The 109891-nt window shown below is 57.7% G+C and carries 90 protein-coding genes and 6 tRNA genes; 67 read left to right on the forward strand and 29 right to left on the reverse strand.

Annotated features, from left to right (window positions below; all coding sequences use genetic code 11):
* Positions 1 to 93 precede the first annotated feature (93 nt).
* The gene (locus WD071_RS14240) at positions 94 to 1332 is read right to left on the reverse strand and encodes a sorbosone dehydrogenase family protein (RefSeq protein ID WP_368049064.1); all 1239 of its coding nucleotides are present in this window, start codon (positions 1330 to 1332) and stop codon (positions 94 to 96) included.
* Between the two features lie 354 nt (positions 1333 to 1686).
* On the opposite strand from WD071_RS14240, the gene WD071_RS14245 reads away from it, so the two are divergent.
* The 3 genes from WD071_RS14245 to WD071_RS14255 all read left to right on the forward strand — a co-directional run bounded on the left by WD071_RS14245 (position 1687) and on the right by WD071_RS14255 (position 5755).
* Positions 1687 to 2040: a hypothetical protein gene (locus WD071_RS14245; protein ID WP_368049065.1), complete on the forward strand. Its 354-nt coding sequence runs from the start codon at positions 1687 to 1689 to the stop codon at positions 2038 to 2040.
* 404 nt (positions 2041 to 2444) lie between these two features.
* Entirely contained in the window at positions 2445 to 3506 is a 1062-nt protein-coding gene (locus WD071_RS14250; protein ID WP_368049066.1) for an ABC transporter substrate-binding protein, read from the forward strand.
* Positions 3503 to 5755, forward strand: coding sequence for an ATP-binding protein (locus WD071_RS14255; RefSeq protein ID WP_368049067.1), 2253 nt, complete (start codon positions 3503 to 3505; stop codon positions 5753 to 5755). The genes WD071_RS14250 and WD071_RS14255 overlap by 4 nt, the downstream gene beginning before the upstream one ends.
* 74 nt (positions 5756 to 5829) lie before the next feature.
* Here the strand turns inward: WD071_RS14255 and WD071_RS14260 are convergent, their stop codons facing one another.
* The 6 genes from WD071_RS14260 to acnB form a co-directional block, all read right to left on the reverse strand.
* Complete coding sequence (locus tag WD071_RS14260; RefSeq protein ID WP_368049068.1) at positions 5830 to 8391, reverse strand: chemotaxis protein CheB; 2562 nt, start codon at positions 8389 to 8391, stop codon at positions 5830 to 5832.
* Between the two features lie 18 nt (positions 8392 to 8409).
* Positions 8410 to 8997 carry a PAS domain-containing protein gene (locus WD071_RS14265; protein ID WP_368049069.1) on the reverse strand — a complete coding sequence of 196 codons (588 nt, stop codon included), beginning with the start codon at positions 8995 to 8997 and terminating at the stop codon, positions 8410 to 8412.
* 42 nt (positions 8998 to 9039) lie between these two features.
* A complete protein-coding gene (locus WD071_RS14270; RefSeq protein WP_368049070.1) occupies positions 9040 to 9774 on the reverse strand; it encodes a Crp/Fnr family transcriptional regulator in 735 nt (244 codons plus the stop codon).
* Between the two features lie 116 nt (positions 9775 to 9890).
* The gene (locus WD071_RS14275) at positions 9891 to 10892 is read right to left on the reverse strand and encodes a chemotaxis protein CheB (protein WP_368049071.1); all 1002 of its coding nucleotides are present in this window, start codon (positions 10890 to 10892) and stop codon (positions 9891 to 9893) included.
* Between the two features lie 27 nt (positions 10893 to 10919).
* Entirely contained in the window at positions 10920 to 11633 is a 714-nt protein-coding gene (gntA, locus tag WD071_RS14280) for a guanitoxin biosynthesis heme-dependent pre-guanitoxin N-hydroxylase GntA (RefSeq protein ID WP_368049072.1), read from the reverse strand.
* A 579-nt stretch (positions 11634 to 12212) separates the two neighbouring features.
* Positions 12213 to 14807 carry a bifunctional aconitate hydratase 2/2-methylisocitrate dehydratase gene (acnB, locus tag WD071_RS14285; protein WP_368049073.1) on the reverse strand — a complete coding sequence of 865 codons (2595 nt, stop codon included), beginning with the start codon at positions 14805 to 14807 and terminating at the stop codon, positions 12213 to 12215.
* A 158-nt stretch (positions 14808 to 14965) separates the two neighbouring features.
* Between acnB and WD071_RS14290 the strand changes: the two genes are divergently transcribed.
* Positions 14966 to 15424, forward strand: coding sequence for a DUF1289 domain-containing protein (locus WD071_RS14290; protein WP_368049074.1), 459 nt, complete (start codon positions 14966 to 14968; stop codon positions 15422 to 15424).
* Between the two features lie 29 nt (positions 15425 to 15453).
* Here WD071_RS14290 and WD071_RS14295 read toward each other — a convergent pair whose 3' ends face one another.
* Positions 15454 to 16233 carry a UDP-2,3-diacylglucosamine diphosphatase gene (locus WD071_RS14295; RefSeq protein ID WP_368049075.1) on the reverse strand — a complete coding sequence of 260 codons (780 nt, stop codon included), beginning with the start codon at positions 16231 to 16233 and terminating at the stop codon, positions 15454 to 15456.
* 32 nt (positions 16234 to 16265) lie between these two features.
* Positions 16266 to 16784, reverse strand: coding sequence for a peptidylprolyl isomerase (locus tag WD071_RS14300; RefSeq protein WP_368049076.1), 519 nt, complete (start codon positions 16782 to 16784; stop codon positions 16266 to 16268).
* A gap of 96 nt (positions 16785 to 16880) precedes the next feature.
* Here WD071_RS14300 and WD071_RS14305 point away from each other — a divergent pair, with 96 nt between their 5' ends.
* The 5 genes from WD071_RS14305 (at position 16881) to WD071_RS14325 (ending at position 20473) form a co-directional block, all read left to right on the forward strand.
* Positions 16881 to 18695 carry a glutamine--tRNA ligase/YqeY domain fusion protein gene (locus WD071_RS14305; protein WP_368049077.1) on the forward strand — a complete coding sequence of 605 codons (1815 nt, stop codon included), beginning with the start codon at positions 16881 to 16883 and terminating at the stop codon, positions 18693 to 18695.
* Complete coding sequence (cysS, locus tag WD071_RS14310; RefSeq protein ID WP_368049221.1) at positions 18695 to 20092, forward strand: cysteine--tRNA ligase; 1398 nt, start codon at positions 18695 to 18697, stop codon at positions 20090 to 20092. Before WD071_RS14305 ends, cysS begins: the two co-directional genes overlap by 1 nt.
* 87 nt (positions 20093 to 20179) lie before the next feature.
* A tRNA-Pro gene (locus WD071_RS14315) sits at positions 20180 to 20256 on the forward strand.
* A gap of 47 nt (positions 20257 to 20303) precedes the next feature.
* Positions 20304 to 20379: transfer RNA gene (locus tag WD071_RS14320), tRNA-His, on the forward strand.
* A 17-nt stretch (positions 20380 to 20396) separates the two neighbouring features.
* Positions 20397 to 20473, forward strand: a tRNA-Arg gene (locus WD071_RS14325).
* A gap of 453 nt (positions 20474 to 20926) precedes the next feature.
* Here WD071_RS14325 and WD071_RS14330 read toward each other — a convergent pair.
* Complete coding sequence (locus WD071_RS14330) at positions 20927 to 21856, reverse strand: FkbM family methyltransferase (protein ID WP_368049078.1); 930 nt, start codon at positions 21854 to 21856, stop codon at positions 20927 to 20929.
* A gap of 117 nt (positions 21857 to 21973) precedes the next feature.
* Between WD071_RS14330 and WD071_RS14335 the strand changes: the two genes are divergently transcribed.
* A complete protein-coding gene (locus tag WD071_RS14335; RefSeq protein ID WP_368049079.1) occupies positions 21974 to 22756 on the forward strand; it encodes an S-methyl-5'-thioinosine phosphorylase in 783 nt (260 codons plus the stop codon).
* On the opposite strand, the gene WD071_RS14340 is transcribed toward WD071_RS14335, so the two are convergent.
* The gene (locus WD071_RS14340) at positions 22722 to 23729 is read right to left on the reverse strand and encodes a CsiV family protein (protein ID WP_368049080.1); all 1008 of its coding nucleotides are present in this window, start codon (positions 23727 to 23729) and stop codon (positions 22722 to 22724) included. The genes WD071_RS14335 and WD071_RS14340 overlap by 35 nt on opposite strands.
* An 87-nt stretch (positions 23730 to 23816) precedes the next feature.
* On the opposite strand from WD071_RS14340, the gene WD071_RS14345 reads away from it, so the two are divergent.
* On the forward strand, positions 23817 to 25487 hold the full coding sequence (locus WD071_RS14345) for an EAL domain-containing protein (RefSeq protein WP_368049081.1): 1671 nt from the start codon (positions 23817 to 23819) through the stop codon (positions 25485 to 25487).
* Between the two features lie 46 nt (positions 25488 to 25533).
* Here the strand turns inward: WD071_RS14345 and WD071_RS14350 are convergent, their stop codons facing one another.
* Positions 25534 to 26796 (reverse strand): EAL domain-containing protein, encoded by a 1263-nt coding sequence (locus WD071_RS14350; protein WP_368049082.1) that lies wholly within the window; start codon positions 26794 to 26796, stop codon positions 25534 to 25536.
* A 226-nt stretch (positions 26797 to 27022) separates the two neighbouring features.
* On the opposite strand from WD071_RS14350, the gene WD071_RS14355 reads away from it, so the two are divergent.
* Positions 27023 to 28435 carry an alanine/glycine:cation symporter family protein gene (locus WD071_RS14355; RefSeq protein WP_368049083.1) on the forward strand — a complete coding sequence of 471 codons (1413 nt, stop codon included), beginning with the start codon at positions 27023 to 27025 and terminating at the stop codon, positions 28433 to 28435.
* Here WD071_RS14355 and mfd read toward each other — a convergent pair.
* Positions 28422 to 31898: a transcription-repair coupling factor gene (gene mfd / locus WD071_RS14360; RefSeq protein WP_368049084.1), complete on the reverse strand. Its 3477-nt coding sequence runs from the start codon at positions 31896 to 31898 to the stop codon at positions 28422 to 28424. The genes WD071_RS14355 and mfd overlap by 14 nt on opposite strands.
* Before the next feature lie 274 nt (positions 31899 to 32172).
* On the opposite strand from mfd, the gene WD071_RS14365 reads away from it, so the two are divergent.
* From WD071_RS14365 to WD071_RS14425, 13 genes are all read left to right on the forward strand, one after another.
* The gene (locus WD071_RS14365) at positions 32173 to 33633 is read left to right on the forward strand and encodes a glyceraldehyde-3-phosphate dehydrogenase (RefSeq protein ID WP_368049085.1); all 1461 of its coding nucleotides are present in this window, start codon (positions 32173 to 32175) and stop codon (positions 33631 to 33633) included.
* A gap of 258 nt (positions 33634 to 33891) precedes the next feature.
* Entirely contained in the window at positions 33892 to 35250 is a 1359-nt protein-coding gene (locus WD071_RS14370; protein WP_368049086.1) for a Na(+)-translocating NADH-quinone reductase subunit A, read from the forward strand.
* A gap of 14 nt (positions 35251 to 35264) precedes the next feature.
* Entirely contained in the window at positions 35265 to 36482 is a 1218-nt protein-coding gene (locus WD071_RS14375; protein ID WP_368049087.1) for an NADH:ubiquinone reductase (Na(+)-transporting) subunit B, read from the forward strand.
* The gene (locus WD071_RS14380; RefSeq protein ID WP_368049088.1) at positions 36472 to 37263 is read left to right on the forward strand and encodes a Na(+)-translocating NADH-quinone reductase subunit C; all 792 of its coding nucleotides are present in this window, start codon (positions 36472 to 36474) and stop codon (positions 37261 to 37263) included. Before WD071_RS14375 ends, WD071_RS14380 begins: the two co-directional genes overlap by 11 nt.
* A 12-nt stretch (positions 37264 to 37275) precedes the next feature.
* Positions 37276 to 37938: an NADH:ubiquinone reductase (Na(+)-transporting) subunit D gene (locus WD071_RS14385; protein ID WP_368049089.1), complete on the forward strand. Its 663-nt coding sequence runs from the start codon at positions 37276 to 37278 to the stop codon at positions 37936 to 37938.
* A complete protein-coding gene (nqrE, locus tag WD071_RS14390; RefSeq protein ID WP_368049090.1) occupies positions 37938 to 38546 on the forward strand; it encodes an NADH:ubiquinone reductase (Na(+)-transporting) subunit E in 609 nt (202 codons plus the stop codon). The genes WD071_RS14385 and nqrE overlap by 1 nt, the downstream gene beginning before the upstream one ends.
* Positions 38547 to 38589: 43 nt before the next feature.
* Positions 38590 to 39816, forward strand: a complete 1227-nt coding sequence (nqrF, locus tag WD071_RS14395; RefSeq protein WP_368049091.1) for an NADH:ubiquinone reductase (Na(+)-transporting) subunit F — start codon at positions 38590 to 38592, stop codon at positions 39814 to 39816.
* Between the two features lie 127 nt (positions 39817 to 39943).
* Entirely contained in the window at positions 39944 to 41008 is a 1065-nt protein-coding gene (locus WD071_RS14400) for an FAD:protein FMN transferase (protein WP_368049092.1), read from the forward strand.
* A gap of 50 nt (positions 41009 to 41058) precedes the next feature.
* Complete coding sequence (gene nqrM, locus WD071_RS14405; RefSeq protein WP_368049093.1) at positions 41059 to 41241, forward strand: (Na+)-NQR maturation NqrM; 183 nt, start codon at positions 41059 to 41061, stop codon at positions 41239 to 41241.
* Between the two features lie 63 nt (positions 41242 to 41304).
* Positions 41305 to 42690: a Si-specific NAD(P)(+) transhydrogenase gene (gene sthA / locus WD071_RS14410; RefSeq protein WP_368049094.1), complete on the forward strand. Its 1386-nt coding sequence runs from the start codon at positions 41305 to 41307 to the stop codon at positions 42688 to 42690.
* A gap of 30 nt (positions 42691 to 42720) precedes the next feature.
* Positions 42721 to 43752, forward strand: a complete 1032-nt coding sequence (locus tag WD071_RS14415; protein WP_368049095.1) for an NAD(P)H-dependent glycerol-3-phosphate dehydrogenase — start codon at positions 42721 to 42723, stop codon at positions 43750 to 43752.
* An 81-nt stretch (positions 43753 to 43833) separates the two neighbouring features.
* Entirely contained in the window at positions 43834 to 44598 is a 765-nt protein-coding gene (locus WD071_RS14420) for a DUF4389 domain-containing protein (protein WP_368049096.1), read from the forward strand.
* Positions 44591 to 45574: a DUF4892 domain-containing protein gene (locus WD071_RS14425; RefSeq protein WP_368049097.1), complete on the forward strand. Its 984-nt coding sequence runs from the start codon at positions 44591 to 44593 to the stop codon at positions 45572 to 45574. Before WD071_RS14420 ends, WD071_RS14425 begins: the two co-directional genes overlap by 8 nt.
* Positions 45575 to 45614: 40 nt before the next feature.
* On the opposite strand, the gene folE is transcribed toward WD071_RS14425, so the two are convergent.
* Positions 45615 to 46163 (reverse strand): GTP cyclohydrolase I FolE, encoded by a 549-nt coding sequence (gene folE / locus WD071_RS14430; RefSeq protein ID WP_368049098.1) that lies wholly within the window; start codon positions 46161 to 46163, stop codon positions 45615 to 45617.
* A 135-nt stretch (positions 46164 to 46298) separates the two neighbouring features.
* Between folE and prmB the strand changes: the two genes are divergently transcribed.
* The 15 genes from prmB (at position 46299) to purF (ending at position 63103) form a co-directional block, all read left to right on the forward strand.
* Complete coding sequence (prmB, locus tag WD071_RS14435) at positions 46299 to 47198, forward strand: 50S ribosomal protein L3 N(5)-glutamine methyltransferase (protein ID WP_368049099.1); 900 nt, start codon at positions 46299 to 46301, stop codon at positions 47196 to 47198.
* Between the two features lie 93 nt (positions 47199 to 47291).
* Positions 47292 to 48380, forward strand: a complete 1089-nt coding sequence (gene aroC, locus WD071_RS14440) for a chorismate synthase (RefSeq protein WP_368049100.1) — start codon at positions 47292 to 47294, stop codon at positions 48378 to 48380.
* Positions 48381 to 48442: 62 nt separating this feature from the next.
* Positions 48443 to 49885 (forward strand): 3-isopropylmalate dehydratase large subunit, encoded by a 1443-nt coding sequence (gene leuC, locus WD071_RS14445; RefSeq protein ID WP_368049101.1) that lies wholly within the window; start codon positions 48443 to 48445, stop codon positions 49883 to 49885.
* Positions 49886 to 49964: 79 nt separating this feature from the next.
* Complete coding sequence (gene leuD, locus WD071_RS14450) at positions 49965 to 50633, forward strand: 3-isopropylmalate dehydratase small subunit (RefSeq protein WP_368049102.1); 669 nt, start codon at positions 49965 to 49967, stop codon at positions 50631 to 50633.
* Positions 50634 to 50645: 12 nt separating this feature from the next.
* Positions 50646 to 51665 carry an aspartate-semialdehyde dehydrogenase gene (locus tag WD071_RS14455; protein WP_368049103.1) on the forward strand — a complete coding sequence of 340 codons (1020 nt, stop codon included), beginning with the start codon at positions 50646 to 50648 and terminating at the stop codon, positions 51663 to 51665.
* Positions 51666 to 51738: 73 nt separating this feature from the next.
* On the forward strand, positions 51739 to 54291 hold the full coding sequence (locus WD071_RS14460) for a FimV/HubP family polar landmark protein (RefSeq protein WP_368049104.1): 2553 nt from the start codon (positions 51739 to 51741) through the stop codon (positions 54289 to 54291).
* A gap of 21 nt (positions 54292 to 54312) precedes the next feature.
* Positions 54313 to 55128 (forward strand): tRNA pseudouridine(38-40) synthase TruA, encoded by an 816-nt coding sequence (gene truA / locus WD071_RS14465; RefSeq protein WP_368049105.1) that lies wholly within the window; start codon positions 54313 to 54315, stop codon positions 55126 to 55128.
* A gap of 122 nt (positions 55129 to 55250) precedes the next feature.
* The gene (locus WD071_RS14470) at positions 55251 to 55889 is read left to right on the forward strand and encodes a phosphoribosylanthranilate isomerase (RefSeq protein ID WP_368049106.1); all 639 of its coding nucleotides are present in this window, start codon (positions 55251 to 55253) and stop codon (positions 55887 to 55889) included.
* A complete protein-coding gene (gene trpB / locus WD071_RS14475) occupies positions 55876 to 57108 on the forward strand; it encodes a tryptophan synthase subunit beta (protein WP_368049107.1) in 1233 nt (410 codons plus the stop codon). Before WD071_RS14470 ends, trpB begins: the two co-directional genes overlap by 14 nt.
* Before the next feature lie 29 nt (positions 57109 to 57137).
* On the forward strand, positions 57138 to 57959 hold the full coding sequence (gene trpA / locus WD071_RS14480; protein ID WP_368049108.1) for a tryptophan synthase subunit alpha: 822 nt from the start codon (positions 57138 to 57140) through the stop codon (positions 57957 to 57959).
* A 97-nt stretch (positions 57960 to 58056) separates the two neighbouring features.
* The gene (gene accD / locus WD071_RS14485; protein ID WP_368049109.1) at positions 58057 to 58950 is read left to right on the forward strand and encodes an acetyl-CoA carboxylase, carboxyltransferase subunit beta; all 894 of its coding nucleotides are present in this window, start codon (positions 58057 to 58059) and stop codon (positions 58948 to 58950) included.
* A gap of 2 nt (positions 58951 to 58952) precedes the next feature.
* Positions 58953 to 60326, forward strand: coding sequence for a bifunctional tetrahydrofolate synthase/dihydrofolate synthase (gene folC, locus WD071_RS14490; protein WP_368049110.1), 1374 nt, complete (start codon positions 58953 to 58955; stop codon positions 60324 to 60326).
* Between the two features lie 26 nt (positions 60327 to 60352).
* The gene (locus WD071_RS14495; RefSeq protein WP_368049111.1) at positions 60353 to 61048 is read left to right on the forward strand and encodes an SPOR domain-containing protein; all 696 of its coding nucleotides are present in this window, start codon (positions 60353 to 60355) and stop codon (positions 61046 to 61048) included.
* A 33-nt stretch (positions 61049 to 61081) separates the two neighbouring features.
* Positions 61082 to 61558 (forward strand): CvpA family protein, encoded by a 477-nt coding sequence (locus tag WD071_RS14500; RefSeq protein WP_368049112.1) that lies wholly within the window; start codon positions 61082 to 61084, stop codon positions 61556 to 61558.
* A 45-nt stretch (positions 61559 to 61603) separates the two neighbouring features.
* The gene (purF, locus tag WD071_RS14505) at positions 61604 to 63103 is read left to right on the forward strand and encodes an amidophosphoribosyltransferase (protein WP_368049113.1); all 1500 of its coding nucleotides are present in this window, start codon (positions 61604 to 61606) and stop codon (positions 63101 to 63103) included.
* A 104-nt stretch (positions 63104 to 63207) separates the two neighbouring features.
* On the opposite strand, the gene WD071_RS14510 is transcribed toward purF, so the two are convergent.
* The 7 genes from WD071_RS14510 to WD071_RS14540 all read right to left on the reverse strand — a co-directional run bounded on the left by WD071_RS14510 (position 63208) and on the right by WD071_RS14540 (position 70902).
* Positions 63208 to 63564: a translation initiation factor Sui1 gene (locus WD071_RS14510; RefSeq protein ID WP_368049114.1), complete on the reverse strand. Its 357-nt coding sequence runs from the start codon at positions 63562 to 63564 to the stop codon at positions 63208 to 63210.
* The gene (locus WD071_RS14515) at positions 63561 to 65312 is read right to left on the reverse strand and encodes a BatD family protein (RefSeq protein ID WP_368049115.1); all 1752 of its coding nucleotides are present in this window, start codon (positions 65310 to 65312) and stop codon (positions 63561 to 63563) included. The genes WD071_RS14510 and WD071_RS14515 overlap by 4 nt, the downstream gene beginning before the upstream one ends.
* Positions 65313 to 65361: 49 nt before the next feature.
* Positions 65362 to 67323: a VWA domain-containing protein gene (locus WD071_RS14520; RefSeq protein ID WP_368049116.1), complete on the reverse strand. Its 1962-nt coding sequence runs from the start codon at positions 67321 to 67323 to the stop codon at positions 65362 to 65364.
* The gene (locus tag WD071_RS14525) at positions 67320 to 68357 is read right to left on the reverse strand and encodes a VWA domain-containing protein (protein WP_368049117.1); all 1038 of its coding nucleotides are present in this window, start codon (positions 68355 to 68357) and stop codon (positions 67320 to 67322) included. The genes WD071_RS14520 and WD071_RS14525 overlap by 4 nt, the downstream gene beginning before the upstream one ends.
* On the reverse strand, positions 68350 to 68931 hold the full coding sequence (locus WD071_RS14530; protein WP_368049118.1) for a DUF4381 domain-containing protein: 582 nt from the start codon (positions 68929 to 68931) through the stop codon (positions 68350 to 68352). Before WD071_RS14530 ends, WD071_RS14525 begins: the two co-directional genes overlap by 8 nt.
* Positions 68910 to 69881, reverse strand: a complete 972-nt coding sequence (locus tag WD071_RS14535; protein WP_368049119.1) for a DUF58 domain-containing protein — start codon at positions 69879 to 69881, stop codon at positions 68910 to 68912. The genes WD071_RS14530 and WD071_RS14535 overlap by 22 nt, the downstream gene beginning before the upstream one ends.
* A gap of 61 nt (positions 69882 to 69942) precedes the next feature.
* On the reverse strand, positions 69943 to 70902 hold the full coding sequence (locus tag WD071_RS14540; RefSeq protein WP_368049120.1) for an AAA family ATPase: 960 nt from the start codon (positions 70900 to 70902) through the stop codon (positions 69943 to 69945).
* A gap of 213 nt (positions 70903 to 71115) precedes the next feature.
* Between WD071_RS14540 and WD071_RS14545 the strand changes: the two genes are divergently transcribed.
* Positions 71116 to 72162 (forward strand): quinone-dependent dihydroorotate dehydrogenase, encoded by a 1047-nt coding sequence (locus WD071_RS14545; RefSeq protein WP_368049121.1) that lies wholly within the window; start codon positions 71116 to 71118, stop codon positions 72160 to 72162.
* Positions 72162 to 72416 carry a glutaredoxin family protein gene (locus tag WD071_RS14550; protein ID WP_368049122.1) on the forward strand — a complete coding sequence of 85 codons (255 nt, stop codon included), beginning with the start codon at positions 72162 to 72164 and terminating at the stop codon, positions 72414 to 72416. The genes WD071_RS14545 and WD071_RS14550 overlap by 1 nt, the downstream gene beginning before the upstream one ends.
* Here WD071_RS14550 and WD071_RS14555 read toward each other — a convergent pair.
* Entirely contained in the window at positions 72385 to 73224 is an 840-nt protein-coding gene (locus WD071_RS14555) for a TatD family hydrolase (RefSeq protein WP_368049123.1), read from the reverse strand. The two genes, WD071_RS14550 and WD071_RS14555, sit on opposite strands and share 32 nt — an antisense overlap.
* A gap of 96 nt (positions 73225 to 73320) precedes the next feature.
* Here WD071_RS14555 and WD071_RS14560 point away from each other — a divergent pair, with 96 nt between their 5' ends.
* Positions 73321 to 74385, forward strand: coding sequence for a branched-chain amino acid aminotransferase (locus WD071_RS14560; protein ID WP_368049124.1), 1065 nt, complete (start codon positions 73321 to 73323; stop codon positions 74383 to 74385).
* A gap of 222 nt (positions 74386 to 74607) precedes the next feature.
* The gene (gene topA / locus WD071_RS14565; RefSeq protein WP_368049125.1) at positions 74608 to 77235 is read left to right on the forward strand and encodes a type I DNA topoisomerase; all 2628 of its coding nucleotides are present in this window, start codon (positions 74608 to 74610) and stop codon (positions 77233 to 77235) included.
* A gap of 375 nt (positions 77236 to 77610) precedes the next feature.
* Here the strand turns inward: topA and lexA are convergent, their stop codons facing one another.
* Positions 77611 to 78225: a transcriptional repressor LexA gene (gene lexA / locus WD071_RS14570; RefSeq protein ID WP_368049126.1), complete on the reverse strand. Its 615-nt coding sequence runs from the start codon at positions 78223 to 78225 to the stop codon at positions 77611 to 77613.
* A gap of 144 nt (positions 78226 to 78369) precedes the next feature.
* Between lexA and nagZ the strand changes: the two genes are divergently transcribed.
* From nagZ to WD071_RS14595, 5 genes are all read left to right on the forward strand, one after another.
* A complete protein-coding gene (gene nagZ / locus WD071_RS14575) occupies positions 78370 to 79410 on the forward strand; it encodes a beta-N-acetylhexosaminidase (protein WP_368049127.1) in 1041 nt (346 codons plus the stop codon).
* The gene (locus tag WD071_RS14580) at positions 79407 to 79982 is read left to right on the forward strand and encodes a hypoxanthine-guanine phosphoribosyltransferase (protein ID WP_368049128.1); all 576 of its coding nucleotides are present in this window, start codon (positions 79407 to 79409) and stop codon (positions 79980 to 79982) included. Before nagZ ends, WD071_RS14580 begins: the two co-directional genes overlap by 4 nt.
* Before the next feature lie 154 nt (positions 79983 to 80136).
* The gene (locus WD071_RS14585; RefSeq protein WP_368049129.1) at positions 80137 to 80730 is read left to right on the forward strand and encodes a DUF1285 domain-containing protein; all 594 of its coding nucleotides are present in this window, start codon (positions 80137 to 80139) and stop codon (positions 80728 to 80730) included.
* Positions 80731 to 80911: 181 nt separating this feature from the next.
* Positions 80912 to 81661 (forward strand): electron transfer flavoprotein subunit beta/FixA family protein, encoded by a 750-nt coding sequence (locus tag WD071_RS14590; protein ID WP_368049130.1) that lies wholly within the window; start codon positions 80912 to 80914, stop codon positions 81659 to 81661.
* Between the two features lie 14 nt (positions 81662 to 81675).
* Positions 81676 to 82605 (forward strand): electron transfer flavoprotein subunit alpha/FixB family protein, encoded by a 930-nt coding sequence (locus WD071_RS14595; protein WP_368049131.1) that lies wholly within the window; start codon positions 81676 to 81678, stop codon positions 82603 to 82605.
* Between the two features lie 79 nt (positions 82606 to 82684).
* On the opposite strand, the gene rne is transcribed toward WD071_RS14595, so the two are convergent.
* Entirely contained in the window at positions 82685 to 85879 is a 3195-nt protein-coding gene (gene rne / locus WD071_RS14600) for a ribonuclease E (RefSeq protein WP_368049132.1), read from the reverse strand.
* An 881-nt stretch (positions 85880 to 86760) separates the two neighbouring features.
* Between rne and WD071_RS14605 the strand changes: the two genes are divergently transcribed.
* The 17 genes from WD071_RS14605 (at position 86761) to WD071_RS14685 (ending at position 103147) form a co-directional block, all read left to right on the forward strand.
* Complete coding sequence (locus tag WD071_RS14605; protein ID WP_368049133.1) at positions 86761 to 88008, forward strand: FtsX-like permease family protein; 1248 nt, start codon at positions 86761 to 86763, stop codon at positions 88006 to 88008.
* Between the two features lie 18 nt (positions 88009 to 88026).
* Positions 88027 to 88728: a lipoprotein-releasing ABC transporter ATP-binding protein LolD gene (lolD, locus tag WD071_RS14610; protein ID WP_368049134.1), complete on the forward strand. Its 702-nt coding sequence runs from the start codon at positions 88027 to 88029 to the stop codon at positions 88726 to 88728.
* The gene (locus tag WD071_RS14615; RefSeq protein ID WP_368049135.1) at positions 88725 to 89975 is read left to right on the forward strand and encodes a lipoprotein-releasing ABC transporter permease subunit; all 1251 of its coding nucleotides are present in this window, start codon (positions 88725 to 88727) and stop codon (positions 89973 to 89975) included. The genes lolD and WD071_RS14615 overlap by 4 nt, the downstream gene beginning before the upstream one ends.
* Positions 89976 to 90347: 372 nt before the next feature.
* Positions 90348 to 90686: a type II toxin-antitoxin system HicB family antitoxin gene (locus WD071_RS14620; protein ID WP_368049136.1), complete on the forward strand. Its 339-nt coding sequence runs from the start codon at positions 90348 to 90350 to the stop codon at positions 90684 to 90686.
* A gap of 93 nt (positions 90687 to 90779) precedes the next feature.
* Entirely contained in the window at positions 90780 to 93359 is a 2580-nt protein-coding gene (locus WD071_RS14625; RefSeq protein ID WP_368049137.1) for a DNA internalization-related competence protein ComEC/Rec2, read from the forward strand.
* The gene (locus WD071_RS14630; RefSeq protein WP_368049138.1) at positions 93277 to 93933 is read left to right on the forward strand and encodes a MotA/TolQ/ExbB proton channel family protein; all 657 of its coding nucleotides are present in this window, start codon (positions 93277 to 93279) and stop codon (positions 93931 to 93933) included. The genes WD071_RS14625 and WD071_RS14630 overlap by 83 nt, the downstream gene beginning before the upstream one ends.
* The gene (locus WD071_RS14635; RefSeq protein WP_368049139.1) at positions 93930 to 94397 is read left to right on the forward strand and encodes an ExbD/TolR family protein; all 468 of its coding nucleotides are present in this window, start codon (positions 93930 to 93932) and stop codon (positions 94395 to 94397) included. Before WD071_RS14630 ends, WD071_RS14635 begins: the two co-directional genes overlap by 4 nt.
* Before the next feature lie 114 nt (positions 94398 to 94511).
* Complete coding sequence (gene msbA, locus WD071_RS14640; RefSeq protein WP_368049222.1) at positions 94512 to 96284, forward strand: lipid A export permease/ATP-binding protein MsbA; 1773 nt, start codon at positions 94512 to 94514, stop codon at positions 96282 to 96284.
* Entirely contained in the window at positions 96284 to 97396 is a 1113-nt protein-coding gene (lpxK, locus tag WD071_RS14645) for a tetraacyldisaccharide 4'-kinase (RefSeq protein ID WP_368049140.1), read from the forward strand. The genes msbA and lpxK overlap by 1 nt, the downstream gene beginning before the upstream one ends.
* Before the next feature lie 38 nt (positions 97397 to 97434).
* Complete coding sequence (locus tag WD071_RS14650) at positions 97435 to 97623, forward strand: Trm112 family protein (RefSeq protein ID WP_368049141.1); 189 nt, start codon at positions 97435 to 97437, stop codon at positions 97621 to 97623.
* The gene (kdsB, locus tag WD071_RS14655; protein WP_368049142.1) at positions 97620 to 98375 is read left to right on the forward strand and encodes a 3-deoxy-manno-octulosonate cytidylyltransferase; all 756 of its coding nucleotides are present in this window, start codon (positions 97620 to 97622) and stop codon (positions 98373 to 98375) included. The genes WD071_RS14650 and kdsB overlap by 4 nt, the downstream gene beginning before the upstream one ends.
* Positions 98375 to 98899, forward strand: coding sequence for a low molecular weight protein-tyrosine-phosphatase (locus WD071_RS14660; RefSeq protein WP_368049143.1), 525 nt, complete (start codon positions 98375 to 98377; stop codon positions 98897 to 98899). Before kdsB ends, WD071_RS14660 begins: the two co-directional genes overlap by 1 nt.
* A complete protein-coding gene (gene murB / locus WD071_RS14665) occupies positions 98899 to 99978 on the forward strand; it encodes a UDP-N-acetylmuramate dehydrogenase (protein ID WP_368049144.1) in 1080 nt (359 codons plus the stop codon). The genes WD071_RS14660 and murB overlap by 1 nt, the downstream gene beginning before the upstream one ends.
* Positions 99975 to 101978 (forward strand): excinuclease ABC subunit UvrC, encoded by a 2004-nt coding sequence (gene uvrC, locus WD071_RS14670; RefSeq protein ID WP_368049145.1) that lies wholly within the window; start codon positions 99975 to 99977, stop codon positions 101976 to 101978. The genes murB and uvrC overlap by 4 nt, the downstream gene beginning before the upstream one ends.
* A gap of 220 nt (positions 101979 to 102198) precedes the next feature.
* The gene (gene pgsA / locus WD071_RS14675) at positions 102199 to 102753 is read left to right on the forward strand and encodes a CDP-diacylglycerol--glycerol-3-phosphate 3-phosphatidyltransferase (RefSeq protein WP_368049223.1); all 555 of its coding nucleotides are present in this window, start codon (positions 102199 to 102201) and stop codon (positions 102751 to 102753) included.
* Positions 102754 to 102899: 146 nt separating this feature from the next.
* A tRNA-Gly gene (locus WD071_RS14680) sits at positions 102900 to 102975 on the forward strand.
* Between the two features lie 98 nt (positions 102976 to 103073).
* Positions 103074 to 103147 (forward strand) — tRNA-Cys (locus WD071_RS14685).
* A 109-nt stretch (positions 103148 to 103256) separates the two neighbouring features.
* Here WD071_RS14685 and WD071_RS14690 read toward each other — a convergent pair.
* From WD071_RS14690 to WD071_RS14710, 5 genes are all read right to left on the reverse strand, one after another.
* A tRNA-Sec gene (locus WD071_RS14690) sits at positions 103257 to 103351 on the reverse strand.
* A gap of 18 nt (positions 103352 to 103369) precedes the next feature.
* On the reverse strand, positions 103370 to 105346 hold the full coding sequence (selB, locus tag WD071_RS14695; protein ID WP_368049146.1) for a selenocysteine-specific translation elongation factor: 1977 nt from the start codon (positions 105344 to 105346) through the stop codon (positions 103370 to 103372).
* On the reverse strand, positions 105343 to 106758 hold the full coding sequence (gene selA / locus WD071_RS14700; RefSeq protein ID WP_368049147.1) for an L-seryl-tRNA(Sec) selenium transferase: 1416 nt from the start codon (positions 106756 to 106758) through the stop codon (positions 105343 to 105345). Before selA ends, selB begins: the two co-directional genes overlap by 4 nt.
* Positions 106759 to 106794: 36 nt before the next feature.
* Positions 106795 to 107349 carry a UGSC family (seleno)protein gene (locus tag WD071_RS14705; protein ID WP_368049148.1) on the reverse strand — a complete coding sequence of 185 codons (555 nt, stop codon included), beginning with the start codon at positions 107347 to 107349 and terminating at the stop codon, positions 106795 to 106797.
* A gap of 11 nt (positions 107350 to 107360) precedes the next feature.
* Positions 107361 to 108794 carry a thioredoxin family protein gene (locus tag WD071_RS14710; protein WP_368049149.1) on the reverse strand — a complete coding sequence of 478 codons (1434 nt, stop codon included), beginning with the start codon at positions 108792 to 108794 and terminating at the stop codon, positions 107361 to 107363.
* Between the two features lie 199 nt (positions 108795 to 108993).
* Here WD071_RS14710 and WD071_RS14715 point away from each other — a divergent pair, with 199 nt between their 5' ends.
* Positions 108994 to 109686, forward strand: coding sequence for an SOS response-associated peptidase (locus tag WD071_RS14715; RefSeq protein WP_368049150.1), 693 nt, complete (start codon positions 108994 to 108996; stop codon positions 109684 to 109686).
* The last annotated feature ends 205 nt before the right edge of the window (positions 109687 to 109891 follow it).

The following is a 109891-nucleotide window of genomic DNA, read 5'->3' on the forward strand; positions in this document are numbered from 1 at the left end:
GAGGCAATACGTGCGCCAAAGGCACAAGTATTGCCTCCGTCCCCATTCTTTTTGCCAAGGGCAAAAGTATTGCCTCCGTCCCCATTCTTTTCCTTATCGAGGTGTAATGCGCAATATCCGATCCGGCCGCTCACGATGCTCCGGCGTCATCTGCCGTCCGTCATGATTGCTAGTCCCTACGTAAAGCGCCCCATCCGGTCCTGTTGCCAGCGCGCGCAGGCGGCCATAGACACTGTTGCCCTCACCATCATTGAACCAGCGCTCCATGCTTGTGGGTCTGGTCGGGTCAGCCGCATCTTCAAAACGAATACGCATCAGATTCTGCCTGTCCTGGGGCTGGAACCCCAATACAGATACAAAAAGGTCGTTCTTTAATTCCGGCATCAGGTCGCCGGTATAGAACATCACGTCTCCAGGCGGAGAGGAAGGCACAAAGGTCAGGATGGGATCAACATAATCCGGTGAGCCGATGGCACCCACCATGATCGGCCAGCCGTGGTGACGACCGCCTTCCAGCACGATGATGCGGTCGTGGGCCATCAACTGGTCTTCGCCCGTCGGGCCGTGATCACCGGCAAACAGATTGCCTGTGCCTGGCTGCCAGCTCAGGCCATGCGGATTGCGCATGCCGTGTGCCCAGATCGGATTGCCCGGCCAGGGGTTATCTGCCGGTACGTCGCCTTCCGGCGTGATGCGCAACACGGCGCCAGCCAGATCTTCCAGATCATCGGAACGCTGCCGCTCAAAGGCATCACCGGTCGCCACATACAGCATGCCGTCATCACCAAACTGCAGTGTGCCGCCGCTGTGGCTGCCGCCGCGTTCCTGCGCTGCCAGTTCATCGTACAGGATCGTTTCCGCACCCGCGCGACCACTGTCTTCGGTGTAATAACTGATGCGATTGTAGGGGCCATCGTCAGTCATGTAGGTGTACATGACATACACTCTCGGATCTGAAGGGTAGTCGGGATGGAAAGCCAGACCGGTCAGACCGCTTTCACCCTGGAAGAATATGCGGTCTTCAATGGACAGCCATGGCTGCGGATCCATCACCCCATCGGCGGAGATGATGCGCACGCGGCCGGGCCGTTCGGTGACAAACATTCTGCCATCAGGCGCGAACTTGATGCTCCACACAACCTGAAGGTCAGTGGCAAATTCCTCTACCTGATAAGCGTCTGGCGATTCAATCCAGGTGATCTCCGGCATGGGTGGCAGCTCGCCACGAATGATTTCGTCCTGTGCCGACACTGCCATGGACGTTGTGGTCAGCAGGGCGCTGAGCATTGTCGTGGCAATTGTCTTATTTATCTTGAAGTTCCAGCGTTTCATAGTGACGTCCCAGTACGTGAAGTTTCAGCGTTTCAGTATAGGGCTGGTGATTTCATGCGTCACGTCACTCTGCCGCACGTTCACTGCCATGTATCTCGTTGATGATTCAGTTGTTGTTAAGTCGGGTCATGCATCATTGATCGTTGCCGGGTTGGCGGATTTTACCAACAGGTGGTCATTGCCGGGAATTTACGGTGGCTTTGGCGATGGTGATTTTCACCACTTAAAAATAAATGGATTATAAAACAATATGATAGAGCTTGTTTTTGGTCTGGCACGAAATCTGCATTCGCCTTGTCATGACACGTGCAGGTGCAGGTGGAACATTTAACAATAACAGGAGTAATAAACCGCATGATCAGATTTATCGGATTGGGTTTGGCGGCAGCACTAATGACGGGCTGTCTGTTTGTTGTGGATTCGCGTGAGAGTATCGGTGATCAGCAGTGGAGTGAGGGGGAGCTGGACCGGGTGGAAATGGGCAGCACCAGTGCGGAGTGGATTCGCAGCAATTTTGGCAGCCCGGATCGTGTCAGCACTTATGAGAATGGCCGGGAGGTTTGGCGTTATCGCAATACCTCGGAGTCGGAGTCGGAGATAGGCCTGTTTCTGATATTCAAGATTGATATCGAGCGTGAGTCGGCGGAGACGCTGGCGCTGGAGATAAGCGATGGGGTGGTGACGGATTATTGGGTTGAGAAGCGTTAAGGAAGGAACTCACCTTTAGTGTCGGGGGGCTGCACTTGCCCCGGCACTTTTTTTATTTTGTATGACCGGGAGAGCGGCCCGGGTAGCGGGTAGCAGATTCAGCCCGACCGCCTCCTTTCACGGATCACCCGGCGGGGGGGAACTCGACCTCGCGGCTGTGCCGCTCGGGACTCGAACAGTCCCGCCCGCTGATCGGGTGATCCGCAAAAGGAGAAGCGCGGTCTGATTGGGCTGGATGCTGCTACCCGCTCCCCGGGCCTTGTGCCAGCCTGCAAGATTGGTGTGGTTGCGGTGCTGGTGTAATGCCCTGATCCGGTGCAGTATGCGCTGGACAAATTTTCGTGCCTTCTTTAATCTGATCGGATGTCTCCCGGGCAATCCCGCGAGGGAGGGGAGTGATCACGATGAAGAGGAAAGGAGGCATCAATCGCACCGGCCCGGGATTGTGGTATGCCGGGTTTCTTATCATCCTGATTTTCACGCAGATGTCAGCCGCTGACCAATCCAGCCCTGACGCATCGATGGGTGACCGTCCTCTGGTCATTTCCGGCTCCACCTGGATCACAGATACGCCGACCCGGATCGCTGCCGCCGCAAACCTTTTTGAGTCCTCAACAGGTCCGTTCATCCGCGTCGAGCAGGGCGATTCGGGGAAGCAGTCATTGGAACGGCTGATGGCTGGTGATGCCGACTTTGCGCTGATGGCGTCGGTTCCCCTGGCGATGGCGCTGGTGCGTTTACACCATGAAGTGGCACCTGCTGAACGTTGGCCGGTGATACTGGCCTCCGTTGGTCTGTCCAGCCGTACCCATCATGTGATCGCTGATGGCAGCCGTGGCATAGAGCAGCCCGACGATCTGGCCGGTCATGCACTGGGGCTGTTGCCTGACAGTTCGGCGCATTTTGGCTGGGATTATTTTGCTGCACTTCATGGCATTGACGCCGATGTCGTGCAACTGGTGGAGGTCCGGCCCGATGAACTCGCCGCAGGACTCGCGGCCGGGCGCTTAGGTGCGGCCGTGGCCTGGACGCCGTTCAGTGAACAGATCATGGCACAACTCGGCCCCAACGCCCGTAGCTTCCCACTGCAGGGATTGGACACAGTGAGTTGGCTGCTGGTCACCCGGCGCGACGTGCTTGCGGCACATCCGGAGGCAGTGGATCGTATATTGCGAGGTTATGCCGCCGCGATCGATCTGTTGCAAACCGAACCGGGTCGTGCCGCTGAACTGCTCGGTCTGGCGCCCGACTGGCAGCAGAATCAGGGCGTGGCCTGGAAGCTGACACTGGACTGGCCGGTGATTGCCAACATGGAAAGCAAGCTGCAATGGAGCGCGCAGCGGCTGGGAGTGGCGCCCGTGCATTTGGGGCCCGGACGTTACATTGCGCGTGAACCGCTGGAGAATTTCCGGCCACGAGCGGTCGCATTGCCGCTCTGGGTCCCGGTGGGGCAGACTGAACAATGACATTGCGACAGTTGGCCAACACCATTCTTGCCGCTGCGCTGGTTGTCGCAACCGGCGTTACGTTAACCGGCTTCGTGATCTGGCAACAAACCAGGAACAGCCTGAACGACGTCGAAACCCTGTCGGAAGCACGAGAGGGCGCATTGCGGATTGATGCGGCCATCCGCTATCTCAGCCAGATCCGTCTGGAGCCCGATATCCTGCGCGGACTGGCGTTGCAATCCCGGCGCCTGACCGCATTGCTGGAAAAAGAAACGCACCCGCAAACGCCCATTACGCGCCTGCACCTTGATGAGATTGAAATGCTGGCGAACAGTGTGCTGGCCGAACTGGAGACCGGCACTGCTGCCGCGTTGGACCTGGCGCCCCTGACCGAGCAGATGCGCATTCATGAAACCGGCGCACTGGATGCGCTCAGCCTCATTATTGCTGACCGCAACCGCGACATTGTGGCGAGACTTCAGCAATCACTGGTGCTGTTGATGCTGATCGCGCTGGTGGTCGCTGCACTTGGGTTTGTTGCCTTCTGGGTATTCTTTCGCCGCATCCTGCATCCACTGCAGCATTTTGCGGACGGCGTCCGGCGTTTTGGTGACGGCGATGACTCGCTGCGTATCGCCATCAACGGCAATGATGAACTCAGCGACGTCGCTGGTTTGTTCAACAAGGCCATGGAACAGCGCGCAGCCTATCAGCAGCAGTTGCGGGAACGGATCAAGGAACAACACTGTCTGTACGCAATTCTGCAAGTGACCACAGACGATAAACGGCCGGTAACCGAGGTCTGCCGGGAGACTGCGCAACTGATTCCGACCGGTATGCAGTATGAGGATGCGGCAATGGCGCGCATTCATCTTGCTGATCAGGTGTTCGCAAGCAGCAACTGGACTGACGCCAGCGCACGAATCATCAGCCCGATTCGGGTCGCAGACAAAGAGGCCGGTCAGGTCGAGGTCGCATATGCGCGCCGCCTGCCCGACCAACCCGGTGGTGAAGGGCCATTTCTGGCGGAAGAGCGGACATTGCTTGATTCGATTGCGATGCATCTTGCGCGCATGCTCCAGGACCGGCAGGTCCGAGAGAACCTGGCGCGCAATCAACGCCTGCAGGCCGTGGGCGAACTCACAGGGGGTATCGCGCATGATTTTAATAATCTGCTGACCGTTATCCAGGGCAACGCCGAGCTGCTTGAAGAGCAGTATCGCGAACGCGATACCGACACGGCCGAGCTGGCAGGCATGATAAACACCGCAGCGCATCGCGCGGCCGAGCTGACCCGGCGACTGCTGGCATTTTCACGCCGCCAGGCCCTGGAGCCACGTTCGACCGACGTCAATCAGCTGATCAGGGAAATGCGGCAGTTGCTTGAGCGGACCTTGCGCGAACATATGGAACTTAAGTTCACCTTCAGTAGCGAGCTCTGGCCGGCGCTGATCGATCCTGCCCAGCTTGAGACCGCGCTGCTCAACCTGATTGTCAACGCGCGCGACGCGATGCCCGATGGCGGACAGCTGACCATTGAGACCGGCAACGTGCAGCTCGATGCCGACTACGCCATGTCGCGCTCGGAGGTGACACCGGGGGACTACGTGATGGTGGCGGTCAGTGATACCGGCGCAGGCATGGCATCGACTGTTCTGGAACATATATTCGAGCCATTTTTTACCACCAAGGATAAGGAGCGCGGCACGGGTCTGGGGCTGTCCATGGTCTACGGTTTTGTCAAACAGTCCGAGGGCCACGTCACTGTTTATTCCGAGCCCGGCGAAGGCACCACGGTGCGGCTGTACCTGCCGCGCGCTGCGGGGGTGGCAGAACCCAGGGAAAAACCGGGGTCCGAGCAGGTGCCTGGCGGTGACGCTCATGTGCTGCTGGTGGAGGACGACGCGCTGGTACGCAGCTACACCCGCGATCAGCTTACTGCGCTTGGATACCAGGTGCGGACAGCGCGCAATGGAATCGAGGCGAAGGCAACTCTTGAAGGTGATCTGCCCATCGATCTGCTGTTGACCGATGTCATCATGCCCGGTGGTATCAGCGGCCACGATCTGGCAAAACTTGCCGTCGTGCTCCGGCCTGGCCTGAAGGTGCTGTACATGTCCGGTTACACTGAAAACGCCATCGTCCATCACGGACGCCTGGACCCGGGCGTGAGTCTGCTCAGCAAACCGTTCCGGCGAGCGGATCTGGCGAAAAAAGTGCGGGAGGTTCTGGACGGCACAATGCCTGACAACCTCGCACGGAGATAGCACCTGCTACTGACCGACAAACCTTGCGCTGGAAAGGTGGCGAGGGCAACAATTATTCTGTTGCTGGTGAGGCGTCACGCCTTTGAGTCATCTCGCAGGGACTGCTCCAGATTTTTGGTATCGGTGATGTCTACCATGGTGATCACCACGCCATCGATAATGTCATCGATGCGATGGTAGGGCATGATGCTCACGGTGAACCAGCGATCATCACTGGTCTGCACCTGTTTTTCCGACACCTGCAAGGTGCGCAGGGTCTCCCTGGCATCCTCATCCATCGCCGGATACTCCAGGATGGAAGACAGCTCGCTTAGCGGGCGGCCAATGTCATTTTCGCGCAGGCTGACTATTTTTGCTGCTCGGTCAGTATACCGTCTGACATGCAGCTGTTTGTCCAGGAACAGTATCGCAATCTCGATGCTGTTGAGTACATTTTTCATATCACTCTGAGCCAGCGCCAGGTCGTCCAGCTTGGACAGCAGCTCGCTGTTGATGGTTTGCAGCTCCTCGTTCATCGACTGCATTTCTTCCTTGGAAGTGGTCAATTCTTCGTTGGCCGACTGCAGTTCCTCATTGGCTGATTGCAATTCCTCGTTGGCCGATTGCAACTGTTCCCGGGTGGATCGGGCTTCTTCGCGCAGCGCCAGGATCTCATCGTGACATTGTTCCAGTTCAGTCTCATATGCAGTTGTCGGCGTGACCTTGTCCTTATTCTCGCTGGCCGGGAGAAGCGCGCGGTCACGGAAAACCACCATTGTCATGCCGTCCAGGGTAGACGGTGTATGCAATGCCTGCACGGTGACATCTACCGGCTGCGGGCCGTTCGGGGTTTCCACCTGCAGCGAACGCAGTTGTACAGGTTCTTGACTGGTCACGGCCAGTTTCAGCGCGCCTGCGATAGCTGACCGCAAGCCGCCACGTGCCATGGCATGAAAATTCCAGTTTGCCTTGCCGGCAGCAGGCTCCAGATATTTGCCCGTGCGTCCGCTGATGTAAACGATGTCCCCGTCACTGTTAAGCACAACCGCGGGGGGAGCGTATACCTGCAGCAAGACATGGTCAGCGGCTGCCTGCAAGTTGTCATTCGGTGGATCGAAATATTTTCTGGTTGGCACGGAGCTCTCCTTTGACGGTATTACCAGCGGGGGCACGGAATTAAGCAGCAACTCGGGGCCGCGAGCAGAATTCCTGCCATATCGCCGGTAAAGACGCTGCCTTGAGTCGATAGTAGCAAACAGATCCCCTGACCGCCCGATGGTCTCGGAACTGCCCAGCATCAACACGCCGCCATCTCGCAGGCAGTAGTGGAACAAGGGTATGAGTTTTCGTTGAAGTTGTTGATCAAAATAGATCAGCAGATTTCGGCAGATGATCAGGTCAAGCCGGGTGAACGGTGGATCCAGGATGACATCGTGCTGGGCGAACAACACCATATTGCGGAGATTTTCATGAATCCGGTAGCCGTTCTTGGTCGGGGTGAAAAAACGTGCCAGCCGCTTCGCAGACAGATGGTCTTTGATCGTCGCCGGAAAATCGCCGCGCCGCGCCGCGGCGATGGCATCCGGATTGAGGTCGGATGCAAAGATCTGCAGATTTAAGCCATGGAGCTGGGGAAAATCGTCCATCACTTCATGAAACGCCATGGCCAGAGAATAGGGTTCCTCTCCTGTCGAACAGCCAACGCACCAGGCGCGCAGTTCTTGTTCGTTTGAACGTGCAGTTAGCAGGGTTGGCAAAGCCGATTTGAGCAGAATTTCCCAGGCCTGTTTGTCCCGGAAAAATTCGGTTACGCCGATCAGCACCTCTTTAAAAAGCAGGTCGACTTCCGATGAATTTTGTTCCAGAAACGTCACATAGTCAGCCATTGAGGACAGTCGGTGTACCGCCATACGCCGTCCGATTCGACGATACAGAGTGCTGGGTTTGTAGAGTGAGAAATCATGCCGGGTCTGTTGTTGCAGCAGTGTCGCGATACGTCGCAGTGGTGCCGGCGCTGGCGCCTGCAGCGACTTGTCAGAGGACAATGCCGGTTCGTGGCCGACATAGGACAAGAGACGCGCCGGCAGTTCGTCCGCTTTTGCAATGATATCGGCACAGCCTGCATCAATAGCGCTGCGTGGCATGGCATCAAATTGCGCCGAATCGAGGTCCTGCACCAGTGTCAATCCGCCCACCGCCTTGACGGCCTGCATACCCGCGGTGCCGTCGGATCCCATGCCGGACAGCAGTACGGCAATGGCGCGATCGCCCCGGGCACTGGCCAGCGAGGAAAACAGAACATTGATTGGCAGCCGCATGCCACGGCGCTCGGGGGGCAGCGACAGCTGCAGTCGCTCGTCGACCACGCGCAGTTCCGTGTCTGGTGGAATGACATACACCGTATCAGGTTCAATAGGCATGCGCTGCCCGGCTTCGTGTACCGGCATCGACGTGATGCGCTGCAGCAATGCGGCAAGCAGGGTTTCATGGGTGGGATCGAGATGCTGTACCACGATATAGGCCATACCGCTGCCAGGTGGCACGGCAGAGAGGAAACTCTCCAGCGCTGCCAGACCACCCGCCGAGGCACCAATGCCAACAATGCGAGTGACTGCTGCCGACGCCTTATTGTGGTCGCTGGGACTGGAAGACATCATGCACCACCGGCTCTCGACTCAGGATACCCAAAACAGCAAACTATCAACTGGCGCCATCGAGTGCCCGGACAAGGTCAGTTTGACGGTTTCGTTTTCCCGCGTGCCTGCTTCTAACTCACAGCTGACGGACTGCTCTCCGGTTTTTATTTGCTGCAGCATGTCACGCCAGGACGTTTGATTTTCCGCCTTCAACAATGCCTGCAACGCCTGCCCCATGAGTTCATCATGCGGGATGCGCAGCAGACTGGCTGCCGCAGGGTTGGCCTCCATAATGCGGCCGTCCAGGGTCGTCACCAGACATGCATTCGGCATTTTGTCGAACACGGTTTTGTAAAGCGCCAGCTCGCGGCTTAAGTTGTGCTCGCTGTTTTCCAGCTCTTCGCGCTGCAGGTCAAGCTCGACCTGATGGACCTGCAATTCCTGCAGCAGTCTTAGCGCGTCACTGCTGCGAGCGGGATCACTTGCCATCTCAAACAGCAGAGACAGTGCCTCCCTGTCCAGTGGTATGCCACCGGCCAGCGGCGCTGACCCTTTCCTGAGTGCGGTCTCGGCAGTGTGCCGCAGAATCATCGCCCGTTTATCAGATGCTTTGGTATAGCGCGACATGAACAGTCTCCGGCGTTGTAGGGCAAGAACCTCTGCTACCTTTTACGCGGCACAGGAATGATTCAGCAAGCGGTCAGTTTCCTTCTTCACAACAGCATAACATTCGCAACTCTGGCACTCCAGCGCCGCCCGATCCAGCACGTCAATCTTGCCGCGACTGTAGGCAATGACACCCAGCTTTTGCAGCTTTCCCGCAGCGTCGGTAACGCCTTCGCGTCGCACCCCCAGCATGTTGGCAATCATTTCGTGCGTCATCATCAGGCGATTTCCGGGCACCCGGTCAAGGGCCATCAGCAGCCGACGGCTTAACTGCTGCTCAATCGTATGATGCCGATTGCACGCTGCGATCTGCGCCATCTGGGTAATCAGCGCCTGAGTGTAATACAGCAGCAGCCTCATAAGCCTGCCATGGAGATTGAATTCGGTCATCAGTATGCGGCGCGGCAGGGTAAAACCTCCCCCTGCGCATAGCGTCACTGCCCTGCTCGTCGATCTGCCTGACCCCATGAACAGGGAGACTCCCAGCACACCTTCACTGCCAACGGCAGAGATTTCCGCGGTGGCACCGTCGGGCATGACTGACGTCAGTGAGATGACGGCATCGGTGGGGAACAGGACAGTCTGAATCTCTTTGCCCGACTCATAAATGACATCACCCTGGCGCAGATGGACAAATTTCAGGTGAGGCTGCAGGCGCGCCATACTGTCCGCCGGTAGGGCGGCGAGCAGGTGATTGGCGTGCATCCACTGAGTGCCAAGCGGCATTGGAGTTGCCATACGGGTGTCCTTTTCCCGTGAATGAAACACCACGGTACAGCCCTGTCAGTGCACCGCACTGTGCGCTGGCGCGCTTTCAGGATTCAGCAGGGACTTGCAGCAACCTTTAACTGCCCTTACTCCGGGGTATTTGAAGCTTCATCGGAGGCCTTCAACATGGCACGAATGCGCTCAATATGGACCTGAGAGTCTTTAGCCCGCCGCGAGAAGATCGAGGGCGCACGCGTGTTCTGGTTTTTGCTCATGGTCACCATCAAATTCTGGCGCTCTTCAAACATACGCAGTGCCACCCACAGCGTTTCCTCTATCTTGACGGTTTGCTGGGCCAGCAACACCAACGCGGTGAACGCATGACCCGTGTGACAACGATAGCGTTGAATGTCTCCCTCGGCCATTTGCCACAGCACCCCGCCGCAGTCCGGACAATTGTAGGGTGCCTGCTCGCCGAGCGCTTCAACGGCAGGTAAATCACTTACTACCCGCTGCGCAATGCCGGCCTCGATCATCAGGTCGTCAGGGGCTGGCTTGTTCTCCGGCAACTCTCTGCTGACAAGTTCAGACAAGAGGGCACCCATTTGCGTTATCGGCAAACAATGATCAGCGCCCACATTGTTAATGACCGATTGTGGCATATCCGGGTACGAGGCATCCGCCGGGTCCTGCGCAATACACACGCCTCCACAGCGCTTGATCGCCACCATGCCACTGGTGCCGTCATCCAGGTAGCCGGTCAGAATGATGCCTATCACCCGGTTGCCATAGGCCACTGCAGCAGACCGAAACAGGGGATCTATGGCGGGCCGTGACCGGTTCTCGCGGGCACCTTTGGTGACCAGAATGTTGGTTTTCACCACCAGCATATGATGATCGGGAGGTGCCAGGTAGATATAACCGCTTTTAAACACCAGTTCATCGGTCGCATGTATGCAGGTCAGGTTGCTGCTGTTGTTCAGCACTCTGAGCAACGCCTCCCCGGTGTTGTCTGCACTCATATGGTTGACGATAAAAACCGGCGCCGGAAAATCCGCTGGAAGTTGCGCAACCAGTTTTTTTAATGCGTCCATGCCCCCGGCAGAGGCACCGATAACCACGAGCATTGGATTTCTGATTTCATTCATTGTGCTTCTTCCTTGCAACGTCGCTGATCATTGCTTCTCCCTGAAATCAAACGGACACTGCCAGTTGGGTTCGACCTCCCGGCCACTGTACTGCCTGGCTTCACTCTCGTCGCCGTACTCCGCCAGGTTGGGGTTCAGCGACCCTTGCAACTCGATGTCGCGAGACCGGGTAGCCGTTTGCATCTTTTCAAAACGTCCGTCTGCCTTCAGTTTATTGAACTGACGGTGGGAATTGAACACCAGTACAGGATGGGTAAACTGCCTGGCCAGTCGCGACGCATGCGGGTGCAGACCGATCAGAAAAAATGGATGCCCGGCCAGACTCAGGCTGAATTGCGGGCTATTGGTATCATTGCTGACATCCTCTGCAGGCAGATAACCCGCACGCACATCCAGTGTGTGCAAACGCCACAACTGCGTCCACAATGATGATTCAAAGTGGCGTTCAGTCATATCGATGGGGCCTGCGAAAATGGCGACATAAGAATGTACTGCGTCATCGTCGTCAGCAATAGACTCTATCCTGGTAACAAACCGCGACAGACCGTCAAAAATCACCTGATCATTACTGGGATCACCCAGGACACCAAACTCGTGTGTTTCAATCGCGTCGCGGGTCAACGCGAATCTGGCGCCGACACAAGGATAGGTATCACTGCCGATAAACTGCAAAAAACTGTCGCCCAGATCCGGATTCGGTATGGGGTTGGTGTCAGGCGCGCGGTGAGCTTGCTGTCCCATTACATTCTTCTCTTGACTGATTGCATGTTGAGAAGAAAGGGTAACGATTGGAGCCGGGGATGTATGTGCGGCTACACACGATGCCCGTTTTGGCTGTGTTCAGTCGAGCACGAGATTCATGATCGGAGAGCGGCCCGGCCAGCGGGTAGCAGATTCAGCCCGACCGCTTCCTTTCACGGGTCACCCGGCGGGGGCCTATGGTTTAAACAATGGGCGACCTCGCGGCTACGCCGCTCGGGACTCAGACAGTCCCGCCCGCTGATCGGGTGACCCGCAAAAGGAAAAGCGCGGCCTGATTGGGCTGAATGCTGCTACCCGCTACCCGGGCCTTGTGCCAGACTGCGACTGCAATTCTCGGAAATCTTGCACGAGGCTCGGGTGGTGGATATCAAGCTCATGCCCAATCAGGCCGCGTTTCTCCTTTAGGCATTCACCCGAAAAAGCGGTAGGACTGTCTGAGTCCGGAGCGGCGTAGCCGCGACGTCGAGTTCCGCACCGCCGGGTGAATGCCTAAAGGAGGCGGTCGGGCAGGAGTTTGATATCCACTGCCCGAGCCGTTACTGGTTAGTTCTCAAGCCGTCAGGCGACGTTGGCGATGTTGGTCACTGGAATCGCCTTCTGGCGCTCCGCCGCCTCCATATACGACTTGATTTCATTGAAGTTCAGATACCGGTAGATGTTATCCGACATGGTTTTTACATTGCCCATGTAAGACATGTACTCATCCATCGTCGGAATCTTGCCCAGCGCCGAAGCCACCGCCGCCAGCTCCGACGAAGCCAGATACACATTGGCCCCATCACCCAGACGGTTCGGGAAGTTTCGCGTTGACGTCGAGATTACCGTTGACTTCGGTGCCACCCGTGCCTGGTTGCCCATGCACAACGAACAGCCCGGCATCTCGGTGCGCGCACCGGCCACACCAAACACGCTGTAAATGCCTTCCTCGGTCAACTGATGCTGATCCATCTTGGTCGGTGGGGAAATCCACAGGCGTGTTGGCAAAGAGCCCTTGACCTGCTTGAGCACTTCACTGGCCGCGCGGAAGTGACCGATATTGGTCATGCATGAACCGATGAACACTTCATCGATTTTCGTGCCCTGAACGTCAGACAGTGTTTTCACATCATCCGGATCGTTGGGGCAGGCCAGCAGTGGCTCCTTGATCTCGTTCAGGTCGATTTCGATGATCTTGTGGTACTCGGCATCCGCATCCGGCTCCATCAGCTTAGGCTCTTCCAGCCAGGCTTCCATGGCACGGGCGCGGCGTTCCAGGGTACGGGCATCGCCGTAACCTTCGCTGATCATCCAGCGCAGCAGGGCGACGTTGGAGCGGAAGTATTCCTTGATCGGCTCCTCGCCCAGACGGATGGTACAACCGGCTGCAGAGCGCTCGGCGGAGGCGTCTGACAACTCAAATGCCTGCTCTACTTTCAGATCCGGCAGGCCTTCGATTTCCAGAATACGGCCGGAGAAAATGTTCTTTTTGCCTTTCTTGGCTACGGTCAGGTCGCCTGACTGCAGCGCTGCGTAAGGGATGGCGTTAACCAGGTCACGCAGGGTGATGCCGGGCTGCATTTCGCCTTTGAAGCGCACCAGCACCGATTCCGGCATGTCCAGCGGCATCACGCCGGTGGCAGCGGCGAAGGCCACCAGACCGGAACCGGCCGGGAAGGAAATGCCCAGCGGGAAACGGGTATGGGAGTCGCCACCGGTGCCGACGGTGTCAGGCAGCAGCATGCGGTTCAGCCAGCTGTGGATGATACCGTCGCCCGGACGCAGGGCGACGCCGCCGCGGGTCTGGATAAAGTCGGGCAGGGTGTGCTGGGTGTCTATATCAACCGGCTTGGGATACGCCGCGGTGTGACAGAAAGACTGCATCACCAGGTCGGCGGAGAAACCCAGACAGGCCAGATCTTTTAGTTCGTCACGGGTCATCGGCCCCGTGGTGTCCTGGGAGCCGACGGTGGTCATCTTGGGTTCGCAGTAACTGCCCGGTCGTACGCCTTTGACGCCGCATGCTTTGCCGACCATCTTCTGGGCCAGCGTGAAACCCTTGTCGCTGTCAGCGACCTGGAAGGGAATGCGGAACACGGTGGAGTGGGGCAGGCCCAGTGAGGCGCGTGCCTTGTCGGTGAGGCCACGGCCGATGATCAGCGGGATACGGCCACCAGCGCGTACTTCATCCAGCAACACATCGGTCTTTAATTCGAAGTCACAAACGACCTCGTCAGTGCCGTGAGCCAGCACTTTGCCTTCGTAGGGGTAGATGTCGATGACATCACCGGTGTTCATGTTTTCAACATCACATTCGATGGGCAGGGCGCCGGCATCTTCCATGGTGTTAAAGAAAATCGGTGCAATTTTGCTGCCGATGCAGATGCCACGGTCCCGTTTGTTGGGGATATGGGGGATGTCGTCACCGATGTTCCACAGTACCGAGTTGGTGGCGGATTTCCGAGATGAGCCGGTGCCCATAACATCGCCGACCAGGGCGACCGGATGGCCTTTTTTCTTTAATTCGGCAATCTGCTCGGCGGCGTTGGTCACGCCCTCGCGCGGCATCTTGTACATGGCCAGTGCGTGCAACGGGATGTCCGGTCGTGACCAGGCATCAGGCGCCGGCGACAGATCGTCAGTATTGGTTTCACCGGGCACTTTGTACACGGTTGCAGTCAGTTTCTTCGGCACTTCCGGTTTGTTCAGGAACCACTCCGCGTCAGCCCAGGACTGCATCAGCTCCTTGGCGTTGCTGTTACCGGCCTTCACTTTCTCTTCCACATCATGAAAGGCATCAAACATCAGCAGCGTGTGCTTGAGTTCTTCAGCTGCGGCGGCGCCCAGCTCCTGGTCATCGAGCAGGTCCACCAGGGTGGTGATGTTGTAACCACCGAGCATGGTGCCCAGCAGTTTGACGGCATGTTTTTGGTCGATCAGGGGGCAGATGACCTCGCCTTTGGCAACGGCGGACAGAAAACCGGCTTTGACATAAGCGGCTTCATCAACGCCTGCCGGGACGCGGTTGGTGATCAGGTCCAGAACGAACTCGTCCTCACCGGCTGGCGGGTTCTTGAGCAACTCGACCAGTTCGGCAACCTGTGCTGCGTCCAGTGGTTTGGGCACAATGCCCATTTCAGCGCGTTCGGCCACGTGTTTGCGATATGCTTCTAACACTGTTATCCCCTTCAGGTTCGGTTATGGTCCGGTAATTGATAATCCGGTAATGATGATAGATTCGGTAAGCGGTCAAAAATGGGTGCCAATATTAGTGTAAAATGGCAAAAATTTCCAGTGATACGTCCGGTCATGCCCGTTACGGTCAGAGAGAACCTATGAATACAGCACCGGTAAAAACGCCGTGCATCGGCATTTGCTCAACCACCTCGGTGGGGGACCCCATCTGTCGTGGCTGCAAACGCTTTGCCTTTGAAGTGATTGACTGGAACGCGTATACCGAGGCAGAAAAGCGTGCGGTGCTGCAGCGCATCGAGGCGCTGGTGCAGCCCATCGTGGAGGCGCGCTTCATCATTCGCTCCAGCCAGGCCCTGGCGGCCGGTCTCAAGCGTCAGGCCGTGCCCTGCAACCCGGACATGTCACCGGCAAGCTGGCTGCACAGCCTGCTGAAAAAACGGCATCGTCAGATAGAGGATCTGTCAGGCTTCGGCGTAGAGATACGTGAGGAGTGGCGGCACCTGGAATTGGCCGAGCTGGCTGAAGACATGGATGTACAGTTATTGCGTTTGTGTGAGGCGCACCAGATCCGGTACTTCCCGGAATTGTCTTCGTCCTGATGCAACACAAGGCTGTGCGCAGGTGCTGCTCAGCCGTTTGCCACTTTCGCCGCCGCCGGGTGAGCGAAGGGTTTCAGTTCGTAGCCCTCAGGGCTGAATTCCAGCACCCAGGCTTTCTGATCCCAGCTGCCCAGCACGATGCGCACGGCTTCGTCGCTGCCCCTGATCGACTCGTGCAGGCGGATGGTGTGGATACCGGGTCGGTGAGTGTGCCCGTGGACCAGGATATTGACCTCAAGTGACTCCATCAGGTCGGTGACTTCCTGATGGGTGACATCCATGATGTCCGAGGCTTTCTGGCTGTTGGCTTCCTGGCTTTTCTGGCGCATCTGCTGCGCTATCATGTGCCGCTCCAGCAAAGGCCGGTCCAGGAACGCCTGCTGCCAGGCCGGATCACGCATCTGTTTGCGGTAGGCCATGTAGGCGGTATCCCGGGTACACAGACTGTCACCATGCACCAGCGCCACGCGCTGACCGTAACAGTCGATGACGGTTGGCTCGGCCAGTAAAGTGGCGCCACATCGTGAGGCATAGTCCTCGCCGATCAGGAAATCACGATTACCGTGCATCAGATAGACCCGGGTGCCGGCCTGGCTCAATGCCAGCAGGGCCGCAGCGACGGCATCGGCGATATCGCTCTGATCGTCATCGCCCACCCAGGCCTCAAACAGGTCGCCCAGAATGTACAGCGCATCAGCACCCGCGGCCTGCCTGTGGAGCAGGGCCAGCAGGCTTTCCAGAATGACCGGGGTATCCGTGTCCAGATGCAGATCCGAAATAAACAGGGTTTTGTTCTTGTTATCGCTCATAGTCGGCCTGGGTCCGTTTGTGATGCGCGTATTTATTTCTGGTCGGGCGTGTCGTCGGGGTAAGTCACCGTGGTTGACGTGATGACGACCTCGTCCAATGGTACATCCTGATGGCCACCAACATAACCGGTCTTGCATTGTTTTATGCGATTAACCACATCCATGCCATCCGTTACTTTACCGAATACGGCGTAGCCCCAGCCCTGTGAGGTTTTATTCTTGTGGTTAAGAAAACCGTTGTCGCCTACGTTAATGAAGAACTGTGACGTGGCCGAATGCGGATCAGAGGTGCGCGCCATTGCCAGGGTGCCAATATCGTTGGTCAGCCCGTTGTCAGCTTCGTTCTCAATCGGCTCGCCATTGTCTTTTTGCTTCATGCCGGAGTCGAAGCCGCCGCCCTGAATCATGAAGTTGTCAATCACGCGATGGAAGATGGTACCGTCATAGAAGCCGCTGCGGGCATAGGCAAGGAAGTTGGCTGCGGACCGGGGGGCTTTGTCAAAATCCAGTTCGATCTGGATGTCGCCGTAGTTGGTAGTAAAAACAATCATGCTGCTCTGTGCTCTTTTGGTTGTGAGGGTTATGAGAAAGGCCACGAACCGTTATAATAATGGCTTTGAGCCTCCTGAGAAAGCAGAATTGCCATTATGACTGACGCCAGCAAAACCGATCGCGCTGAAAAACACAAAAACTCTGACGTGAGTGCCGACCCTAACGCTGCAGAGTCAGGGAGCAAGACCCCGTCGAATTTTATCCGTCATCTGGTAGAACAGGACCTGGCTGCAGGCAAACACGCGGGTCGTGTACAGACCCGCTTTCCGCCGGAGCCCAATGGTTTTCTGCACATTGGTCACGCCAAGTCGATTTGCCTGAATTTTGGTCTGGCCCGGTCCTATCTCGATGAGGGCTACCAGGGTGCCTGCAATCTGCGCTTTGATGACACCAATCCGGAGAAAGAGAGCCAGGAGTATATTGACGCGATTCGCGAGGACATACGCTGGCTGGGTTTTACCTGGCAGGGTGATGTGCGTTACACATCGTCGTATTTTCAGCAACTGTACGAGTTTGCCCTCGAACTGATCCGCGCGGGCAAGGCCTATGTCTGCAGCCTGACGCCGGAACAGGCGCGCGAATATCGCGGTACCCTGACCGAGCCCGGTCGTGACAGTCCGTATCGCACGCGCAGCGTCGAAGAGAACCTGGATATGTTCGCGCGCATGCAGGCCGGCGAGTTTGCTGACGGCAGCCACAGCCTGCGGGCAAAAATTGACATGGCTTCGCCCAACATCAATATGCGCGATCCGGTCATTTATCGCATTCGCAGCATCAATCATCATCAGACCGGTGAGGCCTGGAAGGTTTACCCGATGTACGACTATGCCCACTGCATTTCTGATGCACTGGAGCATGTCACCCACTCGCTGTGCACGCTGGAGTTTGAAGATCACCGGCCGCTGTACGACTGGATACTGCAGAATCTGCCGCCCGAGACGCTGAATGCGGCCTGTATTGCGCTGGGTAATAAAACGCCGGACGTGCCTTACGTGCTGCCGCAGCAGACCGAGTTCGCACGCCTCAATATCAACTACACGGTGATGAGCAAACGCAAACTCAAGGAGCTGGTAGAGCTGGGGCTGGTCTCGGGCTGGGATGATCCCCGTATGCCAACCCTGTCGGGCCTGCGCCGACGCGGGTTTACGCCGCAATCGATCCGGCATTTTTGCGATATGATCGGTATGAGTCGCAGCGAGAGTATTGTTGATGTCGGTATGCTGGAGAGCAGTATCCGAGATGACCTGGATGCCAATGCACCGCGTGCCATGTGTGTGCTGCGTCCGCTGAAGGTGACGCTGAGCAATTATCCGGCGGACAAATACGAGCTGTTGCAGCTGCCGAAGCACCCTAAAAAAGATATCGGGCACCGTGAACTGCGGTTTACGGCCGAGCTGTTTATTGACCGCAGCGATTTTGAAGAGGTGCCACCGCCCGGGTTCAAGCGCCTGTCGCCGGGCTCGGAAGTGCGTTTGCGCGGCGCCTACGTGATCCGTTGCGATGAAGTGATCAAAGACGAAGCTGGCGAGGTTGTTGAGCTGCGTTGTAGCCATGATGATCAGACCCTGGGGCAGAATCCGGTTGGACGCAAGGTCAAAGGCGTGATTCACTGGGTGCCGGCAGCCACTGCGGTGCCAGCGGAGGTCCGAATTTATGACAGGCTGTTCCTGAATGCCAACCCCGATGACAAAGTGCTGGGGGATTTCAAAAACAGTCTGAATCCGGACTCACTGCAGGTACTGACGGGTTGTCTGGCTGAGCCTTCACTGGCCTCGGCAGCGGCCGAGGAAAGTTTCCAGTTTGAACGGGAAGGTTATTTCTGTGTTGATCGTGTTGACAGTGCACCAGGCAAGCTGGTGGTCAACCGTACGGTCAGCCTGCGCGACTCATGGGCGAAGATATCCGGATGATGAAAAACGATTTACATATCTACAATACGCTGACACGCAAAAAAGAACGTTTTGTGCCCATACAGCCGGGCAAGGTAAGCCTGTATGTCTGCGGCCTGACCACTTATGACTACAGTCACATCGGTCATGCCCGCATGCTGGTGGCGTTCGACCTGATTGTGCGTTACCTGCGCTACCTGGGTTATGAGGTGAACTATGTGCGCAACATCACCGATATTGATGACAAGATTCTGCGTCGGGCCAAAGAAAACGACGAGTATTTTGCCGACCTGACCGAACGCTTTATCGCTGCTACTCACGAAGACGAAGCGTCACTGTTCATCCTGCCCCCCGACCAGGAGCCACGGGCGACAGCGCATATCGCCGAGATCATTGCCATGATCGAGAAACTCATCGCGCTGGATTATGCCTATCGGGCCAGTAACGGTGATGTGTACTACGCGGTTCACCAGTTCAACGGTTATGGCAAGCTCTCCAACAAGAACCCGGAAGAATTGCTGGCCGGTGCCCGCATCGAGGTCGGCGAACTGAAACGTGACCCACGTGATTTTGCCTTGTGGAAAGCCGCCAAAGATGAAGAGGTGGGCTGGGATTCGCCCTGGGGTTACGGGCGTCCGGGCTGGCATATTGAGTGCTCGGCGATGTCGACCTGCTGCCTGGGGGATTCCTTTGACATTCATGGCGGCGGTTCTGATTTGATGTTCCCGCACCATGAGAATGAAATAGCGCAATCCGAGGCGGCCACCGGCAAGCACTTTGCCAATTACTGGATGCACAACGGCTCGGTGCGTGTCGACAATGAAAAAATGTCGAAATCGTTGGGCAATTTTTTCACGGTGCGTGAAGTGCTGGCCAGGTACCCGGCCGAGGTGATTCGTTATCTGCTGGTAGCGAGCCAGTACCGCAGTCCGATCAACTACTCGGATCAGGGTCTGGAGCAGGCTGCCGCATCCCTGGAACGTCTGTATCTGGCGATTCGAGGCGCCGGCGCGGAAGGCGCGCGTGACCTGACTAACAGTCAGTACGAAAAGGCCTTCCGCAAGGCCATGGATGATGACTTCAATACCGCCGAAGCGATCAGTGTGCTGTTTGAACTGGCGCGTGACCTGAACAAGGTGCGTGAACAGGATCCGGCGCAGGCGGCCGAGCTCGCCCGGCTGATGGTGAAGCTTGGCGGTGTGCTGGGGCTGTTACAGGGCTCGGCTGAAGCGTTTTTGCGCAGCAGCTCAACGCAGGTGGATGCTGAACTGATCGAGTCGCTTATAGTCCAACGGCGCCAGGCGCGGCAGGATAAAAACTGGGCGCTGGCGGACGAGATTCGCGATAAACTCAATGCCATGAAAGTGGTGGTGGAGGATGGCGTTGACGGCAGCAGCTGGCGCATTGAAAGGGAGTAGAAATACCAATCAATCGTTGACGGACATGCCTGCCATGAGTATTATGCCGACCTCGCGATGACGATGAACTGTTTTCGGGGCGAGTTTCGGGGTATAGCGCAGTCTGGTAGCGCGCCTGCTTTGGGTGCAGGATGTCGGGAGTTCGAATCTCTCTACCCCGACCAATTTCGCGGAAGCATGATTTGTCGGAACGATTGACAGTAGATTTATGGTGGTTGTAGCTCAGTTGGTAGAGCCCCGGACTGTGACTCCGGTTGTCGTGGGTTCGAGCCCCATCAGCCACCCCATATTCCCAGCGCAACCTGCGCCCGTAGCTCAATCGGATAGAGCACCGGCCTTCTAAGCCGGGGGTTGCAGGTTCGATTCCTGCCGGGCGCGCCAAACAAAAAAAGGTCACCTTCAGGTGGCCTTTTTTTGTTTGCGTGCCAGGTGGCAGAAGAGAACCTGCCGGTTCGACAAAACGGCAGGATAGCCGTTTTGGATGACCGAAGGTCACCCGCAGGGCGAGGGCCAGGCAAGTTTTTGCTCCTGCAAAACTTGCATTCCCACCATCCCTGGTGATCAGATGGCCCGAGTCATTCCTGCCGGGCGCATCGGCTTCATCAGACAGCGGCCCGGGCAGCGGATATCAGATCCAGCCCGACCGCCTCCTTTTGTCATTCACCGGAAAAAGCGGTAGGACTGTCTGAGTCCGGAGCGGCGTAGCCGCGACGTCGAGTTCCGCACCGCCCGGTGAATGACAAAAGGAGGCGGTCGGGCTGGATCTGCTACCCGCTCCCCGGGCCGTTCTCAAATTGCAGCACTAAGCAGGCCGCACCCAAACGAAGCGTTGATTCACGAACCCACCCGCGGAATCGTCTGCCGGTACTCCAGCGGGCAGGCGATCAGGTCATCCTGCCCCTTATCCAGCGGCCCCGCATACGGGATCAGGTCATAGGCACCACTGATGCGCGACCGACCATCCTTACGTTTGTCCTTGCTGCCGTCCCGCTTGCGCTTGTTGAACTGCAGCAACACGTAGTTTTCCGGCAGACACTGCATGATCTCATCACGGGTTTTGAAGGACAGTGACTTACCGTAGGTCAGCTCACAGATAATCAACGGACGGTAGCGCTGCAGGGTTTTCTGCAAACCCTGCAAAGCAGGCTTTTCAAAGCCCTCCACATCCAGCTTGATCAGATGCAGATAGTCCGGCGGATTCTGCGCAAAATAATCATCACCACGAATCACGTGGAGGTCGCCAAGCAAGGTGTTGCCTTTTTCGGTGGTGCTGACATCAAAGGAACCAATGCCCGCGTTGTCGCCCGTGGGTGCGTAGAACGCCTGGTGAGCGGTCTCATCACTCAACCCCACCGGTTCGACGGTGATGTTGCGGATCGCATTCAGACGAATCTGGTGCGCCAGGCGCTCCCGTACCGGGGCATAAGGCTCGAAGGCAACAACGGTCCTGGTCAATTGCGACATAAACAGCGAGTGCTGACCGACATTGGCGCCGACGTCAACAAAGACACCTTCCTGGCCAGCGATCGCATTCAGGGCGTCACGCATAAAATACAGCAATGGTTTTTCGAATGCGCCATAGAAATAAATGGCAAAATCGATGTTATTGCTCAGGTTGCCGTCATACTCAAGACCATAAAAATCGGTCCTGAATTCATAGGCGGGCGCGTAACCAGATTTTCGCATCTGTTTGTAGATGGCGCGCGACACGCCGTCGGGCAGGCGCTGTTGCTGATGCCACAGCAGCTTCAGAAGTCGTTTCATCGGGTAGTCCATGACCGATACGTCGAAGTCACCATTTAGGAATAGTTTTGCTCATGCTGTCAACACCACTATCAGGATTTCGTTGGTATACTGCCGCCTGAGAAAAGGAGACCGTCTATGTTAGCGTTTATTGGTGGCACCGGCCTGAATCAACTACCCGATTTTCATGTCGAGCGCATTGCCGAAGTACAAACGCCCTATCAGGCTGCGCCTGTTCGTATTGCCTGTGGCACTCTGCCCGGTGTGTCCGGCCAGTTGTGCTTTTTGCCACGGCATGGGGAAGGGCATACCGTGCCGCCCCATCGTATCAATTACCGCGCCAATATATTCGCGTTGCGCGAGTCGGGTGTCACGGCAATACTGGCAGTCAATGCAGTGGGCGGTATCCATCGTGAGATGGGCCCGGGTGTGATTGCGGTGCCGGATCAGATCATTGATTACACCAGTGGCAGGGCGCATACATTTTTTGACGGTGAACTGACGGATATCGATTCGCCCGACCGTTTCACTGCAAGTGTTACCCACATCGATTTTACCGAGCCCTACACGGCGATATTGCGCGAGCTGTTGCTGCAAAGCGCAAAGCAGTCGGGCGTGCCGGTCTGGTCGGGTGGTGTGTATGGCGCCACGCAGGGGCCGCGACTGGAGAGCGTGGCAGAGGTCAGGCGTCTGCAAAATGATGGCTGCGATATGGTGGGCATGACAGGTATGCCGGAGGCGGCTCTGGCACGTGAACTGGGACTGGACTATGCCAGTGTCTGCCTGTCGGTAAACTGGGCGGCAGGCTTGTCAGATGATGTCATTACCATGGCGGGTATACGCGAGGTGCTGGCCCAGGGCATGGGGCAGATTCACCGGTTACTGATTACAGCGGCAGGTCTGTTCCGGGAAAAGGGCTGACGGACTGTTGCATGGCCGACGCAGCAGGTGGTTCATAGGGGAATACCTGCACCAGAATGCCCAGGGCAGGGTGGTCAAGGTAATGGAATTCGTTGCTGCGCATGGCCCGGCTGTCATGCATGGGATACACGTCGGTCACGTAATAACGGATCTCCTGCTCATCCCTGCCTGCGGACACTGCGCCTGCGGGCACTGAGGCAGTCATATCACTCACGCGCTGCGCCGGGCTGCGCAAATGGGCGGGGTACGCGGGCAGCTGCAGGCTCTCCCGCTGCTCGGGGGGGCGAGTGCTGAAGCGCGCCAGCCACAGGTTGGTATCGAGCAGAACGCGATCGCGCGATTGATTGAAGCGTATGGTCAGCGTGCCTTCAAGCTCATGGTGCTGATCAAACCGGCGCCCGCCGGTGATCGATACCGGTGTGGCCCCGGCAGCGCGCATGACCGGCTGGCGCCATGCGTTGTGGTACAGCACCCGGTAAGCCGCTGATTGAGCCAGGGCGCGATTGGTCTGGCTGAAATCATGCTCGCTGGCAGGCAGGGCAACAAAAGCGTCGCGCAATGCATCGGGCAGGCGGTAGTCACTGCTGCGCAAGGCCGCGGGGCCGACTGCGCTGTCACTCTCAGTGGTTTCAGTGGTTTCAGTGGTTTCAGTGGTTTCAGCGGATTCAGTGTTGTCGGCAATGTCTGCAGCGACGGGTGCTTGCAGCACGCTCCAGTCTTCCAGCGTCAGATGGTCCAGTAAACTGTCCAGTCGGCGTGTGTCTTCAGGGTATGTCAGTGCCTGGTCATGCAGGGACCATTGTTCCTGCAGGACATCGCTGCTTTCGTGCGCGAAAATGGTGATTTCTATCTGGTACCAGCGGTTGCCGTCCTGAGCGTTGGCGGGTGAGGCGGTGCCCGTCAGTGCGGCTGCTATCAGCGTCAGGCAGGACACCGTCCGTGCCAGTAAGGGTTTGCCCGGAAAAATCTTCATTGGAGCCTTGTGCGCAGGTGAGCTACTATTCTTGCTCAGTGGCCCGGTTTAGTCAATCCGGATAATAATAAGGCAGGAAGCACTCGCATGACCCGTACCGCTCGATACATCAGCAAGGTCAATACGGCCTTTGGTGAGTTCTACAAGCTCTCGGCGGAACTGCAGATCCTGGTCTGCATTGTGTTATGGGTGTATGTCGCTATTTTGCTGCGGCTGGCGTTTCTTGACGGTGGCCTGCCATCTGACTATGAGATCTGGATAAGTCTGGTCATTTTTTTGGTCGGCCTGGTCAGTGGCCCGATAATCGCGAGTGTGACGGCCCTGGTCTGTGCTGTGCTGATGAGCCCGGGTGGCGTTTTTGTAGGTGTCGACACCGTTGATGTCGCATTCTGGATCAGGACCACCGGTTTGTTTGCCATGGGCTTGCTGGGCGGTCTGCTGCAGCGACTGATCAAATGGCTGAACGAAGAACTTTATGCCGCGCAGCACCAGGTCAGCGGCACGGATCTGCCCAACCTGACGGCCACCATCAAACATCTGGAAAAGGTGCTTAAATCCGGCAGTCTGACGGACAAAGACCTGGATGTATTGAATGTCCGTCTCAATAATCTTGACAATATTCGTCAGAGCGCAGGCCAGGATACGGTTAATCAGCTGGTCAGAACACTCGCTGAGCAACTGCAGACCCGACTGGGCGAGGGTGCTTACGTCAGCCAGTTGTCTGGCAATGAGCTGCTGGGTATTCAGGCAGGCGCAGGGCGCGATATATCGGACGTTCAGAAACTGGTTGCCGAGGTCCTGGCCAAGCCTATCAAGCTTGATGGTGAAGAGTACCGTTTGTCCACATCAACGGGTCTTCACCGTAAACGGGTTCAGGGCCAGGAGGTCAAACCCCAGACCTTGCTCGACAACGCAGCAAAAATGGCCATTGCTGCCGAAAAAAGCAATGAGGCATTCAAGGCAAGTCCGACCGTGGATGCCATCCACAGGCTGGGTGAGCGTTATACCAGCCTGCAGATTCAGTCGGCCATGGAGAATCATGAAATTTCGCTTTATTATGAGCCGCGATTGAACACGCGGACGGGGTATTTTTCAGCGCTGCAGGGTGTAGTGCGCTGGAAACATCCGCGACGTGGTGAATTGCTGCTGGACGATTTCAAGGCCATGCTGGAGGAAGAGGCCGCCATCCAGGGCTTTTGTGCCTGGATGCTGAAACTGGCGTTTGCTGACGCTGATGAATGGGCGAGGCATGCATACCAATTCCGGATAACAGTCGATGTCACCATCAACGATGTCATCAGCGCGCCCGTGATTGCCTACGCGCTGGCCGAATCCGCCAAACGCAAATACAAACCCGGCTGGCTGGCAATCGAGGTCAGCGAAAAGTCACTGCTAAGTGCCGATGGCAAAAGTGTGCAGTATCTGCAGCAGCTGCAGAGTCATCATGTGTCGGTCATTGTGTCGAATTTTGGTGAAGGCAACTCAACGGTACAGGACATGTTCATGATGCCGGTGGATGCCATCAAGTTTTCTACCAGACTGATTGATGCTGCCCTGGTGCACAGTGACCAGAGGCGCCAATTGGCATCCATGATCAAGCTGGTGCATTCGCGTGGTCTGGTGACGGTGGCCGATGGTGTCAAGAGCAGCGCGGGCCTGCGTATGTTGAGGACACTGGCGTGTGAGGAGTTGCAGGGGCCCTTGCTGAGCAAGGCATTGTCAAAAGAGTCCATCCCCTGGGCGCGTCTGCGTGTCTAACAGCAGTATGGCCAGTAGCCATTTAACAGCCTGTTAAGTCATTTTTTTAATGACCCGCAGGCGACAGCGACTCGCAATAGGCCTTGCTCCACGCCAGCAGTTTATCTTCATTGACCGCTTTCGAAATCAGATAGCCCTGGAACGCATTGCAGCCGAGCGCAGTGAGATAGGCCCTTGTTTTTTCGCTCTCCACACCTTCCGCCACTGAGCGGATCCCCAGACTTTTTGACAGGTCTATAATGGCCTTGATGACGGCGCGTGCTTCTTCAGAGGTATCGGCGACACCCACAAAATCCTTGTCGATTTTGAGTTCGGTAAACGGCAGTCGCACCAGGTGCAGCATGGATGAGTAACCGGTGCCAAAGTCATCTATCGACAGTTGAAAACCTTTGCTGCGAAAAGCGGCCAGAGGTTCGAGCAGCGCGTTCGGGTCCTGCATGACACAGGACTCACCAATCTCGAGAACAACGTTGGCCGGATCGACACCAACTTTACTGCATATTTCGTCCAGCTTATCCGGCATGTCCTGATCTTCCAGACAGCGAGCGCTGAGGTTGACAGCCATCGTCAGTTTGTCCGGGGCGAATTCCGGCCTCAGGCTGCAATTGGACAGCACCGGTGATTTTTGTATTTCGGCCAGCCAGCGCAAGCCGCGTTGAGCAATATTGCAGGTGAGAGTGCTCATCAAATGGCTGCTTTCCGCCAGCGGCACAAACACATCCGGGGTCACACTGCCTTTGCCCGGAATGTCCCAGCGCGCCAGCGCTTCAAAGCCGATCAGGTTGCCGGATGCGCAGTCGAGCTTGGGTTGATAATTCAGCGTCAGTAAATCGTTTTCGATGACATCAATCAGATCATTCTGGGTTGGCATCCAGTCTTTGTTGTCGAGTTGTTGCTGCCAGTTGTTGCGGGAAGGTGTCTTGCGTTTGTCAGCGCTCAGGTACAGTGTCAGCAACTGACGCATACGGGACACGGGCACCGGTTTCTGCAGAATGCCCAGTACCCCCAGGCCCAGCTCGGTTGCAGTTTTGGCGGCGGCATCCAGCGCTGCTTTGTCCAGGCCGCTGACAATCACCAGCTGTGCTTTGTTGTTGAGCTCTGCCAGTTTATCGATCAGTTGCAGTCCGTCCTGATCAGGCATGACCAGATCGACAATGATGATATCAGGTTCAAACAGGGCAAGCTGGGCAAAAAAAGCGATACTGCTGTCTGTGGTGAGAACCTCAAAGCCACAGGACTCTGCCATGATTTTCAGTGTCTGACTGACCGCGGGTTCATCATCAATGATCAACAATCTGTTCTGTTTCATCGCTTGCCTGAGGTGTGTGGTCCTCTCCGTTGCGAAGAGATCCGGTGGTACGAATCCGCCATGGTGCTGTGTCTGTATTCTTGCTCAGCGGCACAGATGAGTCAATGCTGCGGTTTGCAGGCCGGAATCGCGCGTTTTTCAGCGTGCCAAGACTCTGGTACTCTTTATGACGTCAACAGCTTAAGACATCAATAATAACTCTTATCGTAACAAGGGCGGATCGCTGATGGAATTCATGACACAGAGCCTGCAGGCTCTGGCTGGTTTTTTGTGGGGCCTGCCACTGATCATTCTGCTGGTGGGGGGCGGTGTCTATTTTGCGATTGTCAGCCGGTTGCAACCCTATCGCTATTTCCCTCACGCCATTGCCATTCTGAGCGGGCGTTATGATAACAAGGATGATCCCGGTGATCTGAGTCACATGCAGGCCTTGTCTGCCGCTCTGTCAGGCACGCTGGGCATGGGTAATATTGCGGGTGTGGCGCTGGCCATTGGCCTGGGCGGCCCCGGTGCGGTGTTCTGGATGTGGGTCACTGCGGTTGTGGGCATAGCAACCAAATTTTTTACCTGCACCCTGGCGGTCATGTATCGCGGCAAGGACAGCCGTGGCGATATTCAGGGCGGACCCATGTACATCATTCGCGAGGGACTGGGCAAGCGCTGGCACTGGCTGGCGACTCTGTTTGCTGCCGCTGCCCTGGTTGGCACCTTGCCGGTGGTACAGATCAATCAACTGACCCAGGTGATGCGGGAAGTGGTATTTGTCCCTGCAGGTCTGGCTGACAGCGCTGACCCATTCATGTTCAATCTGTTGTTCGGGTTGTTTGCAGCTGCACTGGTGGCGTCGGTCATTTTTGGTGGCGTCAGGCGTGTGGGTTACGTGGCCGTGCGAATGGTACCGTCGATGGTGGCGCTGTACATGCTGATGACAATCATGGTGCTGGCACTGCACCTGAGCGAATTGCCCGGCTACCTGTGGTTGATTGTGCGTGAGGCGGTTTCTCCGCAGGCGGTAGGCGGTGGCCTGGTGGGTGTCATGACCATCGGTGTGATGCGGGGTGCGTTTTCCAATGAAGCGGGCATTGGCACCGAAGTCATGGCGCACGGTGCTGCCAAAACGGAAGAACCGGTGCGCGAAGGTCTGGTCGCCATGATGGGGCCGGTCATTGACACACTGATTGTCTGCACCTGCACCGCGCTTGTCATTCTGGTCACCGGTGTGTGGCAGGATGGTCTGGTGGATGGCGTGACCATGACCGCGATGGCATTTTCCGAGGTGTTTCCGGGCAATATCGGGGCCTATCTTATCGCCTTTGTGGTGCTGATATTCGCCTCCAGCACCATGTTTACCTTCTGGTATTATGGCGCCAAGTGTCTTGGTTTTCTGATCGGGGCAGAACGTCAGGACAGTTACAAGTACTACTATATCCTGTTGGTACTGATCGGTGCCGTGATTCCGCTGGAAGCGGTGTTTGCCATCATTGATTCGGGATATGCGCTGATGGCAGTGCCAACGATGACCGCAACCTTCCTGCTATCGGGCAAAGTCACCGCAGCCGCGCGCGACTACTTTGACCGACTCAAGCGTGGGCCTGATAAGTTGATACCGGCTGATCGGGGAAAGACTACTGAGGCGTAAGTCGTAGCTGGTCAAGTGTCTTGTTGATAAAGTCGATACGGGCGACAGCCTTTTCCTGGCCATGGGTGAACCCCAGCTGCGTCGGACCGGTGAGCTTGTAGGTACGCGAATGTTTCTGCACCAGCTGCACAATGGACAGGGGATCGACGCAGGTATGTTGTCGAAACACGATGCGCCCGGTCTGGGCGCTGGCGTCGATTTTGCTGATGCCCATGGCTTCGGCGCGCAGTTTCAATTCCGTCACTGAAAACAGAATGCGGGCCGAATCAGGCAGCAAACCAAAACGGTCGATCATTTCAACCTGCAGGTCACGCAGCTCGTCATTGTCGCGCGCACCGGCGATGCGTTTGTACATGATAAGCCGGATATGAATGTCCGGCAGATAGTCTTCCGGTATCAGAGCGGGTACGCGCAAATTGATGTCACTGCCGCTCTGCAGCACCAGGTCAATATTGGGTGTGCGTCCTTCACGAATGGCCTTGACGGCTTCCTCCAGCATTTCGGTGTAAAGCGTGAAACCGATCTTCTGCATATGGCCGGTTTGTTCTTCACCGAGAATTTCACCCGCACCCCGGATTTCCAGATCATGGCTGGCCAGGGTGAAGCCAGCGCCCAGCGTGTTGGCGGCCGTGATTGCGTCCAGGCGTTTCAGTGCGTCAGGTGTCATGGCTTTGTGCGGTGGTGTCAGCAGGTAGGCGTAGGCCTGATGGTGAGAACGGCCGACACGCCCGCGCAGCTGGTGCAGTTGAGCCAGGCCGAGTTTGTCCGCCCGATCAATAATAATGGTGTTGGCGCTGGGTACATCAATGCCGGTCTCAATGATCGTGGAGCAGACCAGAATGTTGTAACGTTTGTGATAGAAGTCCGCCATGATGACTTCCAGTTCACGCTCGGGAAGCTGGCCGTGGGCCACACAGACCCGTGCTTCCGGCACCAGTTCACGTAGGTGTTCGGCGGTGCGCTCGATGGTTTTGACTTCGTTGTGCAGATAAAACAGCTGCCCGCCACGCAGCAGTTCGCGCAGAATTGCTTCTTTGACCAGGCTGTCCTGCTGTTCGCGGATAAAGGTTTTGACCGACAGGCGTTTGGCCGGAGGCGTGACAATCAGCGACAGGTCGCGCACGCCGGACATGGCCATATTGAGTGTGCGCGGGATCGGCGTTGCGGTCAGCGTGAGGATGTCGACTTCCGCGCGCAACGCTTTGATGCGTTCCTTTTGCTGCACACCAAAGCGATGTTCCTCATCGATGATCAACAGCCCCAGATCTTTATATTTGATCGAGTTCTGCAGCAGCTTATGGGTGCCAATGACAATGTCGACTTTGCCGGTGCGGATCTTTTCCAGCGTGGCGTCCTGCTCCTTGCCTGAGCGAAAGCGCGAGATCAGGTCAATATTAACCGGCCAGTCAGCAAATCGGTCCCGGAAACTGTCATGGTGTTGCTGGGCGAGCAGGGTGGTTGGCACCAGCATGACCACCTGCTTGTGATTCTGTACCGCAATGAAGGCCGCCCGCATGGCCACTTCGGTCTTGCCGAAACCCACATCGCCGCATACCAGCCGGTCCATGCTGCGTGCCGACTGCATGTCCGCAATAACGCCATTGATGGCATCGAGCTGGTCAGGTGTCTCTTCAAACGGGAAGCTGGCGGCGAATTTGTCGTAGTCAATGTCGTCGCAGCGGAAGGGGAAGCCGCCCCGCGATTCGCGTTTGGCATAGATGTCCAGCAGCTCCACGGCGGCGTCACGGATTTTCTCGGCCGACTTGCGTTTGTTCTTTTGCCACTGGTCACTGCCCAGGTTATCCAGCGGCGCCAGCTCGGGGTCGGCGCCGCCGTAGCGACTGATCAGGTGCAGTGAAGCCACCGGTACATACAGTTTGGCCTGGTTGGCATATTCCAGGGTCAGAAATTCTGCGGTTTCATCTTCTATGGTCAGCGTCTGCAGGCCGCAGTAGCGGCCGACGCCGTGGTCAATATGTACCACGGCAGCACCCAGGTGCAGTTCGGTCAGGCTTTTGATGATGAAGTCGGTATTGTCCTGCGCGCGGCGCCGGCGGCGACGCTGGGCAATCTTGCGGCCCAGCAGTTGCGTCTCGGTGATCATCATCAGTTTTTCTGATGGTATGCACAGGCCTTTGTCCAGTGAGGCAATGCAGATGGCCAGCTTCTGTTCACCGCGGCTAAAGTCCTGCCAAGAATCTACCGGGCTCGGGCTCAGCCCGGCGCCGCGCAGCAGCTCGGTCAGCACTTCGCGCCGACCGGCGCTTTCGGCACAGAACAACACGCGATAGTCGGCGTGTTCGCCCAGGTAGCTGAGCAGCGCCTGTAAGGGTTCGGCGCGGGTGTTATCGGCGCTCAGGTTCGGGAACTCGCTGTTTGCTCCGGCGGCATCGCCGCTGTCCTGAATGATGACACTGCTGAACTGCCTGATATGCCGGAACACATCTTCGGGTGACAGGAACAGTGTGGCAGGCGCCAGAATGGGCCGCTGCCGGTCGTGGCGGCGGTCTTCGTAACGTGACTCGATGTCATGCCAGAAACGCAGCGCCGGTGGTTCCATCTGCCGACTGCGGACAATCAGGATGTCTGCTGGCAGGTACTCGAAGAGATGGCTCAGGTCGTCAAAGAACAGAGGCAGGTAGTATTCCACGCCGGCGCTCTGAATGCCCTCGCTGATGTCCTGGTAAAGCGTGCATTGTCGTGTATCGACGTCGAACAATTCCCGGAACCGGGCCCGAAAACCGCGTCGGCCAGTTTCGTCCAGCGGATATTCCTTGCCCGGTAACAGGCGGATGTCGCGTACTTTTTCCAGTGACAGCTGGGTTTCCGGGTCAAAAATGCGCAGCGATTCAATTTCATCATCAAACAGGTCGATGCGGTAGGGCAGTTTGCTGCCCATCGGGAAAATATCCATGATGGCGCCGCGCACGGTAAATTCCCCGTGTTCGTAGACCGAGTCGACGTATTGATAACCGGCGTTGATCAGGCGCTGGCGCAAGGTGTCGGTGTTGAGGGTTTCACCCGTGCTCAGCTGCAGGCTGTTGCCCTGCACATAGGCCGGTGGCGGCAAGCGGTGCATGGCGCTGTTGACCGGCACAATCAATATGCCGCGCCGCATGTCAGGCAAATGATACAGGGCGTTCAGACGCTCGGAGACGATGTCCTGATGCGGTGAAAAGGTGTCGTAGGGCAGGGTTTCCCAGTCGGGGAAGGTGTAGACGGGTAGCGGGTTTTCGCTACCGCCGCTGGCTGTTTCGTCACCGCCGCTGGCGCAAAAGAACTGCAGCTCACGGCGCAGTTGTTCGGCTTCCTCGCTGCTGTTGGTGATGACCAGGACCGGGCCCGGTGCCTGGCGCGCAGCGTGCACCAGCGCCAGGCTGAGCTGACTGTCTGGCAGGGTCTGCCATTGCACGGAATGCCTGGCGGCGGGCAGCGCAGGGCGTAAAATGTTGAATGCTGGCATGGCGTCGGGCTTGTTGGTGGCAGTGGGCGCGTATTCTGGCACAATCGCGGGTCAATCCCAACCGGCCTGTGCAGCATTGGCCGAGCGCAGCGCCTGCCGCTGCCAACCTGGCACGCAGGCATCGGGATTGCCTTCCTTTGGGCGGATAAAGTTGCACCGGCGCGTCAATAACAAGATAATGTGCGCCGTCTTCAGAACACAGGGAGCCATTGGCCACATCCATGTGACTTCCAGACGTTCTTTAATCCACTCGACGAGCAGACAGGTATCCCACGTGACACGACCCAGCCCGGACGACTATTTCAGTGATTGGAAGCAAAGAGAAGCCCTCGCTCAGGAAATGATTCCTGTGGTCGGGCGACTGTACAGTGAGCGCAACGTCGGTGTATTCATTTACGGCCGCGCCCTGCACAACAAGTCTGTTACCAGTATCATGAAGTCGCATCGTTTCGTGCGTCAGGTCGGTCGCAATGAAATGTCCGAGTTTGAGAGCCACCCGGTCCTGATGGCACTGGCCAAGCTGGATCTCTGGCATTGCCAGATTGACCTGGGCAAGCTCACCGTCAAATACATGGAGCTGCAGGAGAACGGCAAGGCGCCCGATGTCGATTCCTACGTGGCCGATGAACTGAAAAGTCTGGCGGGTGTGAAAACGCCGCCCAGCGAAAAATCGCAGGATATCGTGCTCTACGGATTTGGCCGTATCGGCCGCCTGATCGCCCGTCTGCTGGTAGAGCGCACCAGCACCGGTGAGGTCATGCGTCTGCGCGCTGTTGTGGTGCGGCCGGGTCAGGAAGGTGACCTGATCAAGCGTGCCAGCCTGTTTACGTCAGACTCCGTGCACGGTGCGTTCCAGGGCACCGTGCGCATCGATGAAGAAAACAACTGCCTGATCGCCAATGGCAATGTCATTCACATCATTTATGCCAACGGCCCCGATGCGATTGACTATACCCAGTACGGTATCCATGATGCGCTGATTATCGACAATACCGGCAAGTGGCGCGATGAGGCCGGCCTGTCGCTGCATCTGAAATCCAAGGGTGCCAGCAAGGTAATGCTGACCGCGCCCGGTAAAGGTAATCTGAAGAATATCGTTTACGGCATCAATCACGATCAGATCAGCCCGGACGACACCATTATTACGGCAGCGTCCTGCACAACCAATGCAATTGCACCGGTGCTGAAAGTACTGAACGACAAATTCGGCGTGGTCAGTGGTCACGTGGAAACCGTACACGCCTACACCAATGATCAGAACCTGATCGACAACTACCACACCGGCAATCGTCGTGGTCGCAGTGCCGCATTGAACATGGTGCTGACGGAGACTGGCGCCGCCAAGGCTGTTGTCAAGGCTGTGCCCGAGCTGGCCGGCAAGCTGACCGGTAACGCAGTCCGGGTGCCAATACCCAATGTGTCCATGGCCATCCTGATGCTGAACCTGGGTACGGAAACCAGCAAGGTGGAAATCAACGAATTTTTGCGTGTGCTGGCGCTGCATTCGCCACTGCAGGACCAGATCAGTTATACACAGGACCCGGACGCGGTTTCCAGCGACTTTGTGGGTTCGCGCGAGGCCGCCATTGTTGATTCAACGGCCACCATCGTTGAGGGTAACCGATGCGTGCTCTACCTGTGGTATGACAACGAGTTCGGTTACTGTAACCAGGTCGTGCGCATGGTTTATAAAATGGCCGGTGTCAGCTACCGCGTATACCCGAACGAAGCCTGACCTTTGATGCCCGGCACCCAGTCACCGGGTGCCGGATTTCTTGATCGGAGGTAAGAAAGTGCTGGTAAATCAGCGTGCTTACCTCTATAATTGTGCGCGTTTTGACGGCACCTGCCGATACCTGTGCCGATAATTGGCGGCCATCGCCAATCACTCAATATCGGTAGCGATATCTCTCAAAAAGCGGCGAGCAAACGCTGTGCATTACAAGCATGACAAACAACTGTTAATCCTGAAAATTATGACTAGGCCTGATGAATGATCAGAATTAAGCGCGGGTTGGACTTGCCTATCAAAGGCGCTCCGGAGCAGGTGATCGATGACGCCAAGCCGGTACAGACGGTGGCGCTTCTGGGGCATGACTACGTGGGTATGAAGCCCACCATGGAAGTAAAGGAAGGCGACAGGGTTAAACTGGGCCAGACTGTTTTTACCGACAAAAAAACACCCGGGGTGATCTACACCTCACCCGGCACCGGCGTTGTCAAGGCGATCAATCGTGGTGAGCGACGGGTATTCCTGTCGCTGGTCATCGAGCTGGATGACAATGACGCGGATGCCGTGACTTTCGCCAGCTACCCGGATGCAGAGATTGCGTCCCTGGCGCGCGACAAGGTTGTGGACAATCTGGTCCAGTCCGGACTGTGGACGGCGCTGCGTACCCGCCCGTTCAGCAAGGTACCTGACCCGCAAAGCAAGCCCTCGTCGATTTTCATTAACCTGATGGACAGTAATCCGCTGGCGCCCGATCCTGAAGTCATTGCGCGTGAATACTCGCAGGATTTTGTCCGGGGCGTGAATGTGCTGGCCCGGTTGACCGAGGGCAAGGTGTTTCTGTGCCGTCGTGAGGGCAGCTTTTCGGGGTTGGAGAACGAAAAATTTGCCGATAACGTGGTTATCGAGGCATTTGCCGGACCGCACCCCGCAGGTTTGAGCGGCACCCATATCCACTTCCTGGATCCGGTCAGTCTGAACAAGTGGGTCTGGACTATCGGCTTCCAGGACGTGATTGCCACCGGCAAACTGTTTGCCACGGGCAAGCTGTGGACTGAGCGTTGCTTTGCGCTCGCCGGCCCCCAGGTCAGGCAGCCGCGTTTGCTGCGGACCCGTCTGGGCGCCAGCCTGACCGAACTTCTTGACGGCGAACTGAATGACGGTGAGAACCGGGTAGTCAGTGGTTCCGTGCTGTCCGGCCGCAAGGCTGTAGCGCCGGAGGACTTCCTGGGCCGCCATCACCAGCAGGTGACGGTGCTGCGCGAGGGCCGCGAGCGTCCCCTGTTTGGTTACCTGTCGCCCGGTGCCAACCGGCATTCGAATCTGGGTATTTACCTGAGCAGTCTGTTCAAAGGCAAAAAGCTCGACATGACCACTACCACCAATGGCAGCGAGCGCGCCATGGTGCCAGTTGGCACGTATGAGACCATCATGCCGCTTGATATCCTGCCTACCCAGTTACTGCGCTCCCTGATTGTCGGCGATATAGAAACCGCCATGAACCTGGGCGCGCTGGAGCTGGACGAAGATGATCTGGGTCTGTGCACCTATGTGTGCCCGGGCAAATATGAATACGGTCCGATTCTGCGTGACAACCTCACTCGAATCGAAAAAGAGACTTAATGGAAATCTGACACATGGGTCTGCGCAAAATACTCGATGATTTAGCGCCGCAGTTTGAAAAAGGCGGCAAGTACGAAAAGATGTATCCACTGTACGAGGCAGTGGACACCATCTTTTACAGCCCGAGCAAGGTCACTGTGGCCGGTTCTCACGTGCGTGACGGTATCGACCTGAAACGCATCATGATCACGGTGTGGCTGTGTGCGTTCCCGGCCATGTTCTACGGCATGTACAATGTCGGCTATCAGGCCAACATGGCGATCGTCAACATGGGCCTGGAAGGGCTTGATGGCTGGCGTGGCGCGATTCTGGGCATGCTGGCGGGGAACGATCCGGGCAGCATCTGGGACAACTTCTGGTACGGTGCGGTGCACTATATTCCCATTTATGCCACGGTGTTTATCGTCGGCGGGTTCTGGGAAGTGCTGTTCGCCATCAAGCGTGGCCACGAAATCAACGAAGGTTTCTTTGTCACCTCCATCCTGTTCTCACTGATTGTGCCGGCATCGCTGCCATTGTGGCAGGCGGCGCTGGGTATCACCTTTGGTGTCATCGTGGGTAAGGAAGTGTTTGGCGGTACCGGCAAGAACTTCCTCAACCCGGCGTTGACCGGACGGGCTTTCCTGTTCTTTGCCTATGCCCCGCAAATTTCCGGTGACTCGGTGTGGACCGCTGTAGATGGTTTCTCCGGCGCGACAGCGCTGAGTCAGATTGCCACGGGCGGTCTGCCGGCACTGATGGCGGCAACCGGCGAACAACTGACCTGGATGGATGCATTTATTGGTCGCATGCAGGGCTCCATCGGCGAAGTGTCGACACTGGCGATTTTCATTGGCGCGGCGGTGCTGCTGATCACGCGGATTGCCTCCTGGCGTATCATGCTGGGTACCTTCCTGGGCATGGTGATCTTCTCTACGCTGCTCAATCTGATCGGTTCCGATACCAATCCGGCGTTCGCCACGCCCTGGTACTGGCACCTGGTCCTGGGCGGTTTCGCCTTTGGCATGGTGTTCATGGCCACCGACCCGGTGTCGGCGTCCATGACCAATACCGGCAAATGGGTATTCGGCATCCTGATTGGTTTTATGGTGGTGATGATCCGTGTGCTCAACCCGGCGTATCCGGAAGGTATGATGCTCGCAATTCTGTTCGCCAACCTGTCCGCACCGCTGATCGACTATTTTGTTGTGAAAGCCAACATCAAACGGAGGATTGCCCGCAATGTCGTCTAATGTGAACTCCGTAAAGAACACGCTCAAGGTCGCTCTCGGCCTGTGCGTGGTGTGTTCGATCGTCATCTCCAGCGCTGCTGTTATTCTCAAGCCCATGCAGACCGCCAACGAGATACTGGATCGCAACAAGAACATCCTGATTGCCGCCGGTCTGTTTGATCCGAACGTGAATACCAACGCAGACGTGGAGGCGATGTTTGCCGAATTCACGCCGCGCATGGTGGATCTGGATGAAGGCCGTTACCTGACAGAAGAAGAGATGCAGAGCCTGGGGCTGGATCCCCAGACCTACAATCAGCAGACGGCAAAGAACGACCCTGAGATCTCTGGAGCGCTGGGTGGAGAGGAGGACATTGCATCGATTCGACGGCGTGCCGATTATGCCACGGTCTACGTGATTCAGAATGACCAGGGTGAATACCAGAGCGTGGTTATCCCGGTCAGTGGTTATGGCCTGTGGGGCATCATGTACGGTTACCTGGCGCTGGAAAGTGACGGCAACACCATCCGTGGTATCGGGTTTTATGATCACCAGGAAACGCCGGGGCTGGGCGGTGAAATCAGTAACCCGCGCTGGCAGGCGCAATGGCCTGACAAAGAGATTTATGATGAAAACAATGAAGTGGCATTCCGTGTGGTAAAGGGCGGCGGCCAGGGTGTACATCAGGTTGATGCCCTGTCGGGTGCGACGCTGACCAGTCGGGGTGTTGAGAACATGATTGAATTCTGGCTCGGGGAACGTGGTTTTGCGCCTTTCCTGCGTAACGAAGTGCGGAGCTGAGGGGACTAGACGATGTCGATGAACAAAACAATTCTGATTAAACCGATTTTTGTGGAAAACCCGATTGCCCTGCAGATCCTGGGGGTGTGCTCGGCGCTGGCGGTGACCACAAGTTTGTCAGTCACGCTGGTGATGTGTGTGGCACTGACCAGCGTAGTTGCATTTTCCAACCTGTTTATTTCCATGATTCGCAACCACATGCCCAGCAGCATCCGGATCATCATCCAGATGACCATCATCGCCTCGCTGGTGATACTGGTGGATCAGGTGCTGCGGGCCTTCGTGTACGATATCAGCAGGCAGCTCAGTGTGTTTGTGGGCCTGATCATCACCAACTGCATCGTCATGGGCCGTGCCGAAGCCTTCGCCATGAAAAATCCGCCGATACCCAGTTTTATCGATGGTATCGGCAACGGGCTGGGTTACAGCGTAGTACTGATCGTAGTCGGTACCTTGCGCGAACTTTTCGGTTCGGGCACGCTGCTCGGCTACACCATACTGCCCAGCGTGGCCAATGGCGGCTGGTATCAGCCCAATGGCCTGATGCTGCTGGCGCCAAGTGCCTTCTTCATCATCGGTTTCTTCATCTGGATTCTGCGTAACAAGTACAGTGAGCAGGTCGAAAAGGATGAATTCGCCATGGCGCCGCATACGGCTGAAGGGGGAGCACACTGATGGAACATTATCTGAGTCTTTTTGTCACCGCCGTGTTTGTGGAAAACATGGCGCTTATGCTGTTCCTGGGCATGTGTACATTCCTGGCGGTATCCAAGAAGGTAGAGACTGCCATCGGTCTGGGCGTTGCTGTTGTGGTCGTGCAGACCATCACGGTGCCGGTCAATAACCTGATTTTCCATTACCTGCTCAAGGACGGCGCGCTGGCCTGGGCCGGCATGCCTGATGTAGACCTCAGCTTCCTCGGCTTTCTGTGCTACATCGGTGTCATCGCAGCCATGGTGCAGATCCTGGAAATGTTTCTGGACAAGTTTGTGCCCGCGCTCTACAACGCGCTGGGTGTGTTTTTGCCGCTGATTACGGTCAACTGCGCTATCCTGGGTGCCTCATTGTTCATGGTTGAACGTAGCTACACCTTCCCGGAAAGCGTGGTGTACGGTATTGGCGCCGGCTTTGGCTGGGCGCTTGCGATTGTGCTGCTGGCGGGTATTCGCGAAAAAATGAAATACAGCGATGTGCCGGCGGGTCTGCGTGGTCTGGGAATCACGTTTATCAGCACCGGCCTGATGTCACTGGGCTTCATGTCTTTCAGTGGTCTGACGCTTTAAAGCATTTTGTAACCCACGTTGAAGTGAAAAGGTTTCAGAAAAAATGGATATCACAACGATAGTAGCTGGCGTACTGATGTTTACCGTCGTGGTAATGTTGCTGGTCATGTTGATTCTTGCCGCGCGTGCCAAACTGGTCAGTTCCGGTGATGTAAAAATCGAGATTAACGGTGATCCGGACAAGTCAATTACCGTAGCGGCTGGTGGTAAGCTGCTCAACACCCTGGCCGATGCCGGCATATTTCTGTCATCTGCCTGTGGCGGTGGTGGTACCTGCGCGCAGTGCAAATGCCAGGTGCTTGACGGCGGCGGCTCCATGCTGCCAACCGAAGCCGGCCATTTCACCATGGGTGAAGCCAAGGACAACTGGCGCCTGTCCTGCCAGGTCGCGGTCAAGCAGGACATGAAGATTGAAGTTGATCCGGAGTTTTTTGGCGTCAAGCAGTGGGAATGTGAGGTTGAGTCCAATCATAATGTGGCGACCTTCATCAAAGAACTGGTATTAAAAATACCGGAAGGCGATAGCGTCGATTTCCGTGCCGGCGGTTATGTGCAGCTGGAGATTCCGCCGCATGAAGTGCATTACAAGAATTTTGATATTGACGAACGTTTTCGTGATGACTGGGAAAAATTCGGCCTGTTTGATCTGAAATCAAAGTGCAATGAAACCACCATCCGCGCCTACTCCATGGCCAACTATCCGGAAGAGAAGGGCATCATCAAATTCAATATCCGGGTCGCATCACCGCCACCACGCACCAATCACCCGCCCGGCATCATGTCGTCCTACATCTTCAACATGAAGCCCGGTGACAAGATCAAGGTGTTTGGTCCCTACGGTGAGTTCTTTGCCAAGGATACCGACAATGAAATGGTCTTTATTGGCGGTGGTGCCGGTATGGCGCCCATGCGTTCACACATCTTTGATCAATTGCTGCGACTGAACAGCAAGCGCAAGATTACCTTCTGGTACGGTGCCCGCAGCAAAAAAGAAATGTTTTATGTTGAAGATTTCGACAAGCTTGCTGCAGATCACGACAATTTTGAATGGCATGTTGCCTTGTCTGAGCCACAGCCGGAAGACAACTGGACCGGTTATACCGGGTTCATTCACAACGTGGTGCACGATCAGTATCTGAAAGATCATGAGGCGCCGGAAGATTGTGAATACTACATGTGCGGCCCGCCCATCATGAACGCTTCCTGTATCAAGATGCTGAAAGATCTTGGCGTGGAAGATGAGAACATCGCACTGGATGAGTTCTCCTGATTCCTAGCGTGTCACCCGGGTGGCACAGCAACGGGGTCCAGGATGTTTGCCGGGGGAGCAGAAGTGCTGTGTTGACAGCCCTGCTCCCTTGTTCGTTTTTAACGTGTGCATTGGCCGGAGCAGCCTGTTGAAATACCTTCGTCGTTACAGTTTTACCCTGGCTTTTCTGGCGCTGTTTCTCGCCTGGATGTGGTTGCGACGCGAAGCAACAGACCAGGTGTATCAGCTCAGTGGCAACACCATGGGCACCGGCTACACAGTGCTGGTGACAAGGTTTCCGGATGAAGTCCCGGACCATGAGCTGGCCGAAGGTATAGAACAGCGACTGCATCGCATTGACCGGGAGCTGATGTCGACCTACGCACCGGAGTCGGAGTTATCCCGGTTCAATCGAGCGCCTGTCGGGCAATGGATGGATATCTCCCCTGAACTTGCCGATGTGATGGCACAGGCGCAGACGATCAGCGACCTGACAGGTGGCTATTTTGATGTCACCGTAGGGCCGTTGGTTGATCGCTGGGGCTTTGGACCGCTGCAGGAAATGGCCGATTCATCCCGCATCCCGACAGATGCAGAGATCGAACAGTTGCGTGAGCGGGTGGGTTATCGCCACCTGGAAGTGAACCAGCAGCCGCCACAGTTGAGAAAACTGCACGATGTGCGTGTTGACCTCAGCGGCGTTGCCAAAGGCTATGGCACTGATGTCATCGCCGACTATCTGGAGTCAGTGGGACTGGACAGCTATTTTATCGAGATTGGCGGCGAACTGCGCGTCCGCGGCGTAAAGCCGGATGGCAGCAGCTGGGTACCGGCGATTGAGCGGCCTACCCAGGGCGCACCCGAGGTGCATGACATCATTGTCCATGACGGCCAATCGATCGCTGTTGCCGGATCAGGCGATTATCGCAATTATTTTGAACAGGATGGTGTAAGATTTTCTCATGAGATTGATCCGTTCACTGGGCGCCCGATTTCGCACGATCTGGCTGCCGTCTACGTGATTACGGATACCGCCGCCATGGCGGACGCATGGTCGACCGCGTTTATGGTGATGGGAGCTGAGCGCTCCGAAGCATTGGCGCAGCGCCTGGACCTGGCCGCTTATTTTATTACCAAGCGCAATGATGGCGAGGGTTTCGACAGCCGGTTTACCCCGCAGTTCGCCCGCTATCTGTCGAATGAAGACGATTGAGCAGACAGGTACACTGATAATCAAGCTGACTGTAATCTGGAGAAGTGAGTATGACAACGTTGATCGCAAGTTTTGTCATTATGCTGATGGTCGTGGCTGGCATGGCAATAGGCGTATTGTTTGGCCGCGAGCCCATAAAGGGATCCTGCGGCGGTCTGAACAACGCCGGTGTGGATGCAAGCTGTGAACTGTGTGGCGGCAACCCGGCCAAGTGCGACGAGGTTTCTAAGTAGTCGCCATAAAGAGTCAGAAGCAGTAGCAAGTGACAGGCACAAATAAAAGGAGCAGTAACACTGATGGCAAAGAATTCCTACGATATCATTGTGGTCGGCAGTGGACCGGCCGGCGAGTCAGCAGCAATCAACGCGGCAAAACACGGCAAACGGGTGGCGTTGATTTCTGACCGCGACAGGGTAGGAGGCAATTGCACGCACCTGGGCACCATTCCATCCAAAGCCCTGCGTCATTATGTCAAACAGATCATGCAGTTTCGCTCCAATCCGCTGCTGCGCGAGTTTGCCACTCTTAAAAAACCCAGCTTCCAGGAGATCATGTGCCACGCGGATCGGGTCATTGACGAGCAGGTGTATCTGCGCAGCAATTATTACGAAAAAAATGATGTCGACGTGATTCAGGGGCATGCCACGTTTCTGGATGCACATACCATCAAGCTGGGCCCCAAGGGGCCAACGCTGAAAGCGGATTATTTTATTGTCGCCACCGGTTCGCGACCGTACCGACCTGAAAGTGTTGATTTCACGCACCCGCGTCTGTTTGACAGCGACAAGATTCTCACGCTGGATCATTCCCCGAAAAAAGTCACGGTGATCGGGGCCGGTGTCATTGGTTGTGAATATGCATCGATTTTTGGTGGCATGGGCTGCAAGGTTGAGCTGATCAACCCCGCCGATTCGCTGCTGTCCTTCCTGGACTGGGAGATTTCCGACGCACTGAGTTATCACTTGCGCGATATTGGTGTGCGCTCTCGCCACAATGAAGAATATGCCTCCATCGACTACAACGACAAATACGTTGTCACCCACCTGGCATCGGGTAAAAAAATCAAAAGCGACATCATTCTGTGGGCCAACGGCCGGGCCGGTAACTCCGATGGCATGGGCCTGGAGAAGCTGGGCATCGAAATAAACGCGCGCGGTCAGGTGCAGGTCAACGAGCGCTATCAAACCGCGCAGGAGAACATTTACGCCGCCGGCGATATCATCGGCTGGCCCTCGCTGGCCAGTGCGTCTTACGACCAGGGCCGTGCTGCCTGCAACGCCATTGTTGACCCGGATGAGTTTGTTGCCATTGACCGGGTCGCCTCGGGTATCTATACCATTCCCGAGATCAGTACCCTGGGCAAGACCGAACAGGAACTGACCGCCGCTCAGGTGCCTTATGAAGTGGGTAAAGCCTTCTTCAACAACACCGCACGCGGCCAGATCACTGGCGAACAGGTAGGCATGCTGAAGCTGATTTTCCATTTTGAGACGCTGGAAATTCTTGGTATTCACTGTTTTGGTGACCAGGCCTCGGAGATTGTCCATATCGGCCAGGCCATCATGGAGCAGCAGGGTGCCGCCAATACCATGAAATATTTCCTCAATACCACCTTCAACTACCCGACCATGGCAGAAGCCTACCGCATCGCGGCGCTGGACGGCCTCAACCGGGTTTTCTGAACACGAACAGGATTTAGCGGGAGAAAGGACATGCCCACGCAAACCGTCAGCGTGCTGGGAGGTGGCAGTTTTGGCACGGTCATCGCCAATATCGTCGCCGGTAACGGCTACAAAGTGAACTTCTGGATGCGTAACCAGGACCGCGTCGACGAGGTCAATCGCACCCGGGAGAATCCGCATTACCTGCCAGGCTACACACTGGATGACAACGTGCATGCCACGGCGGATATCGAGCAGGCCGTCAGCGGCAGTCGGCTGGTGTTCGTCGCCGTCCCCAGTGCCTATTTTCGGGCTGTGGTGAAACAGATGTTGCCGGCCCTGACTGCGGATACCATCTTGATCAGCACCACCAAAGGTATTGAGGCAGGCAGCTTTCTGCTGATGAGCCAGGTCATGCGCGAAGAGGCGCCGGATGCCCGCATCGGTGTGCTCAGTGGCCCCAACCTGGCCGGTGAGATTGCCAATCGTAACCTGGCCGGTACGGTGATCGCCAGCGCTGACGAGATGGTCCGTGATCGCGTTCGCGACGTACTGAAGTCAGAGTATTTTCGGGTGTACACCAATGACGACATGTTTGGTGTCGAGCTGGGCGGGTCATTAAAAAACATCTACGCCATCATTGCCGGTCTCGCCTCAGCCATGGGCATGGGGCAGAACACCAACGGCATGCTGATCACACGCAGCCTGACGGAAATGGCGCGGTTTGGCCGGGAGATGGGGGCTGATCCGATGACATTTCTGGGACTGTCCGGCGTTGGTGATCTGATTGTCACCTGTTCATCTTCGCTGAGCCGCAATTTTCGTGTAGGCTTTGCCCTGGGGCAGGGCAAGTCCCTGCAGGAAGCAGTGGCCGAAACAGGGCAGGTTGCCGAAGGCGTCAACACCCTGAAGCTGGTCAAGGAAAAAGCCGATCAGCTGGGCATTTACATGCCATTGGCATCGGGACTGTATCAGATTGTTTATGAAGGCAAGCCGGTCAGCCAGGTAATTTCAGCACTGATGCTGGGCGAAGGCGCGCTGGATGTCGAGTACGAGGCACACCGAAGCAAAACGCTGAATTGACAGGTACCAAACGACAGGTACCGCACAACGTACAACGTAGGGTCAGTTTGGCGATAAAAAATCACAACAGGAGCCTGGGATATGACTGACGAATATGTGGAAAACCTGAAGAGATCTTCAGCGTGGATGCGGGTGTTGTTTATGGCCGGCTTTGTGCTGGCGCTTTATGTCGCCGGTGTCATTCTGCTGGTGCTGATGCTGGCGCAGATTCTGTTCAGTCTGATTACCGGTGCCGACAATGATAACCTGCGTCGTCTGGGTAGCAGCCTGACTGTTTATGTCTCGCAGATCCTTACGTTTCTGACCTACAACAGCCACGACAAACCTTTTCCGTTCGCGTCCTTTCCACTGGCCGCTGACGACGAGCTCGCAGATGTTGCCGCTGCTGACGCAGGTGTGTCCCGGTCCCAGCCCCAATCCCAGCAGCCCCAGACCCAGCCAAAGCCGCAATCCCGGTCGACACGGCGCAGTGCTGTGGCTGCAACGCCGGAGGCAGGCACAGAGACGGCAGCAGAGTCCGCCGCCAAAGTGATGGCTGAATCGGCGGCCAAACGGGCGAGCAAAGCCGGCAGCAAAACGCCCAGGGCCGTTGCGGGCAAGACGAGCACCGGGCAAGCGGCTGCAAAAAAGCCGACGGCTAAAAAGAGCGCTGCCAGTGCCGGCACCAAATCCGGTACCAAGACCGGCACCAACACCGGTACCAAGACTGGCAAAAGCACAGCCAAAAAAACCGGTACTACCGCACAAACCGGGACTGCCACTTCCTCCTCCGCCGGCGCCGCGACCGATGCAGTCCCGGAGATGGGCGTTACCGATGTGGTCAACAAGCAGGCCAAAGATGTTTGATCGTTATTTCCCGCCGTCATGGTTGAGCAGAGCAGTATCATTGCGCGTTTTCGGGTTTGTGCTGCTGGTGCTGGGCCCGGCCCCGGCGAGCCTGGCTGCTGATGTTGCCGGGTCATCCGACTATGCAGGTTTTGAACGCTTTCCCGGCGCCACCATTGTTGACTACCGACAACAGGCATCAACCGTGTATAACCTGCCGCTGGGTCGTATGCAGCGCGCTGCCGGTACCGTCGCGCCCAGTCAGGCTGAACGCTTTCAGGGACATTTGCGCCGAATCACCTACGAAATACCGGATGGTTATCCGGACGAAGAGGTCTACGGTTTTTATCGCGATCAATTGCTGAGTCAGAACCAGCGGGCCCTGTTCAGTTGCCAGGGCAGGGGCTGTGGCAGCAGTAATTTCTGGGCCAACGATGTGTTTGGCAATCGCATTCTTTACGGACCCGAAACCAGTCAGTTCTATCTGGCCAGTACCTACCAGGGTGTCCGTGACGGTGAAGACGTTAATGGTTATGCGGCATTGTATGTGGTGACGCGCGGCAACCGGCGCATGTATGCACACATTGATTTTCTGGAATTACCGGCACAACTGGCTGCCGAGCAACGCGAAGGTCTGGATGCCACGCCGCAGGCACTTGAACAGCGCCTGATGCGCGAACGTGCTGTGGTCATCACCGGCCTGGGTTTTGATGCCAGCGATTCACTGATCAATGATGAAGGTATCGCCCAGATTGTGGATGTCCTGCAACGCAATGCCCTGCTCAATGTGTACATCGTTGGCCATCTGCAGGATGACGACCCGCTGGAGACACTGCAGGCGCGCTCAGCGCAACGGGCAGAGGCGGTATTGAATCGCGTGGTGGCCGAAGGCGGCATTGACGTCGACCGTTTGCAGGCTCATGGCCTCGGGCCGCTGGCCCCGTATTGCCGTCCCGGGCCCTGTGGTCAGCGTATTGAGCTGGTGATCCGGCCATGACCAGGGCTAACACCAGGGCCAGGACCGCACGGGCAACCCGTCAACGCTGAATCAACGATAAAAATTCATTGCGTGTATTCTGGCTGCTGCGGAAAGCACCCAGCATGCATGAGGTTGTCATCACCGAGTTCTGCTTCTCCACACCGCGCATCATCATGCACATATGCTGGGCCTCGATAATCACGGCAGCGCCGGCGGCACCGGTTTTGTGAATGATCACCTCGGCAATTTCCTTGGTCAGGTTTTCCTGGATCTGCAGGCGGCGGGCGAACACGTCCACGATGCGGGCAATTTTCGACAGCCCGATGACTTTGCCCTTGGGCAGATAGGCGACATGACATTTGCCGATAAAAGGCAGCATATGATGCTCGCACATGGAATATAATTCGATATTCTTGACGATGACCATCTCTTCGGAATCGGACGGGAACATGGCATCGTTGATAACGGTGTCGATGTCCTGCTGGTAACCCCGGGTCAGGAACTGGATTGCCTTGGCTGCACGCAGGGGCGTGTCACGCAGGCCGGGTCGTGACAGATCTTCACCGATGGCAGTGATGATTTCCTGGTAGGCAGTTTCAATGGTCATGGCGGTTATCCGATCCTGTGGTACTGGTAAACAGTGTCTTAAAAAATGGAGACATACCGTACGATATCGCTGCGCAAGCGTAAAGTTATTTTTAGTGCTGCCGCTGAAAACGGGCGAGCAAGCAGGGAGCCAGTGATGTCAATAACGCCAACGATGAATGTACAGACATGTGTGGAGCAGGTTTGCGTCGGGTTCGAGAGCGCCGACCTGTATTATGGACACGGTACCGATAATGCCTGGGACGAGGCGGTCTACCTGGTGTTTACCGTGCTGGGGCTGCCTTTTGGCCATGATGATGACAGTCAGCGGGCGGTCGCGCAACGGACAGTCAGTGCAGATGAGTGGCAACATATCAATACCCTGGCGCAGCGTCGTGGAACGGAACGTCTGCCCATGGCATACCTGCTGGGCGAAGCCTGGTTTGCCGGTTTGCCGTTTCACGTCGATGAGCGTGTGCTGGTGCCACGCTCCCCGATAGCGGAATTGATCGTGCAGCAGTATCAACCTTTACTGGCCGATGCGCCGACGCGGGTGCTCGACCTGTGCACCGGCAGTGGTTGTATCGGTATTGCCACGGCGCTGGTCTTTGCCGATGCGCAGGTCGATCTGGCCGATATCTCCGGAGATGCGCTGGCTGTGGCGCAGAAGAATATCGAACGACACGGCGTGCAGGCGCGGGTAAGAACCGTGCACTCCGACCTGTTCTCCGGCGTAGACGGAGACTATGATCTGATCGTCTGCAATCCACCCTATGTGTCTGCGCAGGAAGTGGCAGAACTGCCGCCTGAATATCACCGCGAACCCGTTCTGGGGCTGTTATCTGACGAGGATGGCCTGGCGATTCCGCTGCAGATTCTCAGGCAGGCTGCCACGTATCTGAGCCCCGGCGGGGTGCTGGTGCTGGAGCTGGGGTATACCTGGCCTTTGTTTGACCAGCGATATACACAATTTCCGGTTACCTGGCTGGACTTTGATGGTGGTGGTGAAGGGGTGCTGGCGATCGGTCGCGATGCGCTGATTCGTGCCGAACGCTGAATTCGTGTATAATTTGCGCCTTTTCGACGCGCTGGAAGCCTTCAACGATGTCCGTTAATACACAGTCCGTTAATAAACAGCCCGGGAATACGCATGTCTGGTAATACCATAGGCAAACTGTTTACTGTTACCAGTTTTGGCGAAAGCCACGGGCTGGCGCTGGGCTGTATTGTGGATGGTTGTCCGCCCGGTCTGGAGCTGTCGGCCGAGGATCTGCAACGCGATCTTGATCGTCGCAAGCCGGGTCAGTCGCGCTTCACCACCCAGCGCAAAGAGGCCGATGCAGTCAGGATCCTGTCCGGGGTATTTGAAGGCAGAACCACCGGTACGCCCATCGGGCTGATGATAGAGAATACTGATCAGAAGTCAAAAGACTACAGTAATATCAAGGATATATTCAGGCCGGCTCATGCTGATTATACCTATCAACAAAAGTATGGCTTCCGCGACTATCGCGGCGGCGGGCGCTCCTCGGCCCGGGAAACCGCCATGCGTGTGGCCGCCGGTGCCATCGCCAAGAAGTACCTGGCGCAGCATTTTGGTATGCAGGTGCGGGCTTACCTGAGCCAGCTGGGGCCCATCAAGGCCGAGCAGTTTGACTGGGATCAGGTCGAACAGAATGCGTTTTTCTGCCCTGACGCCGGCAAGGTGGCAGAGATGGAAAGTTATATGGCGGCGCTGAACAAGGAAGGTAATTCCATCGGTGCCAAAATTTCCGTGGTGGCGTCGAAGGTGCCTGTCGGCCTGGGTGAGCCGGTGTTTGATCGTCTGGACGCGGATATTGCCCACGCGCTGATGAGCATCAATGCCGTCAAGGGCGTGGAGATTGGCGCCGGGTTTGATTCGGTCAGCCAGAAGGGCACCGAGCACCGCGATGAGATGACGCCGGACGGGTTTCTGTCCAACAATGCCGGTGGTGTGCTGGGCGGCATTTCCAGCGGTCAGGATATTGTGGCGCATATTGCGCTGAAGCCAACGTCCAGTCTGCGCCTGCCGGGTCGCTCGATTGATGTTGCGGGCAATGCGGTCGAAGTGGTGACCACCGGCCGTCATGATCCCTGCGTCGGCATTCGTGCGGTGCCGATTGCCGAAGCCATGCTGGCCATTGTGCTGATGGATCATCTGTTGCGGCATCGGGCGCAGAATTTTGATGTTCGCTGTGAAACGCCAAAAATATCATAAAGATAAATATTTAAGTTAAAGTTAATAATTCGTTTTTGACAGTATAAATCCGGGAACTATTCATGGCTGGAAAAACCTTGTACGACAAACTCTGGGATTCACACCTGGTCAAACAGCGTGATGACGGCACTGCGTTGATTTACATCGACCGGCAGCTGATTCACGAAGTCACCTCGCCCCAGGCCTTTGAAGGACTGCGTCTGACCGGACGCAAGCCGTGGCGTGCCGATGCCAATCTGGCCACGCCGGATCATAATATTCCGACCACCAAAAGCGAACGCAGCCGGGGTCTGGAAGGCATCATGGATCCAGTGTCACGCATTCAGGTGCGAACCCTGGACGACAACTGCCGTGAATTCGGCATTCTGGAACTGGACATGAACGATGAGCGCCAGGGCATTGTCCACGTGGTCGGGCCGGAGCAGGGTGCCACACTGCCGGGCATGACCATTGTCTGCGGGGACTCCCATACCTCCACGCACGGTGCGTTGGGTGCGCTGGCGCATGGTATCGGTACCTCCGAGGTCGAGCACGTGATGGCGACCCAGTGTCTGATCCAGAAAAAAATGAAGAACATGCTGGTTCGTGTTGACGGCAGGCTCAATCCTGGCGTCACGGCCAAGGACATTGTGCTGGCCATTATTGGCGAAATCGGCACTGCCGGCGGCACCGGCTACACCATCGAATTTGGTGGCGAGGCGATCCGGTCATTGAGCATGGAAGGGCGCATGACCATCTGCAACATGGCGATCGAGGGCGGTGCGCGCGCAGGCCTGATTGCTGTTGACCAGACCACGGTGGATTACATCAAGGGCCGTCCGTTTGCACCCAAGGGTGACATGTTCGACAAGGCAGCCGAATTCTGGCTGCAGTTGGTGAGTGACGAAGATGCGCATTTTGACCGCGTGGTGGTGCTCGATGCCGCGGATATCATCCCGCAGGTTACCTGGGGTACGTCACCGGAAATGGTGGCACCGGTGACCGGTGTGGTGCCTGACCCGGACCAGGAAAAAGACAGTGGCCGCGCCGAGAGTATCCGGCAGTCGCTCAAGTACATGGGCCTGAAGCCCGGCACCGCGATCCGTGACATCAAGCTGGACGTGGTGTTTATCGGCTCCTGCACCAACTCGCGCATCGAAGACCTGCGCGCAGCGGCGGCCGTGGTCAAGGGGCGCAAGGTTGCCAGCACGATTGAGCTGGCGCTGGTGGTGCCCGGTTCCGGTCTGGTCAAGAAGCAGGCGGAAGCCGAGGGGCTGGACAAGATTTTCATCGAAGCAGGCCTGGAATGGCGTGAGCCGGGTTGCTCCATGTGTCTGGCAATGAATGCTGACCAGTTGCCCGCGGGCAAACACTGCGCCTCAACGTCCAACCGCAACTTTGAAGGGCGGCAGGGATTTGGTGGTCGCACGCACTTGGTGAGTCCGGCAATGGCGGCAGCAGCGGCCATCCACGGCCATTTTGTTGACGTGCGGGACATTCTGCTGGATTCAGACCGGGCCCATTGACCTGGCCGATTGACCAGAACCCGGGGGCAGCACGTAGTGCGCCGCCCCGGGCACAGTAACCGAATTCGAGACATCTGATATGAAAAAATTTAGTGTACATACCGGCCTGGCATTGCCGCTCGATCGCGCCAATGTTGATACCGATTTTATTATTCCCAAGCAGTTTCTGAAATCAATCAAGCGCAGTGGTTTTGGTGTCAATCTGTTTGATGAGCACCGTTACCTGGACAAGGGTGAGCCCGATGCCGACAACAGCCAGCGGCCGCTGAACCCGGACTTTGTGCTCAACAAGCCGCGTTACCAGGGGGCCAGTGTATTGCTGGCGCGGGAAAATTTTGGTTGTGGTTCCAGCCGTGAACACGCGCCCTGGGCGCTGGACGATTTCGGTTTCCGGGTGCTGATAGCGCCCAGTTTTGCTGATATTTTCTTTAACAACTGTTTCAAGAACGGCATTCTTCCCATTGTTCTGGATAAGGAAACTGTCGATCAGTTATTCAAAGAGGTAAATGCCGCCGAGGGTTACACATTGACTGTGGACCTGCCGGCGCAATCCATCACCAGGCCCGATGGCAGCACCATCGCGTTTGAAGTGGATGCATTTCGTAAACACTGCCTGCTGAACGGTCTGGACGATATCGGCCTGACCCTGGAAGACGCCGATGCCATCAGTGGCTTCGAAAGCCAGTGGCGCAAAAAGTCGCCGTGGTACTTCACCATTCCGGGCGCGGACTCACCAGGCACGAATTAATAGGGAGACAACATGAAAAAGTTTAACGTAGCAATCGTAGGCGCCACTGGCGCCGTGGGCGAAACCCTGATCAGTATTCTGGAAGAGCGCAACTTTCCGGTCGGCGAACTGTTTCCGCTGGCCAGTGAGCGTTCTGCAGGCAGCACCGTCATGTTCCATGGTAAGCCGGTAACGGTGCAGAATCTGGCAGAGTTCGATTTTTCTCAGGCGCAGATCGGGCTGTTTTCTGCCGGTGGCAGCATTTCGGAAATGTATGCCGAGAAAGCAGGCAAGGCTGGTTGTATTGTCATCGACAATACCTCTCACTTCCGCCGTGATGAAGATATTCCGCTGGTGGTGCCCGAGGTGAATCCGGAGGCAATTGCGCAGTACACCAACCGCAATATCATCGCCAATCCGAACTGCTCCACTATTCAAATGCTGGTAGCGCTGAAGCCGATTCATGACAAGGTGGGCATTACCCGCATCAATGTGTCGACGTACCAGGCGGTATCAGGCACCGGCAAAGAGGCCATTGAAGAGCTGGCCGCGCAGACGGCTGCCCTGCTCAACGGCAAGGACGTGGAATGCAGCGTTTATCCCAAACAGATTGCCTTTAATGCATTGCCGCACATTGATGTATTTCTGGACAATGGTTACACCAAGGAAGAGATGAAAATGTCCTGGGAAACCAAAAAAATCCTTGATGAAAGCATCGAAGTCAACGCCACCTGTGTGCGTGTGCCCGTGTTTTTCTCGCACTCGGAAGCGGTGCATCTGGAGACGCGCGCACCGATCACGGTGGAAGAGGTTCGCGAATTGATGGCCAGGGCGCCGGGCGTCAAACTGATGGATGAGCGCAAGGATGGCGGTTACCCCACGGCAGTGGGAGACTCTGCCGGCAAGGATGACGTGCTGGTGGGTCGTATCCGCAAGGACATTACCCATCCCAATGGCATCGATATGTGGATCGTGGGTGACAATGTGCGCAAGGGTGCTGCACTGAATTCCATCCAGATTGCCGAGGTGTTGATAAAAGACTACTTATCATGAATACTTGCGAGGGTCAGGGAGTAATCCCCAGCCCTCGCCGTGACTGCCTCAGAACCGGATTAAGGAAAATGCTATGGTTAAAAGGCTGATGCCGATATTCTCTGCGTTGCTGCTGTTTGCAGCCGCGCAGATCCATGCGCTCAGCCTGGGGGACATCACCCTCGAGTCGGCCACCGGTGAGCCTTTGCAGGCCAGCATTGAGTTGATGGACAGCGAAGGTCTGTCTGCCGCCGACATTTCCGTCATGGTGGCGTCTGCTGCCGATTTTCAGCGCTTTGACGCCGAGCGAATTGCCGCCCTCGACAGTCTGCGCATCGATGTCGAGTTTGCTGATGGCGTGCCCGTACTGCGCATCAGCAGCCCGGTCAGCATTGATGAACCTTTTCTCAACCTGATTCTGGACACACGCTGGCCCGCCGGCCGGGTGCTTACCGAGTATACCCTGCGCCTGGAATCGCCCGCCTTCAGCGCGCAAAGCACTCAACAGGTCAGCGCCGCGCCGGTGCAGTCTGTCTTTGAACCGGTGGCCGAGCCTGAAATCGATTCTGTTGCCGACGACGCCAGCGCGCCGCCAGCATCGGCACAATTGGCCGCAGCAACCGGGGCTGATGCCGCCACCGCCGACGCTGGCCCTGGTACCACCACCAGCACCGCCCCGGCGGCCGCCGGACAAAACGAACCGGCGCAGATTGCGCCGGCCGCAGCACCCGACGATCTTGCCAACGCCAGCACGCTGACAGTCAATGCGGGAGACACGTTATGGGAACTGGCGCTGCGCGCCCGGCCGGATGACTCGGTCAGTGTCCAGCAAACCATGCTGGCTCTGCAGCGCCTGAACCCCGATGCGTTTCAGGGCAACAATATAAACCGGGTCAAACGTGGCGAAGTGCTGCGCGTGCCTGAGCTGAACGAGATCCGTCGCCTGGCAGCGGCAGAGGCGATTGCGGCAGTAACCCGCCAGAACCGCGAATTTGCCCAGCCCGGCACGGTTGGCAGAGAGCCGGTTACGGCTGGGCCGGATGCTGCTTCCGGTGGTGCGGCGCAAGGGGAGCTGCGGGTTGTTACCGCCGATGACGACACGGACGATTCCGCCGATGCGTCGGCATCAGCGGCCAATACCCAGTCAGCGGAGCAGGATATTGCGCGCAACGACGAACAGCTGGATGCGCTTGAAGACAGCCTGGCGCTGCGTGAAGAGGAACTCGATCGTCTTGATCTGGAAAACAGTGAGCTGAATACACGGCTGGCCATGTTGCAGCAGCAGATCGCGTCAGCGCAGGAAATCATCCGTTTGCGTGATCTGGAGCTGGCGCAACTGCAGCAACAGCTGGCGGAAACCGAACCGGCGGAAACCGAAACAGATGGAACCACCCGCGACGAGCAGACCACCACAATCACCATGGCACCTGATGCCGGCCCGGTAGAGCGTTTCTTTAACCTGCTGATCAGCAATACCTGGGCCTTGCTGGGGGCAGCGGCGGTGCTGGTCCTGCTGCTGGTGCTGGTATTGATGCGTCGCAACCGCGCGACAACAACCGGCGAGCAGCGGGCGCAGCGCGAAAATGACGATATGCCACTGGGCGAGGAGAGCGACGATGAACTCCTGTTCTCCGGGGTTGCAGCGGCCGCAGCAGCAGCGGAGGAAGCTGACAACGAAGACGCTCCCGCTGATGATGAACGCCTGGATGAAAGCGTGGATGGACGCGAGGATGAGAGCCTGGATGAAGGCCTGGATGAAGGCCTGGTCGAAAGCCCGGATGAAAACCCGGACCCCGCCAATCCCTCAGCGCAGTGGACCGAGGATACTGTCTTTAACGATGAGTTCGCTCTGGACGATACGCTGGAGATGGATCCGGAAGCCGATACGACTACCGATGCTGACACTGATGCTGATGAAGGTCCGGACTGGGGTGATACCGAGGACATGGATCTGGACGACGAAACAGATGATGACGACGCCGTGGCGGATAACGCCGGTGCCGACGATGCATTTGCCAATCGTGCAGCTGACGATAATGAAATTGCCAATAACGAAGCGGGTGATGACGACGCGCCGGGCATCGACGACGATGACGATCTGAGCTGGCCTGATGCTGCTGACAGCGCCACCGCCACTGATGCCACCGATGCCGATTATGACCTGTACGATGAAACGGTTGACGAGGTTGACTCAGCAGCGGTTGATACGGCACCGGCGAGTGAGTCCGTTACCGAACCCTCGCCCGAGCCCCGAGCTGACGAGTGGACTGACCAGGATTCTGACAGCGGCCCCGACCAAAAGCCCGAAGCAGACACAGGCTCAGACACAGACACAGAGACAGAGACAGGCCCGGCAGCTACAGATGACAGCAAAGCCGAAGCCGACGGTGACCGGGATGAAGACAGGGCGGATGATTTTGATGATCTGGCCTTTATTTCCAACGAAGACTCCTTTGATGATGAGGACGACGACGAAGAGCTTGCCTTCCTGTCTGACAGCGACGAAGCAGCCACCAAACTGGACCTGGCCCGTGCATACATCGATATGGGTGACAGCGACGGCGCCCGTGAAATCCTGGCTGAAGTCGTGAAAGAGGGCACCGAAGCCCAGCGCCGTGATGCCGAATCCCTGCTGGAAAGGCTCTGACATCTCGCCTGACAAACAATCATGACTGCAAGCACTCCTGATACCGTCCTCACGCGCATAGCGCTCGGCGTTGAATACAACGGCGCCGCTTTTCACGGCTGGCAGCGCCAGTCGACACCGGCCATCGCCACTGTGCAGGGCACCCTGGAGCAGGCGCTGTCGCGCATCGCCGATCACCCCATTAGCGTCAATTGTGCCGGTCGCACCGATGCCGGTGTCCACGGCACGGGCCAGGTTGTGCATTTTGAAACCCCGGTAGACAGAGGTGAAAAAGCCTGGATCCGCGGCACTAACAGCCACTTGCCCGCGCAGGTCAGAGTGCAGTGGGCACATGTGGTCAGCGATGATTTTCACGCCCGCCATTCCGCGCTGAGTCGGCGCTATCGCTATATTATCTATACCGGTGCCGTCCAGCCCACCGCCCTGATCAAGCAATTGACCTACGTTAATGTGCCGCTGGATGTGACGCGCATGCATGAGGCGGGTCAGCACCTGCTGGGGGAAAATGATTTCAGCGCCTTTCGCGCTGCCGGCTGTCAGTCGCGTACGCCCATGCGTTGCATTAACGAGATTAAAGTCAGCCGCCAGAACCAGTTTATTGTGCTGGAAGTGGAGGCTAATGCGTTCCTGCTGCATATGGTGCGCAATATCGCCGGTGCCTTGCTGGAAGTGGGTGCCGGGCGCCGGTCACCCGACTGGGTCGGGCAGGTGCTGGCCACCCGCGATCGCAGTCAGAATGCCATAACCGCCAGGCCTGACGGCCTGTATCTGGTCAACGTGTCCTATCCGGCGCGTTATGGCTTGCCGGTGCTGCCGCCGGGGCCGTGTTTTTTGTAGCCGATTAACGTCGATTCAGCGTGCTTTCTGTAAGCAGCGTGCGGCAATCTCTGATAAAATCCTCCGCCTTGTATTTCATCGCAGCCGCATCAGGCGGTTGTCTGACTGGGACGGGAGATCCGGTGCAAAGACGTACCCGCATAAAAATCTGTGGTATCACACGGCCGCAAGACGCACGCCTGGCCGCCCAGCTGGGCGCCGATGCGCTGGGTCTGGTGTTTTATGCCGACAGCCCCCGGGGTCTGACCTTGCAGCAGGCACAGGAAATTCGTGCGGCGGTCCCCGCGTTTGTCAGCGTGGTGGGTCTGTTTGTCAATCCTGAGCGTAAACAGGTGAGCGATGTGCTTGATCACCTGCGCCTGGATTGTCTGCAGTTCCATGGCGACGAAGCCCCGGAATTCTGCCAGTCATTTGATCTGCCTTACATGAAGGCTGTTCGTGTGCGCTCCGGCACCGATCCTTTGCCTGCCATCAAGCTGCATCAGCAGGCATCCGCCATTCTGCTGGATTCCTTTGATCCGGAACAGGCCGGCGGCACCGGTAAAAAGTTTGACTGGACGGTGGCCCGCCACTGTGTCGATCGCAGCTCGCTGCCCATTGTGCTGGCGGGCGGCCTGAATCAGGACAATGCAGTGCGCGCCATCAAGGAAGTTCACCCCTGGGCACTGGATTTGAGCAGTGGGGTGGAAAAAGAGCCGGGTATCAAAGACCCGCAACGCTTACAGGCATTTTTCAACGAGGTAAATCGTGTCCGTATCTGAGACAGTCACAACACCCGAACAGGATCTGTTCAGCGGTCCCGACCTGGCAGGCCACTTTGGCCGCTACGGCGGGGTATTTGTCGGCGAAACCCTGATGGCTGCAGTGGAAGAGCTGGATCAGGTATATCGCAAGCTGTCGCAGGACCCCAAGTTCTGGCAAGAGTATGACCGCGACATGAAACACTATGTCGGTCGTCCGTCGCCGCTGTATCTGGCTGAGCGACTGACTGCCAAATGCGGTGGTGCCAGGATCATTCTCAAGCGTGAAGATCTGAATCATACCGGTGCGCACAAGATCAACAACACCATTGGCCAGGCACTGCTCGCCAAATTTATGGGCAAGCCACGCATCATTGCCGAAACCGGCGCCGGTCAGCATGGTGTGGCCAGTGCCACCGTTGCGGCGCGTCTGGGCCTGGAGTGTCATGTCTACATGGGGGCGGAAGACGTCAAACGTCAGGCGGCCAATGTTTATCGCATGAAACTGTTGGGCGCCAACGTGATTCCGGTGACGTCCGGTTCGCGCACATTGAAGGACGCGCTCAACGAAGCGCTGCGCGACTGGGCCACCAATGTGGATTCCACTTATTACATCATTGGCACCGTGGCCGGGCCGCACCCGTACCCCATGCTGGTGCGCGACTTCCAGGCCATCATCGGCCGCGAAGCCCGCGCCCAGTCGCTGGAAGAATACGGCAAGCTGCCGGACGCGCTGGTGGCCTGTGTCGGCGGTGGTTCCAACGCCATTGGCCTGTTTCATCCGTTTTTGCGGGACGCTGAGGTTGCTATGTATGGTGTTGAGGCCGGTGGTGATGGCGTTGAGACCGGTCGCCACGCGGCACCGCTGTCGGCCGGCAAGCCCGGTGTTCTGCACGGCAACCGCACCTATGTGATGAGTGACGAGCGTGGCCAGATCGTGGAAACCCATTCCGTGTCCGCCGGTCTGGATTACCCCGGTGTAGGGCCTGAGCACTCATGGCTGAAGGACATCAAACGCGTCAACTACGTGTCGGTGACCGATACCGAGGCGCTGGATGCGTTTCGTATGCTGACCCGTCTGGAAGGCATCATTCCGGCACTGGAATCCGCGCACGCCATCGCCTACGCCTGCAAACTGGCGGCAACCATGGCGCCGGAGCAGACCATCGTGGTTAACCTGTCCGGTCGTGGTGACAAAGACATTCATACAGTGGCCGATATTGACGGCATTACCATTTAAGGAAAGCCAGCGAGGCTGAAAGGAAAAAGATGAGCCGGATAAAATCGTGTATGGCGGCCACCCATGCCGCTGGACGCAAAGCCCTGATTCCCTATATCGTGGCCGGAGATCCCGACCATGACACCACGGTCAGCCTGATGCACCAGTTGGTGCGCGATGGCGCCGATATCATTGAACTGGGCATGCCCTTCAGTGATCCGTCCTCCGATGGTGCTGTTATCCAGTTGGGTGCGGAGCGCGCCCTGCGTAACGGCGCAGGTCTGGACACGGTGTTTTCCGTGGTCAGTCAGTTTCGCCAGCAGGACAATAAAACCCCCGTTGTGCTGATGGGTTACCTTAATCCTGTGGAAATCATGGGTTACGAGGCCTTTGTGGAGCAGTCGGCGCAGGCTGGCGTGGATGGTCTGTTGCTGGTGGATCTGCCGGTCAGCGAAGCGGAAAGTCTGCTGGCACTGACCCGTCCGCGGGACATTGATGTGGTTTTTCTGGTAGCGCCCACCACCACCGACAAACGTATCGCAGCTATCTGCCAGCACAGCTCGGGGTATATCTATTATGTGTCCCTGAAAGGTGTCACCGGCGCCGCCATCAGTGACACCGGCGACATCGGTCGCCGGGTGGAAGGGCTGCGCAGCCAGACCGACCTGCCCATCATGGTGGGTTTTGGTATCAAGGACAATGCCTCGGCGCTCGCCATGGCTGCGGTCAGTGACGGTGTTATTATTGGCAGTGCGCTGGTACAGAAGATCGGTGAACTCAGCGACAGCAAGGCGCGTGATGCCGGGCGTATTGCCGACAGTACTGCGCTGATAGCCTCCATTCGGCAGGCGCTGGACGGGGCATCGGCCTGAAAGCTGGCGCTAAACACGGTGCCGACAACAGTATCAGGTAAAAACCCGCCGGAAATGTTATAGTTGGCAACAGAATTAAGCAGGACAGGACCAAACTATGAGCTGGATTAACAAGATCCTCCCATCGATTCGAAACAGCAACACCAGCACCGAAGGCGCAGGCAAGCAGAACGGCAAACAGAAATCCAGCGTGCCCGAAGGGCTGTGGAAAAAATGCCCGCGCTGCGAAGCTGTGTTGTACCGGCCCGACCTGGAACGCAACCAGGAAGTATGCCCCAAGTGCGATCACCATATGCGCATAACCGCGCGTCGGCGCCTGGAGCTGTTTCTGGATGCAGAAGGGCAGCAGGAATTATTCACCGATATCGAGCCGGTGGATATTCTCAAGTTCAAAGACCTGAAAAAGTACAAGGATCGGCTGTCGGCGGCGCAGAAAAGCACCGGCGAGCGCGATGCCCTGATTGTGGTACAGGGCAAGGTGATGTCGATCGACATGATTGTGGCGGCCTTTGAGTTTGGCTTTATCGGCGGTTCCATGGGCGCCGTGGTCGGCGAAAAATTTGTGCAGGCGGTCAACAGCTGTATCGCCCAGCGCCTGCCGTTGGTGTGCTTCTCCACCAGTGGTGGTGCCCGTATGCAGGAAGCCCTGATTTCCCTGATGCAGATGGCGAAAACCTCAGCTGCACTGGAGCGTCTGCGCGAGAACGGTCTGCCCTTTATTTCCGTGCTGGTTGATCCGGTCTACGGTGGGGTGTCAGCCAGTCTGGCCATGCTTGGCGATATCAACATTGCTGAGCCGCGCGCCCTGGTCGGGTTCACCGGACCTGACGTCATACGCCAGACAGTGCGTGTCAAATTGCCCGAAGGTTTCCAGCGTGCCGAATTCCTGCTGGAACATGGCGCCATCGACATGATCTGCCATCGTAAAGAGATGCGCGATACCGTATCCGGCCTGGTCGGCAAACTGTTACAACTGCCACCGGCAGCCTGACAATGGGCACAGCCACTGAGTCGGAGCTTGATCTGGCCGGATGGCTGACGCGAATCCAGCAGCTGCACCCCAACGAAATCGATATGGGGCTGGAGCGCCTCAACATCGTGGCCCGGCGGCTGGGTCTGGCAACGGGCAAACAGGCGGATTCTCCGCTGGTGATCACAGTGACCGGGACTAACGGCAAAGGCAGTCATGTCGCGGTCATTGATGCGGTGCTGCGCGCGGCCGGCAAACGGGTCGGCAGCTATACCTCGCCCCACCTTCTGCATTACAACGAACGCATCTGCGTACAGGGCGTCCCGGTTGCCGACAGCGCCATTGTGCAGGCATTTGTTGCGATCGAGCAGGCCCGCCAGGATGTGTCACTGACCTATTTTGAGTTCGGCACGTTGGCAGCACTGATGATCTTTCAGGAAGCAGACCTGGACGTCATGGTGCTGGAAGTCGGCCTGGGCGGACGACTTGATGCGGTCAATATTGTGGATGCCGATATCGCTGTCGTGACCAGTATTGGTCTGGACCATCAGGAATGGCTGGGTGACACCCGGGAAGCCATAGCCGTGGAAAAGGCGGGTATCTTCCGGCACCGGAAACCGGTGGTGTGTACCGAATCTGACCCGCCGATAACCCTGTTGCAGGCAGCGAGTGCATTGTCATGTCCGGTGTATCGCGCCGGCCGCGATTTTATCGCCAGTACCTCATTGGTGGATGAGCGCTGGCACTGGCGAGGGCGCATGGGCGCTGCGAACAGCACCGGACGCCAGACGCAGACCCTGACGGTCGCGAACCTGCCAGTCGCCGCGTTGGCGCCATCCAACATCGCCGGCGCCCTGCAGGCCGTGTGTCTGACCGGTCTGTTACCGTCCGAAGACTGGTTACAGGCGCAATTGCCGCAGATACTGTCAACGTTGATGCTGCCTGGGCGTCAGCAGTGGTTTCATCCACCACGGTTCCCGGTGTCGGTCGTTATGGACGTTGCCCACAACCCGCAGGCCGGGCAGGCACTGGCAAAGGCGATTCAGTGTCAGCGTCAGCAAATTCTGCTGCAGACAGGCCGTATTGGCTCGGTCCGCGTGGTGCTGGCGATGATGGCAGATAAAGATCATGCCGGATTCTATCAGGCCTTAGAAAAGCAGGCTGACTTCTGGTATATTGCGCACTTCGATCTGCCCCGTTGTTTACCGGCAGAAAAGCTGGCGAATCTGCTTCACGGGTTCGGTGCAAGGCAGGGTTCCATGGTGCCGATATCGTCTCCGGCGACGGTTACCAGGGCATTTCAGACTGCTTGTACCGATGCCGTTGCAGGTGACATCATTGTGGTGACCGGATCGTTTATTACAGTGTCTGACGTCATGTCGAGCATGTCGGACTGAGAGACACTGAGAGAGGCAGATACGCTTTGAATCAGAACACCCGGCAAAGATTGATTGGCACGCTGGTGCTGGCCGTAGCTGCATTGATTTTGCTGCCGGTGATTTTTGACGGGGAGGGCAGTTATCAGCCCGTCCTGCAAACCGATATTCCGTCACGTCCGGCCCAGCCGGTCCCTGCGCGCACTGACCCGCAACGTCCCGTTATCACCGCCGATACCGATGCCATACTGATCGACGGGGTTGCTGACAGCGCCGGCGCTGCCAGTACTACTGAAAACGCCACTGAAAACGCCACTGAAGACAACAATGAAATTGACGCGGGTACCGCTGATTCGCCTGTTGCCACCGAAGCGCCAGTGGTGACTGAAGCAGCTGACAACAGCGAAGAGGATAGCGCGCCATCGTCGGATACCGACGGGAGCAATCCTCAGACGGCCACGGCGCCACCGCCGACCCTGGACAATCAGGGCCTGCCCGAAGGCTTCAGCGTGCGCCTGGGATCATTTGGTAACACCACCAATGCCAGTAATCTGGTGGCCCGGCTGCAGGAGGCCGGCCATCGCGCCTACACCCGCCGTATTGACTCCAGTCAGGGTGTGCTGACCGCTGTGTTTGTTGGCCCGGTTGTTGATCGAGGCACTGCCAATATTTTGCTGGAAACCTTACGCGAGGATTTTGAACTTAACGGCATGATCGTGCGGTTTGAAATTGAAGAGCTGTAGGTACGCACGTGAGAAACCACGGAGAATAGCGCCATGAACCTGCTCGACATCGCTGTGTTGTTGGTTGTTGTTCTGTCATGTGTTTTTGGTTTATGGCGTGGATTTGTGCGTGAGGTGCTGTCCCTGCTGGTGTGGATTGCCGCCATCGTTGTGGCGCGCCTCTACAGCCCCCATCTGGCGCCGATGTTCAACAGCCTTACGGACAATGAAACCGGGCGTTATGTGCTTGCTTTCGCCATTCTGTGTTTTGCCACTCTGCTGCTGGGCGCGCTGATCAATCATTTTATGGCCCGGCTGATCAGTCTTGCCGGTTTGCAGCTCACCGACCGTTTGCTGGGCGCCGTGTTTGGTATTGCCCGCGGCGTGCTTATTGTGGCGGTGGCGGTGTATTTCGCCGCGGAATTTTATTCGGATCGTATCTGGTGGGTGGAATCGCAGACCCTGCCCTATGTGCAGCCGGTGATTGACTGGGGCAGCGGTTTTTTTGTTGAGCCTGAAACAGAAATTTGAATTTTTGCACAAACATTGTTTTACGCGGTTTACGGAGTAATTTGCATGTGTGGTTTAGTCGGAATTGTGGGTCAGTCTGACGTAGCAGTGGGTTTGTACGATACCCTGACGGTGTTGCAGCATCGGGGGCAGGATGCAGCAGGCATCGCAACATGCGACAACGGCATATTGAATCTGCGCAAAGACAATGGACTGGTCAAGGATGTGTTTCGCACTCGCCACATGCGGCGCCTGTCCGGCAAGATGGGCATCGGCCATGTACGTTACCCGACTGCCGGCAGTTCCAGCCCGGCGCTGGCGCAACCGTTTTATGTCAATTCGCCCTACGGTTTGTGTCTGGCACATAACGGCAACCTGACCAACTCGGCCCAGCTTAGTGAAGAGCTCTTCTCCGAAGATCTGCGACACATCAATACCGATTCCGACTCCGAAGTACTGCTGAATGTATTTGCGCACGAACTGCAGCAGGTCGGCAAAATGGCACCCACTGCTGACGATATTTTTGCTGCCGTTGAAGGTGTTCATCGTCGCTGCCGCGGCGGATATGTTGCACTGGTCATGATCACCGGCTACGGTGTGGTGGGATTCCGGGACAAAAATGGCATCCGTCCCCTGGTGTTCGGCAAACGCGAGCGTGATGGCAAGGCTGAGTACATGCTGGCCTCGGAAAGTGTTGCGCTGGACTCACAGGGGTTTACCCTGGTGCGCGATGTGGCGCCGGGAGAGGCTGTGTATATTGATGTGCGCGGCAATCTGCACACGCGCTTGTGCGCCGAGCCGGCACCGTATACACCGTGCATCTTTGAACACGTTTATTTTGCCCGCCCTGATTCATTGATGGACGGTATTTCCGTATACAAGGCCAGGCTGCGTATGGGAGAAAAACTGGCGGACAAACTCAAGCGTCTGCGCCCGGAGCACGATATTGATGTTGTCATCCCCATTCCCGACACCAGCCGGACATCCGCGCTTGAACTGGCCAACCGCCTGGGCGTCAAGTACCGCGAAGGGTTTGTTAAAAACCGTTATATCGGCCGTACTTTTATCATGCCGGGGCAGAGTGAACGTCGCAAGTCCGTGCGGCAAAAACTCAATGCCATCGAACTGGAGTTCCGTGGCAAGAATGTGTTATTGGTCGATGATTCCATTGTCCGTGGTACGACTTGTCGGCAGATTATCCAGATGGCACGTGATGCCGGTGCCCGCAAAGTGTATTTCGCCTCGGCGGCACCACCGGTGCGATACCCCAATGTATACGGCATTGATATGCCGGCTGCATCCGAGCTGATTGCACATGATCGCACCGAGAAGGAAGTGGAGACACTGATAGGTGCCGATTGGCTTATTTTCCAGGATCTGGAGGATCTGGTGTCCGCCTCGCAGGAAGGCAATCCCAATATCACGCAGTTTGACTGCGCGGTTTTCGACGGCAAGTATATTACCGGTGATGTGGATGCAGGGTATCTGCGTGCGCTGGAAGAGTCGCGTAATGATGTGGCAAAAAAGCGTCCCCGAAAGGTAGCTGAACCGGCAGACGAGGCCTGAGCCCCATTCCTGAGTCCAGTCCTGAGCTTGAACCAGAGCCCGGCCCTGGCCGGTTAGCGGTCGCCGCCGGTGTTAGCAGCCGTCGCCTGTTATAATTGCCAGCCTCAGCCGCCAGCCAGTTTGGCGGCAATGCCTTTGCTTTTAAGCAGATCAATAATCGCCGGACGGTGATCGCCCTGTATTTCGATGATGCCGTTCTTGACCGCGCCGCCGCTGCCGCAACGGGTTTTTAGTTGTTTGGCCAGGGCCTCCAGCTCGGCTGCATTCATCGCCAGCCCTTCAATAAGACAAACCCCTTTGCCTTTTCTGCCTTTGGTTTCCCGGCGTACTTTGACATTGCCGTCGCCAGCCGGTCTGGCTGCCGCCTGGGCTTTACAGCTGCATTCAGCGGTCGCCTTCAGACAGGCGGGGCACAACCTGCCTTTGTCAGTGCTGAAAACCGTGCGCGAGTTGTTGGTCATTGCCGATACAGCGGTGGCAGCGCGAAGTTCTGTTCCTGCTCAAGCCGCTGATTGTCTTTCAGATGGGCGCTGCGTTCAGCCTTCAGTACACTCGACAGGCGTTGACGGTCACCGGCGCTGAACGTGGCATCAGCGGCGCTGCTGTAGAGCACTGCCTGCAATTTCTGGCACAGTGACGTCAGCTCGCTGTTGTCAAAACGGGCAGACAGATCGTCAAGATTGTGCAGGCCGGCATCGCGATAATACTGGCGGCCCCAGGCAATCAAGTGCTGACGCAGCTGCAGAGGCTCTGCCGCTGCCAGGCTGCTTTCCAGTTGCCTGAATGCCAGCTTCTCCTGACCATTCTCGATGTCGCGTTCATAAACCGGGGTGCGCACGATGCCGGGCGAGTCGTCTGTCGGGCGTCGGCGTTGCCAAAACCACCACATCACGGCCAGTATCAGCACGATGACGGACAGCAGACCATAGATGATCCAGGCCGGTGTCTGGCGGCTGCTGAGCAACTCATCGGTGGTTCCCGGCGGTAGCAAATTGCCCGGCACAGCATTGTCGGTGGCAGTGGATACGCTGTCACCGTCGGCACCGGCACCGCCCGGTGCTTCCACCACGATAAAGGAGGCGGGCACCACGGCCTGGCGCAGGGAGTCGGTGTCCACGTCCCACCATGGCAGGTTGATCTCGGGAATCACCACGGAGCCGTTTTCGGTCGCCACCAGTTCGTAAATTTCGGTACGCGTGCCGACCACATTGCCGTCGATGATGCTGCGTTCAATCACCGGGGGTTCCGGGTACACATTCATTCTGTCGATTTCGGGGCGGCCCAGTGGGGGTAAAGCCGCACCGTCGAGACCATTGCCGGTAATGGTCAGGGTCCGGGTGACTGACTGGCCCGGTTCCAGGCGGGTTATATCGTCGCTCCAGCGCTCTTCGACACGGATGTCACTGGCAGGCAGCCAGGTGCTGTCTGTCGGAAATGCACCGGGACGTCCTTTGACCTCGATGTTGTAACCCGGAGCAAAGGCCGTGACCGGTCGCATGTTCGGGTTGCGGAATACAAAGTTGCTGGAACCATCGGTCAGTTCGCCGCGGAACACGATGTCAGGGATTTCCATCTCGCCGCTGCGCTGCGGAAAGATGACATAGTTCATTTCGTACACACCGTAGCGTTGGCCATCAATCAGCTGTTCATACTGGTGAGGCTGGCCCAGCAGCTGCACCACGGTATTCTCCGGTGCAACCTCGGTAAAATTCGGGTTACGGATACCGGCAATGGTGTAATACAGCCGGATGGTGAACAGCAGTTGCTCCTGCACGTAGACAGAGTCTTTGCTGATCACGGTCTCCATGTGCACATCCTGACCGCTGGCCAGTCCGGTTGTGCTGGGTTCTGTCACCGTGATGGTATAAGGTTCGGTGACCTGACCGGCAACGCTGATGGGCGGAATTTCCTGCTCACCCAGCTCGCGCGGGAACAGCACCAGCATGTAGTCAGTCCAGGATTCGATGCGGTTGTTCACCGAGCGCAGGTGACTGGCGGAACGGGTACTGACAATTTCAAACTGTTCGCGCAGGGGGTCCAGTTCGATGGCGACTCCACCTTGCTGGCCATGGACACGGATGCGCAGCGTGACGGTTTCGCCGCGCGCGATTTCACTGCGGTCCAGTTCGGTTTCGACGCGGGTCTGCTGTTGCGCTGCTGCGTTGCCCGCCAATGACAGCAAGGCGATCAACGCAAGGCAGACGGTCAAAACTGAAGACCGGATGTGCTGTTTTAATGCCTGGTTCATAATGCCCCGTTTATTCGTTCCCGTTCTGAGCGCCGGTGCGACGCTCTATCATACGACGGCGTGACTCAAACTGGAATTTCCGTTGCAACAGTTCGCCCGGATCATCTTCAATGCGCCGCAGAAATTGTTCCAGTGACTCCTGGTCTTCTTCCTGCTCAACCTCTGCGTCGCTGCGCTGCTGGCCCTGATCGGAGTTTTCTGATTCATTTTCCTGTTGCTGTTCATCCTGTTGCTGATCCTCCGACTGTTCCTGCTGCTCCTGTTCATCCTGTTCCTGTTGTTCTTCCTGCTCACTGTCCTCGCTTTCAGACTCACTTTGTGAATCCTGTTGTTCCTGTTCTTCCTGCTCCTGCTGCTGTTGTTCCTGTTCCTGCTGTTGCTGTTCCTGCAGCAGGTCCTCAACTATGGTCTTGTTGTGCAGGGCATCGGTATGATCGGGATCCTGTGCCAGCACGCGGTCATAGGCCGCTATCGCTTCCTCCAGTCGCTCGGCAAACGCCAGCGCATTACCCAGGTTGTAGATCGACTCGATATCGTCGCCCTGGCTGAACTGGTTGATGGCACTCTGGTAATCCCCGGCGCGATAGGCAGCGGATCCGCGCCATTCAGGTATCTCGAACAGGGTGGCGGCCGTGTAAGGATCAGCTTCTTCCAGGGCGCGGACACCACGCTGATCCCGGTTCAACCACAGGCTGCGGATATCAAAACCCTGCCTGGGCTCTGGTGGCGGCTCCGCCTGACCCTGGCCTATGGCCATTTCCTGCAGGTCTTCCTCGCTGATCAGGGTCGGTGCATTGGGCTGCGTCTGCACTGCGAGCGGATCCTGGCCCTGTTCCTGTTCCTGGTTCTGGTCCTGTCCTTGCTCCTGTTCTTGGTCCTGTTCTTGGTCCTGGGCCTGCACCGGAGGCGAAGGCAGTGCCAGCAACACCACGCTTGCGGCAAGTGTCAGCTGCAGGACCCAGCCGCGCCGGAAACACAGCGCGCACAGCGGCAGCAGCAGGATCAGCAGCCAGGGACCCGCATCCTGCCACAGTTCGACTTCCTCTTCCGATTCCAGATAGCTGTCATCATCGCCACGCAGCAGGCTGTCAGCCAGCACCGATTCGATATCAGAGGCGTTGACGGTGATGTCACTGTAACGGCCATTAAGACTGCTGCTCAGCGCTTGCAGGTTGCCACGATCCATGGCGCTGACCACCATCTGACCGCTGTTGTCACGCAGGAACTCACCGTTGCTGACCGGAATCGGGGCGCCACGAGGGGTGCCCACGCCGATGATGTGCAAGGGATAGCGGTTGTGGCTCAGGGTATTCTGGATATCGGCATTCTGGTCGCGCGGTACGTTCGAAGTAATCAGCAGGATGCGGCCGTTTACCGCGGATGCGTCGTCCATCAGGCTGTTGGCCATGGCAATGGCTTCGGCCGGGTTGTTGCCGACAACGGGCATGATGTTGGGGCTGAGCGCCGGCACCATGGCCCTGATGGTGACCGAATCGTCACTCAGCGGTGTTACCAGATGGGCTTCGCCGGCGTAGACCACCAGACCGGTCTGCCCCTCGCGCCGGGTGTCCAGAATATCCATGATCTTGCGGCGGGCCACGGTAATGCGGTTCGGATCCCGGTCGTTGGCAAACATGCCCAGGCTCAGGTCCAGCACGATGACCAGGGCTTCCTGACGTTCCTGCACCGGCTGGGTCTGTTTGGACCAGGTGGGGCCGGCCAGTGCAACCACGCTCAGCACCCAGGCGGCAATTAACAGGATCAATGGCAGACGTTGGGATGTGCTCTTGTTGGCGCTGAGCAGGTAGGGCAACAGGCTCTGATCAATGACTTTGTGCCAGGCGCTGCCCTGAGCGTCCAGGCGCCACAGGCGGCTGAAGAAAAACAGGGCGGGTATCAGGGCGAGCAGCCAGAACGGGCGCAGAAAATGAAATTGCGCCAGGGTCTGCATCAGCGTTAATGGCTCGTTCATACCGAACCTCCGGTATCGGGCGCTGCGCCTGGCCTGGCGCCGATACGACCGGCAGCCGGCATGGCGGCCAGGGCCAGCAGGAAACTCAGCAGCAGCGCACTGCCCAGCGGCCAGTGAAACAGCTGCGTGATGGGCCTGTAGGTTTGCTCATCCTGTTCGATGGGCTCCATGGCGTCCAGGTCGTCATAAATACGGATCATGTCCTCCAGCGTCCGGGCCCGGAAATATTCGCCACCGGTCATGTTGGCGGCTGCGGCCATGGCGTCATCGTCGATTTCCGATACCAGCGCACCGGCCCGATTGCCAAACAAGGAACGCTGGGCAAACTGGTCAGAGGCGACCCCCACAATATGCATTTTGATGCCTTCCGTGCGCGCCAGCTGGGCCGCCTGAGAGGGTGTCAGTTCACCCGCATTGTTAATGCCGTCAGTCAGCAGAATCAGAATCCGGTTGTTGTCCGGTTGTTCGCGCAGATGTTTGACGCTCAGGCCAATGGCATCGCCGATCGCGGTGGCAGACTCATCAATCATGCCAATTTCCAGCTCCTCGACCAGGCGCGCTACTGTCTCCAGGTCCCGGGTCATGGGTGTCATGACGTAGGCGTGGGCGGCAAACAAACCAATGCCCAGGCGGTCCCCCTGACGCTTTTCCACAAAATCGCTGATCACCGCTTTCATCACCTGAAAGCGCGACAGCTGGGTATTGTTGAGAAACATATCGCGCGCTTCCATGCTGCCGGACAAGTCCAGGGTCAGCATCATGTCGCGTCCGGTGGTGGGTATTTCAACAGGCTCACCCACCCACTGTGGCCGACTGCCGGCAGTGACGACCAGCAACCAGATGACAACACAGCACAGCAAAGTCAGGATGTTCTTGTTAAAGGAGCGAGACGAGTCCGTGTGCAATTGCACCAGACGCCGGTAGAACGGCACCCGCAGGGCCGCATCCTGCCGCGGCGCGCGCGGGATCAGCCAGTAGATCAGCAGGGGCAGGGGGAGGGCAAGGAAAACCCAGGGCCAGGAAAATTCAAGCATGATGATCAGCCGTCGTCTGTATCCGGTTTGCCGTGTCGGTGCTTTTTTTTGTGTCTGTGTTTGTGTCTGTGTCGGGTCTGATTTTAGCCATATACAGGTGTCTGATCCAATCGCGGGCCATGCTGTGCAGGGCCTGGGTATCGACATTGCAGCGCGGGGCGAAGCGGCCTTCGGCCAACGCACTGGCCAGGTCCGGTGTCAGGCGTTTACTGCGATCGTGCTGTTTGATAAATGCGACCCAGTCCTGTCCGCTGAGACCGGCCACGCGGCTGTGGGCAAAGTGCAGCAGCGCGACCCGGCGCAGGACACTGTTGACGTCATTGACGTAAATCAGGCGCTGTTCCATGTCGGCTTCGCCGGCCTGCAACTGTGCCAGACATTTGTCCAGTTCGTGCAGGGCATTGCGGTAACGCCGGCGCAGCTGCAGGCGTTTGTGCAGCCGGTAGGCACCGTACAGCAGCAGGGCCAGCAGCAGTACGGCAAGCACCCACCAGCCCGGCGCCAGCGGCCAGAATCCGGGTTCTGCGGGCAGATGAATATCTGCCATGTCACTTAAAGCGTCTGTGAGGTCCATTGATGTATACGTTCCACGACCGGTTCATCGGTTCTGATTGTCAGCAGCGGTATCTGCAGTTTGGTCAATTCGGCCCGCAGTACATCCACGCGTTGCTGAAACACACTGCGGTAGTTGTCACGGGCTTTTTTGCTGAAAGTGTTCAGCGTCCCTTTGTTACGCCCGTCGGTAATACTGTAGTAACCGGGCACAGGCAGGTTCTCTTCCAGTTCATCGTGAATGAAGCAGCAAACTACATTGTTATGACGTGACAACTGGTACAGGTACTGAAATCCTGCCTCATCAATGCTGCTGAAGTCACTGATGACGTAAAGCGTGCTGCCGGGCTTGGTGATGCGGCGGATACGACCCAGTGCGGTGGCCAGGCCGCCAATTTCATCGGCTGTGCTGAGTCTTTGCGCTAAACCGGTGGCCAGATCGGCATTGGCCAGCTGCACCTGATTCAGCAGATGCAGTGCGGAGCGGCGGCTGCGCTTGGGCCGCACCAGGGCAAAATTGTCATCGCTGTACACCAGGCCGCCCACCCGGTCGCCATTGTCGATTGCCAGCCAGCAGAAGATGGCAGCAGCCTGCGCCGCGATTACGGACTTGAAAGCAACATGGCTGCCAAAGAACATGGAGCTGGACTGGTCGACGGCAATGAGCACCGGGCGTTCGCGCTCTTCACGAAACACTTTGGTGAACGGTTTGCCGGTGCGGGCTGTGACACGCCAGTCGATGGTACGGATATCATCGCCGGCCTGGTACGGGCGGAACTCTTCAAAATCAATGCCGCGGCCGCGGATCTTGGACAGATGCTGGCCGGAGATGCCCGCCACCGAACGTTTGTGTGACGCGTATTCGAGCGTGCGGGCGGCGTAGCGTTGCAACAGCAGGTCCTGCAGACTGATCACGGCACCCGTGCTCTGGTACAGCGCCTGATGCGGTAGTGTGCGAGCCTGCTTACTCATAGTGTCTCTCTATCGGGCCTATCGGGCCTATCGGGGCTATCGGAGAACTGCACAGGGGTGATCAGGCTGATGGCACGCGTTCCAGAATGGTGCTCAGCACCTTGTCCGGGGTAACGCCGCTGGCTTCGGCTTCAAAACTGAGCAGAACCCGGTGGCGCAGCACATCAAACATCACTGCCTGTACATCATCCGGGCTGACGAAGTCTTTGCCCAGAATCCAGGCGTGGGCGCGGGCGCAACGGTCCAGCGATATGGTACCACGCGGGCTGGCACCGAAATCGATCCAGGCGGCCAGGTCGTCACCGTAGACGGCCGGGTTACGGGTCGCCATGATCAACTGGATGATGTACTCCTCAACAGCAGGCGCCATGTGCATGGCCAGAATTTCCTGGCGCGCGGCAAACAGGTCTTCCTGGCTGACCACCGCCGGTGCGGTCTGGGCAATGTTGCGGGCTTCGTCACGCACCAGCTGCAGAATTTCGCGTTCGGCTTCAACGCTGGGATAACCGATGGCAACGTGCATCAGGAAGCGGTCAAGCTGGGCTTCGGGCAGCGGATAGGTGCCTTCCTGCTCGATGGGGTTCTGAGTGGCCATCACCAGAAACAGCGGTGGCAGTTTGAAGGATTCGCGTCCCACCGAGACCTGGTGCTCGGCCATGGCTTCAAGCAGGGCGGACTGCACTTTGGCGGGCGCCCGGTTGATCTCGTCAGCCAGCACCAGGTTATGGAAAATCGGACCAGGCTGAAAGCGGAAAGAGCCATCTTCAGGGCGATAGATTTCGGTGCCGGTAATGTCACTGGGCAGCAGGTCGGGGGTGAACTGAATACGGTGAAAGTCGCCTTCAACGGCACGCGACAGGTCCTTGATGGCTTTGGTTTTGGCCAGACCCGGTGCACCTTCGACCAGCAGATGGCCGTCGGCCAGCAGCGCAATCAGCAAGCGATCAACCAGGCGTTCCTGGCCAATAATTTGCTGTGTAAGCCAGGTCTTCAGAGCGGTGATGGTGTTGTGGTGACTCATAGTTTTCCCTGTTGTCGGTGTCGGGCCTGTTTTTGATGTCGGGCCTTCTTTGGGTCGCGGGTTAAGGCCGGAAGTCAGCGATTGTAACCAATTCAGGGCTGATGTCTAGCAGGCACCGGCGTCAGTTTGTCGCAGAATGTGGCAGCGGGGTCGGCCACAGTCCTTTATAATGGCAATGAAATTGGCAACAACATTCCTGAAGGGGCTCCCTGCATGTACGGCCTGATGCGTTCACTTTTATTTACATTGCCTGCCGAAGCGTCCCATGGCGCGGCCATGAGCAGCCTGGATCTGGCGCACGGGCTTGGGTTCAGCGGCGCGCTGGGTGGTGCCCGCAAGGGCCGCGCGCAGGCAGTCACCGTGATGGGTATCGAGTTCCCCAACGCGCTGGGCCTGGCCGCCGGGCTGGACAAAAACGCCGACCATATCGACGCGCTGGCAGCGCTCGGGTTCGGTTTCATAGAAATTGGTACCGTCACGCCCCGGCCGCAGCCCGGTAATCCGCGGCCGCGTCTGTTTCGCCTGGTAGCCCAGCGCGCCATCATTAATCGCATGGGTTTTAATAACAAAGGTATCGATCATGCGCTGGCGCAAATAAACCGTAGCGCTTTTCGGGGGATACTGGGCATCAACATCGGCAAGAATTTTGATACCCCGGTAGAGCAGGCCGCGGATGATTACCTGATCGGCTTGCGCAAGGCCTGGCCCTGTGCCAGTTATATTGTGGTCAATCTGTCATCGCCCAATACCCCCGGGCTGCGCACCCTGCAATACGGTGAGGAACTGCGCCGACTGCTGACCTTGTTAAAACAGGAACAGCTGGCACTGGCGCGGGCTGATGGGCGCCAGGTGCCACTGGTTGTCAAGATTGCACCGGACCTCAGTGAAGAGGAGGTGGGCATGATCGCAACCGCGCTGCTGGAATTTCGTGTTGATGGTGTTACCGCCACCAACACCACCCTGGCGCGCGACGGCGTCAGGGACAACCCGCTGCATACCGAGGCCGGCGGTTTGAGTGGTGCGCCCCTGCGCCAGGCATCAAACCAGGTGATAACACAACTGGCCCGGGCGCTGGACGGACAGATCCCCATCATTGGTGTCGGCGGCATCGGGTCGCTGGCGGATGCCCGGGAGAAACTGGCTGCCGGGGCCAGTCTGGTGCAGATTTACAGTGGTTTCATCTACCGCGGGCCACCACTGGTGCGGGAAATTGTTGAGGGCCTGGCTGCAGGAGAGAGCAAATTAGGGGAGAGCAACTGATGGCGGCCGAGTTGTTGCTCTATACCACGGTGGGCTGTCATTTATGTGAGCAGGCAGAGGCCGTGCTGCACGCTGTGGCTGATACCCACTCCGGACTGACCTGGAGGCCGGTGGAGATCAGCGACGCCCCGGCACTGGTAGCAGCTTACGGCTTGCGCATCCCGGTGATCAGACTGTCGGGTCAGGATGCGGATCTGGGCTGGCCTTTTGACGAGGCCGCTGTCAGGCGTTACCTGACTCAGGTGCAGGGTTAGGCTTAGACAGGGAGTAAACCTCAAGTTTGAACAAACGCACCGCATTGGCGGTGGTTTCGGCGGCAAGCTCGGCAGGGAGGCGCTGGCAGCAGTGTGCCACGGTGGCGAGCACTTCGGTCAGCCACGCCGGTTCATTGCGCCGGGTTTTAGGTTTGGGGCGCAAAGTGCGTGGCAATAAATAGGGAGCATCGGTTTCCAGCAACAAGCGGTCGGCGGGAATGTTGGCGACCAGCGCCTGCAGATGCTTGCCGCGGCGCTCATCACAGATCCAGCCGGTGATGCCGATATACATGTCCAGGTCCAGGTAGTCGAACAGCGCTTCACGGCTGTCGGTGAAGCAATGCACCACGCCACCGCTGAGGGTATCGCGGTATTCTTTGAGTATGGGCAGGAAGCGCGCGTGCGCATCGCGCTGATGCAGAAATACTGGCTTGCCGGTGTCTGCCGCCATGGCCAGATGCTCGCTGAAGACTTTTTCCTGCACCGGGCGTGGCGAGAAGTCGCGATTAAAATCCAGTCCGGTTTCACCCACCGCTTTTACCAACGGCGCGTCCAGCAAATCACGAATGCCGGACAGCACGTCTGCACTGGCGTGCGCCGCTTCATGGGGGTGAATGCCGACAGTACAGGACAGGTCTGGATAACGAGTACAGATTGCCAGCGCCTGCTCGGATGCCGCCAGCGTGGTGCCGGTAACCAGTTGGTGTACAAGCCCGGCATCGCGGGCGCGTTGCAGCACATCAGCGAGGTCGTGGGCAAAGGATTCATGGCCAAGGTTGGCGCCGATATCGATCAGAGGATTTGTCATGGCGCGCGATTATAGCAGAGATGTGGTAGATTCAGCGCGTATCGAGGATAATGCCGCATCAAATCATTACCGCAGACATAATCAGGGTGAACGACGTTGGAACAGACTAAAAGCGAGCAGGCTAAACACAAAAAGGATCTGAACTGGGCGGAGCTGGGTTTCCAGTACCGGCCTACGGACTACCGGTTCCGTGCCATGTTCGTGAACGGCCAATGGACCGACGGTGAACTGATCACGTCGGAGATGATTTCAGTGCATGAAGGCGCGCCTGCGCTGCATTATGCGCAACAGTGCTTTGAAGGCCTGAAAGCGCAGACCGCGCCCGATGGCCGCGTGTTGTTGTTCCGGCCCGAACTGAATGCTGAGCGTATGCGCCAGGCGGCCACGCGGCTGTTGATTCCGGAAGTGCCGCAGGCATTGTTTATTCGTGGTGTGGAAGCGGCGGTGCGCGCCAACTATCCATGGATTCCGCCCCATGGCTCAGGTGCAGCCCTGTATATTCGGCCCATGCTGATTGGTGTCGGGGAAAACCTCGGGCTGAAACCTGCGAAGGAATTTGAATTCCGTGTATTTGTGTCACCGGTCGGGCCTTATTACCAGAGCGCCGGTCTGGCAGTGATTTCGCTGGCGGTATCGGATCTGGACCGTGCTGCGCCGTCAGGTACCGGCAATTTCAAAATCGGTGCGAACTATGCCGGCGGGCTGCTCGCGACCCGGCTGGCACAGCAGCTGGGCGCCAATGAAGCCCTGTTTCTGGACGCGGCGCAACGTCGTTACATTGATGAGGCCGGTTCTGCCAATATTGTGGTTGCGATGCGTGGCGGACGTTTTGTCACACCCAGCTCCAGCGCAGTGCTGCCCAGTGTGACCCGGCGTTCGATCATGACGCTGGCGGAAAAAGAGCTGGGCCTGACCGTTGAGCACCGGCCCATTGATCTGCGCAAGGAACTCGAGGATTTTGAGGAGGTGGCGGCCTGTGGCACCGCCGCGGTGGTCTCGCCCGTCGGCCGAATCTGGCTGGACAGCAAATGGCACAGCTTCTATGGTGGTGGTGAACAGGCCGGTCCGGTCATGCAGAAACTGTATGAATTACTGGTCGGCATTCAGCGCGGGGAGCTGGCAGACAAGTACGGCTGGACCCATCAGGTCCCGATGGATTAAACGGTCTTTCAGCACGCCGCCCCGGAAAGTTCGCGGGCGGCATTATCAACAAACGCTTGACCCTCAGTCAGTGAATCTTTATATATGACGGCTTCGTCAGGGTAAGCCGCCCTGATTTTGTATTGCTGATGCGCAGCAAATACCACGAACAAGCATCAGGACCAACGCCAGGACCAACACCAGGGCCAACATCAGGACCAACATCAGGAAAAGTGCAGCTTAATGAGTAAATCCCTAGTAATTGTCGAGTCTCCCGCCAAGGCGAAAACCATCAACAAGTACCTCGGCAACGAGTTCGTGGTCAAGTCCAGCGTGGGTCATATCCGCGATCTGCCGGTCTCCGGCAGCGCGTCCAGCTCGACAACCACCCCGGCCCAGCGCGCCAAGGAAGCTGCCAAGACCCGCAAGCTGAGCCCGGAGAAAAAAGCGGCGCACAAGCAGAAAAAAGCCCGGCAACAGCTGATTGCCCGCATGGGTGTAGACCCCGAACATGACTGGGCCGCCCGCTACGAGATTCTGCCTGGCAAGGAAAAGGTCGTCTCCGAATTGCAGAAACTGGCCAAAAGCGCCGACACCATCTACCTGGCAACGGACTTGGACAGAGAGGGGGAGGCCATTGCCTGGCATCTGAAGGAGGCCATTGGTGGTGACGAAAGTCGTTATCGCCGTGTGGTGTTCAACGAAATTACCAAAAAAGCGATAAAGGAAGCATTCTCCCACCCCGGTGATCTGGACATGCGGTACGTCGAGGCGCAGCAAGCGCGGCGTTTCCTGGATCGGGTCGTCGGGTTCATGGTGTCGCCGCTGTTGTGGGCAAAAGTGGCGCGTGGCCTGTCTGCCGGACGGGTGCAATCGGTAGCGGTGCTGCTGGTTGTTGAACGTGAGCGTGAAATTCGCGCCTTTGTTCCCGAAGAATACTGGGAGCTGTTTGCCGACACCACCAACAAGGCCAAAGAGGCATTGCGCCTGCAGGTTATCAAACAGGCGGGCGAGAATTATCGACCCGGCAATGCGAAAGAGTCGGCAAAAGCCGAAGCAGCACTGCAGGGTGCAAAATTTGTTGTCAGTGCCAGAGAAGACAAACCGACCAGCTCCAAACCACGACCGCCGCTGATTACATCTACCCTGCAGCAGGCTGCCAGCACGCGTCTGGGTTTTGGCGTGAAAAAAACCATGATGATGGCGCAGCGCCTGTACGAAGCCGGTTACATTACCTACATGCGTACAGACTCGACCAACCTGAGCGCCGATGCCGTGCAAATGTGTCGGGACTATATTGAAGCGCAGTTTGGCAGCAAATACCTGCCGGAGACTGCCATTCGTTACAGCGCACGCGATGGTGCGCAGGAAGCGCACGAGGCGATCCGGCCCACTGATGTCAATACTTCACCGACATCGCTGTCGGGCATGGAACGTGACGCTGAACGTTTGTATGCCTTGATCTGGGCGCACTTTGTCGCTTGTCAGATGCCCCCTGCCAGATATCTGAGCAGCAGGATTTCGGTGACTGCCGGTGATTTTGAGCTCAGCACCAAGGGCCGGATCATGCAGTTTGACGGTTACCTGCGGGTGCTGCCGACTAAAGAAGAAGACGTGGTACTGCCCGATGTCAGCAAGGGCGAAGAACTGTCCCTGCAGCAACTGGAAGCCAAACAGCACTTCACCAAGCCGTCTGCGCGATACACGGAAGCGAGCCTGGTCAAGGAACTGGAAAAACGCGGTATCGGTCGCCCGTCGACCTATGCGTCGATTATTTCGACGATTCAGGATCGTGGTTACGTCAAGGTTGAAAGCCGGCGTTTTTACGCGCAGAAAATGGGTGACATTGTTGTTGAGCGGTTGCAGGAAAGTTTCACCGAACTGATGGATTATGATTTCACAGCAAAAATGGAAGACTCGCTGGACAAGGTTGCTGCCGGTGACAAAGACTGGAAAAAGTTGCTGAATGATTTTTATGCGGACTTTTCCGAGCAGCTCGCCCGTGCCTCGGCCGATGACGATGGCATGCGGGAAAACAACCCGACTGAAACCGATATTCCGTGCCCGGACTGCGGCCGCAATATGCAGATTCGCACGGCATCCACCGGGGTATTTCTCGGTTGCTCCGGTTACGCCCTGCCGCCCAAAGAGCGCTGCAAGTGCACCATCAACCTGACACCCGGGGAGGAGGCGATCAACACTGACAATGCCGAAGAGGCAGAGGAAGTCGAGAACCGCCGCCTGCGCGAACGCAAGCGCTGCAAACTGTGCAACGCCACCATGGACAGCTACCTGATCGACACCGAGCGCAAACTGCATGTGTGTGGTAACAACCCGGACTGTTCAGGTTTTGAAGTGGAGAAGGGCAGCTTCAAGATCAAGGGTTATGACGGTCCGGTAATCGAGTGTGACAAGTGCGGCTCGGATATGCAGTTAAAAACCGGCCGTTTTGGCAAATATTTTGGTTGCACCAATACCGAATGCAAAAACACACGCAAGCTGCTGCGCAGTGGTGAAGCGGCGCCGCCGAAGATGGATCCGGTGCCCATGCCCGAACTGGCCTGTGAAAAGGTAGAGGATCATTACGTGTTGCGTGATGGCGCTGCGGGTCTGTTCCTGGCCGCCAGCAAGTTTCCCAAGAACCGCGAGACGCGCGCGCCCCTGCTGGCGGAAATCATTCCGCACAAGGATGAGATTGATGAGAAATACCACTACCTGCTCAAGGGTCCGGTCGCCGATCCCGATGGCAACCCGTCTGTTGTGCGTTTTAGCCGCAAGACCAAGGAGCAGTATCTGCTGAGCGAGGTGGACAAGAAGGCCACGGGTTGGAAGGCGTACTATCGCAATGGCAAATGGGTCGTTGAGAAGTAAACCGTCTGGAAACTACCGTCGTTGCCGGGGCATGGTGGGCACGTTTCGGGGTCAGGTCAGATCAGGCGGCGACACGGGGTCGGTCTCGTCACGGTCGCCTTCGGCGCCCTGGCCTGCATTTGCTCCTGCAATGCAGGCATTCCCTTCGTCCGTGAAGGTCAATTGTTCCTCGACGGACATCCCGCACCACCAACCAGTCCTTTACTGGGTGTGGAGTGGCCCTCCGATGACATTAATGCGTTGTTTCAGAGGATTAGAAGCGTCATCGAGGCAGGCGATGCTAGGCGAAGTGTGTTTTTTATGAAGGAGCCTACATTTAGTAAGTGACTGATTAAAAAACACGCTTCAACGCCGCAGCGGCCACGATGATAGCTTCTAATGGCGGCGGATCACACCCACGCTGATACCTTCTATGGTGAACTGCTGCGAGCGCAGATCGACCTCGATCGGGGCAAAATCTTCGTTTTCGGCAACCAACAGCAGGCGGTGTTTTTCTTTTGTGTGTTGCAGGCGTTTGACGGTGACGTCTTCGTCCAGGCGGGCGACAATGATGTCGCCGTCGCGGGCCTGGCTGGTTTTATGCACGGCCAGCAGGTCACCTTCGTGAATGCCGACGTTGATCATGCTGGTACCTTTGACAGTCAGCAGGTAGTCGGCTGCGGGGTTAAACAGGCCGGCGGGCACGTTGACGTATTCGTCGATGCACTCCTGCGCCAGGATGGGGCTGCCGGCAGCGACCTGGCCGATCACGGGCAGGCCGGCGGGGCCGTCTTCTTCCAGATCAGGCAGTTTGATACCGCGTGAGGCACCGGGGATGATTTCAATGGCTTTCTTGCGCGCCAGTGCCTTCAGGTGCTCTTCGGCCGCATTGGGTGAGCGGAAACCCATCTCCTGCGCAATTTCCGAGCGCGTGGGCGGGTAGCCGGTGTCCTGCTGATAACGGCGGATGAATGCCAGTATTTCTGCTTGTCTGGGGGTCAGTGCATGCATAGCGATTCCGTTTACTGTGTGCTTACCTGTGATTATATACAGTTATTGTGTCGGCGCAAACGTTTCTTAACACCTTGCGAATCTGTGATAATGCGGGAATCTGAAAGACCTCCAACAACGGACTGAACAGGGCAGGAGTAGGCGATGACCGATATACCCGGCGTATTGATGCTGGATCTGCAGGGACTGGTGCTGAGCCAGGAAGAGCGTCGCTTGCTGGCGCATCCGCAAGTGGGTGGCGTCATTCTGTTCTCCCGCAATATCCGTGATGTGGCTCAGGTACAGGCGCTGGTCGGCGATATTCGCAGCTGTCGGGCGCAACTGCTGATAGCGGTGGATCAGGAAGGCGGGCGGGTACAGCGATTGCGTGAGGGGTTTACGCGGCTGCCGCCGATGCTGCGTTTCGGCGAACTGTGGCAGCACGATCAGCAGGCGGCGACGACGCTGGCTCGTGATTGTGGCTGGCTGATGGCAGCCGAAGTGCGCGCCTGTGATATAGATTTCAGTTTTGCACCGGTGCTGGATTTACATACCGGGCTTAGCGAAGTGATTGGTGATCGTGCGTTTGCTGCTGACCAGGAAGCGCTGATCGCGCTGGCGACCGGGTTCATGCAGGGCATGCATGAAGCGGGCATGGCCACCACGGGCAAACATTTTCCGGGACATGGCAGCGTCAGTGCGGATTCGCATCATGCCTTGCCCGTGGACACGCGCCCCGTGCAATCCATTCGCGAGCATGACATGCAACCCTTTGTAAGCTGCATGTCAGTCATGGATGCGGTGATGCCGGCACATGTGATTTATGAACAGGCCGATGCTGAGTGCGCCGGATTTTCTGATTACTGGTTGCAGACGGTGTTGCGCGAAGAGCTGCACTTCCAGGGTGTGATTTTCAGTGACGACCTGGTGATGGCGGCAGCGGCGGCGGCCGGTTATATGGATGCAAGAGTCAAAAAAGCGCTGGCTGCCGGTTGTGATATGTTGCTGGTGTGCAATGACCGCGCTGCTGCACTGCAGGCGCTGGCAACGCTGGAGAAAATGCACACTGAACCCAATGCGCGGCTGCTGCGTATGCAGGGTAAACCTCATCTCACGTTAGATGCCCTCACCGCCACGCCGCGCTGGCAACAGACCCGCGAGCGACTGGCACAACTGGAATCGCTACAGCCGGGAAAAGTCCTATGAGTGGAAAAAATACTGATCTGGTGCATCTGCAGCGTGTGATGGACAACGCCGCCTGCCTGTATACGGAAAACCAGGTTGAACAGGCACTCGATGAAATGGCCGTTCAGATCAGTGCGGTTCTGGCTGACAAAAATCCCCTGGTGCTGTGTGTGATGAATGGCGGCATCGTGTTGACCGGCCGTCTGGCGCCGCGTCTGAACTTTCTGCTACAGATGGACTATATCCACGCCACACGTTACCGTGAGCAACTGCAGGGCAGTGATCTCCAGTGGCGAGTGACACCTGCTACGGATGTGAAGGGGCGTATCGTGCTGGTGCTGGATGATATCTTTGATGAGGGCGAAACCCTGGCGGGCATAAAAAGCTGGTGTGAAGGTAAGGGTGCAGAAAAAGTATACGCAGCGGTGCTCATCGACAAGCTGCATGATCGCAAAACGGCGTCCCTGAAAAAAGCCGACTTCACTGCGCTGACGGCGGAGGACAAATACCTGTTCGGTTATGGTATGGACTACAAAGGCTACTGGAGGAACGCGCCGGGTATTTACGCGGTCAATTTTTCTGTCGAGGCCTGATCCGGGAGCAATACGGGAGTCGGTCTCGGAACGGTCGCCTGCGGCGCCCTGATTGTTCCTCGACGGACGTCCCGCATCACTCCCGAATCAGACTTGGGTGCAGTGGCATTGGTCGTGTATACCCTTTAAGCACTTGAGAGAATAGGAGGCGAGCATGAGTGACAGGTATGTGAGTCCTGATAACCTGCTGAAACAGATCGGCAAACAGCGCGGTCCGGCCCCGGTACACGACTGGGATCCGCCCTATTGCGGTGAGATGGACATGCGCATCGCGGCCGACGGCCGCTGGTACCATGAAGGCTCACCTATTGGCCGCATCGCCATGGTACGTCTGTTCTCTTCCATCTTGCGGCTGGATGACGATGGGCACCATTATCTGGTGACACCGGTGGAGAAAGTGCGTATCAAAGTGGACGATTGCCCCTTTGTGGCGCAGGTGATGGATGTGAGTGGCCAGGGCAGTGAACAACAGCTGGTATTTACCCTGAATACCGGCGAAACCGTCACCGCAGGCCCGGACAATCCGATTGCCGTGACCACCAACGCAGAACAACAACCACATCCGGTGCTTGAAGTTCGCCATGGACTGAAGGCACTGATCAGCCGTTCGGTTTTTTATCAAATGGTGGCATTGGCAGACAGCGACGATCAACTTAAGGCGTCTGTTAAGTCTTTGAAAAACAAGCCATCAATGCAGGATCTGGGTGTTGTCAGTGCGGGTGTTTTTTTCACGCTCGGCCAGTGTTGACAGGCCTTTGATTCAGCCTTTTTATTGACGAAGGCAATTAAAACCGGCATCATTGGCGACCTTTTTTGGGTGCTTACACTGCACTCACTTCGCTTGCTCAGGTTCAGGCACTTGATCTGGATCTTAATGAGCCTTTTGTCCAGGCAGTATAAACAGTCTAAACAGTTAAATTGGAGAATCCATGAAGATTCTGGTAGCAGTCAAACGCGTTGTTGATGCGTACGTTAAAATCCGTGTCAAATCAGATGGCAGTGGCGTTGATCTGGCGAACGCCAAAATGGCAGTCAACCCATTTTGCGAAATCGCCATTGAAGAGGCGATTCGCCTGAAAGAAAAAGGCGTGGCAGATGAAGTCATAGCAGTCTCCATTGGCGAGAAGAGCTGTCAGGAGCAGATTCGTACCGCACTGGCCCTGGGCGCAGACCGCGGCATTCACGTTGATGCCGCCGCTGACGTGCAGCCGCTGGCTGTTGCTCGCGTACTGCAGAAGCTGATTGAAAAAGAAGGTATAGATCTGGTGTTGCTGGGCAAGCAGTCCATTGACTCGGACAACAACCAGGTGGGCCAGATGTTGGGCGCGCTGACCGGCATGCCGCAAGGCACGTTCGCCTGCAAGCTGGAAATTGCTGACGGCAAGGCGGTTGTCACACGTGAGATCGATGGCGGCGAACAGACCGTGTCGCTGACATTGCCTGCGGTGGTCACTACCGACCTGCGTCTGAACGAACCGCGCTACGCCTCGCTGCCCAACATCATGAAGGCCAAGAAAAAGACAATTGATACCGTCACTCCGGATGAACTGGGTGTGGATGTCAGCTCGGGTCTGAAAGTTGTGTCTGTTGAGGCGCCGCCCGCACGTTCTGCCGGTATCAAGGTGGAAAGCGTTGACGAGCTGATCAGCAAACTGAAAACCGAAGCCAAAGTGATTTAAGGGGACGAGCAGATATGAGTATTTTGGTTATAGCAGAACACGATAATGCCGCCCTGAAACCGGCGACACTGAATGCCATCACCGCTGCCAGCGAAATCGGTGGCGATATCACTGTGCTGGTGGCCGGCGCTGGTTGCGATGCAGTGGCCCAGGCCGCTGCCGCCATTAATGGTGTCAGCAAGGTCCTGGTCGCGGACAACGCGGCCTATGAACATCAGATGCCGGAGAATCTGGCTGAACTGATCGCCGAGGCGGGCAAGGATGCTTCGCACATTCTGGCACCGGCAACCACATCGGGTAAGAACCTGATGCCTCGCGTTGCGGCCCTGCTGGGTGTGGCGCAAATTTCCGATATAACGGCCGTGAAAAGCGCCGATACTTTTGTGCGTCCGATCTATGCCGGTAATGCTCTGGCAACTGTGCAGTCCAGTGATGCTGTCAAAGTCATCACCGTGCGCGGTACCGCATTTGATGAAGCCGCCAAAGAAGGTGGCTCAGGAACGGTAGAAGCGCTGGACGTGGTCAAGTCGCAGGATATCGCAACGTTTGTGGGTGAGGAGCTGACAGAATCCGAGCGCCCCGAACTGACCGGTGCAAAAATTGTTATTTCCGGTGGCCGTGGCATGCAGAATGGTGAGAACTTCGCCATGCTGGAGAAAGTGGCTGACAAGCTTGGCGCAGCGATCGGTGCATCCCGTGCTGCAGTTGACGCAGGCTTCGTGCCCAACGACATGCAGGTGGGTCAAACCGGTAAAATCGTGGCGCCTGATCTGTATATCGCTGTCGGCATTTCCGGTGCGATTCAGCATCTGGCAGGCATGAAGGACAGCAAGATAATTGTTGCCATCAACAAGGACGAAGAGGCACCGATCTTCCAGGTGGCTGATTACGGCCTGGTGGCGGACCTGTTCCAGGCAGTGCCCGAGCTGGCCGAGAAGCTCTAAAAAAAGATAAAAAGAATGGGGACGGAGGTAATACTTTCGCTTGCGAAAGTATTACCTCCGTCCCCATTCTTTTTCCTAGTTACTCCGCCTCAGCCTTTTTACGTGCTTCTTCTTCCAGGCGGCGACGCTTGATTTCGCGTGGATCATTTGGTGCGCGGCCACCGGCAGGGATGGGGGCCGTCGGCTCGCTGCTGGCCGGCCTGGCTGCTTCCTCAGTCGGCGCAGGTGTTTCCGTTGCTGTTTCCGATACTGTCTCCGTTGCTACAGCCTCGGTTTGGTCGGCGCTGGTGTCAGCGTCAGCTGTTTTCTTGCTTTTGCTGGTCGCACGTTTGCGTGCCGGTGCGCGTTTGCTGGCAGGCTTTTTCTCTGCCTGCTTGTTCTCTGTCTCCTTGGTTTCTTTTTCCTGGGCAGCATCAGCATCAGCGTCTTCAGGCGTGCCGGCAGACTTGTCCAGCTCAGCCTGCGCGTCAGCTTCTTCCGGCGCACGCTCTGCCAGAGGCTGCTGACCAGCGACGTTGTTGTCATCAGCTGGCTTGTTGTCTTGCGCTACTGCGGCAGACGTATCCTCTTCAGCTTTTTGGGCAGCCTGAACTTCTCTGGCAGCTTCGGGGACAGCTTCCGGGGCTGCTGTTTCAGAGCTTGCCTGAGAGGTTTCCACTGAAGCTGTTTCGGCAGCTGCTTCCGGAGCTACAGGCGCATCGGCAGAGACATTGTTGCTCTTGTTGCCCGCATTGCCTTCATGGCTCTCACCGCTCACATTGCTATCACCGCTCACATTGCTCTCACCGCTGACGTTGCCATCCTTATCCTGGCTGCTGTTGTCAGCACCGGACTCAGCACTGTTTTCCGCATTGCTGCCGCGACCACGACGGCGACTGCCACCACGGCTGCGACGACGACGGGGTTTGGCTGTGCCGTCTTCGTTTTTCTCGCCAGAGTTGTTATCAGCATTGCTGTCAGCTGCATTGGCGTCCTCAGTATTATTGTCGCTGGTCTCGTCGGTGGACTTCACGCGCTTTTCTGACTTTTTCTCCGTCTCGGCAACATGGTTATCTGCCGTCTGCTGCCCGGTCTGATCATCAGTTGCTGCATTGTCGGCCGCTGCGTTTTCATTTTCCGGTGCATCAGGGTGCGGTCCGCGCGTGCGCTTGGTGCTGTTGCGCGGGCGACGGTCGCCACGTCGGCGACGGCTTTGACCTTCGCCACCTTTGTTGTCGTTATCGGACGAATCCTGCGCGCTGCTGTCAGCAACCTGGGCAGCATTGTTGTCCTTGCGTGACCCGTCATCGTCATTCTGCGAACGATTGCGGCCGCTACGTCGACGGCCCTGGCCTTGTGACTGCTCGGAACGATCGCTGCGCTCCGACCTGTCCTCTGTTCTGTCGCCTCGTTCGCTCTTGTCGCTGCGATCACCTTTTTCGTTACCACCACGGTTGCCGCGTTCATTACGATCACTGCGCTGATTGCCGCGACCCTGCTTCTGGTGGCCGCGCTGATTGTTCTGCGGGCGGCGTTCACGGTTGCGGTTGTTGGAACTCTTGTTGGCGTCTTCCTTTTCCTGGTCTTCATCGTTGGCAGCGCCGACAAATAATTCCGAGAACACCGAAATCAATGAGCCCAGGAATCCCTTTTTCTTCGCTTCCGGTGCCACTGCGCGTGCGGTTGGTACATGCGCAGGGGCCTGCGCCAGGGTAGGTGCCTGCACGGCTGCCTGCTGGGGAACAGCCGATTTTTTCGCCTGGATCACATCTTCTTCCGGACCGCCGGTTTCGATCTCGAAGCTGGCGCGCTGGGTGGTCGTCCCATCCTGCGCACTGATGCTCTGGATTTCGTAATGCGGCGTTTCCATGGCCGGGTTGGCAATGATCAGCAGACGGGTTTTGCTTTGCGCTTCAATAGCCTGCACTGCCGAACGTTTTTCGTTCAACAGATAGGAAGCCACCGACAGCGGCACAATCGCGTGGATCTCGGCGCTTTTCTTTTTGTTGGCCTCTTCCTGCAGGATGCGCAGGATGGACAGGCACAGTGACTTCACATCACGGATGGCGCCCTGGCCGTTACAGCGCGGGCACACCACGGCGCTGGTTTCTTCCAGTGACGGACGCAGGCGCTGACGTGACATCTCCAGCAGACCAAAGCGTGATATACGGCCGACCTGGACACGCGCGCGATCAGCTTCAAGCGCGTCACGCATGCGGTTTTCAACTTCTTTCTGATTCTTGGCAGCGCTCATGTCGATAAAATCGATGACCACCAGGCCGCCCATGTCGCGCAGGCGCAACTGGCGGGCGATTTCGTCGGCGGCTTCCAGGTTGGTGTTCAGCGCCGTTTCTTCGATGTCAGACCCGCGGGTTGCGCGTGAGGAGTTGATGTCGATAGAGATCAGCGCTTCGGTCGGGTCGATGACAATAGAGCCGCCGGAAGGCAGTTTCACTTCGCGCTGAAACGCCGATTCAATCTGCGCTTCGATCTGGAAGCGATTGAACAGCGGCAGCGGTTCCTGGTACAACTTGATGCGTGATTCGTAATGCGGCATCACCTGACGCACAAAATCCATGGCTTCGTTAAACGACTCCTGGGTGTCAAACAGCACCTCACCGATGTCCTGGCGCAGGTGGTCGCGAATGGTGCGGATAATGACATTGCTTTCCTGGTAGATCAGGAAGGGCGCTGACTTTTTCTCTGCCGCTTCGGTAATGGACTGCCACAGGGACAGCAGGTAATCCAGGTCCCACTGCAGTTCTTCCTGCTGTTTGCCAACACCGGCGGTACGCACAATGATACCCATGCCGTCGGGGATGTTAAGGCCGTTGATGGCTTCGCGAATCTCGGAACGCTCATCGCCTTCGATGCGGCGGGAAATACCACCGGCGCGCGGGTTGTTTGGCATCAGAACCAGGTAGCGACCGGCCAGGCTGATATAGGTGGTCAGGGCCGCGCCTTTATTGCCGCGCTCTTCCTTTTCCACCTGCACAATGACTTCGGTGCCTTCGGCGACCGCTTCCTTGATATTGACACGACCACCGTCGGTGCCTTTGCGGAAGTAGGACGGGGCGATCTCTTTCAGCGGCAGGAATCCGTGACGTTCGGCGCCAAAGTCGACAAAGGCCGCTTCCAGACTGGGTTCTACCCGGGTGATGCGGCCTTTGAAGATACTGGCCTTTTTCTGCACGCGTGTGCGGTTTTCAATATCGAGGTCGTAGAGTTTCTGGCCGTCAACGAGGGCAACCCGCAACTCTTCTTCCTGCGTGGCGTTGATTAACATTCTTTTCATAATGGATACACATCTCTGTTGAACCAGATCTGTCAATCCAGGTGAGATGATTTACGGGAATCTGAACGCAGACGCAGCCTGGTTACTTCGGCATGGTCAACGTACAGATTTGCGCAGGCGGGGCGGGACAGGACAAGCAATCTACATGAATTGACAGCCTGATAGGGCTGTGAGACATGCCGGTGACAGGGGCGCAATGGGGGCCGGTATCCGTTTCAGTCTGCCCGAAAATGCGGGGCCGTCGACGGAGTCTTGCCGCTACTGCTGCCCGAATCCATGGAAAGAATCCGGGTTTCCTGCTGTCACTGCAACCGTGGTTCCCGGTATCGGAATCGGGGCTATGAAACATGGCCCGGTCGTGTCGAGATCACGGTCTTTTACTGACAGCGTCAGCTCGTAAATCAGAGCCAGTACGCTGCCTTGCTTGTATGTTGTCGCCGTTTGTGTGCCCGGCTTTCCGGCTCTGCGGCTCAGTTTGTGTGGCTGAGATCCTGCTGGAGCGGGATGCAGCGGGGCAAACACAGTCGGTGCGCCCCCGCGCAAAAATCATTCACCCGAGTCTACAATCTGGTTGCTCGGTTAAGTACTGCTTAAAAAATCCGGTACTGCAAATTCGTTGTTTCTGTTCGTTGGTGTTTTTCGTGTCGCTTGTTCTGAGATTGACGCTACACCAGGCTGGCGGTCGGCCGGGCCGGTGTCCTGCTAAAAACCTGTTTGAAAGTGGTTTCTGTCACCATCTCCGCAGCTTCGCGACTATAACAGCAAACCCTCGCTTATTCAAATACCTGAATGACTTATTCACAAGCTCGCTGTTTGTTTTTCCTCAGTCTGCTAGAATCCTTGCCGTCGATTCGTTGCTGTTAATTCCGGATAAGCCGTTCATGTATCAACCCCTGGTCCTGTTTGTCGGGCTGCGCTTTGTCAGAGCCCGCAAAAAAAATCAGCTGATGTCATTCGTCTCGCTGATTTCCATGCTGGGCATTGCATTGGGTGTGCTGGCACTGATTGCGGTGATGTCGGTGATCAATGCCTCCACCAGTACCATGCGCGATGAAACCCTGAAATCGGTACCACACGCCGGACTGGTGCTGCCTGCCGACGGTATTGACTGGCCGCAGGCAGCGCAGATATTGCAGCAGCAGGACGGTATTGTGGCCGCCGCGCCTTTTATAGAAGGCGAAGCCTGGCTGCGTTATGAAGGAACCGGTGAATTTGTTGCCGTGCGCGGCATTGATCCGGCGTCCGAGCCCGCCGTGTTGCAACAGGACAGCCCCAATATGCGGCAACTTATTGAGGAGCTCGCGGCTACCCCCGATGGCATTATTCTGGGCACCCGTCTGGCATCCCGGCTGCGCATGTTCAACGGCATGCAGTTATCGGTCACGCCCCTGTCCAGCCTGTTGCGCCGCGATACTGGTGATGCGCGCAGTTTTCGGGTGCTGGGTGTCGCTGATTTTGGTTTTTACGACAATGCCAGCACTGCCCTGGTCAACCTGTCGGCCGCACAGTCGTTGTTTGTCGGCAGTACGGCAGCGGGCGGGCGTCTGCAGATGCGGCTGCGGGTCGACGACCTGTTTAATGCTGCCACGTTGAGCGCTCAGGCCGCCGACGCGCTGCCCGCTGCGGACTATCAGGTCAGTAGCTGGGATCAGACCCGGCGCAGTCTGTTTGATGCCCTGCGCATGGAGAAGGTGCTGACCGGATTCATGCTGCTGATGATCGTGATCATCGGCGCCGTCAATATTGTTGCCACATTGGTCATGACGGTGGCGGACAAAAGCGCCGACATCGCGATTCTGCGCACCATGGGGGCCGGGCGGGGCACCGTCATGGCGGTGTTTGTCATCCAGGGTTTTGCCGCCGGTGTGTTTGGTACCGTGCTGGGGGCCCTTGGCGGCATTGCCCTGGCGGCCAGCATTGGCGATCTGACCAGGACAGTGCAGACGCTGTTGAATAACACGCTGGCACCTGGCGATGTCTACATGATCGCTCACCTGCAATCTGAGTTGCAGTGGGCCGATGTGGCGCTGGTCTGTGCCTGCGCGCTGCTGATCAGTCTGCTGGCCACTCTTTACCCGGCCTGGCGTGCTTCGCGCATCCAGCCCGCTGACGTTCTGAGGTACGAATAAATGACGCTGGAGCCAGTTATGACAACACCCGGGCATCAGGCAACTCAGGACGCGGTCATCAGTTGCCGACACCTGAGCAAGATCTACACGCAGGGGCCGCAGCAGGTTGAAGTGCTCAGCGACATCAATCTGGAGGTGATGCCGGGCGAACGGATCGCTATTGTCGGCAGTTCCGGCTCCGGCAAAACCACCTTGCTCAATATGCTGGGCGGGCTGGATGCGCCCACCGGCGGCGATATTCAGGTCGCCGGGCAGGCGCTGGCAAGCCTGTCGGAGAAGGAGCGGGGCCTGTTGCGTAACCGCTACCTGGGTTTTGTGTATCAGTTTCACCACCTGCTGGGCGAGTTCAGTGCGCTGGAGAATGTCGCCATGCCGCTGTTGATTGGCGGCGCCAGGGTCAGCGAGGCCCGCGACCGGGCGTCCGAGTTGCTGCACACCGTGGGCCTGGGTCATCGCCTGAGCCACAAGCCGGCCGAGCTGTCGGGTGGAGAGCGGCAGCGGGTGGCCATTGCCCGTGCGCTGGTAGCCTCACCGCGTTGCGTGTTGATGGACGAACCTACCGGCAACCTGGACCGGCGCACGGCAAGTGGCATTCACGAGTTGATGCAATCCCTGAATGAGCGCCTGGCCACCAGTTTTGTGGTCGTCACCCATGATGAACAGTTTGCCGCCAGTCTGGACCGGGTGCTGCTGCTAAACAACGGGTGTCTGCAGGCATGACCCGTTCCCTGACCGCCTTTATTGCGTTGCGTTATGTCAGCGTGGGCCGGCGCAGCCAGCTGGTCAGTTTTATGTCCATGCTGACGGTGGGCGGTCTGGCACTCAGCGTTTGCATCCTGATCACCGTATTGTCAGTGATGAACGGCTTTGACCGTGAAGTGCGGGAAAATGTGCTGGGCATCATGCCGCACGCGACCATACAGACACAGGAGCACGTCAGTACCGGGCGCTGGGCGCAGCTGGACAGCGAAGTGCTGGCGGTGCCCGGCGTTAACATGAGCGCCCCGGTGCTGGAAGTGAACGGCGTTATCGCGGGGCCTGCGGATAATGTCGGGGTGCTGGTGAACGGGGTTGATCCGGCGCGCGAGGCACAGATTTCGCGCCTGTCCGATTTCATGCGTGCGGGCAGTCTGGCGTCCCTGGGCGAATCGCGCTTTCAGGTGGTGCTGGGGGAAACGCTGGCGCAGCGCCTCGATGTGGGTCTGGGCGACAGCGTTACATTGTATTCCCTGAACGTATCGATCAATCCGGTGGCACCATTACCGGTGCAGCGTCGCTTCAGCGTTGGCGGCATCTACCGCGTGGGTACCCAGGAGCTGGACGAACGCCTGGTGATGGTTGCACTGGCAGACGCCCAGGCCCTGTACCGTCAGCCTGACCGCTTCAATGGTCTGCGCCTGCGCACCGACGATGTACTGGCGGTAAACGCCCTGCGCAGCGATGTTGAAGGGATTCTGCCGCAGGGCTTTTATGTGGAGACCTGGACGCAGTGGTTCGGCGCCATCTACGAAAATATCCGTCTGTCGCGCACGATTGTCGGTTTCCTGTTGTGGCTGCTGGTGGCGGTGGCCGCTTTTAATCTGGTGGTCAGCCTGATCATGATTGTGCGCGACAAACGCGGTGATATCGCCATTTTGCGGACAATGGGCGCATCTCCCGGCATGATCGGCCGTATTTTTGTGTTGCAGGGCTGCCTGGTCGGTCTGCTGGGCACGCTGATCGGGCTGGTGCTCGGCGTTCTGCTGGCCGTAAGCGTGAGTGACCTGTTTGCCTGGATCGAACAACTGTCGGGTGCGCAGCTGCTGAGCGCCGATGTGTATCCGGTGGATTTCCTGCCCTCTGAACTGCGTGCGGGTGACCTGATCGGTGTCAGCCTGGGCGTCCTGCTTCTGTGCCTGCTGGCCAGCCTGTATCCCGCCTGGCGCGCCGCGCGCGTGCTGCCGGCCGAGGCGCTGCGAAGCGAATAACGGGCGCTTGCGCCGGTGGTCTGCTATACCTCTAAAGTCGAAGCAGAAAGAGCACTTCATGTGATCTGCCGCGCAACTGACCCGCTAACTCGACCTTGAAAATAGTATCATTAATGGTATCATTTTTTATGGCTGGCCTTCACCATATCCTTACCCGAATGCGGAGTAGCCCCAGTAGCATCAAATTCAGTGACTTGTGCAAAGTCTGCGATGCCTACTTTGGCGAACCACGTCAGTCGGGATCGAGTCATCGGGTTTACAGAACTCTTTGGCATGGAGATCCCAGGGTCAATATTCAGAGTGCCAAGGGTATGGCAAAAGCCTATCAAGTCAGGCAGGTGCTTCGGGCAGTTGAGCGGTTGGAGGTGCTAAGTGGTAACAACAATTGATCGTTATACCTACAGGGTGACCTGGTCTGAGGAAGATCAGGAGAATGTAGGTTTATGCATAGAGTTTCCCGGGTTGAGTTGGCTGGCGGATACTCCAGAGGAAGCGCTTAAAGGCATTCGCTGTTTAGTGCGAGACTGTTTGGAAGACATGGTTAAGCACAAAGAGAAGATTCCGGAGCCCATATCGTCAAAGCAGTTTAGCGGCAAGTTTATGGTGCGTGTCCCACCGGAAACGCATCGCTCGCTGGCAATCGAAGCGGCGGAGTCGGGTGTCAGCCTGAATCGGCTTATCGCCAGTAAGCTTCATCAACCCCGAATGTAGGATTCAATTACCGTTGGCATCGGATGCTGACCTGAATTGCATGATGATTTCAACTAAACCCGGAGGCCGCCGTTGCGGCGGTCATGATTTTTTATGCGCGCAGGGATGCTGGCGTTTTGTCTGGGTATCTGGCTGTTCAGCCGGGTGCCGGTGTTGCCACCATGGCCCGTGGTCGGCATCGTATGTCTGCTTTTGTGCGCAGTGGTTGCGCTGGTGGTGGCGTTTTGCTGGCAACCAACAGGTCGCTGTCGCCTGCTGGTGCTGCTGTTGCTGGCTGTGCTGCTGGGCCTTTTATGGTCCTGGCTGCATGCCGCGCGTCATCAACACCAACAGCTGCCGCGTGAGCTGGAGGGTGTGGACTTCTGGGTGAGCGGCCAGATTATCAGTCTGCCGTCGCCCAACGCACAATTTCAACAATTCGAGCTGCAAATCGAGTCGGCCTGTTTTCGCCTGCATCCGCGTGACTGCCCGGTCCCGGCACAGGCAACAGGCATGACCGGTGCGCGCATCAGTCTCAACGATTACGCGGGCCTGCGTCTGTGGCCGGGGGAGCGCTGGCGCTTCCGGGTGCGGCTGAACCGGCCCCATGGGTTTGCCAATCCCGGCGGTTATGACTACGAAGCCGCCCTGTTTCAGCGCGGCATCATAGGCCGGGGTTACGTCCGTGACACCACTTTTAATGCACGTCTGGCGCCGGCCGGTCCCGGTCTGCAGTCGGTCCGGGCGGGCCTGCGCGAGCGTTTGTATGAACTGGCACCTGACCTGGATTATCCGGGCCTGCTCAGCGCTCTGATCCTGGGTGATCGCGACGGTGTTTCCGATGCGCAATGGCAATTGCTCACGCGCACCGGCACTAACCACTTGCTGGTCATTTCCGGGCTGCATGTGGGGTTTGTTGCCATGACCGCCTACGCCCTGATCAATCTGCTGGTGCGGCTGTTACCCCGGCTCATGTCCTGGCTGCCGGCGCAGCAATACGCTGCCATGGCGGCGGTGCTGGCGGCGCTGATGTACAGCGCGCTGGCCGGATTTTCGCTGCCCACGCAGCGGGCCCTGATCATGGTGCTGGTATTGATGTCCGGGCATCTGCTGGGTCGGCGCTTTCTGCCCAGTTACAGCCTGCTGCTGGCAGCAACACTGGTGCTGGCCCTGGCCCCCATGAGTGTCACCCAGGCCGGTTTCTGGTTGTCCTTTGCTGCCGTGGCGTCATTGCTGTTTGCATTTACCGGTTATCGCCGTGCCGACACAGGGCCGCCGTCACGTCTGTCCTGGCAGTTGCTGTGGCGCAAATGGATTCAGCCGCAGTGGGCGGTCAGTCTGGGTTTGCTGTTGCCGCTGCTGCTGTGGACCGGGCAGGTGTCACTGATTTCGCCGCTGACCAATGTGCTGGCCATTCCTCTGGTCAGTCTGCTGGTGGTGCCGCTGGCCCTGTCCGGCGCATTGTTGTTGATATGGCTGCCGATGCTCGCGATCTGGCCACTGGCGCTGGCCGATCTCTTGCTGGGCTGGCTGTTTGCCGGGTTGTCGGTGGCGGCGCAGACCGGGCCGGCGCTTTGGCAGCCCGCGCCACCCGGGTTTGTCACTGCGGCGTCGGCGATGCTGGCGGTGCTGTTGCTGCTCTCTCCCAGGGGGCTGGTGCCCTCGCGCACCCCGTGGCTGTTGCCTTTGTGTTTACTGACACCTTTATTATGGCCAGCTGATCGACCGCGACCCGCCCATGGTCAGGCGCAGTTACAGTTTCTTGATGTAGGGCAGGGCCTGGCCGTGGTGGTGCACACCCGGCGGCACAACCTGGTGTTTGATACCGGGCCCGCGCTGGGCCCGCAGTTCGACACCGGTCGCGCGGTCATTACGCCCTATCTGCGACTGCGTGATGTGCGCACTCTGGACATGCTGATCATCAGCCACTGGCATCAGGATCACAGCGGCGGGGCAGATTCGGTGGCAGAACAGTTTCCCATCCGGCGCAGACTCGGTGGCGGATCGACGCCGTCCCAGGGCCAGGGTAAAGGGGAGGATCAGACGGGCCAGCCGAATTTCGAGCAATGCCGGGCGGGGCAGCGCTGGCAATGGGATGGCGTCAGCTTTGCAATTCTGCATCCGCATCCCGACCACAACGGTGACGAGAACAACAGTTCATGTGTGCTGCTGATCAGTGCCGGCGGGCAGCGGGCGCTGCTGACCGGGGACATAGAGCTGGCTGCCGAAACCGCGTTATTGCGCCGACACCGGGACAGGCCGTCAGGTTTGCGAGCGGACGTGCTGCAGGCGGCCCATCACGGCAGCGCCAGCTCGTCGTCATTGGCGTTTTTGCAGGCTGTGCAACCGGCATTGACCGTGGTGTCGGCCGGTTATCGCAACCGTTTCTCGCATCCGTCGCCGTCAGTGGTCCGGCGTTTGCGCCACAACGGCAGCGTGGTCTGTCAGACGCCACGCTCAGGTGCGGTGCAAATCGAGCTGGGTGCGCCCGGCGGGCCATTGCTGTCAGCGACGCATCGCCAGCGTTATCGCCGCTTCTGGCATAACATCCCGCCGGATGAATATGGTAAAGTAGCGGCCGTATCCGCGCGAGACGAGAGAGGCAACGTTTGTGGTAGAAATCGTGATGGCGGGCGGCTGGCTGATGCTGCCGATAATTCTGTGCTCCATTCTGGCGATTGCGATTGTCATTGAACGTTCCTGGTCCCTGTCGGTCAACCGCATTGCGCCGCGTTATGCCGTGGGGCAGGTCTGGACCTGGATCAAGAACAACGAACTGGATTCAACCCGCATGCGAGAACTGCGGCTGGCATCGCCACTGGGTCAGATCCTGGCCGCCGGTCTGCTGCACGCCAGGCAGGGGCGCACCCAGATGCAGGACGCCATCGAGCACAGTGCTGCCGTGGTGATCCACGAACTGGAGCGTTATCTGAGTACCCTTGGCACCATTGCCGCGATTACGCCGTTGCTGGGCCTGCTGGGCACGGTGATTGGCATGATACGGGTATTCACTGAAATCATGATTCAGGGCACGGGCAATGCCAGCGCCCTGGCCGGCGGTATTTCCGAAGCACTGATCACCACGGCAGCTGGCCTGTGTGTGGCCATTCCGGCATTTGCCTGCCACCGCTACTTTATCCGCAAGGTGGACTCGCTGGTGCTGGCGCTGGAGCAGGAATCGGCAAAGCTGGTTGACGCGCTCGACAAAGCGCCCGTCGATCTGGGTGATCTCAAGGTCACCTCAGCAGATAAAGAGCCCTCAGCGTGAAATTTCCCCGACGCACCCTCGAGGAGCCAGCCATCAATCTGACGCCCCTGATTGATGTGGTGTTTCTGCTGTTGATATTTTTTATGGTCACCACCACGTTTACCCGCGAAACCCGAATAGCCGTCGATCTGCCCGAGGCCAATGCCGAGCAGGCCGAACCCATACCCAATCAGATCGAAGTGCTGGTCAGTCAGTCGGGGCGCTACAGCGTCAACGACCGCGTACTGGCCGATGGTGACATGATGACACTGGGCCGCGCCCTGATCGATGCGGCAGCAGGCGATCGCAGCACGCCGGTGTTGCTGATCGCCGATGCCGAAGCCACGCACCAGTCGGTGGTCACTGCCATGGACGCTATCGGGCAGTCCGGCTTCAGTCGTCTGAGCATTGCCACGCGGCGGGCAGAAGACGGCGACAATGACGCGACAGCGCCGGACAATGATGGCGGAGAAGAATTGCCATGAAGGTAGACAGACACCATGAGTGAAACTAATCCCGGTTCGCCCCAACCCGAGACCGAGCCCCAGCCCGAGCCCGAGAACCAACCGGGGACCCCGGTGCAGGAACCGGCGCCGCAGATGACCGGCTGGCAGGTTTACAAGCGCCTGATCGCTTACATTCTTCCCTACCTGGGCATCATGGGCATCAGTTTTCTGGGCTACCTTATTTTTGCCGCTACCACGCCCGCCACGGCGGCATGGCTGGGCTGGACCATCGATCAGGTCGCGATTCAGAATCCGGATGCGCGCGTTCTGGCGCCACTGCTTTGTATACTGATAGTTCTGTTTCGCGGCCTGGGTGGTTTTCTCGGCCACTACGCGCTGGAACATGTCGCCAATCATGTCGTACACAAGCTGCGCTGCGAAATTGTGGATCAGTTGCTGGCCGTGCCGGTGCGTTATTATGACCAGAACAGCATCGGCCGCCTGGTCTCCAAGGTGACCTACGATGTGGCGCAGATCAAGGGCGCGGCCACCAATGCCATCACCGTGATCATGCGCGAGGGCCTGACCGTGATCGGTCTGCTGCTCTATCTGTTCTGGGTGAACTGGCGCCTGAGTCTGGTATTTTTGCTGGTGGCGCCCTGTGTCGCTTTTGTTGTGCATCTGGCGACCACGCGCTATCGCCGCTACAGTCGTCAAATGCAGGACTCCATGGGTGATGTCACCCAGATCACCAACGAGTCCATCAAAGGCCAGCGGGTCATCCGCACCTTCAATGCTAGTAACTATGTCTCCGACCGTTTCTCCAGTGCCAGTGAAAAAAACCGGCGGCAGAATATGAAAATGGTGGCCACCGAGTCCACTGCAACGCCGCTGATTCAGTTGCTGGTCAGTGTTGCCATGGCCATCCTGATCTGGTTTGCCCTGTCGCCGGAACTGCTGGCCGCGTCCACGCCGGGAGAACTGGTGTCATTCCTGACCGTGGCTGGCATGTTGGCCAAACCCATTCGCCAGCTGTCAGGTGTCAATGCGGTTATCCAGCGCGGCATCTCCGCAGCCACCAGCATTTTTGAGCTGGTCGACACGCCGGCGGAGACTGACCAGGGTTCACATGAAACCACACGTGCCCGCGGCCTGATCGAGTTCAGCGATGTTGGTTTTGCTTATCAGGAAGACGAACCGGTGTTGCAGGCCATCAATCTGCGCGTGGAGCCGGGCACAACCGTCGCCCTGGTGGGACGTTCGGGCAGTGGCAAATCCACGCTGGTCAGCCTGCTGCCCCGTTTTTATGAACACAGCAGCGGCGACATCCGTCTGGACGACGTTTCCCTGGCGGACTACCGGCTCGCCAATCTGCGTGAACAGATCGGCATTGTCAGCCAGGAAGTGGTGTTGTTCGAAGGCAGTGTGGCCGACAATATTGCCTACGGCATCGGCGACAAAGTGACTGCCGAGCAGATCCAGCGAGCCGCTGACAACGCACATGTTACCGAGTTTGCAGCCCAGCTGCCGGACGGCTTTGATTCGCAGGTGGGAGACGGTGGTACCTTGCTGTCAGGTGGCCAGCGTCAGCGCCTGGCCATTGCGCGCGCCTTCCTGAAAGATGCGCCGGTGCTGATTCTGGATGAAGCCACGTCGGCGCTGGATACCGAGTCTGAACAGCATATCCAGCTGGCTCTGAATGAACTGATGCGTGGCCGCACTACCTTTGTCATTGCGCATCGCCTGTCGACCATCGAAAGCGCGGATCTGATCCTGGTCATGGATAAAGGGCGCATCGTGGAATCGGGTTCCCACGCCGAATTGCTGGCGCTGGATAAACACTATGCGCGCCTGCATCGTCTGCAGTTCGCCGAATCATCGCTGAACTCAGCGGATACCGGCGGCGCGCAGGAGGCAGAAGACTGATGTTTCTGGTCAAAGCCTGGTACAACAAAGCAGGCTGGTTGATCCTGTTGTGGCCACTGAGTACGTTGTTCAGCTGGCTGGCCGGGCGGCGCCGGCTGCGGCAGGAAGTCACGCAGCAACAGGCTGCGCTGCCGGTTATTGTGGTGGGCAATATTGCTGTCGGCGGCACCGGCAAAACACCTCTGGTGCTGGCGCTGTCCAACGCCCTGCATGAACGTGGCATCACTGCTGGTATACTGAGTCGGGGCTACGGGGGCAGGGCGGCGCAGTATCCTTTTGCAGTGACGCCGGACAGCGATGTCGCCAGCACCGGCGATGAGGCCCGCTTGCTGCGTCGTTACAGCCATGGCCCGATGGTGGTGGACCCTCAGCGCAGCCGCGGTTTGCAGGCCTTGGTCGACGGCGGCCGTTGCGATGTGGTGATCAGCGATGACGGTTTGCAACATTACCGCCTGTGGCGGGACATAGAGATTGTGGTGGTGGATGGTGCACGCGGGCTGGGTAACGGCTGGTGTCTGCCGGCCGGCCCTCTGCGCGAACCGCCGACGCGGTTGAAGGACGTCGACTACGTGGTCATCAATGGCGCCAATAAAGTACTCAGCGAAAATGAACTGTCTGCCGGTGAGACACCGGTGTCCACCATGCGTCTGGTGCCGGAATACTGGGTCAATGTAAAAACTGGTGCCCGTGTCGAGCTGCAGGCGCTGGCGTTGTGCTTTCCATCCCAGCCGTCCTCGCCATCTGAGCCGGATCGGGAGAACGTGCATGCGCTGGCCGGTATCGGCAACCCGCAGCGCTTTTTTGCTACCCTGCAGGAATTGGGCATACAGGCACAATGCCATGCCTATGATGATCATCACATTTACAGCGCTGTCGAGCTGGCCTATGCTCATGATAAGGTTTTGTTGATGACGGAAAAAGACGCCGTTAAATGCGAAAAATTTGCCGGTGATCACTGGTGGTATCTGGTGGTCAGCGCAGAGCTGGATCATGCATTTTCCGAAGCATTCTGTGATCAGGTGGCGCACACACTGGCCCTGCGCAGGCAAGCAACAAACAATCGGCAGCCGACGCTGACATCCCGGCGTCAGGACATTTCGCAACAGCAATAACGCATTCGACAGCAAACTGTACAACGCGGAGAACAAGCGTGGACAAGAAATTACTCAGCATACTGGTATGCCCGGTCTGTAAAGGCCCGCTGGTTTATATTCGCGAGCAGAATGAAATGATCTGCTACGCCGATGCCCTGGCTTACCCCATACGTTACGATATTCCGGTGATGCTGGAGAACGAGGCCCGGACCCTGAGTTCTGACGAGCGCGAGAATCGCAAATGAGTTTTATTGTGGTGATACCGGCGCGTTTTGCGTCAACAAGATTGCCGGGCAAACCCTTGCTGGATATTGCCGGCAAACCCATGATCAGGCACGTCTATGAACGTGCCTGTGAAAGCGGCGCTTCTGCCGTCTATGTCGCTACCGATGACGCCCGCATCGCCAGTGCTGCGCGCGAGTTCGGCGCCGAGGTTGTCATGACCCGGGAAGATCACCAGTCGGGCACCGACCGTATCCAGGAAGTCGCGCAGACGCTGGCCCTGCCCGATGACGCCATTGTGGTCAATGTGCAGGGTGACGAACCCCTGATACCGCCGGCTACCATCAACCAGGTGGCGGCGAATCTGGAACAACATGCCAGTGCGGGTATCAGTAGCCTTTATCATGCCATTCACGATGGCACCGAACTGACGAACCCCAGCGCGGTAAAAGTGGTCACCGACGCCGACGGATTTGCGCTTTATTTCAGCCGTTCGCCCTTGCCCTGGCAGGGCGCCACGCCCGGTGCAAATGCAGGCGATGTGCATGGCAAACGTCATATCGGCATTTACGCCTACCGAGTCAAAACCCTCAACCGTTTTGTATCCTGGCCGCGATCCCTGCTGGAGATCAGTGAGCGACTGGAGCAACTGCGCGCGATGCACCATGGCGTCCGTATCATCATGGATGAGGCCTGCGAACACGTGCCGGCCGGCGTCGATACGCCGGAAGACCTGGCCGCTGTCAGTGCCTTCCTCAGTGAAAGCGAATACTGATGAACACGCAAACCCGTTTCCTGATGGTCTGTCTGGGTAATATCTGCCGTTCACCCACCGCGCAGGCCGTCATGGAAAAGTGCATCGCCGACGCCGGTCTACAGGACCACATCGTGGTTGATTCGGCCGGTACAGCGGCCTACCACATTGGCAAAGCACCCGATCCGCGCTCAAGTGCTGCCGCTGCCCGTCGCGGTTATGACATGAGCCCGCAGCGGGCGCGTCAGGTCAGTGTGGAAGATTTCCATCGTTTCGATCATATCCTCGCCATGGACAGCAGCAACCTGAATCATCTGCTGGCCATGGCGCCGGAAGGATCGGCGCACAAAGTCAGTCTGTTATTGTCGCATGCGGCTGTATCAGCAATCGATGTACCTGATCCTTACTACGGTGGCGATGAAGGCTTTGAGCAGGTGCTGGATCTGGTTGAACAGGCCTGTGCTGCATTGCTGGCGGCAGCCCAGGCAGACCTGCAGTCAGATTTGCAGTCACGCCTGCAGAGTCAAACCACGGGTGAGCGTTGATGGCCTGGCAGGCGGATGCGGATCTGGCGCCTCTGACCACGTTTGCGGTGCCGGCACGCGCGCAATGGCTGTGTCGTATTGATCAGGAGGATGAACTGCCAGCGGCGCTGCAACAGGCTGATGACCGGGATTTGACTGTCACCATTCTGGGCGGCGGCAGCAACATGTTGCTGCATGCGGATGTGCCCGGGCTGGTCGTGCGTATGCAATTGGCAGGCATCCGGCATCAGGCTGACCCGGCTGATACAGACGCCGTGCTGGTCACTGTGGCGGCAGGGGAGAACTGGCACCAACTGGTTGAATACTGTCTGCGTCAGGGCTGGTACGGCCTGGAAAACCTGGCCCTGATTCCCGGCAGCGTGGGCGCCGCACCGGTGCAGAACATCGGCGCCTACGGCGTAGAGCTGGCCGACACGCTGGTGTCCATCCGTTACTTTGATACGCAGACAGTTCAGGTCCGGGAGCTGGACCGGGATGAATGCCAGTTCGCGTATCGCGACAGTATTTTCAAACGAACATTAAAAAACACCGCCATTATTCTGTCCTGCACCTTCCGGCTCAGTCGCACACCGCGCGCCGTGGTCACCTATCCTGCTTTGTTGCAGTACCCCGGTGCCAGCGCCGACATGAGTCCGCAACAGGTGTTCGACGCGGTCTGTGCCATCCGCCGCAGTAAACTGCCGGATCCGGCAAAGCTCGGGAATGCCGGCAGTTTTTTTCGTAATCCCGTCATCAGTGCCGATGCCTGCGCCGCGTTGCAGCAGCGCTGGCCGGATATTCCCGTTTTTGCAATTACCAGCGCCACAACCAGTGCCACCACAACCAGCGCCACCGCCGCCACGACAGACGTCAAGATTCCTGCTGCCTGGCTGATTGATCAGGCCGGCTGGAAAGGCGTGCGACGTGGCGCGGTGGGGGTGCATGGGCAACAGGCGCTGGTGCTGGTCAACTACGGCGGCGGCACCGGGCAGCAGATCCTGGACCTGGCCACAGAAATTGTGAGCAGTGTGCAACATACCTTCGGTGTGCGTCTGCAGCCGGAGGTATGCATTGTGCCAGCGCCGCCGGGTGGTTTATGAGCAGCGATAAACAAAAAACCGGCCCGGTGTTTGATGCGCCGCTATTTGACGCTAAATCCGTGCTGGCGGTGATGAGTCAGCGCCCGGGCGTTTATCGCATGATCGATACCAACGGCGATGTATTGTACGTGGGCAAGGCACGCAACCTGAAGAAACGGGTCAGTAACTATTTTCGTGCCAGCGGACTGGACACCAAAACCATGGCGCTGGTGTCACACATCGCGTCTATCGATGTCACCGTCACCAACAGCGAAACCGAAGCACTGCTGCTGGAGCAGAACCTGATCAAGAAGCTGAGGCCGCCCTACAATATTCAGCTGCGCGACGACAAAACCTACCCCTATATCATGCTGACCCACAAAGACGCATATCCGCGTCTGGCGTTTTACCGTGGCAGCCGCCGGCGCGATGCCACCTTTTTTGGCCCTTATCCCAGCGCCAGTGCCGTGCGCGAAAGTCTGTCCCTGCTGCAGAAAGTCTTCCGTGTACGGCAATGTGAAGACAGCTATTTCCGCAATCGCAGCCGACCCTGTCTGCAACACCAGATCGGACGTTGCACGGCGCCCTGTGTGGGCCTGATCTCACCGTCGGATTATTCACTGGATGTAGAGGATGCGAGCCTGTTCCTGCAGGGCCGCAGTGATACGCTGATTCAGTCCCTGGGTCAGCGCATGGAGCAGAAAGCCAATGCCCTGGAATACGAACAGGCCGCACGCATTCGGGACAAGATTTCCGATCTGCGGCGTATTCAGAGCCAGCAGGTGATTTCCGGAGACGGTAGCGACGCCGACGTGCTGGCGGCGGTGCTGGAAGGCGCATACACCTGTGTGCACGTCATTGTCATCCGCGGCGGGCGCATCATCGGCAGTCGCAACTTTTATCCCAAGGATCGCCTGGCAGAGACACCGGCAGACCTGCTGGAAGCGTTTATTGCGCAGTACTATCTGCGCGACAGCGGCGAGGTGGCGGCAGCGGCCATTCCGGCCGAAGTGATCATTTTTCCATTGATCAGGGAACAGAAAAGCCTGCAGGAAGCACTCAGCACGGCCGCGGGCAAGAGTGTCAGCGTGCGCGGCAGTGTGCGGGGTCACCGTGCGCGTTGGCGCGATCTGGCGCTGTCCAATGCGCAGCAGGCGATTCAAAGCCACATCAACAACCGCCAGAGCATGTATAAGCGCTTTGAGCTGCTGCAGTCAGAGCTGGGCCTGGATGCGCTGCCGCAACGCATCGAGTGTTTTGATATCAGTCACACCATGGGCGAAAGCACGGTAGGTGCCTGTGTTGTGTTCGATCACAATGGCCCGCTGAAATCAGACTACCGCCGCTACAATATTGAAGGCATACAGGGCGGCGATGATTATGCCGCCATGGACCAGGCGCTGACACGGCGCTACAGCAAGCTCAGCAGCCAGTTGCAGGCGCTGCAGGATGCGCCCAGCGCCGGACCGGGGGGACCGGGAGAGGGCAGTGACGAGCAGGCTGAGGCATCGTCCGACAGCAATCATATCGGCAGTGTCAAAGACCAGGCCCTGCTGGCCAGCAAGGTGCCTGATATTCTGCTGATTGACGGCGGCAAAGGCCAACTGGCTCAAGCCATCGATGTGCTGCAGGGCTGCCAGCTACCGGAGATCATGCTGGTCGGCATCGCCAAGGGCATCAGCCGCCGGGCCGGGCAGGAGACCCTGTTTGTGGCCACGGCCGAGGGCATGAAGGAACTGGCGATCCCGGGGCATTCGCCCGCCCTGCATTTGCTGCAGCAGGTGCGCGACGAAGCTCACCGTTTTGCCATTACCGGCCATCGCGCGCGCCGGGCAAAAACCCGGCAACAGTCGCCGCTGGAGCAGATTCCCGGCCTGGGTCCCTCACGTCGCCGTGAACTATTAAAATACTTTGGTGGTCAACAGGAGATAATGCGGGCCAGTGAGTCTGATCTGGCGCGCACGCCTGGTATCAGCAAAAAACTGGCCGCTGTTATTTATGACGCGCTCCACAACGAGTAAAATGCTTTGATAAGCTATCGTCGTTGCCATTGCTTCGTTAAAAACAGGCTCACAATGCTCATTGCTCTTCGTACTTGAATATGGGGCGTGTAAACTGCGCTTGTGAGCCTGTTTTTGCCTTGCACTGGCTGCCTCGAATACGCTTTTCAAGAGCATTTACACGAATTTGTTTACACCAGAATATGGAGGAGAAGTCGTTGAAACAGGGAATTATTGCATGCTGAATGCCGCCAATTTGGTGACGTATTGTCGCGTTCTGCTGGTACCGGTGATTGTGCTGGTGTACTACAGCGGAATCCAACACAGCCAGCTGATCGCAGCGTTTCTGTTCACCATCGCCAGTCTCAGCGACTGGCTGGACGGCTACCTGGCCCGGCGTCTGAACCAGACCTCGCCCTTTGGCGCCTTCCTGGACCCGGTGGCAGACAAACTGCTGGTGGTGATGGCACTGGTGCTGCTCACTGCGAACTATCCCAGCGCCTGGTTTGTGGTGCCAACGGCCATCATTATCGGGCGCGAAGTCTTTGTTTCTGCGTTGCGCGAATGGATGGCGAGCAACAACCAGCGTGACGCGGTGGCGGTTGGGTACATTGGCAAGGTCAAAACCACGGTGCAGATGCTGGCGATTATTGTGCTGCTGGCTTATACACCGGCATGGCCACTGTTTTTCTTGCAATTGGGTTATGCTTTGATATATCTTTCCGCCGCCTTGAGCATCTGGTCGATGGCGCAATACCTGATCAAGGCAATACCGGTTTTGACGTCAAAACAGTGAAAAATTTGACGATTTGCGCTTGACTTCACACCGAATGGCATTAGAATAAGCGCCTCTTTCGGAGTGAGTAAAAACGCACTGCAAAAGAGCTGGAAGGCCAAGCAATTCGGGCCTCTTCAGTAGTACCAAGTGTAGTACCAAGTAAAGCGGGAATAGCTCAGTTGGTAGAGCACGACCTTGCCAAGGTCGGGGTCGCGAGTTCGAGTCTCGTTTCCCGCTCCAAACTTACGGCCACAGGCCAGTCACAGCGCAACGTCCCCCGGGGCAGCGTTGGCCAGTCCGGAAATTGCCTGCCAGTCAGGTGAATTTGGAACAGTACAGGCTGGGTGGCAGAGTGGTCATGCAGCGGACTGCAACTCCGCGTACGCCGGTTCGATTCCGACCCCAGCCTCCAATTCCACTCTATCTATAGTCTCAACCCTATCTATAGTCTCAGCGCCATCAGTAGTCTCAACCCCTAAAAAAGATCAATCACCTGCTGATCTCAGGGTATTTGCGTTTAGTGGCGGAAGGACATGGGAGTCGAACCCACCAGACGCGCGCTGCGCATCTCACCGGATTTGAAGTCCGGGCGCCCCACCGGGGACGATGTCCTTCCTTTTCCAACACCTGCAGTTTACGTGATTTTGCCGGTCACCGCCCGCTGCCAGCCCGGACGCATATAGCGTCGCTGGTCCCGATACACCGTCACACCAGCCCGGTCCAGATACTCCAGCACCTTGATCGTCAGGTTGCGGCCAATGTCGGCGCGATCCCGGTAATCGGCTGCGGAAAATCCGCCGTCCGTGCTTGCCTGGCACAAGGTCTGTGCCACTGCCGCCAGATCATCCAGCTGCTCTGGCAGATAGAAGCGGTTGGGTGCGACCGCCAGCACATAACCCCAGCCTTGCAGTCGCTGCATGACGGCCAGCATATCCTGTCGCTCCAGCCCCAGTGTCTCACCCAGTTCACCGACAATCGGTGGTCGCAGTCCGCCACTGACCAAAACTTCGCGTACCCGATGATAAAGTGCCTCGTCCAGTGCTGGCAGCACAGGTTGATGATCGGGCAGGGCAACAACAACGCCATGGCGGCGCAATTGCCCGTTGGCTACCAGCTCGTTGATCAGCCGGGTTGCCGTGGCCGCAGAAAGACCCGTGTCTGCCGCGCGCAGCAACGCCTGTGGGTGCACGCCCAGTTGCCCGGGCTGCTCGGTATGGGCCAGTCGCACACGTTGCACAATAATCTCTGATGCAACGGCAAACCGCGCGTGACTCAGCCCGTTTTCACCCAACGTGACGACTGTCTGCACTGTCAGTAAGGCGTCCAGTTCCGGTGCCGTCAGATTCCAGCGCCGGGCAAAAGCCGGCAGACTGATTTCCGCCTGATGTTTCAGCTCGACTGCCAGTGCGTCAACTGCAGTATCAACCGTCGATAACGCGTTCAACCGCGCCAGCGCCTCGGGCCTGCTGCGGCCGCGTTGGCGTCCCTGCGGATCCAGTACCCGGCCGCCGCCCAGTGTGATATTGGATGCGGGTTCGCGCACAATGACAGCGTCGCCGGTGATCACATGCACGGGTTTTTCCAGCAGCAACTGTGCCAGTCCCGTCTGCTGTTTTGTGCCGCCACGCGCTTCCGGGCCGACAGGCGCTTCCAGCCAGACCAGGCGGCCACTGACGGCACTGGCACCGGTCAGGATCTGCAGTGTGCCACGATGCATTTTTTGCTGCGGCAACACCCTCAGCTGCACATCGAGTCGCTGAGTTATCCCAGCCTGACCTATCTCAACTTGACCTATCTCAACCTGATCTGTTTTATACAGTTCAGCTGCCACCAGCCAGTCCCCCCGCTGTGGATGGTCGCCGTTCAGCTCGCCGGTCAGGTTTAATGCCGCCCGCTGGCCGCTACGGATCTCGGTCACCGGTTCGCCATCAATCTGGATGCCGCGCAGTCGCAGCGTCCTGTGCACAGGTGCCAGTCGTAATGGTGTCGGATGTGCCAGATTCAGGCATCCGTTGAGCAAGGTGCCGGTTACCACACAACCGGCGCCGGGTACCGTAAAGCGCCGGTCGACAAGGAAGCGGGGCTGGCCGTAAGCGTTGCGAGCGGGTGTTGTCGCCGACAGGGTCCTGATCGCCGTCAGCAATGCCGGCATCCCCTGACCGCTGAGTGAGTCCACCGGTATCACTGGCGAATCAGCCAGTGCACTGTGCTGAAGCAGTGCCTGAATGGCTGCCTGGCAATCCATACGCTGCTGCGCATCAGCCCGGTCCACGGCGCTGATCACGACAATGCCACGATGAATGCCCAGCAGATCCAGCAAGGCCAGGTGCTCGCGGGTTTGCGGCATGGGGCCTTCATCGGCAGCCACCACCAGCAAAGCGGCATCCACGCCAGCCAGCCCGGCCAGCATGGTGCGAATAAACCGTGCATGACCTGGCACGTCTACGAATCCCAGTATGCCGGCCTCTGTGTCATGCAGCCAGGCGAAACCCAGATCGATGGTCAGGCCGCGGCGTTGTTCTTCGGCCAGTTGATCGGTTTTTTTGCCGGTAAGTGCCTCGATCAGCGTGGTTTTACCATGATCGACATGCCCGGCGGTGGCAAAGATCACGGTGCAGGCTCTTGATCAAAACGGGAAGTAAACCGGTGGTTCAACCATTGCGCTGCCAGTGCCTGTGGGTCTTCCACACAGCGGCAGTCCATTAGCAGGCTGTCATCGGCAATGCGACCAATCACCGGCACCGGCAGTTGTCTTAGCTGCTCGGCCAGTTCACGCAGCTGTCGGCTGCGCGCGCGTTTGTTGGTGAGCTGACTGCGCAGGCGCAGCGCGGCGCTGGGCAGTCGATCAAGCGGCTGCGAACCGGAACCGATCTGGCTGAGTACATCACAGCTGTCCACCACAACGGCGTCGCCGCCCCAGGTTGTTAACGCTGGCAACAGCGCAGCAACTGTCTTTTGGATATCCGGTCGAGTCCGGCTCAGCAATCTCAGGGTGGGGACGCGTTGTGCCAGTGTGTCCGGATTCGCATACAGGCGCAGTACCGCGGAGAGCGCTGCCAGCGTGAGTTTGTCGCAGCGCAGGGCACGTTTCAGCGGGCTTTTTCGAATGCGGGCGATCAGGTCCGCACGTCCGGCGATGATGCCGGCCTGTGGGCCGCCCAGCAGTTTGTCGCCGCTGAACGTCACCACATCCACACCCTGGGCCAGCACCTCACGTACCACAGGTTCGGCCGGCAGACCCAGGCGTTGCATATCAATCAGTGAGCCGCTGCCCAGGTCGACAACCAGCGGTAGGTCATTTTGACGCGCGATGTCTGCCAACTCGGCTTCGCTCAGACTGCTGGTAAAACCCTGAACAATATAGTTGCTGGTATGGGCTTTGAGCAGCAATGCGGTGCGGGCGCTGATGGCATCGGCGTAGTCATGGGCATGGGTGCGATTGGTGCTGCCGACTTCACGCAGTTTGCAGCCGGCGCGCGCCATGATGTCCGGCAGGCGGAAGGAGCCACCAATTTCAATCAGTTCCCCGCGCGAAACAATCACCTCCCGGCGCAGCGCCAGGGCATTAAGCACCAGCAGCACCGCAGCAGCGTTGTTGTTGACCACCGTGGCGGCTTCGGCGCCGGTCAGCCGGCAGATCCAGTTTTCGACATGAGCATCGCGGTCGCCGCGCTGACCGCGGTCCAGATCGTATTCCAGATTGCTTGCGCCGCTTGCCACTGCAGCGATGGCATCAAAAGCTTCGGGCGGCAGGGGCGCACGTCCCAGGTTGGTGTGAATGACGGTGCCGGTCATGTTGAACACCGGTTTGAAGGTGGGGGCCAGCAGTTGCTCGATGCTAGTCTGCACCTCGGCCACCAGCGTCTGTTCATCCTGGAGTGTGCCATCGCGCCACTGCTGAAGTGCTGCGCGCAGCGCGTCCACGACCAGGGTGCGGCCGTGACAGGCTATCAATGCCCTTATGCCCGGCCAGGCCAGCGCCTTGTCCACTGCCGGTGGGCGTGTATCGAAGATGTTGTTCATGACAGCATCTCCGACATGGCAAGTTGACTTGACGTGTCAGGTGTCTTCGGTTTCCTGGTCGGGAGTATCCTGATCGGTGCGCAGCAGGCGCAGAATATCCCCCAAAGCCTCATCGGCCAGGGTGCGCATCTCCGCATCCGTGCGGTTCTGAATCGGGTGCGGCACAAATACCATGGCCGGATCGAAACCCAGCGTTCTGGATTGTGCTGCCGCCGCGTCAATAAACTCGGTAGAGGCAACTCCAACTCCCGGAATCTGTCGTGACTCCAGATCGGCTATGTCATGCATACAGCACGACGTACACGATCCTCAGTCAGCCAGTCCTTCCACCAGCACATCCACTTCAGCGGCCAGCTGCTGCTTCAGCTCAGTGGGGGCAGGGCGGGTGAAAGTAGGCTTGCTGTAGCGTTTGACGGTCAGGCCAAGTGCCGACAGCTGCTCTTCGATGCGATCCAGGAAGACATTGCCGCGCGGCTTGGAAATATCCAGCAGACCCACAACCTTGCCATCCAGACTGTCCGGCCGGGATAACCGTGCCCGCTGCGCCGGGGCGTTTTCCGCCGTCGGATCCAGCAGTATGTTTTCGTTCATAACGTGTCCTCTTATAAAACCTCTCGTGTCACCGGTGAAGAGCCAACCGGGCCGGAAGCGGCCCAGCCAGCGATGATCGCAGAAAACAGGCCGGCCGTGCCACCGGCCCGCACTATCAGCAGGCCGCCCGGCCTGAACTTGGGTACCTGCTTGTCCTTGAAACGCGCCGGAATGCCCTCGGCCATGCCACGGGCACCCACGACCAGATCTTCGCCCGGCGCCATCAGCAGCTGCTCCAGCGTCTCGCGCAGCTGCTGCTTTGACCAACCGGCTTCAATGAATATCCGCGCGTGCTCAGGCGACACCACCAGTACGGCATCGCCGGCCATCGCCAGCTTGATATTATCCACCGCGCGCAGCGACTCCGCTATCGACCGGGCCAACGAGTCGGGGTCGCGGGACTTCTGATCGATGATGCCCTGCACCCCCTCGCCGGGAAACACGGTCACGGCGGAGCGGCCGACGGGAATGCCGCGCTCCTGGGCCAGCGGCAGCCATTCGCTGTCTTCGGCCTCGGCAAAACAGAAGCTGTACTTGCCCGGATTGCCCAGCGCTGCCCGGTCAATCTCGCCTGGGCGCCCGCCGCCGACATTGCGAATTATGAGCTGCAGGGCCCGCCCGATGGTGGCATTGGCACGGTTGCCCTGGCCCAGCGCATTGTTGCCGGAATTCATGCCGATGGCCTTGGCAATGGGGCCATTGACCATGATCATCGGACTGCCGAACATGGTGGTGCAGATCAGCCCATGCAGGCCGAAGTCATCTTCCAGTGCCGCCTCCACAGCTGCCAGCAGGACCGGCATGTACTCCGGTTTGCAGCCCGCCATGACGGCATTGATGGCGACTTTTTCAACGGTGCAGGGCACCAGATCCGGCGGCATGGTGCCGATGATCTCTTGCGGGTCTCGGGGTGTGCCCTTGAGCATGCGCAGAACTCTTACCGGCGTCGGCGGCACCACCGGCAGCCCATCGCTCCAGCCGCGCGCATAACAGGCCTCAATCGCGTCTTCCTCAGCACTGACATCAATTTCCCGGGATTGCAGCCGGACATCGCCAAATGCCAGCTCCAGCCGTTCCGCAATGCCCGGCTCCAGGGTTTTGGAGCCACATCCGGGGCGCATAGCCGGCAGATCCTCGCCCAGTCCGTTCAAACCACTGATAGCGCGCCACTCGGTCTTGTCCCAGCCATAGGTGCGCGATACTTCCTGACCGTTTTTCATGCGTATCAGTGTGGGCACAAATTCAGTATCCAGGCGCCAGGAGTGCTCCAGTGTTTCATCGTAGAGAGTACCGGGCACAGCGGCGGCATAATCATTGTCATCCTGCACATAAACATGCAATGGGCCGACGGCCGCCAGCTCAGCCAGCAGGGGCTCGACCAGGCGACAGGTCGGGCAGTCGGCCTTGGCTATGACGATCAGGCCGTCGGGCAGGGGTGTTGTCATGGATGGGCTCTTTATTGCTCTAGTTCTTTATCGTTCTGGCTCTTGATTGGGCTCTGGCAGTACTCAATATCCACAAAGGTAGCGCCGGTCCGATTGGATGTCCAGCAGGAGCTGCCTATTGCGCGCAGGCTATTTCGCACTGGCTATGCCGTCAGTGAATTCGTGGTAGCATTTTCTGCCAACCGGTTCGGAGAATCCCATGTGCGGCCGCTTTAACGTAATCGACAGCGACGAAGTCATGACGCTTCTGCATCATCTCGGCATCACACTGTATCCGGAATTCCGCTTCACACCGGACGCCGCGCCCGGTTCCACCATCAGCATCGTGCGCCAGATGGACGACGAGAGACGCGTCAGCGATGCCACCTGGTGGCTGATGCTGGATCCCGTCACCCTGAAACCCAATTACAAGTACGCGTCTTTTAACAGCCGATCCGACAAGCTCGATACCCCCAGGGCACTTGCCTACAAACCCTACCGCGAATCACGTTGTGTGATACCCGCATCCGCCTTCATCGAAGGCCTCGGCGACGGCAAGACCTACCACAAACTGCGCCCTGTCAGCGACGCCATCGCCTTCGGCGGCGTCTACCGGGAGTGGGTCAACCACGACACCGGCGAAACAGCCCTGTCCGCCAGCATCATCACACTGCCGCCGCCTGACAATGGTGTCTGGGCGCAGACAATCCACCCCAAATCCATGCCCCTGATACTCCCCGATGACCAGGCCACACTGGATGCCTGGCTGGACCCGGCCGAACAGGATGTCTCCCGCTTCAATGAATTACTGCAGCCCAGAATCAGGCTGAAACTGGTCGCGACGCCCATCGGCAAAGTCAGCAAATGGAATGAAATCGGGCCCGACACGGAGATTCCTGGCGATTCCGATTGATGCAACATGGTGGTTCAGCGACAGGTTCCGCAACTATGTTTAGGCTGGTGATTACTATATAATGCGCAGCTTCCAAAAAAGGCCCCCGCCCGGGTGGCGAAATTGGTAGACGACGTGCAGGATGCACAAGTGCCGCGGAGGACAGGAGTCCGAGAGCGGCTGCCATGCAGGACGCACAAATGCCGCGGAGGACAGGAGTCCGAGA

This window comes from Pseudohongiella sp. (assembly GCF_040877505.1).
Lineage (GTDB): Bacteria > Pseudomonadota > Gammaproteobacteria > Pseudomonadales > Pseudohongiellaceae > Pseudohongiella.

Bases quoted from the DNA above. Each gene is read 5' to 3' on its own strand.
- lolD (WP_368049134.1), top strand. From the start codon at position 88,027: ATGACAACACCCGGGCATCAGGCAACTCAGGACGCGGTCATCAGTTGC.
- WD071_RS14590 (WP_368049130.1), top strand. From the start codon at position 80,912: ATGAAGATTCTGGTAGCAGTCAAACGCGTTGTTGATGCGTACGTTAAA.
- WD071_RS14710 (WP_368049149.1), bottom strand. From the start codon at position 108,794: ATGACAACACCCCTGCCCGACGGCCTGATCGTCATAGCCAAGGCCGAC.
- selA (WP_368049147.1), bottom strand. From the start codon at position 106,758: ATGAACAACATCTTCGATACACGCCCACCGGCAGTGGACAAGGCGCTG.
- WD071_RS14520 (WP_368049116.1), bottom strand. From the start codon at position 67,323: ATGAACGAGCCATTAACGCTGATGCAGACCCTGGCGCAATTTCATTTT.
- WD071_RS14375 (WP_368049087.1), top strand. From the start codon at position 35,265: ATGGGTCTGCGCAAAATACTCGATGATTTAGCGCCGCAGTTTGAAAAA.
- WD071_RS14305 (WP_368049077.1), top strand. From the start codon at position 16,881: ATGACTGACGCCAGCAAAACCGATCGCGCTGAAAAACACAAAAACTCT.
- prmB (WP_368049099.1), top strand. From the start codon at position 46,299: ATGTCAATAACGCCAACGATGAATGTACAGACATGTGTGGAGCAGGTT.
- WD071_RS14615 (WP_368049135.1), top strand. From the start codon at position 88,725: ATGACCCGTTCCCTGACCGCCTTTATTGCGTTGCGTTATGTCAGCGTG.
- uvrC (WP_368049145.1), top strand. From the start codon at position 99,975: ATGAGCAGCGATAAACAAAAAACCGGCCCGGTGTTTGATGCGCCGCTA.
- lpxK (WP_368049140.1), top strand. From the start codon at position 96,284: ATGTTTCTGGTCAAAGCCTGGTACAACAAAGCAGGCTGGTTGATCCTG.
- WD071_RS14270 (WP_368049070.1), bottom strand. From the start codon at position 9,774: ATGGCAACTCCAATGCCGCTTGGCACTCAGTGGATGCACGCCAATCAC.
- WD071_RS14510 (WP_368049114.1), bottom strand. From the start codon at position 63,564: ATGACCAACAACTCGCGCACGGTTTTCAGCACTGACAAAGGCAGGTTG.
- WD071_RS14545 (WP_368049121.1), top strand. From the start codon at position 71,116: ATGTACGGCCTGATGCGTTCACTTTTATTTACATTGCCTGCCGAAGCG.
- leuD (WP_368049102.1), top strand. From the start codon at position 49,965: ATGAAAAAATTTAGTGTACATACCGGCCTGGCATTGCCGCTCGATCGC.
- WD071_RS14425 (WP_368049097.1), top strand. From the start codon at position 44,591: ATGTTTGATCGTTATTTCCCGCCGTCATGGTTGAGCAGAGCAGTATCA.
- WD071_RS14625 (WP_368049137.1), top strand. From the start codon at position 90,780: ATGCGCGCAGGGATGCTGGCGTTTTGTCTGGGTATCTGGCTGTTCAGC.
- purF (WP_368049113.1), top strand. From the start codon at position 61,604: ATGTGTGGTTTAGTCGGAATTGTGGGTCAGTCTGACGTAGCAGTGGGT.
- murB (WP_368049144.1), top strand. From the start codon at position 98,899: ATGGCCTGGCAGGCGGATGCGGATCTGGCGCCTCTGACCACGTTTGCG.
- WD071_RS14555 (WP_368049123.1), bottom strand. From the start codon at position 73,224: ATGACAAATCCTCTGATCGATATCGGCGCCAACCTTGGCCATGAATCC.
- WD071_RS14380 (WP_368049088.1), top strand. From the start codon at position 36,472: ATGTCGTCTAATGTGAACTCCGTAAAGAACACGCTCAAGGTCGCTCTC.
- WD071_RS14350 (WP_368049082.1), bottom strand. From the start codon at position 26,796: ATGAAACAGAACAGATTGTTGATCATTGATGATGAACCCGCGGTCAGT.
- WD071_RS14345 (WP_368049081.1), top strand. From the start codon at position 23,817: ATGACCCGTACCGCTCGATACATCAGCAAGGTCAATACGGCCTTTGGT.
- nqrF (WP_368049091.1), top strand. From the start codon at position 38,590: ATGGATATCACAACGATAGTAGCTGGCGTACTGATGTTTACCGTCGTG.
- rne (WP_368049132.1), bottom strand. From the start codon at position 85,879: ATGAAAAGAATGTTAATCAACGCCACGCAGGAAGAAGAGTTGCGGGTT.
- WD071_RS14255 (WP_368049067.1), top strand. From the start codon at position 3,503: ATGACATTGCGACAGTTGGCCAACACCATTCTTGCCGCTGCGCTGGTT.
- WD071_RS14660 (WP_368049143.1), top strand. From the start codon at position 98,375: ATGAACACGCAAACCCGTTTCCTGATGGTCTGTCTGGGTAATATCTGC.
- folE (WP_368049098.1), bottom strand. From the start codon at position 46,163: ATGACCATTGAAACTGCCTACCAGGAAATCATCACTGCCATCGGTGAA.
- leuC (WP_368049101.1), top strand. From the start codon at position 48,443: ATGGCTGGAAAAACCTTGTACGACAAACTCTGGGATTCACACCTGGTC.
- WD071_RS14455 (WP_368049103.1), top strand. From the start codon at position 50,646: ATGAAAAAGTTTAACGTAGCAATCGTAGGCGCCACTGGCGCCGTGGGC.
- WD071_RS14295 (WP_368049075.1), bottom strand. From the start codon at position 16,233: ATGAGCGATAACAAGAACAAAACCCTGTTTATTTCGGATCTGCATCTG.
- WD071_RS14385 (WP_368049089.1), top strand. From the start codon at position 37,276: ATGTCGATGAACAAAACAATTCTGATTAAACCGATTTTTGTGGAAAAC.
- WD071_RS14415 (WP_368049095.1), top strand. From the start codon at position 42,721: ATGCCCACGCAAACCGTCAGCGTGCTGGGAGGTGGCAGTTTTGGCACG.
- WD071_RS14290 (WP_368049074.1), top strand. From the start codon at position 14,966: ATGAATACAGCACCGGTAAAAACGCCGTGCATCGGCATTTGCTCAACC.
- WD071_RS14330 (WP_368049078.1), bottom strand. From the start codon at position 21,856: ATGAAACGACTTCTGAAGCTGCTGTGGCATCAGCAACAGCGCCTGCCC.
- WD071_RS14245 (WP_368049065.1), top strand. From the start codon at position 1,687: ATGATCAGATTTATCGGATTGGGTTTGGCGGCAGCACTAATGACGGGC.
- WD071_RS14275 (WP_368049071.1), bottom strand. From the start codon at position 10,892: ATGAATGAAATCAGAAATCCAATGCTCGTGGTTATCGGTGCCTCTGCC.
- msbA (WP_368049222.1), top strand. From the start codon at position 94,512: ATGACCGGCTGGCAGGTTTACAAGCGCCTGATCGCTTACATTCTTCCC.
- WD071_RS14250 (WP_368049066.1), top strand. From the start codon at position 2,445: ATGAAGAGGAAAGGAGGCATCAATCGCACCGGCCCGGGATTGTGGTAT.
- truA (WP_368049105.1), top strand. From the start codon at position 54,313: ATGACTGCAAGCACTCCTGATACCGTCCTCACGCGCATAGCGCTCGGC.
- WD071_RS14525 (WP_368049117.1), bottom strand. From the start codon at position 68,357: ATGCTTGAATTTTCCTGGCCCTGGGTTTTCCTTGCCCTCCCCCTGCCC.
- folC (WP_368049110.1), top strand. From the start codon at position 58,953: ATGGGCACAGCCACTGAGTCGGAGCTTGATCTGGCCGGATGGCTGACG.
- WD071_RS14530 (WP_368049118.1), bottom strand. From the start codon at position 68,931: ATGGACCTCACAGACGCTTTAAGTGACATGGCAGATATTCATCTGCCC.
- mfd (WP_368049084.1), bottom strand. From the start codon at position 31,898: ATGCCAGCATTCAACATTTTACGCCCTGCGCTGCCCGCCGCCAGGCAT.
- WD071_RS14715 (WP_368049150.1), top strand. From the start codon at position 108,994: ATGTGCGGCCGCTTTAACGTAATCGACAGCGACGAAGTCATGACGCTT.
- WD071_RS14605 (WP_368049133.1), top strand. From the start codon at position 86,761: ATGTATCAACCCCTGGTCCTGTTTGTCGGGCTGCGCTTTGTCAGAGCC.
- WD071_RS14370 (WP_368049086.1), top strand. From the start codon at position 33,892: ATGATCAGAATTAAGCGCGGGTTGGACTTGCCTATCAAAGGCGCTCCG.
- nqrE (WP_368049090.1), top strand. From the start codon at position 37,938: ATGGAACATTATCTGAGTCTTTTTGTCACCGCCGTGTTTGTGGAAAAC.
- accD (WP_368049109.1), top strand. From the start codon at position 58,057: ATGAGCTGGATTAACAAGATCCTCCCATCGATTCGAAACAGCAACACC.
- WD071_RS14585 (WP_368049129.1), top strand. From the start codon at position 80,137: ATGAGTGACAGGTATGTGAGTCCTGATAACCTGCTGAAACAGATCGGC.
- nqrM (WP_368049093.1), top strand. From the start codon at position 41,059: ATGACAACGTTGATCGCAAGTTTTGTCATTATGCTGATGGTCGTGGCT.
- WD071_RS14460 (WP_368049104.1), top strand. From the start codon at position 51,739: ATGGTTAAAAGGCTGATGCCGATATTCTCTGCGTTGCTGCTGTTTGCA.
- topA (WP_368049125.1), top strand. From the start codon at position 74,608: ATGAGTAAATCCCTAGTAATTGTCGAGTCTCCCGCCAAGGCGAAAACC.
- trpA (WP_368049108.1), top strand. From the start codon at position 57,138: ATGAGCCGGATAAAATCGTGTATGGCGGCCACCCATGCCGCTGGACGC.
- sthA (WP_368049094.1), top strand. From the start codon at position 41,305: ATGGCAAAGAATTCCTACGATATCATTGTGGTCGGCAGTGGACCGGCC.
- WD071_RS14355 (WP_368049083.1), top strand. From the start codon at position 27,023: ATGGAATTCATGACACAGAGCCTGCAGGCTCTGGCTGGTTTTTTGTGG.
- WD071_RS14335 (WP_368049079.1), top strand. From the start codon at position 21,974: ATGTTAGCGTTTATTGGTGGCACCGGCCTGAATCAACTACCCGATTTT.
- nagZ (WP_368049127.1), top strand. From the start codon at position 78,370: ATGACCGATATACCCGGCGTATTGATGCTGGATCTGCAGGGACTGGTG.
- WD071_RS14265 (WP_368049069.1), bottom strand. From the start codon at position 8,997: ATGTCGCGCTATACCAAAGCATCTGATAAACGGGCGATGATTCTGCGG.
- WD071_RS14580 (WP_368049128.1), top strand. From the start codon at position 79,407: ATGAGTGGAAAAAATACTGATCTGGTGCATCTGCAGCGTGTGATGGAC.
- WD071_RS14240 (WP_368049064.1), bottom strand. From the start codon at position 1,332: ATGAAACGCTGGAACTTCAAGATAAATAAGACAATTGCCACGACAATG.
- WD071_RS14420 (WP_368049096.1), top strand. From the start codon at position 43,834: ATGACTGACGAATATGTGGAAAACCTGAAGAGATCTTCAGCGTGGATG.
- WD071_RS14550 (WP_368049122.1), top strand. From the start codon at position 72,162: ATGGCGGCCGAGTTGTTGCTCTATACCACGGTGGGCTGTCATTTATGT.
- cysS (WP_368049221.1), top strand. From the start codon at position 18,695: ATGAAAAACGATTTACATATCTACAATACGCTGACACGCAAAAAAGAA.
- WD071_RS14540 (WP_368049120.1), bottom strand. From the start codon at position 70,902: ATGAGTCACCACAACACCATCACCGCTCTGAAGACCTGGCTTACACAG.
- aroC (WP_368049100.1), top strand. From the start codon at position 47,292: ATGTCTGGTAATACCATAGGCAAACTGTTTACTGTTACCAGTTTTGGC.
- kdsB (WP_368049142.1), top strand. From the start codon at position 97,620: ATGAGTTTTATTGTGGTGATACCGGCGCGTTTTGCGTCAACAAGATTG.
- lexA (WP_368049126.1), bottom strand. From the start codon at position 78,225: ATGCATGCACTGACCCCCAGACAAGCAGAAATACTGGCATTCATCCGC.
- gntA (WP_368049072.1), bottom strand. From the start codon at position 11,633: ATGGGACAGCAAGCTCACCGCGCGCCTGACACCAACCCCATACCGAAT.
- WD071_RS14260 (WP_368049068.1), bottom strand. From the start codon at position 8,391: ATGATGTCTTCCAGTCCCAGCGACCACAATAAGGCGTCGGCAGCAGTC.
- WD071_RS14535 (WP_368049119.1), bottom strand. From the start codon at position 69,881: ATGAGTAAGCAGGCTCGCACACTACCGCATCAGGCGCTGTACCAGAGC.
- WD071_RS14595 (WP_368049131.1), top strand. From the start codon at position 81,676: ATGAGTATTTTGGTTATAGCAGAACACGATAATGCCGCCCTGAAACCG.
- WD071_RS14500 (WP_368049112.1), top strand. From the start codon at position 61,082: ATGAACCTGCTCGACATCGCTGTGTTGTTGGTTGTTGTTCTGTCATGT.
- WD071_RS14340 (WP_368049080.1), bottom strand. From the start codon at position 23,729: ATGAAGATTTTTCCGGGCAAACCCTTACTGGCACGGACGGTGTCCTGC.
- WD071_RS14300 (WP_368049076.1), bottom strand. From the start codon at position 16,784: ATGATTGTTTTTACTACCAACTACGGCGACATCCAGATCGAACTGGAT.